This is a genomic window from Aminobacter sp. AP02 (assembly GCF_003148805.1).
In the GTDB taxonomy this organism is placed as follows: domain Bacteria; phylum Pseudomonadota; class Alphaproteobacteria; order Rhizobiales; family Rhizobiaceae; genus Aminobacter.
Genome location: NZ_QGGX01000005.1, coordinates 225,014 through 331,338, shown reverse-complemented (window position 1 = coordinate 331,338; position 106,325 = coordinate 225,014). Strand labels below are relative to the sequence as shown.

General features: G+C 61.4%; 105 protein-coding genes, 1 tRNA gene, 1 other RNA gene and 1 pseudogene (1 of these 108 cut by a window edge). 43 read left to right on the top strand and 65 right to left on the bottom strand.

Going from position 1 to position 106,325, the window contains the following annotated elements; genetic code table 11:
• Positions 1–300: 300 nt before the first annotated feature.
• The 8 genes from C8K44_RS08935 to C8K44_RS27280 all read left to right on the top strand — a co-directional run bounded on the left by C8K44_RS08935 (position 301) and on the right by C8K44_RS27280 (position 9,979).
• On the top strand, positions 301–1,005 hold the full coding sequence (locus tag C8K44_RS08935) for a sugar phosphate nucleotidyltransferase (protein WP_109575405.1): 705 nt from the start codon (positions 301–303) through the stop codon (positions 1,003–1,005).
• Positions 972–1,895, top strand: coding sequence for a GDP-mannose 4,6-dehydratase (locus C8K44_RS08930; RefSeq protein WP_109575404.1), 924 nt, complete (start codon positions 972–974; stop codon positions 1,893–1,895). The genes C8K44_RS08935 and C8K44_RS08930 overlap by 34 nt, the downstream gene beginning before the upstream one ends.
• Positions 1,892–2,884: a glycosyltransferase family 2 protein gene (locus C8K44_RS08925; protein WP_109575403.1), complete on the top strand. Its 993-nt coding sequence runs from the start codon at positions 1,892–1,894 to the stop codon at positions 2,882–2,884. The genes C8K44_RS08930 and C8K44_RS08925 overlap by 4 nt, the downstream gene beginning before the upstream one ends.
• Positions 2,885–2,900: 16 nt before the next feature.
• Positions 2,901–4,142 (top strand): polysaccharide biosynthesis protein, encoded by a 1,242-nt coding sequence (locus C8K44_RS08920; protein WP_199227052.1) that lies wholly within the window; start codon positions 2,901–2,903, stop codon positions 4,140–4,142.
• Positions 4,143–4,154: 12 nt separating this feature from the next.
• Positions 4,155–5,045, top strand: a complete 891-nt coding sequence (locus C8K44_RS08915) for a class I SAM-dependent methyltransferase (protein WP_109575402.1) — start codon at positions 4,155–4,157, stop codon at positions 5,043–5,045.
• A 31-nt stretch (positions 5,046–5,076) separates the two neighbouring features.
• The gene (locus C8K44_RS08910; protein ID WP_109575401.1) at positions 5,077–5,433 is read left to right on the top strand and encodes a hypothetical protein; all 357 of its coding nucleotides are present in this window, start codon (positions 5,077–5,079) and stop codon (positions 5,431–5,433) included.
• Positions 5,433–8,243, top strand: a complete 2,811-nt coding sequence (locus C8K44_RS08905; protein ID WP_109575400.1) for a YfhO family protein — start codon at positions 5,433–5,435, stop codon at positions 8,241–8,243. Before C8K44_RS08910 ends, C8K44_RS08905 begins: the two co-directional genes overlap by 1 nt.
• A 191-nt stretch (positions 8,244–8,434) precedes the next feature.
• A complete protein-coding gene (locus C8K44_RS27280) occupies positions 8,435–9,979 on the top strand; it encodes a glycosyltransferase (protein WP_146203920.1) in 1,545 nt (514 codons plus the stop codon).
• Between the two features lie 155 nt (positions 9,980–10,134).
• Here the strand turns inward: C8K44_RS27280 and C8K44_RS08890 are convergent, their stop codons facing one another.
• Positions 10,135–10,857: a hypothetical protein gene (locus tag C8K44_RS08890; RefSeq protein ID WP_146203919.1), complete on the bottom strand. Its 723-nt coding sequence runs from the start codon at positions 10,855–10,857 to the stop codon at positions 10,135–10,137.
• Between the two features lie 989 nt (positions 10,858–11,846).
• Between C8K44_RS08890 and C8K44_RS27900 the strand changes: the two are divergent.
• A pseudogene (locus tag C8K44_RS27900) lies at positions 11,847–12,029 on the top strand (DUF736 family protein); the annotation flags it as partial.
• Between the two features lie 424 nt (positions 12,030–12,453).
• Here the strand turns inward: C8K44_RS27900 and C8K44_RS08875 are convergent.
• Positions 12,454–12,529, bottom strand: a tRNA-Lys gene (locus tag C8K44_RS08875).
• Positions 12,530–12,630: 101 nt separating this feature from the next.
• Positions 12,631–13,545, bottom strand: coding sequence for a PhzF family phenazine biosynthesis protein (locus tag C8K44_RS08870; protein WP_109575442.1), 915 nt, complete (start codon positions 13,543–13,545; stop codon positions 12,631–12,633).
• A gap of 186 nt (positions 13,546–13,731) precedes the next feature.
• Here C8K44_RS08870 and C8K44_RS08865 point away from each other — a divergent pair, with 186 nt between their 5' ends.
• The 3 genes from C8K44_RS08865 to C8K44_RS08855 are packed head-to-tail and all read left to right on the top strand — an operon-like array spanning position 13,732 to position 16,958.
• Positions 13,732–15,030, top strand: coding sequence for an efflux RND transporter periplasmic adaptor subunit (locus C8K44_RS08865; protein WP_109575394.1), 1,299 nt, complete (start codon positions 13,732–13,734; stop codon positions 15,028–15,030).
• 8 nt (positions 15,031–15,038) lie between these two features.
• Positions 15,039–15,743: an ABC transporter ATP-binding protein gene (locus C8K44_RS08860; protein ID WP_109575393.1), complete on the top strand. Its 705-nt coding sequence runs from the start codon at positions 15,039–15,041 to the stop codon at positions 15,741–15,743.
• Between the two features lie 3 nt (positions 15,744–15,746).
• A complete protein-coding gene (locus C8K44_RS08855) occupies positions 15,747–16,958 on the top strand; it encodes an ABC transporter permease (protein WP_109575392.1) in 1,212 nt (403 codons plus the stop codon).
• A gap of 9 nt (positions 16,959–16,967) precedes the next feature.
• Here C8K44_RS08855 and C8K44_RS08850 read toward each other — a convergent pair whose 3' ends face one another.
• From C8K44_RS08850 to C8K44_RS08840, 3 genes are all read right to left on the bottom strand, one after another.
• Positions 16,968–17,366, bottom strand: a complete 399-nt coding sequence (locus C8K44_RS08850) for a cupin domain-containing protein (RefSeq protein WP_245417424.1) — start codon at positions 17,364–17,366, stop codon at positions 16,968–16,970.
• A 146-nt stretch (positions 17,367–17,512) separates the two neighbouring features.
• On the bottom strand, positions 17,513–18,226 hold the full coding sequence (locus C8K44_RS08845; protein WP_109575390.1) for a hypothetical protein: 714 nt from the start codon (positions 18,224–18,226) through the stop codon (positions 17,513–17,515).
• A 13-nt stretch (positions 18,227–18,239) separates the two neighbouring features.
• Positions 18,240–19,352: an endonuclease/exonuclease/phosphatase family protein gene (locus C8K44_RS08840; RefSeq protein ID WP_109575441.1), complete on the bottom strand. Its 1,113-nt coding sequence runs from the start codon at positions 19,350–19,352 to the stop codon at positions 18,240–18,242.
• Positions 19,353–19,506: 154 nt separating this feature from the next.
• Between C8K44_RS08840 and C8K44_RS08835 the strand changes: the two genes are divergently transcribed.
• From C8K44_RS08835 to C8K44_RS08825, 3 genes are all read left to right on the top strand, one after another.
• Entirely contained in the window at positions 19,507–20,016 is a 510-nt protein-coding gene (locus C8K44_RS08835) for a BA14K family protein (protein WP_109575389.1), read from the top strand.
• A 134-nt stretch (positions 20,017–20,150) separates the two neighbouring features.
• On the top strand, positions 20,151–20,702 hold the full coding sequence (locus tag C8K44_RS08830; protein ID WP_109575440.1) for a BA14K family protein: 552 nt from the start codon (positions 20,151–20,153) through the stop codon (positions 20,700–20,702).
• Positions 20,703–20,803: 101 nt separating this feature from the next.
• A complete protein-coding gene (locus tag C8K44_RS08825) occupies positions 20,804–21,097 on the top strand; it encodes a PilZ domain-containing protein (RefSeq protein WP_109575388.1) in 294 nt (97 codons plus the stop codon).
• Between the two features lie 102 nt (positions 21,098–21,199).
• On the opposite strand, the gene ilvC is transcribed toward C8K44_RS08825, so the two are convergent.
• From ilvC to C8K44_RS08805, 4 genes are all read right to left on the bottom strand, one after another.
• Positions 21,200–22,219, bottom strand: a complete 1,020-nt coding sequence (gene ilvC, locus C8K44_RS08820) for a ketol-acid reductoisomerase (RefSeq protein ID WP_109575387.1) — start codon at positions 22,217–22,219, stop codon at positions 21,200–21,202.
• A 25-nt stretch (positions 22,220–22,244) separates the two neighbouring features.
• Positions 22,245–22,898 carry a TetR/AcrR family transcriptional regulator gene (locus C8K44_RS08815; RefSeq protein WP_199227051.1) on the bottom strand — a complete coding sequence of 218 codons (654 nt, stop codon included), beginning with the start codon at positions 22,896–22,898 and terminating at the stop codon, positions 22,245–22,247.
• Between the two features lie 214 nt (positions 22,899–23,112).
• A complete protein-coding gene (locus C8K44_RS08810; RefSeq protein ID WP_109575385.1) occupies positions 23,113–25,029 on the bottom strand; it encodes a potassium transporter Kup in 1,917 nt (638 codons plus the stop codon).
• A 105-nt stretch (positions 25,030–25,134) separates the two neighbouring features.
• A complete protein-coding gene (locus tag C8K44_RS08805; protein WP_109575384.1) occupies positions 25,135–25,875 on the bottom strand; it encodes a pyridoxine 5'-phosphate synthase in 741 nt (246 codons plus the stop codon).
• Between the two features lie 131 nt (positions 25,876–26,006).
• On the opposite strand from C8K44_RS08805, the gene C8K44_RS08800 reads away from it, so the two are divergent.
• On the top strand, positions 26,007–26,396 hold the full coding sequence (locus tag C8K44_RS08800; protein WP_109575383.1) for an STAS/SEC14 domain-containing protein: 390 nt from the start codon (positions 26,007–26,009) through the stop codon (positions 26,394–26,396).
• Positions 26,369–27,316, top strand: a complete 948-nt coding sequence (locus C8K44_RS08795) for a hypothetical protein (RefSeq protein WP_245417421.1) — start codon at positions 26,369–26,371, stop codon at positions 27,314–27,316. Before C8K44_RS08800 ends, C8K44_RS08795 begins: the two co-directional genes overlap by 28 nt.
• A 48-nt stretch (positions 27,317–27,364) precedes the next feature.
• Here the strand turns inward: C8K44_RS08795 and C8K44_RS08790 are convergent, their stop codons facing one another.
• Positions 27,365–28,492, bottom strand: coding sequence for an ATP-dependent RecD-like DNA helicase (locus tag C8K44_RS08790; protein ID WP_109575382.1), 1,128 nt, complete (start codon positions 28,490–28,492; stop codon positions 27,365–27,367).
• 77 nt (positions 28,493–28,569) lie between these two features.
• Here C8K44_RS08790 and C8K44_RS08785 point away from each other — a divergent pair, with 77 nt between their 5' ends.
• Complete coding sequence (locus C8K44_RS08785) at positions 28,570–29,106, top strand: GNAT family N-acetyltransferase (protein ID WP_109575381.1); 537 nt, start codon at positions 28,570–28,572, stop codon at positions 29,104–29,106.
• A gap of 17 nt (positions 29,107–29,123) precedes the next feature.
• On the opposite strand, the gene C8K44_RS08780 is transcribed toward C8K44_RS08785, so the two are convergent.
• The 5 genes from C8K44_RS08780 to C8K44_RS08760 are packed head-to-tail and all read right to left on the bottom strand — an operon-like array spanning position 29,124 to position 32,065.
• Positions 29,124–29,762, bottom strand: coding sequence for a glutathione S-transferase family protein (locus C8K44_RS08780; protein ID WP_109575380.1), 639 nt, complete (start codon positions 29,760–29,762; stop codon positions 29,124–29,126).
• Between the two features lie 48 nt (positions 29,763–29,810).
• Positions 29,811–30,167: a nitrile hydratase accessory protein gene (locus C8K44_RS08775; RefSeq protein ID WP_109575379.1), complete on the bottom strand. Its 357-nt coding sequence runs from the start codon at positions 30,165–30,167 to the stop codon at positions 29,811–29,813.
• The gene (nthB, locus tag C8K44_RS08770) at positions 30,154–30,813 is read right to left on the bottom strand and encodes a nitrile hydratase subunit beta (protein ID WP_109575378.1); all 660 of its coding nucleotides are present in this window, start codon (positions 30,811–30,813) and stop codon (positions 30,154–30,156) included. Before nthB ends, C8K44_RS08775 begins: the two co-directional genes overlap by 14 nt.
• Positions 30,810–31,421: a nitrile hydratase subunit alpha gene (nthA, locus tag C8K44_RS08765; protein ID WP_109575377.1), complete on the bottom strand. Its 612-nt coding sequence runs from the start codon at positions 31,419–31,421 to the stop codon at positions 30,810–30,812. Before nthA ends, nthB begins: the two co-directional genes overlap by 4 nt.
• A gap of 47 nt (positions 31,422–31,468) precedes the next feature.
• Positions 31,469–32,065 (bottom strand): LysE family translocator, encoded by a 597-nt coding sequence (locus C8K44_RS08760; protein WP_109575376.1) that lies wholly within the window; start codon positions 32,063–32,065, stop codon positions 31,469–31,471.
• 219 nt (positions 32,066–32,284) lie between these two features.
• Between C8K44_RS08760 and C8K44_RS08755 the strand changes: the two genes are divergently transcribed.
• Positions 32,285–33,043, top strand: a complete 759-nt coding sequence (locus C8K44_RS08755) for a hypothetical protein (protein ID WP_109575375.1) — start codon at positions 32,285–32,287, stop codon at positions 33,041–33,043.
• A gap of 80 nt (positions 33,044–33,123) precedes the next feature.
• Here the strand turns inward: C8K44_RS08755 and ilvN are convergent, their stop codons facing one another.
• Both ilvN and C8K44_RS08745 read right to left on the bottom strand, forming a co-directional pair.
• Positions 33,124–33,696 carry an acetolactate synthase small subunit gene (ilvN, locus tag C8K44_RS08750; protein ID WP_109575438.1) on the bottom strand — a complete coding sequence of 191 codons (573 nt, stop codon included), beginning with the start codon at positions 33,694–33,696 and terminating at the stop codon, positions 33,124–33,126.
• Between the two features lie 76 nt (positions 33,697–33,772).
• Positions 33,773–35,557, bottom strand: a complete 1,785-nt coding sequence (locus tag C8K44_RS08745; RefSeq protein ID WP_281062985.1) for an acetolactate synthase 3 large subunit — start codon at positions 35,555–35,557, stop codon at positions 33,773–33,775.
• Positions 35,558–35,921: 364 nt separating this feature from the next.
• Here C8K44_RS08745 and C8K44_RS08740 point away from each other — a divergent pair, with 364 nt between their 5' ends.
• On the top strand, positions 35,922–37,748 hold the full coding sequence (locus C8K44_RS08740; RefSeq protein WP_109575437.1) for an ATP-binding protein: 1,827 nt from the start codon (positions 35,922–35,924) through the stop codon (positions 37,746–37,748).
• Positions 37,749–37,787: 39 nt separating this feature from the next.
• Here C8K44_RS08740 and C8K44_RS08735 read toward each other — a convergent pair whose 3' ends face one another.
• From C8K44_RS08735 to miaA, 6 genes are all read right to left on the bottom strand, one after another.
• Positions 37,788–38,099 (bottom strand): hypothetical protein, encoded by a 312-nt coding sequence (locus C8K44_RS08735; protein ID WP_109575373.1) that lies wholly within the window; start codon positions 38,097–38,099, stop codon positions 37,788–37,790.
• Positions 38,100–38,302: 203 nt separating this feature from the next.
• A complete protein-coding gene (gene minE, locus C8K44_RS08730) occupies positions 38,303–38,566 on the bottom strand; it encodes a cell division topological specificity factor MinE (RefSeq protein ID WP_109575372.1) in 264 nt (87 codons plus the stop codon).
• Positions 38,563–39,378, bottom strand: coding sequence for a septum site-determining protein MinD (gene minD / locus C8K44_RS08725; RefSeq protein ID WP_109575371.1), 816 nt, complete (start codon positions 39,376–39,378; stop codon positions 38,563–38,565). Before minD ends, minE begins: the two co-directional genes overlap by 4 nt.
• Before the next feature lie 19 nt (positions 39,379–39,397).
• Positions 39,398–40,105, bottom strand: coding sequence for a septum site-determining protein MinC (minC, locus tag C8K44_RS08720; RefSeq protein WP_109575370.1), 708 nt, complete (start codon positions 40,103–40,105; stop codon positions 39,398–39,400).
• Positions 40,106–40,413: 308 nt separating this feature from the next.
• Complete coding sequence (locus tag C8K44_RS08715) at positions 40,414–41,205, bottom strand: GGDEF domain-containing protein (protein ID WP_109575369.1); 792 nt, start codon at positions 41,203–41,205, stop codon at positions 40,414–40,416.
• 74 nt (positions 41,206–41,279) lie between these two features.
• The gene (miaA, locus tag C8K44_RS08710; RefSeq protein ID WP_109575436.1) at positions 41,280–42,227 is read right to left on the bottom strand and encodes a tRNA (adenosine(37)-N6)-dimethylallyltransferase MiaA; all 948 of its coding nucleotides are present in this window, start codon (positions 42,225–42,227) and stop codon (positions 41,280–41,282) included.
• Between miaA and serB the strand changes: the two genes are divergently transcribed.
• Together serB and C8K44_RS08700 are read left to right on the top strand one after the other, a co-directional pair.
• Positions 42,217–43,101, top strand: coding sequence for a phosphoserine phosphatase SerB (serB, locus tag C8K44_RS08705; RefSeq protein WP_109575368.1), 885 nt, complete (start codon positions 42,217–42,219; stop codon positions 43,099–43,101). The two genes, miaA and serB, sit on opposite strands and share 11 nt — an antisense overlap.
• Positions 43,101–43,673: a GNAT family N-acetyltransferase gene (locus C8K44_RS08700; RefSeq protein ID WP_109575367.1), complete on the top strand. Its 573-nt coding sequence runs from the start codon at positions 43,101–43,103 to the stop codon at positions 43,671–43,673. Before serB ends, C8K44_RS08700 begins: the two co-directional genes overlap by 1 nt.
• A gap of 45 nt (positions 43,674–43,718) precedes the next feature.
• Here the strand turns inward: C8K44_RS08700 and C8K44_RS08695 are convergent, their stop codons facing one another.
• From C8K44_RS08695 to C8K44_RS08670, 6 genes are all read right to left on the bottom strand, one after another.
• The gene (locus C8K44_RS08695) at positions 43,719–45,239 is read right to left on the bottom strand and encodes a DegQ family serine endoprotease (RefSeq protein ID WP_109575366.1); all 1,521 of its coding nucleotides are present in this window, start codon (positions 45,237–45,239) and stop codon (positions 43,719–43,721) included.
• A gap of 124 nt (positions 45,240–45,363) precedes the next feature.
• Positions 45,364–45,549 carry a DUF2065 family protein gene (locus C8K44_RS08690; protein WP_109575365.1) on the bottom strand — a complete coding sequence of 62 codons (186 nt, stop codon included), beginning with the start codon at positions 45,547–45,549 and terminating at the stop codon, positions 45,364–45,366.
• A 3-nt stretch (positions 45,550–45,552) separates the two neighbouring features.
• Positions 45,553–46,500: a protease modulator HflC gene (locus C8K44_RS08685; RefSeq protein ID WP_109575435.1), complete on the bottom strand. Its 948-nt coding sequence runs from the start codon at positions 46,498–46,500 to the stop codon at positions 45,553–45,555.
• A gap of 2 nt (positions 46,501–46,502) precedes the next feature.
• Entirely contained in the window at positions 46,503–47,600 is a 1,098-nt protein-coding gene (gene hflK / locus C8K44_RS08680; RefSeq protein WP_109575364.1) for an FtsH protease activity modulator HflK, read from the bottom strand.
• 148 nt (positions 47,601–47,748) lie between these two features.
• Positions 47,749–48,267 (bottom strand): dihydrofolate reductase, encoded by a 519-nt coding sequence (locus tag C8K44_RS08675; protein WP_109575363.1) that lies wholly within the window; start codon positions 48,265–48,267, stop codon positions 47,749–47,751.
• Between the two features lie 121 nt (positions 48,268–48,388).
• Positions 48,389–48,826 carry an Lrp/AsnC family transcriptional regulator gene (locus C8K44_RS08670; RefSeq protein ID WP_109575434.1) on the bottom strand — a complete coding sequence of 146 codons (438 nt, stop codon included), beginning with the start codon at positions 48,824–48,826 and terminating at the stop codon, positions 48,389–48,391.
• 129 nt (positions 48,827–48,955) lie between these two features.
• Between C8K44_RS08670 and rocF the strand changes: the two genes are divergently transcribed.
• Complete coding sequence (gene rocF / locus C8K44_RS08665; RefSeq protein WP_109575362.1) at positions 48,956–49,876, top strand: arginase; 921 nt, start codon at positions 48,956–48,958, stop codon at positions 49,874–49,876.
• On the top strand, positions 49,876–50,928 hold the full coding sequence (locus C8K44_RS08660) for an ornithine cyclodeaminase (RefSeq protein ID WP_109575361.1): 1,053 nt from the start codon (positions 49,876–49,878) through the stop codon (positions 50,926–50,928). The genes rocF and C8K44_RS08660 overlap by 1 nt, the downstream gene beginning before the upstream one ends.
• Before the next feature lie 4 nt (positions 50,929–50,932).
• On the opposite strand, the gene C8K44_RS08655 is transcribed toward C8K44_RS08660, so the two are convergent.
• Positions 50,933–52,111: an acetate/propionate family kinase gene (locus C8K44_RS08655; protein WP_109575360.1), complete on the bottom strand. Its 1,179-nt coding sequence runs from the start codon at positions 52,109–52,111 to the stop codon at positions 50,933–50,935.
• 3 nt (positions 52,112–52,114) lie between these two features.
• Positions 52,115–54,502 carry a phosphoketolase family protein gene (locus C8K44_RS08650; RefSeq protein WP_109575359.1) on the bottom strand — a complete coding sequence of 796 codons (2,388 nt, stop codon included), beginning with the start codon at positions 54,500–54,502 and terminating at the stop codon, positions 52,115–52,117.
• Positions 54,503–54,704: 202 nt separating this feature from the next.
• On the opposite strand from C8K44_RS08650, the gene C8K44_RS27485 reads away from it, so the two are divergent.
• Together C8K44_RS27485 and C8K44_RS27480 are read left to right on the top strand one after the other, a co-directional pair.
• On the top strand, positions 54,705–55,262 hold the full coding sequence (locus C8K44_RS27485; RefSeq protein ID WP_158282722.1) for a hypothetical protein: 558 nt from the start codon (positions 54,705–54,707) through the stop codon (positions 55,260–55,262).
• The gene (locus C8K44_RS27480; RefSeq protein ID WP_158282721.1) at positions 55,259–55,795 is read left to right on the top strand and encodes an ABC transporter permease; all 537 of its coding nucleotides are present in this window, start codon (positions 55,259–55,261) and stop codon (positions 55,793–55,795) included. The genes C8K44_RS27485 and C8K44_RS27480 overlap by 4 nt, the downstream gene beginning before the upstream one ends.
• A 3-nt stretch (positions 55,796–55,798) precedes the next feature.
• Here C8K44_RS27480 and C8K44_RS08640 read toward each other — a convergent pair whose 3' ends face one another.
• Complete coding sequence (locus tag C8K44_RS08640; protein WP_109575357.1) at positions 55,799–56,593, bottom strand: thymidylate synthase; 795 nt, start codon at positions 56,591–56,593, stop codon at positions 55,799–55,801.
• A 143-nt stretch (positions 56,594–56,736) separates the two neighbouring features.
• Positions 56,737–57,048 carry a DUF2853 family protein gene (locus C8K44_RS08635; protein WP_109575356.1) on the bottom strand — a complete coding sequence of 104 codons (312 nt, stop codon included), beginning with the start codon at positions 57,046–57,048 and terminating at the stop codon, positions 56,737–56,739.
• A gap of 183 nt (positions 57,049–57,231) precedes the next feature.
• Here C8K44_RS08635 and ssrA point away from each other — a divergent pair.
• Together ssrA and C8K44_RS08625 are read left to right on the top strand one after the other, a co-directional pair.
• Positions 57,232–57,593: a transfer-messenger RNA gene (ssrA, locus tag C8K44_RS08630) on the top strand.
• Positions 57,594–57,708: 115 nt separating this feature from the next.
• Positions 57,709–58,257: an AAA family ATPase gene (locus tag C8K44_RS08625; RefSeq protein ID WP_109575355.1), complete on the top strand. Its 549-nt coding sequence runs from the start codon at positions 57,709–57,711 to the stop codon at positions 58,255–58,257.
• A 4-nt stretch (positions 58,258–58,261) separates the two neighbouring features.
• Here C8K44_RS08625 and C8K44_RS08620 read toward each other — a convergent pair whose 3' ends face one another.
• A complete protein-coding gene (locus C8K44_RS08620) occupies positions 58,262–59,272 on the bottom strand; it encodes a GGDEF domain-containing protein (protein ID WP_146203918.1) in 1,011 nt (336 codons plus the stop codon).
• Between the two features lie 299 nt (positions 59,273–59,571).
• The gene (locus C8K44_RS08615) at positions 59,572–60,777 is read right to left on the bottom strand and encodes a multidrug effflux MFS transporter (RefSeq protein ID WP_109575433.1); all 1,206 of its coding nucleotides are present in this window, start codon (positions 60,775–60,777) and stop codon (positions 59,572–59,574) included.
• Positions 60,778–60,939: 162 nt separating this feature from the next.
• Here C8K44_RS08615 and C8K44_RS08610 point away from each other — a divergent pair, with 162 nt between their 5' ends.
• From C8K44_RS08610 to C8K44_RS08595, 4 genes are all read left to right on the top strand, one after another.
• Positions 60,940–61,599, top strand: a complete 660-nt coding sequence (locus tag C8K44_RS08610) for a TetR/AcrR family transcriptional regulator (protein WP_109575353.1) — start codon at positions 60,940–60,942, stop codon at positions 61,597–61,599.
• 91 nt (positions 61,600–61,690) lie between these two features.
• A complete protein-coding gene (locus C8K44_RS08605) occupies positions 61,691–62,230 on the top strand; it encodes an SspB family protein (protein ID WP_109575352.1) in 540 nt (179 codons plus the stop codon).
• Between the two features lie 15 nt (positions 62,231–62,245).
• Positions 62,246–62,437, top strand: a complete 192-nt coding sequence (locus C8K44_RS08600) for a DUF4169 family protein (RefSeq protein WP_109575351.1) — start codon at positions 62,246–62,248, stop codon at positions 62,435–62,437.
• Positions 62,434–62,667, top strand: a complete 234-nt coding sequence (locus C8K44_RS08595; protein ID WP_109575350.1) for a ribbon-helix-helix domain-containing protein — start codon at positions 62,434–62,436, stop codon at positions 62,665–62,667. Before C8K44_RS08600 ends, C8K44_RS08595 begins: the two co-directional genes overlap by 4 nt.
• Before the next feature lie 39 nt (positions 62,668–62,706).
• On the opposite strand, the gene C8K44_RS08590 is transcribed toward C8K44_RS08595, so the two are convergent.
• From C8K44_RS08590 to C8K44_RS08575, 4 genes are all read right to left on the bottom strand, one after another.
• A complete protein-coding gene (locus C8K44_RS08590; RefSeq protein ID WP_109575349.1) occupies positions 62,707–66,624 on the bottom strand; it encodes an AsmA family protein in 3,918 nt (1,305 codons plus the stop codon).
• Between the two features lie 149 nt (positions 66,625–66,773).
• Positions 66,774–67,298, bottom strand: coding sequence for a hypothetical protein (locus C8K44_RS08585; RefSeq protein WP_109575348.1), 525 nt, complete (start codon positions 67,296–67,298; stop codon positions 66,774–66,776).
• Positions 67,299–67,374: 76 nt separating this feature from the next.
• Positions 67,375–67,830, bottom strand: a complete 456-nt coding sequence (locus C8K44_RS08580) for a GNAT family N-acetyltransferase (protein WP_109575347.1) — start codon at positions 67,828–67,830, stop codon at positions 67,375–67,377.
• Positions 67,831–67,996: 166 nt separating this feature from the next.
• The gene (locus tag C8K44_RS08575; protein WP_109575346.1) at positions 67,997–69,412 is read right to left on the bottom strand and encodes an FAD-linked oxidase C-terminal domain-containing protein; all 1,416 of its coding nucleotides are present in this window, start codon (positions 69,410–69,412) and stop codon (positions 67,997–67,999) included.
• 112 nt (positions 69,413–69,524) lie between these two features.
• Here C8K44_RS08575 and C8K44_RS08570 point away from each other — a divergent pair, with 112 nt between their 5' ends.
• Positions 69,525–70,004 carry a thioesterase family protein gene (locus C8K44_RS08570; RefSeq protein WP_109575345.1) on the top strand — a complete coding sequence of 160 codons (480 nt, stop codon included), beginning with the start codon at positions 69,525–69,527 and terminating at the stop codon, positions 70,002–70,004.
• Positions 70,005–70,152: 148 nt separating this feature from the next.
• Positions 70,153–70,350 carry a hypothetical protein gene (locus C8K44_RS08565; protein WP_109575344.1) on the top strand — a complete coding sequence of 66 codons (198 nt, stop codon included), beginning with the start codon at positions 70,153–70,155 and terminating at the stop codon, positions 70,348–70,350.
• A gap of 49 nt (positions 70,351–70,399) precedes the next feature.
• Here C8K44_RS08565 and C8K44_RS08560 read toward each other — a convergent pair whose 3' ends face one another.
• Positions 70,400–71,278: a dienelactone hydrolase family protein gene (locus C8K44_RS08560; protein WP_109575343.1), complete on the bottom strand. Its 879-nt coding sequence runs from the start codon at positions 71,276–71,278 to the stop codon at positions 70,400–70,402.
• Positions 71,279–71,859: 581 nt separating this feature from the next.
• Between C8K44_RS08560 and C8K44_RS08555 the strand changes: the two genes are divergently transcribed.
• The 4 genes from C8K44_RS08555 (at position 71,860) to C8K44_RS08535 (ending at position 77,224) form a co-directional block, all read left to right on the top strand.
• Positions 71,860–72,549 (top strand): hypothetical protein, encoded by a 690-nt coding sequence (locus C8K44_RS08555; RefSeq protein ID WP_146203917.1) that lies wholly within the window; start codon positions 71,860–71,862, stop codon positions 72,547–72,549.
• Between the two features lie 667 nt (positions 72,550–73,216).
• The gene (locus C8K44_RS08545) at positions 73,217–75,715 is read left to right on the top strand and encodes a UvrD-helicase domain-containing protein (protein WP_109575341.1); all 2,499 of its coding nucleotides are present in this window, start codon (positions 73,217–73,219) and stop codon (positions 75,713–75,715) included.
• 6 nt (positions 75,716–75,721) lie between these two features.
• Entirely contained in the window at positions 75,722–76,879 is a 1,158-nt protein-coding gene (locus C8K44_RS08540; RefSeq protein WP_109575340.1) for a sterol desaturase family protein, read from the top strand.
• Positions 76,880–77,032: 153 nt separating this feature from the next.
• Positions 77,033–77,224, top strand: a complete 192-nt coding sequence (locus tag C8K44_RS08535) for a DUF1059 domain-containing protein (protein WP_109575339.1) — start codon at positions 77,033–77,035, stop codon at positions 77,222–77,224.
• Between the two features lie 95 nt (positions 77,225–77,319).
• Here C8K44_RS08535 and C8K44_RS08530 read toward each other — a convergent pair whose 3' ends face one another.
• The 5 genes from C8K44_RS08530 to C8K44_RS08510 form a co-directional block, all read right to left on the bottom strand.
• Positions 77,320–77,619: a hypothetical protein gene (locus C8K44_RS08530; protein WP_109575338.1), complete on the bottom strand. Its 300-nt coding sequence runs from the start codon at positions 77,617–77,619 to the stop codon at positions 77,320–77,322.
• A gap of 49 nt (positions 77,620–77,668) precedes the next feature.
• A complete protein-coding gene (locus tag C8K44_RS08525) occupies positions 77,669–78,055 on the bottom strand; it encodes a low affinity iron permease family protein (RefSeq protein ID WP_109575337.1) in 387 nt (128 codons plus the stop codon).
• Positions 78,056–78,129: 74 nt separating this feature from the next.
• The gene (locus C8K44_RS08520) at positions 78,130–78,477 is read right to left on the bottom strand and encodes a DUF488 domain-containing protein (protein WP_109575336.1); all 348 of its coding nucleotides are present in this window, start codon (positions 78,475–78,477) and stop codon (positions 78,130–78,132) included.
• Positions 78,478–78,519: 42 nt separating this feature from the next.
• Positions 78,520–79,161, bottom strand: coding sequence for a DapH/DapD/GlmU-related protein (locus tag C8K44_RS08515; protein WP_109575335.1), 642 nt, complete (start codon positions 79,159–79,161; stop codon positions 78,520–78,522).
• Between the two features lie 42 nt (positions 79,162–79,203).
• Positions 79,204–79,692, bottom strand: a complete 489-nt coding sequence (locus tag C8K44_RS08510) for a CreA family protein (RefSeq protein ID WP_109575432.1) — start codon at positions 79,690–79,692, stop codon at positions 79,204–79,206.
• Positions 79,693–79,852: 160 nt separating this feature from the next.
• On the opposite strand from C8K44_RS08510, the gene C8K44_RS27680 reads away from it, so the two are divergent.
• The 5 genes from C8K44_RS27680 (at position 79,853) to C8K44_RS27475 (ending at position 83,724) form a co-directional block, all read left to right on the top strand.
• Complete coding sequence (locus C8K44_RS27680; protein WP_199227050.1) at positions 79,853–80,014, top strand: hypothetical protein; 162 nt, start codon at positions 79,853–79,855, stop codon at positions 80,012–80,014.
• 38 nt (positions 80,015–80,052) lie between these two features.
• Entirely contained in the window at positions 80,053–80,631 is a 579-nt protein-coding gene (locus C8K44_RS08505; RefSeq protein WP_109575334.1) for an SCO family protein, read from the top strand.
• Positions 80,632–80,651: 20 nt separating this feature from the next.
• Complete coding sequence (locus tag C8K44_RS08500) at positions 80,652–81,524, top strand: 50S ribosomal protein L11 methyltransferase (RefSeq protein WP_109575333.1); 873 nt, start codon at positions 80,652–80,654, stop codon at positions 81,522–81,524.
• A gap of 115 nt (positions 81,525–81,639) precedes the next feature.
• Positions 81,640–83,469 carry an aminopeptidase P family protein gene (locus C8K44_RS08495; protein ID WP_109575332.1) on the top strand — a complete coding sequence of 610 codons (1,830 nt, stop codon included), beginning with the start codon at positions 81,640–81,642 and terminating at the stop codon, positions 83,467–83,469.
• A gap of 102 nt (positions 83,470–83,571) precedes the next feature.
• Positions 83,572–83,724 (top strand): hypothetical protein, encoded by a 153-nt coding sequence (locus C8K44_RS27475; RefSeq protein ID WP_158282720.1) that lies wholly within the window; start codon positions 83,572–83,574, stop codon positions 83,722–83,724.
• Here C8K44_RS27475 and C8K44_RS08490 read toward each other — a convergent pair.
• From C8K44_RS08490 to C8K44_RS08400, 19 genes are all read right to left on the bottom strand, one after another.
• Positions 83,714–84,010, bottom strand: a complete 297-nt coding sequence (locus tag C8K44_RS08490) for an AzlD family protein (protein WP_109575331.1) — start codon at positions 84,008–84,010, stop codon at positions 83,714–83,716. The two genes, C8K44_RS27475 and C8K44_RS08490, sit on opposite strands and share 11 nt — an antisense overlap.
• On the bottom strand, positions 84,007–84,756 hold the full coding sequence (locus tag C8K44_RS08485) for an AzlC family ABC transporter permease (RefSeq protein ID WP_109575330.1): 750 nt from the start codon (positions 84,754–84,756) through the stop codon (positions 84,007–84,009). Before C8K44_RS08485 ends, C8K44_RS08490 begins: the two co-directional genes overlap by 4 nt.
• Before the next feature lie 73 nt (positions 84,757–84,829).
• Positions 84,830–85,438, bottom strand: coding sequence for a 3'-5' exonuclease (locus C8K44_RS08480; RefSeq protein ID WP_109575329.1), 609 nt, complete (start codon positions 85,436–85,438; stop codon positions 84,830–84,832).
• 8 nt (positions 85,439–85,446) lie between these two features.
• Positions 85,447–87,600 (bottom strand): NAD-dependent DNA ligase LigA, encoded by a 2,154-nt coding sequence (gene ligA / locus C8K44_RS08475; RefSeq protein ID WP_109575328.1) that lies wholly within the window; start codon positions 87,598–87,600, stop codon positions 85,447–85,449.
• 132 nt (positions 87,601–87,732) lie between these two features.
• Positions 87,733–89,409 (bottom strand): DNA repair protein RecN, encoded by a 1,677-nt coding sequence (recN, locus tag C8K44_RS08470; protein WP_109575327.1) that lies wholly within the window; start codon positions 89,407–89,409, stop codon positions 87,733–87,735.
• A 9-nt stretch (positions 89,410–89,418) separates the two neighbouring features.
• Positions 89,419–90,288 carry an outer membrane protein assembly factor BamD gene (locus tag C8K44_RS08465; RefSeq protein WP_109575326.1) on the bottom strand — a complete coding sequence of 290 codons (870 nt, stop codon included), beginning with the start codon at positions 90,286–90,288 and terminating at the stop codon, positions 89,419–89,421.
• Positions 90,289–90,472: 184 nt separating this feature from the next.
• Positions 90,473–91,408 carry a UDP-3-O-acyl-N-acetylglucosamine deacetylase gene (gene lpxC / locus C8K44_RS08460; protein ID WP_109575325.1) on the bottom strand — a complete coding sequence of 312 codons (936 nt, stop codon included), beginning with the start codon at positions 91,406–91,408 and terminating at the stop codon, positions 90,473–90,475.
• Positions 91,409–91,687: 279 nt separating this feature from the next.
• Positions 91,688–93,382, bottom strand: coding sequence for a cell division protein FtsZ (ftsZ, locus tag C8K44_RS08455; protein ID WP_109575324.1), 1,695 nt, complete (start codon positions 93,380–93,382; stop codon positions 91,688–91,690).
• A gap of 70 nt (positions 93,383–93,452) precedes the next feature.
• On the bottom strand, positions 93,453–94,763 hold the full coding sequence (gene ftsA, locus C8K44_RS08450) for a cell division protein FtsA (RefSeq protein WP_109575323.1): 1,311 nt from the start codon (positions 94,761–94,763) through the stop codon (positions 93,453–93,455).
• The gene (locus tag C8K44_RS08445; protein WP_109575322.1) at positions 94,760–95,701 is read right to left on the bottom strand and encodes a cell division protein FtsQ/DivIB; all 942 of its coding nucleotides are present in this window, start codon (positions 95,699–95,701) and stop codon (positions 94,760–94,762) included. Before C8K44_RS08445 ends, ftsA begins: the two co-directional genes overlap by 4 nt.
• Entirely contained in the window at positions 95,689–96,615 is a 927-nt protein-coding gene (locus C8K44_RS08440; protein ID WP_109575321.1) for a D-alanine--D-alanine ligase, read from the bottom strand. The genes C8K44_RS08445 and C8K44_RS08440 overlap by 13 nt, the downstream gene beginning before the upstream one ends.
• A 345-nt stretch (positions 96,616–96,960) precedes the next feature.
• The gene (murB, locus tag C8K44_RS08435; RefSeq protein ID WP_109575320.1) at positions 96,961–97,926 is read right to left on the bottom strand and encodes a UDP-N-acetylmuramate dehydrogenase; all 966 of its coding nucleotides are present in this window, start codon (positions 97,924–97,926) and stop codon (positions 96,961–96,963) included.
• On the bottom strand, positions 97,923–99,329 hold the full coding sequence (gene murC / locus C8K44_RS08430) for a UDP-N-acetylmuramate--L-alanine ligase (protein ID WP_109575319.1): 1,407 nt from the start codon (positions 99,327–99,329) through the stop codon (positions 97,923–97,925). Before murC ends, murB begins: the two co-directional genes overlap by 4 nt.
• The gene (gene murG, locus C8K44_RS08425) at positions 99,326–100,453 is read right to left on the bottom strand and encodes an undecaprenyldiphospho-muramoylpentapeptide beta-N-acetylglucosaminyltransferase (RefSeq protein WP_109575318.1); all 1,128 of its coding nucleotides are present in this window, start codon (positions 100,451–100,453) and stop codon (positions 99,326–99,328) included. The genes murC and murG overlap by 4 nt, the downstream gene beginning before the upstream one ends.
• 1 nt (position 100,454) lies before the next feature.
• Positions 100,455–101,609 (bottom strand): putative lipid II flippase FtsW, encoded by a 1,155-nt coding sequence (gene ftsW, locus C8K44_RS08420; protein ID WP_109575317.1) that lies wholly within the window; start codon positions 101,607–101,609, stop codon positions 100,455–100,457.
• Positions 101,609–103,009, bottom strand: coding sequence for a UDP-N-acetylmuramoyl-L-alanine--D-glutamate ligase (gene murD, locus C8K44_RS08415; RefSeq protein WP_109575316.1), 1,401 nt, complete (start codon positions 103,007–103,009; stop codon positions 101,609–101,611). The genes ftsW and murD overlap by 1 nt, the downstream gene beginning before the upstream one ends.
• 8 nt (positions 103,010–103,017) lie before the next feature.
• A complete protein-coding gene (gene mraY, locus C8K44_RS08410; RefSeq protein ID WP_109575315.1) occupies positions 103,018–104,100 on the bottom strand; it encodes a phospho-N-acetylmuramoyl-pentapeptide-transferase in 1,083 nt (360 codons plus the stop codon).
• A gap of 24 nt (positions 104,101–104,124) precedes the next feature.
• Positions 104,125–105,558 (bottom strand): UDP-N-acetylmuramoylalanyl-D-glutamyl-2,6-diaminopimelate--D-alanyl-D-alanine ligase, encoded by a 1,434-nt coding sequence (locus tag C8K44_RS08405; RefSeq protein WP_109575314.1) that lies wholly within the window; start codon positions 105,556–105,558, stop codon positions 104,125–104,127.
• Positions 105,555–106,325 carry the 3' portion of a UDP-N-acetylmuramoyl-L-alanyl-D-glutamate--2,6-diaminopimelate ligase gene (locus C8K44_RS08400; RefSeq protein WP_109575313.1) on the bottom strand. Its footprint extends 684 nt past the window's final position, so the window shows 771 of its 1,455 coding nt (coding positions 685–1,455); its start codon lies off the right edge, out of view; its stop codon occupies positions 105,555–105,557. The genes C8K44_RS08405 and C8K44_RS08400 overlap by 4 nt, the downstream gene beginning before the upstream one ends.

Below are 106,325 nucleotides of genomic sequence, written 5' to 3'. Positions count from 1 at the left end.
CGGACACAAGGTACCGATATCGTTGATCAATCACGATGGCGCCACCAGCCCGTCATTGTGAAACAGCCGGGAAACTCCACCTTCCGGCGGTCCAATAAACGGTATCGGATCAAAACCGCCGAGGCTCTAATTACCGCTGGATGACAGTTCAGTGGCAGGTCAGATCGCCTCCCTGTTTCTGGGCTACCCGATGTCGCGCTTGCCAACGATGGCTTGAGTTGCTAACGCTCACCCCACCACTGTGGGGCGCAGGCCACAAGGCTCCTTTTCATTTTTGATTCCCTAAAACGGAGCAATGCTTTGACGCGTGCAGTTATTCTTGCCGGCGGTCGGGGGACCCGGCTCAGGCCCTACACTATATCTCTGCCAAAGCCGCTGATGCCGATCGTCGACCAGCCGATCCTGGAAATCATCATCCGCCAGCTTGTAAAGGCAGGCTTCGATCGAGTCACTCTTGCCGTCAACCACCAGGCCGACATACTGCGCGCCTACTTCGGTGACGGCTCGAAATGGGGCGTGAACATCGACTACTCGCTCGAGACGGAGGCGCTCGGGACCATGGGGCCTCTGAAGCTGATCTCTGACCTACCCGATGACTTTTTGATTATGAATGGCGACATCCTGTCCGACATTGATTACGCCGCTTTCTATGGCGAACATGTGGACAATCATCGGCTATTTAGCATTTCCGCGGCGAACCGTATCCAGCAGATCGACTATGGCGTACTGCAAGTCAAAGAGGACAGGTTGTCCAGCTTTGAGGAAAAGCCGTCCATTCCTTATCTCGTTAGTATGGGCGTCTACTGCATGAATAGATCAATTCTTGATCGCATTCCATCGGGTCGACCTTATGGATTCGATCATCTCGTCCTCGATATGCTTGCATCCAATCTGGACGCGACGGTGCGGCCACACGAAGGATACTGGCTCGACATTGGCCGTCCCGACGACTACCAACGCGCGATCGACGAATGGCCGCGACTTTCGTCGTCGCTGGGATTGTGAATAGACAGGTCAAAACTCGGATGTCTGGTTTCACCAATAAGCTAGTGGCGGTGACGGGCGCCAGCGGGTTCGTCGGCCGCAACCTCGTCAAACGGCTGCGCCTCGACGGCGCGAAGGTCTTGGAACTCTCGCGTGCCAGCGGCTTCGACATTCTGAGCGATCAAGCCAATCTCGAAGGGGTCACTCACGTTTTTCACATTGCCGGGTTGACAGGCATTCCGCACGCCTGGAAGGAGCCTGTGGCCTTTTTCGAGACCAATGCTCTTGGTACGATGCGGATCCTTGAGCAATGCAGACTTGCCAATTGCCCGATGACGTTCCTTAGCGCCTATATCTACGGAGCGCCGCAGTTCCTTCCGATCACTGAACAGCACCCTGTCGTCGCGAACAATCCGTATGGCTTTTCGAAGCGAGTTGCAGAGGATGCATGCACCTTCTACGTGCAGAATTATGGCCTTCGGTGCGTATCGTTGCGATTATTCAACACCTATGGTCCGGGCCAGTCGAGCGATTTTCTCCTGCCGTTTATCGTAGAGCAGGTTTTGGATGATTCCCGAGAGGCGATTGAAGTCCAAGACTTGGAGCCACGACGCGACTATGTGTTCGTGGACGACGTGGTCGACGCCATCGTTTCCGCTCAGAGCGCCGCACCAGGCTCGGTCTTCAACATAGGCAGCGGCGTGACATATTCTGTAGAGGAAGTGATCCAACTGACCCTGCGCGCTGCGGGCAGACAGAAGCCATATCGGGCCATGGGGGAGAAACGAAAGAATGAGGTCAACTGCGTCCAGGCTGATATCTCAGCGCTGCAGCAGGCTACGGGATGGCGGCCTCGCACTTCCCTCGCAGACGGGATACGGAAACTAATTGAGAATGCAGGACGACCGTGAAAACAATTGACATAGTTTGCCCGGTCTTCAGGGAAGAAGAGTCGATAGCGCTGTTCCACGAGGCGCTCGCGGCAGCAATTGGTTCTTATGGCCCCGAGTACCAGTTCCGCATCAGATACGTTTTAGACCCATGGCCCGACCGCACCGAAGACTTACTCAGATCGATTTCGGCCAGTGATGACCGCGTCGAAGTAGTCGTGATGTCACGTCGCTTTGGCCATCAGGCCGCCCTTGTTGCGGGTATGGACCTCAGCTCCGCAGACGCGATCATCATGCTTGACAGCGACCTTCAACATCCACCGAGCTTGTTGCCAGAACTGATCAGCGCCTGGGAATCTGGTGCTGACATTGTGCAGGCAGTACGTCGGGATCCACGAGATAGTAGTGCGTTCAAACGGCTAACGTCGCGCTGGTTCTATCAGGCTTTCCTGAAGCTGAGCGGCACCAACTTGCAAATAGGCGCAGCAGACTACAGGCTAGTGTCGAGCCGGGTCGCCAAGCTCTTCCGCGATGACATTAAGGAACATAACCCATTCTTGCGGGGTCTTGTTGGTTGGGTCGGTTTCCGAATTGAATATGTACCGTTTGTTCCTGCTGCTCGGTCGCATGGACGTTCCAAGTATCGCGTTTCGACTTTGATCAATTTTGCTTTAAACGGCATCTGCTCTTTTTCTAAACTTCCGCTCCGCTGGTGTGTTACAGTCGGACTCATTCTTTCGTTCGTAAGCGTGCTTCTTGGCATAGCCCAAGTGCTTGTTTACAGTTTTGGCGTCTTGCAAGTACCTGGCTGGGCGTCTCTATTCTCCGCAATCAGTTTCATCGGCGGAATCCAGTTGTTTTTTTTGGGCGTCCTCGGCGAATATATCGGAATGATCTTCGACGAGGTCAAAGGCAGGCCACGATATATTGTCGACAGGCATAAAAAGGCCGCTACGACGCACGACCAACGGTCGGGTCAGGCGGAATTCGAACTTCCACGTTCACAATAAACACGACGAGCCAGTAATGACCAGCAGTCCATTGAACATGCGAATGCAGCCTTCGAGCCTCGACGCCTTGATAACCGGTCGTCCGATCTCGCTGTTGTCAGCCGATATCAAGGCCAACGCGGAAATGCTACGCGAGCTCATACAGGGAAAACGGATACTTGTTGTGGGCGGCGGCGGCTCGATTGGATCGGCGACAACATCATTGCTCGTCGACTATCAACCGTCGGTACTGCATGTTGTGGACCAGAGCGAGAATTATCTGGCTGAATTGGTGCGTCAATTGCGCGGAAGCCGGCTCGGCATCGATGCATCCATCGACTTCCGCACCTTTCCCTTGGACTATGGCAGTCCGATCATGGAGCGTTTGCTTTCGGAGACTGCGCCGTATGATTTTGTACTGAATTTTGCAGCCTTGAAACATGTCCGCTCCGAGAAGGATGTATTTTCACTTCTTCAGATGATTGATACAAACATCGTTCGCCATGCTCGGTTCAAGCGCTGGTTGAACGAAAATGGCCATGGGACTCGCTATTTTGCTGTCTCCACGGATAAAGCAGCCAATCCCACCAGCTTAATGGGGGCCAGCAAGCGGCTGATGGAAGACATGATTTTCGCCGTTGGAGCGGTAGAGGGCGGCACAACTACATCCGCTCGTTTTGCGAACGTGGCGTTTTCCAATGGCAGCCTTCTTCAGAGCTTTCACAATCGGGTAGCAATGCGCCAGCCGATCGCCGTACCGCGTGATACAAAACGCTACTTCGTCTCGCAGTCGGAAGCTGGCGAGATCTGTTTGCTCGCCACCTTTTTCGCTCCCAACCAACATATCGTCTTCCCCAGAATGAATCCGGAACAAGAATTGCAGACTCTCGAAAGCACTGCGGTACGTTTTCTTGCCCATCTAAAATATACGCCTACCTACTACGAAGATGAGGATCGCGCGCGCGCTGCGGTTGAAAGGGATGCCTCCCAAGGAAAATGGCCGCTTCTGATGACTGCACTCGATACTAGTGGAGAGAAGCCATACGAGGAGTTCTGCGGCGACGGAGAAACAGCTGTTGAGATTGGCCTCTCATCTCTACTTGCCCTAAGGCATCAGCCGTCGCCAGCCCTAGACGATGGGCTCTTTGAGAGGCTTGAAAACATGGTGCTTGATTCAAGGCCGGACGCCAGCAAAGAAGGGATTGTGGAGGCCCTATCGGCAGTTCTGACAAACTTCCGTCACATCGAAACCGGCCGCAATCTCGATCAGCGACTCTAAGGAACTGACGCAATGGGCTCGATCGAAAACCACAGAATGGCACCCGGAGTCGCCTTGGCCGAAGGCCCCTGCCTAGTATGTGGCGGCTTCCTCGGCAACTCTGCGCTGCCCGGCCTTTTGCGATGCGAGGCTTGCGGTTTCGTGACCGCTAATGTTTCGGTCTCTGACGAGGAACTCGAAAGGATCTACGGCGAGGATTACTTCCACGGAAATGAATACCTCGACTATCAAGCCGAAGAGAAAAGCCTGAGGCAAAACTTCCGCGACCGCATCCGCACATTGATGGCAAAGGTTGAGAATTTCGGCGATAGTGATCTATTCGAAATCGGCTGCGCCTACGGCTATTTCCTGGCGGAAGTGAGTGCCGATGTCCGCCGTGCATCCGGTATCGACATCTCTGCCGACGCGGTTGCCGCTGCGCGCGACAAGCGCAATGTCGATGCAATGTGCGGAGACTATCTAAATCATGAACTTGGCCGAACGGTCGACGTCATCACGATGTGGGACACGATCGAACACTTGAAGCGCCCGGATCAGTTTATCGCAAAGGCCGCCAGCGACCTCAAACCGGGCGGACATATAGCGCTTACAACTGGGGACATCGACAGCCTCAATGCGCAATTCCGGGGCAAGAATTGGCGAATGATCCACCCCCCCACTCATCTCCACTATTTCTCAGTTGCGACGCTGACTAGCCTGCTGAGCCGGCATGGTTTCGAAGTGGTCCACGCAAGCCATCCCGGCAATTCCCGCAACCTGCGGTCCATACTCTACTACATCATGGTCCTTCGCCTGAAACGCCCGAAAGTCTACGAGGCTTTGAACGCCAGCCGGCTATTCGATCTTCGCATCAAGATCAATCTTTTCGACATCATGTTCGTTATTGCGCGACGCCAGGCCTAAAGAACGTCGTCGAGTATAGGAATTGATCGACATGCGCACCGGAGACGTCATTCTGTTTTCCGTCTACACAATCACCAGCGTTGTGAGCCTGCTCGTAATCAAGATGTGGTTCCCAGCGGCCATATCCAAATGGTCGGACGGAGCGCTTGTATCAGCACCCAGCGCCTGGATCGGCTTTGGAGCGATGCTCTATGTGACGAGCTTCTTGGTCTGGATGACTATACTCTCACGAAACGAACTGTCGCTCGCCTATCCTACAGCTATTGGCCTAACACTAGTATTTTCGACGGTCGCGGCGCGGCTAATTCTGCAAGAGGATCTCTCCGCTATGCGGATCATCGGGATGCTCACCATTATGCTTGGGATCATTTTAGTGGTTAGGTCGTGATGCGCTCTGATACAGCCTTCACGGCCTCAGAATCGGTTCTGCACCGTGCATATCTCCTGTGGGGATTACTGTTCTTCACTGCTTTTTATCTGATGTTCTTCTCGTCTGCCTTACTGGAACAACGCCTTCTCGCTCCAGGTGATGGATACAACTTCTACTTCCCTGCTGTATCGATGCCTTGGGTACTTTGGGAACCCAAGATCCTAGCTGGCTACCCGGTATTTGCCGACCCTCAGTTTTTTTCTTGGTACCCTCTCCGATGGATCATGACCGATTACAATGCCTTCGTTGTTTCGGCTTATGTTATCGCAAGCACCTTAACATACGGATATGTTTTCTGGAGAACACGGTCGTTTTCTGCCGCAATAGCTTCCGGGATAGTCTACGGAACCGGTAGTTTCATGACAGGCCACTTGGGCCACGCAAGCATTATACACTCGGCTGCTTGGCTGCCGCTAGTTGTTTGGAGCGTTGACGCTTTCGATCGATATCGCTCAGCAAGCTGGTTTGCCGCGGGCTCTTCCGCCGTCGCCCTTTGTATATTAGGCGGCCACCCGCAGATATCCTTTTATATCCTGCTATTAGCCGGGTTTTTGGCATCCGCAAAGCTCTGGTGCCATAGGACAAAGGGATGGACATACCTGCTCAACTTAGCGCTGTTTTACTGCTTGATGGTGGCTCTCGGCCTAGCCCTCGCATCAATTTACATTATCCCATTCATTGAACTCAGCGGGATGAGTAGCCGGGCCTCCGCGTGGACCTATGCCGATTTTACGTCATATTCACTTCCACTAAGGCAACTACCATCGGCTTTCGTCCCCTACCTTTTCGGCGGCGGAGACGGGAACAAAGTGCCCTATTTTGGAGCGTGGTGGGGTCCGACCGAGATAATGGTCTTTGCCGGTACAGGCACACTAGTTGCCGTAGTTTTGGCCGCCGTCAGCCGCAAAAAAGGGGATGATACGATTTTTTGGATCGTCACAGTCATCGTAGCGCTGATTATTTGCACAGTCGGTGAAAACAAGCTTGGCAGAGTACTGTATTCCATTCCGGTGTTGGGAAGTTTCCGAGCTCAAGCGCGGGCAGCTATGATTTTCACGTTTGCGATCGCGGTTTTGGCTGGTTTCGGTATCAACCGCACCGTGCGCAGTAGGGTGTCCGATCGACAAATAATTGTTGCCGGCTTCATCATGCTTGCGGCAACATTGGCGGCAACATCTTGGGTGGTTTCGACCAAATGGTGGACACACGCTGCTGCCGCATCAGGCGCCGACTGGAAGTCCGTCGTCCCGAAAATATTGTTCGCATGTTCCATGGTGATTGCGACAGCCATTAGCCTGCTCGTTCTGAGGCGAGCCAGATATACTGCTGCCATTTCCGCCTTACTGCTAGCCGTTGTCGCCATAGACCTGTCACAGTTCGGTTGGCTCTATGAATGGAGGTATGGTCCGAGCAAGAACCTTACCATGTCGCTCGATTGGGAAAGATTTGCCAAGGACAGTATGACCAGGGGGGGGCGGACCCTGCTTCTACAAGAACCTCCCCCCGGAGGTACACCTTTTGGCCCGAATCTGAACCTCAAACATGGTGTCGCCTCTGCCAATGGATATGGGCCGCTAGAATCCAAAGCTTATCTAGATACGACGGGCATAGACAACTCAGGCTTTCTTTCAGAACCGCCCAGCAGCGCTATGACTGAGACTTTGGCCGTATCGTCCGTACTATTCGGTGATGCGATCTCCACGGCTGTGCGCGTTGGCGATTGCTCCCGCCCCAGCAGGAAGCAGTCCCTGACGGTCCGCCTTCCAAAGACAATCTATGCTTCAGAGATGGAAGTGATCTCGATGCTGGGGTGCTCGATCAATCGAAAGGACGGCGAGATCGCACTGTCGATACGAATGACAGCCGACACTGGAAAGGTCTCGGTACCTCTGATCGTTGGGCGCGATACGGCCGAATGGGCATATGATCGTGCCGACGTCACGCCAGTTGTCCAGCATTCGAAGGCTGCCATCTATCTGCCTCTCACAGGCAACGGAATGCAAGGCAATCGCTATATTGCCAGATTGCCGATCCCGTCGAACAAGCGAATACCAGTCAACATGGTCACTGTTGAACTCCCGGCGGGAAATGAGGGCGTGGTGGAATTGAGCCGGTTGCAGTTAATTGACGCGTCAACGGGCATTCGTCACAACATCAATCTTGCGGAATTGGCGCTGAATAGGCAAGACATCACAACTTCCCAAATCGAAGGATATAATGTCATACACTTTGGCGAAGGGCGTGTTGAATCTGCCTGGCTTGTGGGCAAGACACTACAACTTTCATCAGACGAAGCAGCGCAAAGTGTACGAACCGGGCAGCTTCCCGATGGCAGCAGCTTCGACCCACGGAGCCTGGCGCTGGTGGAGCAATCCACGGGCATGCTTAGCGGAACAGAAAACGGCCCGCTCAGTCCGGTGAAACGCATCGAACAAACACCTGTCCGACAGGTTTTCGAAGTGTCGACGTCGGCACCGGCCCTGCTTTTCGTCAGCGAGTCATATCACCCTGGTTGGAAGGCGCGCGTAAACGGTGTGCAGACTGACTTATTGAGGACGAATGGAGCCTTTCAGGGCATAATAGTTCCCGCGGGCCAAAGCGTAGTGGAACTCAACTTTCGGCCTCTCAGCCTGGCCATTGGTGGGGCCGTCACCGCTAGCGCGGCCATCTTTTTAGGAGTTCTGTTCCCGCTAGAGAGAGCGCGACGACGTCGCCCTCTGAATGCAAGACGCGCGCCATCACCTGAACCAAGCCTTGCGCGAGATTGAGTTGCCGTCACCGATCCGCGGGGGCTTCCAGGGTTCGTTAGTGCATCCTGGCCTGATAAATGAGGCTGGAAAGGCGGAGACAATGGTGAAGCCATCGCCAAACTTACCAAGTTGCATATCTGAGTAATCACATATTCCGGCGACAAAACTCCTTCGCCCATATGATACTTCGACAAATAGAATGCGCCCGCATGACAGAGTTTCGACCGCTTCGTATCCTGATTGCGAATATCTGCCTGGACGGCAGAACCGGGACGGAAATCCTCACACGCGAGATTGCAATTGCGTTACAACAAGATGGCCACAGTCCCATTGTATATGCGCAGCAACTTGGGCCTATCGCTGATGAGATTCGGTCGCGAGGTATTCCGGTCACTGACGATATTCGGACTGTCACAGGCGAGATCGACCTCATCCATGGTCACCACAGCCCTGTCACTGCCACGGCAATAGCGCGCTTTCCGAATTCGCCTGCAATCTTCTTTGCGCATGATTTTGTCAGTTGGCACAGTGTGCCTCCGCATCTGCCCGCCATACGACGTTACGTTGCAGTTGACGAAACAGTGGCCGATCTTCTTCGCTATCAGAGCGGAATCCCCCTGGAGAAAATTTGTCTCCTCTTGAACTCGGTCGATCTTAATCGCTTCAGACCTGGCCCCGAACTTCCGCCTAAACCCAAGCGCGCGCTGGCCTTCGCGAAAAACCATCAACACCTCCAGGCCGTCAGAAATGCCTGCATGGCACGGGAGATCGAAGTCGACTTCATCGGTGGGGCTGTTGGAAATATAACGGACGAACCGGAAAAGCTTTTGCCCGAATACGACTTGGTGTTCGCGTCGGCTCTGAGCGCCATAGAGGCGATGGCTTGCGGCCGCGCCGTAATTGTCTGCGATGGTCGCGGCCTAGCCGGACTGGCCAGGCCGCAAAACTGGCAATCCTGGAGAAGGCTAAATTTTGGACTTCGCACGCTACAGCGAGAGGTAACATCCGACGCCCTTATTGCGGAGATTGACCTCTACAACGGCGCGGAAGCTTGTGCTGTGGGCGAACGCACGCGTGCCGAGGCAAGCCTCAAAGAATGGGTGCGTGAGTGCCAGTCGATCTATGCCGATGTTTTGAGGGAGCACCGCAGCGTGCCCCCCTCCCCAGCCAACTCTAGTGCAGCGATGGCCACATATCTGCAGGCTTGGTTACCGCGGCAAGGACTGGCTTGGCCGTGGATGAAGGAGCGAGATGAACTGATCGCTCAGATAGGGCGACTGCGGAGTGACCTAGCACCTCTTCAGACGCCTGGTCTTTATTCTCTGGGAATCGAAGCACGACCCGAACATTTTTTTCGCTTCAGCGGATTTTCATTGATTGAGCAATGGGGCGTCTGGACAGACGGTGAATTGGCGAGCATCGAAATGAGCCTGGCGTCGGATGCGGTGCCAAAGGCGATTGAACTAACGTTGATGCCCTTCATCAACGAGGAACATCCCTCGATGACAGTTGATCTATTTGTAAATGGAAGCTTGGTATCAAAACGAGCATTTCAACACATACCTGCAGCCACTTCACAAATCACGGGACCTGCTGAACGGTGGAGAGTGCCGCTGACAGCCCCAGTCACCGCCGGGGGAACCTTGTGGCTAGCATTCCGCATTGACGCACCTTGCGCACCAAGCGCAGTCGGAATCAGCAATGATCCCCGGCGCTTGGGGGTCGGACTCATTTCGATAAACTTAAGCGCATAGAGCCTCCCGTATTCTCTACGCGTCACCGCGCTCACACAATCGCGCTATGTTGAGCCCCATCGCAAATGTGTCAGGCTTTAACCGCACGGAACTGTAGGTTCCCCATAGCCGGCAGCTCTCCAGGGTCCATCTTCGACCGGACTGAACCCGTATTTCTATTGCAAGCTTAAAATCGCGCGCGCAATCGGTAGGACATGATCACGGTACGTAATCAGATTAGCATAGCGGCCAGTTGAGATCCGCTCCTTTGCAAACGTCTCCCATTGCGGCTCAAATCGTTCCGGCCAGTCGAACTCTTGTCGCATCAGCACCTCGCGCCCAAAGGATTCAGGTGCCTCCTCGAATATGCGTCGGGCCTCTTCAGCAAGCGGTGTATAGGCTCGAATGGCAGCGACCTTGCGTTCACGCGCGGCGGGATCGAGCACCACCTCAATCTTGCAGTCTCCCGCAATGCCCGGAATGGCAGCGGAGACCAAGTGGGTAACTGTAGCACCGGCGGCAGTGAGCCTTGCAGATAAGGCTTCCCCGACCGCTGACGTCAGGTCGTGCACGGGATTGTAGCCATCGACAGCATCGGCAACGACAGTCACGAGAGGCTCGTTCTTCACGGTTTCGAATATCACATTCGCAACATTGCGAAATGGAACAGCGTCCCTAGCAAGGATTGCATCGTACCAGTCCCGATCGGACATTTGGCAAAAGACCGGCCCAGGCTCAGCTCCTGCGGCCGCTAGTGTTTCCCTTGAGTATCTTGTTCTGGACGACTGGTTTCCGCCGGAACCGTTTGTCAATATGCAAACCACCGGCCGGACCCGCTCCATCCAGTGAAAGATCCGCAATTCATGCCCTGGATGCGCTAGTAACAAAATCGTTTTCATCATTGTCATCCGTTTCGGCAGAGTGGCGGTATGTACCCACGTTCTAATATGCGAGTGATCACAACCAATGACGGCGTCAAGACTTATTTCGATAACGTTCGGCCCGCCGGTGACCACACGATGATCACGGGCCCAAGTCGCGAGGAAGAATTCTCATATTGTTGAGATTGCCGATCGCCACCGCGTCGTCCTGAACGGTGCACAGTCTACTCCAGGACAAAGTAGTCGAACTCATCCCCTTCGCTATATCGGTGCCCACATGCTTGATGGGTGACCCGCCGGAGGAAATCGGACGTTCCCGAACTTAGCGGCTGCATGTACTGGCTCGCCCCGTTGGATGTGAAGCACACACAGGAAGCCAATTTGCCCGTTGCAGGCCGATTGCGTGGTTCAGCGGCATGGTGGGCAGAACGTTTTGAGCAAAACGTTACCATCATTCATCGTCATATATTTGCTCCTAAAGAGCCCGCACAGAATTCCCGCCCATCAGTGGAGTACTTGAGGACCCGCAGCCTCACCGGGCATCTCGGTTATTCCCAGCGGGATAGCAGCGGCAACCACAGTTCCAAAGACTCAAGCGGTGCTGGCACAAGGCGCGAACTCATTTCACCAAGCTTTCAAAACGGCCATAAGCGCAGGGGTCGAACGATGCGCACGGATCGCACCCATGGCGGCGAGTAAACAGGATGGCGCGACTTGGGCCTGGGATAGCCCCTTGATCCATCCCACTAAAGCGCACCAAGGCGGTCTCATCGATGGGTGTTTTGCCTGGGGCCGGCTTCGCCTGATCGCCTTCGGCGCAATGGCTAGTCGCGACTTTCTTCCCCCTGCTGCTTCGCGCCATTCCTCGCGCGCAACAAAGTCGCGCCAGCGCCATCCTCCGCTTACGCTTCGGCCCCATGGGTGCGCCGTTGATCGCCTCCAGCCTATCGACCACCATCGAGACCGCAATGGTGCAGGCTCGAACGATTGGATCAAGGTGAACTACCATGGCTACCATCGGCACCTTCAAGAAGTCCGCCAACAACGAGTTCACCGGCGAGATCGTAACTCTCAGCGTTCAGGCCCGCAGCGTCCGCATCGTCCCCGAAACCCGCACCACTGGCGACAACGCTCCCAGCCACCGGGCCTTCGTCGGCAGCGCCGACATCGGCGCCGCCTGGACCAAGCGCAGATCTGGCACTGGGACGGTGGGTACCTGCTTGGGGTACCCAAGGGAGAATGAGCACGACCTCCACCAGGCGCCTATGCGAACTGCTGGGCGCAGGTGCCTTACGCGATAGAGCGGCGTGGCCAGGGCCACTACGGCCGCACCTTGGCTGTGATCAGCGTGGGGGATGTCGATGTTGGACGAGGCTCGTCGAGGAGCGCTACGCCCGGACTTGTCCAGGTCGTTACACTGACTAATGCGGCTGCATCGCTTGAATCGAAGCCAACCGAAGTTGGGCGAACATGCCAACTAAAATTGAGCGCTACACCGGTGCGCGCTAGAACAAGAACAGAACGCGAGTTGGCAACCGCGCACCAGGATTGGAAACTGTTTCCAATCCTACATCTCGGCCAATCAGCGAAAATCTAACAATTTCAGGGAGTTATTGGTGGGTGCGACAGGGATCGAACCTGTGACCCGCTGATTAAGAGTCAGCTGCTCTACCAACTGAGCTACGCACCCACGCGGTCGTTTCAGCGACCGTGGCGGCATATAGCCATACCAATTTTCCCTGTCCACCCCCTCCGGCGCTTTTTCTTCACGTCGGCAAAAATTCCTGCAAATCAGGCGTAAATTATGCCCTCCGCAACCTTCACCGCGTGCCCGCCGATGCGTCCAGCGACCAAATTGCCACCCGAGACGTCCAATTCGAGCCTGATTCGTGACGGCCGGCCCATTTCGATTCCCTGTTCGATCCAGAATCGCGACACGCCATCGGTCGGTTTGTCGAAATGCATGATGACGCCGGCGAACGCGGCCGCCGCCGAACCGGTGGCCGGATCTTCATAAGACCGGCTTCCGGGAACCATCATGCGGGCGTGGAAGGCGTTGTCGTGGCCCACGGTCTCGCGGCAATAGACATAGGCGCTGGCGACCGCGGAATCGTTCTTGCGCGGCGAAAACGCAAACCAGGCCTCGTTGTCGAAGCGGATCCGGCTCGCGGCCTGCATGTCGGCCACGGGCACGGCGATGTAGGGAACGCCCGCCGACCACAGCGACACGCGGTGATTTTCAAAACCGATCTCATGAGGCGCAAGCCCGACTGCGGCCGCAACAGCATCGGCACTTGCCGCAAGCGGCATCGGTTCGGGCAGCTTTGGCAGGTCGAACTCGGCAAACAGGTGATTGCCGATCTTGTTTACCGCGCAGCGCACCAGGCCAATGTTCTCTTCCAGCACGAAGATGCCGGCCAGATCGGCGCCCTGCCCCATTTCCGTCAACGCGACCGCGGTACCAACAGTTGGATGCCCGGCAAAGGGCATCTCATAGTCGGGCGTGAAGATGCGTACGCGCGCCTTGTGCTTCGCGTTCTCGGGCGGCAGCACGAAGGATGTCTCCGACAGGTTGAATTCCCTGGCGATGGACTGCATTTCGGCCAGGCTCAGCCGCTTGGAATCGACCACCACGGCAAGTGGATTGCCGGCGAGCCTGTCTTCGGTAAAGACGTCATAAATAAAATACTTGCGCCCGATCGTCATGTTTGCTCCTTCGCTATCCGGCAACATGAGCGAAATTTAATTTGAATTCCGGGTCCATACAGCCGATCTGTGATTCTAATGCATGATCCCGAAATGTGGGACCGATTTTCCAACGGGACCATGCGCGATCAAATGGAATAGAGCAGGCTCTAAACCTCATTTCTGGGACCATCGAAGGGATCTGGGTTGGACCAGCTTGTAAATCGCGCCGAGCAGGCGGGCGCCCCCTCCATCGAGGCAGCGCTTGGTCTGGACGGCAAGGGCCGCGCCACGCGTCGTCGCAAGAATTGGCTCTGGCTGCTTCTGGCGCTGGTGGCGGCCGCCTGCGCCTACGCGGCCTATTCGTGGTTGGCGGCACCATCCGAAAAGATCACCTACACCACTCACCCTGCCGAGATCGGCGATCTCATCGTCCAGGTTTCGGCCACGGGCAATCTGCAGCCCCTCACCCAGGTCGATATATCGAGCGAGCTGTCGGGCGTGGTCCGGTCGGTCGCCGTCGTCGAAAACCAGCACGTCAAGAAGGGCGATGTGCTCGCCGCCCTCGACACGACCAGGCTTTCGGCCCAGATCGAACGAGCCCAAGCCTCGGCCAAGGCAGCTGCCGCCAAGGTCGAGGACACGCGCACCACGCTGTCCGAGACTGCCCGGACGCTCACCCGCGCCCAGGAACTGACGCGGCGCGGCATGGCCACCACCCAGGCGCTCGAGGCTGCCACCGCCGAGCGCGACCGTGCCCAGAGCGCGCTCGACATGGCGGAAGCCAATCTCGCCATCGCCGAGGCTGATCTCAAGCTGCAGCAGGCCGACCTCGCCAAGAGCACCATCTACGCGCCCATCGACGGCGTGGTGCTGACGCGCTCGGTCAATCCCGGCCAGACCGTGGCGTCGTCCATGCAGGCGCCCGTTCTGTTCGTGCTCGCCGCCGATCTGTCCCAGATGGAACTCAAGGCTGCCGTCGACGAGGCCGACATCGGCTCGGTGGCAAAGGAGCAGAACGCACGCTTCACCGTCGATGCCTTTCCAAACCGCAGCTTCGACGCCACCATCCGCGATATCGCCTATGCATCGGTCACCACCGACGGCGTGGTCACCTACAACGCCTGGCTCGATGTCGAAAACGACGAGCTTCTACTGCGGCCAGGCATGACCGCCACGGTCTCGATCGTTACGCGTGACGCCAAGGGCGTGCTCACAGTGCCGGCGACCGCCTTCCGTTACCGGCCGACGCCTACCGCCCGCAACTCCGGCTTCTCCCTGCAGAACCTGTTCCTCGGTCGGCCCAATCGTGGTCCAACCGACCGCAGTCGCCCGACCTCGACGCCCGCCGACGGCTCACGCACGCTCTATGTGCTCAGAAACGGCGCGCCGGTTGCTGTGCGGGTCAAGACCGGTTCGACGGATGGCGACCGCACCGAAATCACGTCAGGGCTGAGCGCCGGCGATGCGGTCATTACCGCCTCGTCCTCCGCCAAGGCCAATTGAGAACTGGCATGGGCCGGGCTCCGCTCATCGTCTTCGACAAGGTCTGGAAAACCTACGGCCAAGGTGAAGCCGAGGTGCGCGCGCTCGCCGGCATCGACCTCGAGATCGGCCAGGGCGAGTTCGTCGCCATCATGGGCCCATCCGGTTCGGGCAAGTCGACCGCGATGAACATCGTCGGCTGCCTCGATACGCCCACATCAGGCCGCTATGGCTTCATGGGCACCGACGCTGGCCGCCTCGACCGCAATCGCCGTGCTGCGCTTCGCAACCTCTATATCGGTTTCGTCTTCCAGGGCTACAATCTGTTGCCGCGCACCACCGCGGCTGAAAATGTCGAACTGCCGCTGATCTATCGCGGCGTGTCGGCACATGAGAGGCGCGCGCTGGCCATGAAAGCGCTTGCCGAAGTCGGCCTTGAAGGCCGCGAGCACCACACGCCGGCCGAGCTTTCCGGCGGCCAGCAGCAGCGCGTAGCGATTGCCCGCGCCATCGTCACTCGCCCCACGCTTCTCGTCGCCGACGAACCCACCGGCAATCTCGACACTGCCCGCAGCCACGAGATCATGCAACTGCTCACCCGCCTCAACGGGGAATACGGGCTCACCATCGTCATGGTCACCCACGAGGCAGACATCGCTGTCTATGCAGGGCGCACCATCGCCTTCCGCGACGGCCATGTCGCCTCCGACACGCAAAAGATCGAGGCGGCATAGGCGATGATCTGGGAAACTGTCCGCCTCGCCCTTCGCTCGGTCCGCCGCAACGCACTGCGCTCGTTCCTGACCTTGCTCGGCATCGTCATCGGCGTTGCCGCCGTCATTGCCATGCTGACCATCGGCAGCGGCACGACGGCGAAGGTAAAGGCGGATATCTCTCAGCTCGGCAGCAACCTGCTGATCGTTCGCGCCGGCCGCCCACCCGCCCCGGGCTCAGGCCCGCAGCAGACAATCCGGGCACTTGGTGAAAAGGAAGTGGCGGCACTGACCGCTCATCTCGAAGGCGTCCGTGCGGTCTCCCCGGCATCGCAGAAGCAAGTTCGCGTCGTCTTCGGCACAGAGAGCCTGACCTCCTCCATCACCGGCACCGACAATGCCTATCTCGACGCTCGCGATTGGAAGGTCGCTTCCGGCCGCCCCTTCAGCGAATCCGAAGTGCGCGGCGGCATCAATGTCTGCCTGATCGGCGAAACCGTGCGCCAGCAGTTCTTTGGAGCCGGCGACCCCGACGGTGCGGCCATCCGCGTCGGCCGCATGAGCTGCAAGGTCATCGGCCTGCTCGAACCCAAGGGCTATTCCGGTTTCGGCCAGGACCAGGACAACGTCGTGCTGATGCCGCTATCCGCCTTCCAACGCCGCATCGCCGGCAATCGCGACATTGAAACGATCTACGTCGCCGCCGACGACACCACGCCCACCCAGGTGGTACAAACGCGCATCGAAGACATCATGCGCGACACGCGCCGAGTCACGGCCGACCGCGAGGATGATTTTTCGGTCCGCGACATGACCCAGGTCGCCGACGCCATGGCTAGCGCCACCGCCACCATGACCGGCATGCTGGGCGCCGTCGCTGGCGTCAGCCTGCTTGTCGGCGGCATCGGCATCATGAACATCATGCTGGTGTCGGTCACCGAGCGCACGCGCGAGATCGGCATCAGACTCGCCATCGGCGCGCATGAAAAACATATCCTCGTCCAGTTCCTGGTCGAGGCGACGGTGCTGTCGCTGCTTGGCGGACTGATCGGCATCGCCATTGGCCTGGCGCTGGCAGGAGCTGCATCGCTCGCGCTTTCCATCCCCTTCGCGCCAAGCCTCGCTGTTGTGCTGCTCGCCGTCGGCTTTTCAGCGCTGATCGGCATGGTTTTCGGCTTCTTCCCGGCTCTGCGCGGCGCCCGCCTTGATCCCATCGAAGCGCTCAGGCACGAATAGGAACGTCTGCTATTGCTTCAGCACCGTGTTGGCAGTGCCTTCCTCGACCTGGTCGATCACCAGAAGCTTGACCGGATCGGCCCCAACATTTGCGCCCTGATGCCACGTGCCGATCATCTCGACGATGAAGTCGCCCTTATTGTAGCTGGTGCTCTTGCCGGTATCGACATTGGTCACCTGCAATTGGCCCTCAAGCACGTAGGCGTAGCGGGCCGACGGGTGCATATGCACCGGCAACGTGGCTCCGGGCGGAATCTCGAAGGACGAGACCAGCACCTGCACGTTCTTTTGCGGCAACATGATCGGCTGGCCACTGGCCGTCACCGTGGTCGAGGCAAGCGGCGTCACGACGACCTTGGCACCGGCGTTGCTGGTATCGAATGCGTCGGCAGCACCACTTTGGGACAGAAACCGCCAACGCGATGGCGCCAAGAAAGAGACTTGTTCGAGCAGTCAGGCTGGCCATCGCATCCCCCGAAGTCTTGCAGCGCATCAGATTGTGACGCCGTGGCACCTTGGCAGCAAGCACTTTCGCGCAGGCTTGTCAGCCGACTTCAGTTCTTCGAAAAATGCCACTCCGCCAGCGAGCGCATATGTGGCATCAACCCCTCCGGCAGATCGTGCATGCCCCGGATGATGACAGGCCCTTCGATCTCCGGTTCGGTTTCGGTAGCAACAAATTCTGCGATCCGCCTCGCCAGCTCATCGGCTGTCTCGGCCATATGGTAGCAGCGCACGATCACCGTCCCGCTTTCAACTGAAAGCGCGTAGCAACGTTCCTCGCGGCTGGCCTGGCCGAGATCGAGGCCGGTTTCCTCGCGCACCTCGCGCGCCATGTTGTAGTCGAGGTCGACCTGCCCGTTGGCAAAATCCTCCGGCTCAAATGAGCCCGCGGCGAAGTAGACCTTTCCCGCATTGGCCGTATGCGCGCCCATCCGGATCGCCACCAGCGCATTGTCGCTCGCAATCAGCATGGCATGCGCGAAGGCGTGCTCGGCGCTGGTGACTGGCTTCAACTTCCGCCACAGCATGAAGGTCGAGAACCGAATGGCATGACAGCGCCCGGTTAGTCGGTTGTCGCGGTAGGAAAGCTCCGACAGCAGCACCACTGTGCCGTCGAACAGCGATGGCCTCAGCTCGTTCTCGGCGGTCCAATTGGCTGCGATGGCAGCGGCATTGTCGCGCTCGAACGGATGTGGCTGGGGATCGAGGCGTACGTCGATGACGTCGACGGGCAGGATCTGATTGCGCGGAATGTCGAAGGCCAAGACGAGGTCTTTCTCAGGTGATGGCAATGGTGACGGCTACCGGGCAGTGGTCGGAGGCCTTTGGCCGGTCCCAGCCGGCGCGCGGATAGCGCTCCACCTCCTGCCCGGGTGGAAAGATCGTGCGCCAGGGCTGGCCGCGACGGATGATATCGGGCATTACCTGCGCATTCGTGCGCGCCAATGCCGGAGACAGCAGGATATAGTCGAGCTGGCACAGGTGCCGCTCCTGCGGCCCACGCGTGTGATAGAGCGTCCAGCGGTCCATTTCCGGTCGCCGCTCGACGATGTTTTCAGCAAAGCCGTCGCCAACCAGCACGCCGATGCTGGAATCGCTGTCGTCGGCGACGGTGAAATTGTAGCCTTGATAGGCATCGCCCCCGATCACCAGCCGCTGACGGTAATCGTTCATATCGCCGCAGATCACCCAGCGTTTTTCGGCCGCATGGTCCTTGCCGAAACGGTTCTCGATGATCCGTCGCACGGCCTTGGCTTCGGCTACGCGGATCGGCATCGTCGCTTCGCGCCCGTTCATGCCGTTGCGCGGCGATCCCATTGACTTGAAATGCACCGAATACATGGTCAGCGGCCTGCCGCCGATCTTGACGTCGATCTCCAGGCAGTCGCGCCGGAAGATGCGCTCGAACGGCTCCTGCCCAAGTTCGGCAAGCTCGGGCGTGTGCAGCCCGAATTCCTCGAAGGTGACATGCGCGTGGCTGGTCATGCGCACGAACTCTATCGGCTCGCCTTGCGCGGTCTCGGTGCGCATCATCACCGCAACATCGATGCCGCGCGAGTCATTGCCGGAGGTTGTGTATTTGTGCTGGTAGCCTTGGCCTACCATCTTGAACAGATAGCCATACTCGAAGGCTTTCAGTGCCTCGATATTGTCGACCTCCTGCAGGCAGATGATATCGGCCCTGGTTTCAGCGATCGCAAGGGCAGTCAGCTGGCGGTTGTCGTCGGCATGCGCGATCGCGCGAGCCTGCTCGAGCAAGCGATATTCGGCCTCGCTGTTGATCTCGAACAAGGCCAGCGTTCGGTCCTCGTTGAGCTGATTGCGGTAGCCGGAATAATCGAACCTGTTCATAAGGTTCTCGACATTGAAGGTAGCAAGGCGCAGCGACATGGCCGCGAGCATTGCCTTCATGTCGGGCCAAATACAAGCCCTGCCCCGGAACCGGCGCCGTTCATGACACGTTCAGGCTGAAAGGCGGAAGTTGCCTCACCTCCATCGAAACTATGGGCTGGGGCCTCTGGGATTCGGATATCAGGAGACGACAATGAAACGCGAACTCTCATCACTTGCACGCTCAGGCCTTGTCGCCCTTGGCCTGGTGGTGGGCTTGCCCTTGGCGGCGTCCGCCGGGCCGGCCAGCTTGGCGCGACCGGCAACGCCTGTTCCTCAAGCAAATGCGGATTTGACGAAAGTACAATATTGCGGCGGCTACGGCTGCAGGCCGTATCGCAACGACGGCTGGGGCGGCGACGGCTGGCGCGGGCGCGACTATCGCCGCTACGACAACAACTGGCGTGGGAACTACAGGCCCTACCGCCCCAACTATTTCGGCGGCACCGGCATCTACTTCAATTTTGGTGTCCCGGCCTACCGCTACTACGAACCCCGCTACTACCAGCCGCGCTATTATGAGCCCCGCCGCGTCTATCGCTCCGGCGTCTCGTCACCGCATGCGCGCTGGTGCTACAGCCGGTACCGTTCTTACCGTGCCTGGGACAACACGTTCCAGCCCTACAATGGTCCGCGCCAGCAGTGTTGGTCCCCCTATCGCTGATCGGCACTTAGCGCGACATCACCCGTGAGACGGCGTTACCTGCTGGAACGTCTGCACTAGCGGCGCGTTAATGTGTGCGCCGTAGTGCAGCCGCTCCGGACCTGCACGGACGCCGTTTTTCCGTGGAGGTCGCCATGATGTACATCTTCTCAGCGGTGGCGCGCTCAGGACTGCTGGTCCTCGGCACGCTGGCCTGCACAACCTTGCCAACATTGGCTGGTCCCATTTCGATGCCCTATCCGGCCAGGCCTTCGGATGCGCCTCAACCCCAGAACGCTGTACTCCGGGCGGACGGCAATCTTGACCGAATGGTGCAACTTGTTCGCGATGGCGGTGGTTGGCATGGCGGTGGTGGTTGGCATGGCGGCGGCTGGAACGGTCACGGCTGGCACGGCGGTGGCTGGCGTGGCGGTTGGTACGGCGGCTGGGGTGGCTGGGGCGGCGACGCCTTCGCCTTGGGCCTGGGACTGGGTTTAGCTGCCCCACTCTACGCCTATGGCCCGTACAACTATGACCCAATCTACGTGCAGCCAAGCTATGTCAGGCCGCGCTACGTCGCCCCGGTCGCGCTCTCCAGGGCCCACATCCGCTGGTGCTACAACCGCTACCGTTCGTATTCGGTCTACACCAACACCTTCCAGCCCTACAATGGACCGCGCCAGCAGTGCTGGTCACCATACGGCTGAGGCTGCGGCGTTTTCTGTGTAGTAGCCGCAAACCGGATGTTTAGAAGTCGGGCCCATGACGGCGCCGGACCGACTCGCCCGCATGATTCTGAGCTAGCTTGATGACCGACGACACCGCGACCAACAAACAGCGCGAGCATCGCAACCGGGTGCTCAAGGGTGCGTCGATCATCACCGGCGTCAGCAATTCGGAAATTACCTGCACGATCCGCAACATGCACCAGGGCGGCGCGGAACTGCGCGTCGGCGCCGACGCGCGCATCCCGGAGCGCTTCCTGCTCTACGTGCCGGTCGACGGGATCGGCTATCGCTCGGTCGTGCGCTGGCGCCGTAGCGACCGCGTCGGCGTGCAATTCGAAGGCACCGAGCCCAAACCCGCCTGGCACTACGGCTGAGCAAATCCTTGAAATGAAAAACCGGCGGATTGCTCCGCCGGTTCTGTATTTCCGAAACCAATAGCCGCGCCGGCCACGACGCCGTCAGTGCGGAATGGCTTCTTAGTTCTTGGCCTTGTCGACCAGCTGGTTCTTGGCGATCCACGGCATCATGCCGCGCAGCTTGGCGCCGACTTCCTCGATCTGGTGGCTGTCGTTCATCCGGCGAATACCCTTGAAGCGGGCAGCACCCGAACGATATTCCTGCATCCAGTCGGAGGTGAACTTGCCGGTCTGGATGTCCTTCAACACGCGCTTCATCTCGGCCTTGGTCTCGGCGGTGATGATGCGCGGGCCGGTCACGTATTCGCCCCACTCGGCAGTGTTCGAGATCGAGTAGTTCATGTTGGCGATGCCGCCTTCATAGATCAGGTCGACGATCAGCTTCACTTCGTGCAGGCACTCGAAATAGGCCATCTCGGGCGCATAGCCACCCTCGACCAGCGTCTCGAAGCCGGCACGGATGAGCTCGACCAGACCGCCGCAAAGCACCGCCTGCTCGCCGAACAGGTCGGTTTCGCACTCTTCCTTGAAGTTGGTCTCGATGATGCCCGAACGGCCGCCGCCGACGCCGCAGGCGTAGGAGAGCGCGAGATCAAGCGCGTTGCCCGAAGCATCCTGGTGAACAGCGACCAGGCACGGCACGCCGCCGCCCTTCTGGTATTCGCCGCGCACGGTGTGGCCCGGGCCCTTCGGCGCGATCATGACGACGTCAACGGTCTTCTTCGGCTCGATCAGGCCGAAATGCACGTTGAGGCCGTGTGCGAAGGCGATGGCGGCGCCGTCACGGATGTTCGGAGCGATTTCGTCGCGATAGATGTCGGCCTGCAGTTCGTCAGGAGTCGCCATCATCATCAGGTCGGCCCACTTGGCGGCTTCCGCCACGGTCATGACCTTGAGTCCGTCGGCCTCCACCTTCTTGGCGGTCGCCGAGCCGGACTTCAGGCCGATGACGAGTTCCTTGGCGCCGGAATCCTTGAGGTTCAGCGCGTGCGCGCGGCCCTGGCTGCCATAGCCGATGATGGCGACCTTCTTGCCCTTGATCAGATTGAGATCGGCATCACGATCGTAATAGACACGCATTGGTGGGTTCCTTCCCGGTTGTAATTCAGGGGGCCGCTGGCCCGGTTTTTGCTCCATGAAGAGCAAGAAACTGCTGCGTTGCGCGCGCGGCGTCGCCGTCGATCTCCGCATCAGTCAATTCCAGCCGGTCGCCGAGCAGCAGACGTATCTGCACGTCCCGGGCAACCAGCCCGAAAAAGGTTCGGAACGCCGTTTCGGCGTCGTCGAATTCAAGAAGTCCTGCCTCACTGCCGGCTTCGAGCACCGGTTTGAGGCGTCGGCCGAGCGCAAAACGGCCACGTTCGAGCACAATAGCGCCGAGATCGCGCTTGTCCGAGCCGGCATGCACGACCGCGACGCGGTTGAGCGCGATCGAAGTGTCGCTTGAGATCACCCTCAGCCAGTCGGAGGCAAAGCGTTCAAGGCTTGCAGCCAGGGAGGCGAGGTCCAGTCCTTGGCGGTCGACCGGCGGCACGCGAACCTTCGACGCCTGCCATTGCACGGTTGCGGTCAGCAAGCCGTCGCGGTCGCCAAACCATTTGTACAGCGTTTCCTTGGAACAGCTTGCACGGCGCGCAACCGCCGTCATCGTCAGCCTGTCGCCTTCCTCGACAAGGAGGCGCAGCACCGCGTCGAGCACATCCTTCTGACGTGCCGTCGGTCCCTCGCCTTCCATCATCTCGTTGGTTGTCTGCAACATTGTTCCCGACCTGTCACGTAACGTCGAGCACCTCAAAGGGCCGTACCGTACGTTACGGTTCGGCTTATGCCGTAATCACCGACGCTTCGCAAGACATCGGCGAAAATTTCTGGTGCGAAGCCTACGCAGTTGCCGGCTCAGGCAGGATCCTTGCCGGCCGCATGTTCCGCCCGATCGATCCAGGTCGGAAATGCTTCGCTTCCTGGCCGCAGCCTCAGATCGAAACCTGGGTTCCGACCTCCACCACGCGACCGGTCGGGATCTGGAAGTACTCGGTCGCGTCCGCAGCCGTACGCGCCAGGCCGATGAACAGCCTGTCCTGCCACACCGGCATGCCCGAGTTGGGCGACGCCTTCAGCGAGCGCCGCGACAGGAAGAACGACGTCGTCATGATGTCGAACTTCCAGCCTTGCTTGCGGCAGATGGCCAGCGCCTTGGGGATGTTGGGCTGCTCCATGTAGCCGAACTTCAGCTTCACACGCATAAACAGCTCGTTGACCTGCTCCATCTTCACGCGTTCGCTGTCGGGCACCACCGGTTGCTGTGCCGTCACCACCGACAAGATGACGTTCTGCTCATGCAGCACCTTGTAGTGCTTGAGGCTGTGCATCAGCGCGGTCGGCGCGCTGTCGGGATCGCTGGTCAGAAATACCGCAGTGCCGGGCACCATATGCGGCTTCTTCTTGATCAGGCTCTCGGCGAGGAAATTGAGTGGAATCTCGTTCTTGCGCGTCTTGTCGAACAGATAGCGGCTGCCGCGCACCCAGGTCCACATGACGGTGACGATGGTGAAGGCTACTGCAAGCGACGCCCAGCCGCCCTCGAACACCTTGACGATGTTGGAGGCAAAGAAGCCGAGATCGATGAGGCCAAAAACGGTTATCGCAACGACGACGGCAGCGACCCGCCAGCGCCAGACGCGCAACATCACCACTGAAAGCAGCAGCGTCGTCACCAGCATGTTGCCGGTCACCGAGATTCCATAGGCGGAAGCCAGCTTGCTCGATTCGCCGAAACCGACGACCAGGAGCATCACCACTAGCGCCAACAGCATGTTGACGCGCGGCATGTAGATCTGGCCCAGCGTGGTTTCCGACGTATGCTGGATTACCAGGCGCGGCAGCATATTGAGCTGCACCGCCTGGCGCGTCAGCGAATAGGCGCCGGTGATCACCGCCTGGCTGGCGATGACGGTAGCAGCGGTCGCCAAAACGACCATCGGCACCAGCATCCAGCCTTCATTCATCTCGAAGAACGGATGGCCGACATTGCCGCCATGGCTGAGTACGAATGCGCCTTGGCCGACATAATTGAGCAAGAGGCACGGAAAGACGATGCAGAGCCAAGCCAGGACGATTGGCCGGCGTCCGAAATGTCCGAGATCGGCGTAAAGCGCCTCGGCACCCGTCACTGCCAGGAAGATTGCGCCGATAGTTACGAATGACACCTCCGGTTGGTGGGCCAGGAACTGCACGATGTAGATCGGGTTCACTGCCCAGAGGATTTCCGGGTCCTCGACGATATGGACGACACCGGAATAGCCAATGGCTATGAACCAAACCAGCGTGATAGGGCCGAACACGATCGCCACGCTGCCAGTCCCAAAGCGCTGCACCGAAAACAGGATCGCCAGGATAACCAGCGTGAGTGGCACGACATAGGGCTGGAAAGCCGGCGTGACGACGTTCATGCCCTCGACCGCAGACAGCACCGAGATCGCCGGGGTGATGACCGCATCGCCATAAAACAGCGAAGCGCCGATCATGCCGAGTGCGAGGATGATGCCCGAGCGTTTGGGCAGTGTGCGTCGCGCCAGCGCCATCAGCGACAGCGTTCCGCCCTCGCCGCGGTTGTGGGCTCTCAGCACGAACATGACATATTTGATGGTGACGATGATCGTCAGTGCCCAAATGATGAGCGACAGCACGCCGAGGATATCCTCGCGCGAGGCGACCTGCCCGCCCGCCGACGCCACCAGCGCTTCGCGAAACGCGTAGATCGGGCTCGTGCCGATGTCGCCGAAGACGACGCCCAGCGCGCCGATCACAAGCAGTCTGATGTCGTGCGAGTGGCCGTCCGCCTGGACCGCCTGCCCGCTTGTTCCCGCCTTGTCAGCGCCGGCACCGGTCATGAACGACTCTCCGTGAAGCGGCGGGGCTCTACGCTTGCCGTGTCGCAAAAGCAACAGCTCTTTTGCGGCAGCTAATGTTCGCGCCATGCATGGCTTGCGAGGATATTACCATCCGCACGCCTTGAGATAGCGCTTAATTGTCCCGGTCATGCCATATTCGAGCGCATCGGCCGTGAGGCCATGGCCGATCGAAACTTCGGCCAACTTCGGGATGCGACGCATCAGCGGCGGCAGATTATCGACAACAAGGTCGTGTCCGGCATTGACAGCCAAACCTGCGGCGAGCGCGGCCTCCGCAGTTTTTGCCAGCATTTCCAGCTCTTTGGCAGCCTTTGATGAATCGTCGAAGCACGCTCCGTAGGGGCCGGTGAAAAGCTCGATTCGGTCAGCACCGGTATCGCGCGCGGCACTCACCGCGGCAGGATCGGCATCGGCAAACAGCGAAACACGGAAGCCACCCTTCTTCAGCCGCGCGACCACCGGCTTGAGCAGGCTTGCTTGGCTGGTGAAATCCCAGCCGTGGTCGGACGTCGCCTGCGACGGATCGTCCGGCACCAGCGTCACCTGTTCGGGCTGATGTTTTTCGACGAGTTGCAGGAAATCCTCACTCGGATAGCCCTCGATGTTGAACTCGGCCTTTGGAAATTCATCGTCGATCAGCGCTCTGATCTCCGGAAGGTCGGAGAAGCGTATGTGGCGCTGGTCTGGGCGCGGGTGCACCGTCAGCCCGTGCGCGCCGGCTGCAAGGGCGATGCGGCCGAGGCCAGTCACGCTTGGCCAGGGCAGATCGCGCCGGTTGCGCAGCATGGCGATGGCATTGACGTTCACGGAAAGCTTGGCGGGCATAGGCAACTCACAGTAACAATGAGAACAACGCACCTATCACGGCTTGGGCGGGAACAGAGAGCGCTTTTATGTGTTCCAGGGTGGATGCGGATGCGCAGCCCCCAGATCGTCGAGGACTCAGGATGAAATCCATGGATGCCCCACCGCCGTTTCGACGCATCGACACCGACAAAGGCGATGTTTTTGCCTTCGAGATCGCTGGCCACTTCACCCAGGCCGACATCGAAAATGCCTACGGACTGCTCGACGCGGCCTATGAAGGACACGACAAGATCGACATTTTGCTGCGGGCCAGCGGCTACGACGGCTTTGACTGGTCAGCCCTGTTCGACCCAACAACCTTCAAGGGAAAGATGAAAGCGCTGCAGCGCATTCGCCGCTACGCGCTCGTCGGCGGGCCGGTCTGGATGGGACCGATGATCGGGTTGTTCGCGCCGCTGACTTCGATCGAAACAAGACACTTCTCCGATGCCGACGAGACCAAGGCATGGGAATGGCTTGGCGCCAAACCGGTCGAATAGCCTGCGGTCACACTCCGGTCACCGGCGCGCGCCAGACAGCGATCATCATGCCCAATATTCGCATCATCGATTCGATCACCGCCCCCGGCTCGCCCTCGCGTCCGAACGAGGATAGTGCCGGCGGCAACGCCAGCTGTGCATTCGTCATCGATGGCGCCACCGGCCTCGGCGGCAACAGCATCGTTGGCCTGCACGGTTCTGATGCCGCCTGGCTCGCCCGTTTTGCACAGAGCACCTTCGAAGAGCTGGTGCGCAACGGCCGCCCGGTGGCCGATATCGTGCGCGAACTCAACCAGCGCGCCTTCAATGTCGTTCATGAGGCGGCCCACGCCTTGCCGATCGAGCCTTGGAACATGCCGGTCGCCAGTTTCCAGATGGTTCGCGTGGAAGGCGAAGCATTGGTCACGCATGGCCTGGGCGACTGCCGCCTTTTCCTCGTCGACGCCGAAGGTGTCGAGCTCGAAACCAGCGCCATCAAAAGTGCCCATGCCCACGAGCGCGATGGCGCCCGCACGGCGATCGCCCTTTCGGGCGGCTTCGCTGCGCATCAGGCGCTCGCCGACGCCCCTGTCGTGCGCGAAGAGTTGCGCCGTCGCCGCGCCGCCTACAATCGCCCCGGCGGTTCAGTCTGGACGCTGGGGACTGAACCTGAAGCAGCCGATCATCTCGTCACCGAGCAGCTCGCAGTAGCCCTGCCTGCGCGAGGCCTGCTGTGTTCCGACGGTTTTGCCGCCCTTGTCGACCAGTACGGCCGCTATGGCGTCGGTGAATTCGTTCGCGCTGCGGCGGAAACCGGGCTCGCCCCACTGTTGCAGCAATTGCGTCAGATCGAGCAGGTCGAAGACCCAGACGGCAAGAAATTCCCGCGGTTCAAGGTTTCGGACGATGCGACCGCAGTGCTTTTCGAGGTCGTTGCCTGACGCGGCCGATTCTGGTCCCAGATCCGAAAGTGCCGGCCTGCGGAAATCCTAGCGCACGATGGTCAGACGCTCGGCCGCACGGGTAATTGCCGTGTAGAGCCAGCGCTGGCGCGTTTCCTTGAAGGCGTAGCTTTCGTCAAACAACACGACATTGTTCCACTGCGAGCCCTGCGCCTTGTGCACGGTCAGCGCGTAGCCATAGTCGAAGTCGTCATAACGCTTCTTGGTGCCCCAGGGGATTTCTTCGTCCGGGCTTTCGAACACCTGCTTCAACAGCTTGATCTTGGCGACGCCACGGTCAGGATCGTCCTCTTCCGGCGCGACCAGAAGGTTGATGCCCGGCTTCACGGTCTCGCGCGACGAGGTCATCACCTTCCACAACGAACCATTGAGCAAGCCCTTGGCAGGATCGTTGCGCAGGCACACCAGCTTGTCGCCGGCCTGCGGATAGCCTGCGGCAAACCCCTTGAGTTCGCGCAAACGCTGATTGTACCGCCTGCGCGTCCGGTTGGTGCCGACAAGCACCTGGTCGGCGTCGAGCACCAGGTCCTGGTTGACGTCCTCCTTGCCGATCACCTGGGCGGTGCCATAGTCGCCACGCATGAACTCGCGGCCCTCGCGTACGTCGAGCGCCAGCCGCAGGATCGGATTGTCACGCGCCTGGCGGTGGATTTCGGTCAACAGAAAGTCCGGCTCATGCTCGGTGAAGAACCCGCCACCCGAGATCGGCGGCAACTGGGCCGGATCGCCCAACACCAGTACCGGTGTTCCAAAGGTCAAAAGATCGCGCCCAAGCTGCTCGTCGACCATTGAGCATTCGTCGATGACCACAAGCTTTGCCTTGGCGATAGGGCTTTGGCGGTTGAGCGAAAACGTCGGCGACATCGACGTCTTGCCCGTCGTCTCGTCGGCAATGGCCTCCTCGCCCTTTGGCCGGTAGATCAGCGAATGGATGGTACGCGCGTTCGTGGCCCCCTTCGAGCGCAGCACCTGCGCTGCCTTGCCGGTGAAGGCGGCGAACTGCACCTGCCCGTCGACGTGCTCGGCGAAATAACGCGCCAATGTCGTCTTGCCGGTGCCGGCATAGCCGAACAGGCGGAAGAGCTGGGGCCTTCCGGATTTGAGCCAGCGCGCCACGGCCTGCAGCGCATCGTCCTGCTGAGGTGAGAATTCCATGGGTTTGACTGACAGGATTCGCGTAAGAAGGGCAAGGGGATCGTGAGTCCGCCGGCTCCGCCAAGCGTCGGCGCGCCATGAGACTGAAAAAGGAATTTCTTGTGCCGTCTGACTTTGAAGTTCCACAGGTTCGCCAATTGGTTCAGGGGAATGACGCCCATGCAGTCCGCGACCTGTACGATCGTGCCGCCGATTTTGTGGCGATGGAAACGGGGTCGAGGCCCAACAACACCACGGTTGCGGGATTCTTCGCGGACTGCCCACCCGGCGCCGACATCGCAAAATCACAAAAGCTTGGGCTGTTCTTGGCTAACCAGCTCGTTGCGATTGCCGACCTCGCCTTTGGATACCCCGAAATCGATGACGCCTATATCGGGCTGCTGCTGATTGACAAAGGCTGCCGCGGCATGGGTCTCGGGCATGTTTTCCTTCGTCATTTGAAAGGCCTCGCGCAGACACACGACGCCAGCCGGCTTCTGATTGCAGTATTGGATGAAAACCTACGCGCCCGCGCTTTTTGGGAGCGCGAGGGCTTTCGTTTGGTGAAAAGCATTCCTGACTTCAAACTCGGCCGGAAAACGCATGTCGTGCACAGGATGGCACTGCAACTCTAGATTACGGCGTCCGGGCGCTAGCTTGGCATCGTCCCCAGCATGCTTGGCCTCGCGGCCATGCGCACCCACCACGATGCAAGATTGACGTGACGCTGCATCATGTCACGTCCCTCCTGCGTCAAAAGGAAATAGTGAAACATCGGCGCGGCATGAAGATCCGCCAGCGACAGTTCAGCGCCGGCAAGCCAAGTGCCACGCCCCATGAGTTCGGAGAGCGCCTTGAGGCATACAACTGCTCTCGGAAGCGCCGCAGAAATAGCAGCTTCGTTGGCCACGCCGTCCTTTGAAGGCTTTGAGACCCGCTCGACATAGATGCCCCAAACCAGAATGGGATAGACGTAGTTGTCCGCAATGCTGATGATCTGGTTGGCGCGCGCACGTTTCAGAGGATCGGAAGACTGGAGCCTGGGGCCGTCGAAGACCTCGTCGACATACCTTGTAATTGCGCCCGTCTCGTAGAGGCTGAAACCATTGTGCTCGAAGGCAGGAATACGGCCGAACGGTTGCCTTGCCAGATGAGCCGCCGGCACACCTTCGCTGGCGAAGACGTCGACCGGCGTTAGGTCGTAGGCTACGCCCTTTTCCGCAAGTACCAGCCGGACGGCGCGGACATAAACGCTGTAATCAGCGCCGAACAGACGCGGCTTTGTCGTCAATTTCGACCCCCGAAGGCCACGGGCATCAGCGCCGAGACCAAATAGGCGCTAATTCCTCTCCGGATCATTCTCCAGCGCAATCGGCTTGCCATGTGGCGTGGCGTGCGCGGCCCGCTCCCAGGCGGCGGCCATTGCATCGACCTCGTCGTGCCCGGCAAGGCCCTTGTCCGCCATCAATCGCTCAAGGGCTGCAAGCCAACGCTCGTAGTAGTCGCTGCCGTCGGTGGCAGCTTCCGGGCGTTTCACTTCCGACGACAACCGCTCGGCCCATTCCGCCCACGTGAACAAGCCACGCTCGTGCAGCGCCACCACTATGGCGAAGGCTTCAGCCTGCCACGGCTCGGCGAACACCGGTGCATCGAGGCCATCGGCCCCAACCGGAAGCCGCCCCTCATACCGGCTCAAGATAACTCTCCCAGGCGTCGATGCTAACTTCGAGCGTCGGATCCGCGCCCTCGCCCCACAATTCGTCGGCCGTAAACACCACCGTATAGACCCATTGCGGATTCTCGACTTTTCCATGCGCGTTGTCGTCGGGAAAGACAAAGCCTTCGCGAACCGCGTCAACTACGCCTTGCTTGCCGCGCGCATAACGTGGCAGGCGCGTATGCCCGGTGCGATGAAAATTCTTCGTCCGCACGTGCTGGCCGGAGGCGAACCGTGCCGGGGCGTCAACCGGCCGGTCGCAGGGGCCGCCCTTGGCCAGGACCGCAGGCACATTCTCGGCCTTCAGCACCCGCTTGGGTGTCGCCGCCGGATCGATGGCATCCCCGGAAGCGAGATCGCGCGCGGTAACGAAGCCGTGGCGCTCGAGCAGTCCTTCCAGCGCCTTGATCCAGATTTCATAGTAGCTTGAGCTGTAATAGTCGGCCGGACGCAGGCTCTCGCGCTTGTGCCGGCTTTCGTCGATGTTCCAGGCGCCCATGGCACCTGCCGTCAACGTCACGCCCAGCGCGCGCTTTTCCCATTCGGCGTGGAAATAGGGCTCGTCCTTTTCAGGCGCGATCGGCCCGAAACCCATTTGACCGCCAAGATCGTGCGGGCCGTTCATGCGGCACCCTTGGCAAGTCCGGTTCCGATCATGGAATCGCGCGTCACCAGATCGGCGAGTTGCGCCTCGCTCAAGCCGTCAGTGCCTTCGGGACGCTGCGGCACGACGAGGTAACGCAATTCGGCGGTGGAATCCCACACGCGGATTTTCTTGTCCGCCGGGAGCGTAACGCCAAACTCTTCAATCACACCGCGCGGGTCGATCACGGCCCTGCTGCGATAAGGCGGCGCCTTGTACCATACCGGCGGCAAGCCAAGCACCGACCACGGATAACAAGAGCACAGAGTGCACACGACGAGATTGTGGGTATCGTCGGTGTTGAACACCGCCTGCATGTGCTCGCCCTGGCGGCCGGTGAAGCCGAGCGAGGCGATCGCCGCCGTGGCATCGCGTTTCAGCCAATCGGCATAATCTCGATCGCTCCACGCTTTCGCCACCACGGCAGCGCCATTGCGCGGACCGACCTTGGTCTCGTAGGTATCGACGATGACGTCGATTGCCGCCGGATCGATGAGCCCCTTTTTGGTGAGGATCGTCTCCAGCGCGCGCACCCGCGCGGCCATTGGGTCCAGTTCGTTGTCGTGATGATGGTCATGATCGTGCGACATGGCCAAAAGCTATGCCCGCCTGCGCGATTGCGCAAGCAAGTCGATGCTCACTTCAGCATTGGCCACAGGGTCGCGGCCAGCAGCAGGCCCATGGCAATGTTGAACCATTTGAGCCGCACAGGATCGGCGAGGAAGCCTCGAAGCGCCATGCCAAAGCCAGCCCAACTCGACACGCTCGGCAGATTGACCAGCGCAAAGGCACCCGAAATCAGCAGCACCGACAGAAACGGTGCTTCCGGGCTGGTGTAGACAGCCATCGCCGTTACCGCCATCACCCAGGCCTTGGGGTTGATCCATTGGAATGCGGCAGCTTCCAGGAAAGTCATTGGCCGTGCGCTGGTCTCACCGTCCTTGCCCAGCGAGCGCGACATGCCGACACGCCAGGCGAGATAAAGCAGATACGCACCGCCGGCAATCTTGAGGCCGTCATGCAGCGCCGGAAAGGCTGTCAGAACGGCACCCAAACCGAAACCAACGCCGAGCAGCAGCGAAAGAAAGCCGAAGCCGATGCCCAGCATGTGCGGAATGGTGCGCACGAAGCCGAAATTGACACCCGAAGCCAGCAGCATGAAATTGTTGGGCCCCGGCGTGATCGAGGTCACGAAAGCATAGACCAGCAGTGCAAGGAATGCGTCGTAAGACATCGAATGCCGCCTTGTTTTATGTCAGCATTATTGACCTTATTGTTGCGGGTAAAGAGCACAAATCATACCTAAGGGCTATGCCAGCCAAGGTGATGCAAGGCGTCGCGGGCAGCGCTTGAGAGCCCTTTCCTGCGTCAAAGCGTAACGAAAAGGCTTGATTGACCAACCGGTAAGGCCTTACGTCAAACGACAAACAGCAACTGACTCTCGGGGGAGAAAATGTCAGCAACTGCCAAAGCCGAGACAGCTAATAGTCTTACACGGGAACTGATCGATCACGCGGTGACCAGTATCGGAGCGTCCGACCGCTTCTCCTTGCCCTTTCCGCACATTTTCTTCCGCGACTTCTTTCCCGCCGATTTCTACGCCGAACTGATCCAGTCGATCCCCACCGAGGGATACGACCCAATCACCGGTACAGGCACCCGCATGGCACTGCGCCTTTATGGCGACAATGTCGGCAAGGTCGATGCAGGTGTCCGCGACATGTGGGCAGCCGTGTCGCAGATGCTGACATCGCCCGAAATCGAAGCCGCGATCCGCGATCAGCTTCACGAAGGCCTGGAAATCCGTGCGCGTGGCGACAAGGTCAAGAGCGTGGACGATCTCCGGCTGGTCGCCAAGCCAGTCCTTTACAGCGACAAGGATGGCTACCAGATCAAACCGCATCCCGATGCGCGCAAGAAGGTCGTGACGATGCAGCTCTACTGCCCCGCCGACGAGAGCCAGCGCGACCTGGGAACGACCCTCTACCAGGCTTCGCTGAAAGGGCTTCTGAATGTCGGCTCCTACGGGTTGGAGCCGGTCAAGACCCTGCCGTTCCTGCCCAATGTCGGCTACGCCTTCGTCGTGCTGAAGGCCTATCACTCGCTGATGAAGATGAGCTGGCACGGCCGCCCGAAGATCCAGACGACAATCGAGCGTCCGCGCGTTTCGTTGCTCAACACGTTCTACATCAACGAAAACGTCGGCTTCTGAGCTCTACGAGAGCGGTCTCAGAACACAAAAAGCCGCCGTGCATCGCATCGGCGGCTTTTTTCATTCCAGCAAAAGAAGTCTCACATCCCCTGGGGGCCGCGGTTCATCGCAGCGACGCCGGTGCGGCAGATCTCGACCAGGCCGAGTGGCTTCATGATGGCGATGAACTGCTCGATCTTCGACACCTTGCCGGTCAGTTCGAAGATGAAGTGCTCGGTGTTGGCATCGATCACTTTGGCACGGAAGGCTTCGGCCAGGCGCAACGCCTCGACGCGGGCCTCGCCGGTGCCGGCAACTTTCACCAGGGCGAGTTCCCGCGCCAGCGCGCCGCCGGTGCCCAGTTCCTGCGCCATGACGGTCAGGTCGACGACACGATGGACCGGCACGATACGCTCGAGCTGGTGCTTGATCTGTTCCAGTACGTGCGGCGTACCACGCGTCACGATGGTGATGCGCGACAAATGCTTTTCATGCTCGGTTTCGGAGACGGTCAGGCTTTCGATGTTGTAGCCGCGGCCGGAAAACAGGCCGATGACGCGGGCAAGCACGCCCGGTTCGTTGTCGACGAGCACCGATAGCGTGTGGTTTTCCGGCTTTTCGGTTTCCTTGGCGATGAAATAGGCGGAGCCGGTAGGTTGTAGCTGTGCGTTCATAAGATGAATCTCGATCTCAGGCGTTTGCGCCAACTCATTGATTGTGCGGCCTTGCATGAAGGCCGCACGCGATCCGTCACACCAGTTCGCGGCCCTTGGCGTCGATGGCATTGGCCACCGCCTCGTCGGTCGCCTCGTCGGGCAGCAGCATCTCGTTATGCGCCTTGCCCGAAGGGATCATCGGGAAGCAATTGGCGAGCGTAGCCACGCGGCAATCGAAAATCACCGGCTTCTTCACCGCAATCATCTCCTTGATCGCATCATCGAGTTCATCGGGCTTGTCGCAACGGATGCCATGGCCGCCATAAGCTTCGGCGAGCTTGACGAAGTCGGGCATCGCCTCGGTGTAGGAGTGCGACAGCCGGTTGCCGTGCAGCAGCTGCTGCCACTGGCGTACCATGCCCATGTAGGAGTTGTTGAGGATGAAGACCTTGATCGGCGCATCGAACTGGATCGCCGTGCTCATCTCCTGGATACACATCTGTACCGACGCGTCGCCAGCGATGTCGATGACCAGCGCGTCGGGGTGCGCGATCTGCACGCCAAGTGCCGCCGGCAGGCCGTAGCCCATGGTACCGAGGCCACCAGAGGTCATCCAGCGGTTCGGCTTTTCGAAACCGTAGTGCTGGGCCGCCCACATCTGGTGCTGGCCGACCTCTGTCGTGATGTAGGTGTCGAGGTGCTTGGTGTTCTCGTAAAGCCGCTGGATCGCGTATTGCGGCATGATCACTTCGCTGTTGGCCTTGTAGGCGTAGCTGTCGCGCGCGCGCCACTTGGCGATCTGCTCCCACCACGGGTAGAGCACCTTCTTGTCGGCCTTGGCGGTCGCCCGCCACAGCCGCACCATGTCTTCGAGCACGCGGCCGACATCGCCCAGGATCGGCACGTCGGCGGTCACGTTCTTGTTGATCGACGATGGGTCGATGTCGATGTGGATTTTCTTGGAGTTCGGCGAGAACGCATTGAGACGGCCGGTGATGCGGTCGTCGAAGCGCGCGCCGATGCAGATCATGACGTCGCAGTCATGCATCGCCATGTTCGCTTCGTAGCTGCCATGCATGCCCAGCATGCCGAGCCAGTTCTTGCCCGATGCCGGATACGCACCCAGGCCCATCAGCGTCGAGGTAATCGGGAAACCGGTCAGGTCGACCAGTTCGCGCAGCAGATGGCTTGCCTCGGGGCCGGAATTGACCACGCCGCCGCCCGAATAGATGATCGGCCGCTTGGCCTCCGCCATCAGCGCAACCGCCTCCTTGACCTTGTCGAGGTCGCCCTGGACCTTGGGCTGGTAGGACGTGCGCGGCGCGGTCTGCGGCGGCGAGTAGATGCCCTTGGCGAACTGCACGTCCTTGGGGATGTCGACAACCACGGGACCGGGACGGCCCGTGGTGGCGACATGGAAGGCCTCATGCAGGATGCGCGCCAGATCGTTGACGTCCTTCACCAGCCAGTTGTGCTTGGTGCAAGGCCGCGTGATGCCGACGGTGTCGCATTCCTGGAAGGCGTCGGACCCGATCAGCGAGGTCGGCACCTGGCCGGTGATGCACACCAGCGGGATCGAATCCATCAGCGCATCCTGCAGCGGCGTCACCGCATTGGTCGCACCCGGGCCCGACGTCACCAGCATCACGCCGGCCTTGCCCGTCGAACGCGCATAGCCTTCGGCCGCGTGGCCCGCGCCCTGCTCGTGGCGCACCAGGATGTGCTGGACGTCGTCCTGCTGGAACAGTTCGTCATAGATCGGAAGGACGGCGCCGCCGGGATAGCCAAAGAGGTGCTTGACGCCATTGTCCTTTAGCGCCTGCACCACCATCTCGGCGCCGGTCATTTCGCGTCGTCCGCTGTCACTATGTCCGCTCATCGGTCCGTCCCGTCTTTCCTTCGCCGTTCTCGGCGGTTGCTGCTCTGTTAGTCCTGTTTCGGGCAATAAAAAAGGCCCCCGAGGGAGCCTTCACATTTGCGCATGGGGGGATTTCGCCCGGCGGTTACACCGCCTTGCCCATGCGCAATCCTACTACGAGAATGAGTGTCGTATTCATGGCGCGGACGTTAATGCGCAAGAAGGCGAACTGTCAACCGGACCGGAACAAATTTTCCGCAACGTCAATCCACCGATAGCTCAAATCCGATCGACGCGTTTAACCCTGCCTATACCATGCGCCATCATCGCACCTTAACCGACCTGCGCTAGGCTTCGTGACCAGGGGAATGGGGGCATGAAGCCGATGTACGTAGAACGTCAGGCCGCTGGTGGCGAGACCACCTCGCAGGAGCGGCGCGATCCCAAGCAGGACGATGCCCGTATCCTTGGCAACGTCGTGCAATGTGACGGCGCCCGTGCCATCATCAGCGCCTACGCCGAGGGCGATAGCTCCGGCGTCGTCGGCCTCTGGACCGTTGGTCGCATGATCTGCATCAATCTCGGTGAAACGCGCACCATCGGGCTTGTCTATTCGATCGCCAAATCGGACCGTTCCTGGAGCAGCCAGGGCGACAACCCCATCGAGGTCCATGTCGAACTGATCGGAGAAGTCAGAGATGTTGGTCTAGACAAGCGCCCGGTCTTCGATCGAGGCATCACCGCCTATCCCTACATCGGTGCTGTCGCACACCGCATCCGCAGCCGCGACCTCCAGGCGGTCTACGACCTCGCCGGCCGCCGCACCGTCACCATCGGGCAATTGTCGCAGGACGACACCATCGACGCCTGCATCGCCATCGACGAGACGCTCGCCCGCCACTTCGCCGTTGTAGGCACTACCGGCGTCGGCAAGTCGACCGCCGTCTCGCTGTTGCTGCGCAAGGCGATCGCCGCACGGCCCGATCTGCGCGTGCTGATCATGGACCCGCACAACGAGTTCGCCGCCTCGCTGCCCGAGCATTGCGTCAAGGTCGATTCGAATACGCTCGACCTGCCATTCTGGCTCTTCCGCCTCGAAGAGTTCGCCGAGGTGCTGTTTCGCGGCCGCGAGACCGACGCCGAAGAGATCGACGTGCTGCGTGACCTCATCCCGGTCGCCAAGAACCTGTACCGCAGCCCCCAGGGCGGCGCCTTCCTGCGCCGTGGTGTCGATGCGCTGACCGCCGACACACCTGTACCCTACCGAATCGCCGACCTGATCAAGCAGATCGACGAACGCATGGGCATGCTCGAATCCAAGAACGAGCGGCCGATCCTGAAGTCGCTGCGCACCCGCATCGAATCGGCGCTGGCCGATCCGCGCTACCGCTTCATGTTCCATTCCAGGCTGATCGAAGACACCATTCACGAGACCATCGGCAACATCTTCCGCGTGCCGACCCATGGCCGTCCGGTCACCTGCTTCGAGATGGCCGGCATGCCCTCCGAGGTGGTCAATTCGGTCTGTTCGGTGCTCGCCCGCCTCGCCTTCGATCTCGCATTGTGGAGCGAAGGCCGCCTGAAGCTGCTTTTGCTTTGCGAAGAGGCCCACCGCTATATGCCCGCCGACCACCGGCTCGGTTTCGCACCGACCAGGCACGCGCTGTCGCGCATCGCCAAGGAAGGCCGCAAATATGGCTGCTATCTCGGCGTCGTCACCCAGCGTCCAGGCGAACTCGACCCCACCATACTTTCGCAATGCTCCACTGTCTTTGCCATGCGGCTTGCCAACGAGCAGGACCAGGCGATCATCCGCTCGGCGATCGCCGACTCTTCCGCCTCGACGCTATCATTCCTGTCGTCGATGGGCCAGCGCGAAGCCATCGCCTTCGGCGAAGGCGTCGCCACCACCATGCGTCTGAAATTCGAGAAGCTTTCGAGCGAACTCATTCCCGGAACTGGCAAGCGCGCGGCTGAGGCCACGATCGGCAATGGCGACGATGTCGATCTGGCAACCGTGGTCGAACGGCTCCGCAACGTGCCCAGGCCACAAGCTGCCGCGCTTGGATTTGCCGAGGTGGTTGACGCCCAGCGCCAGGCCGGCGACAGCGATTACCGCAAGCCGCCTGTCAGACCGCAACCCGACGATGACTTCGAGACCCGCTTCGGACTGCGCCCGTCGACATTTGGCGGCCGATCGCCGCAAAGCTGACCTGAAACGAGCTACGACGGCCGGGCCCGCTTCTGACTGTCAGATGCCCGAACCGTCCAATTGCTGCTCGTCCTCGCCTTCCCAAGGAGTAGGCATCGCAGCTGAATTCTTGCTCAGATTGGCCTTCGGCAGCGGCATCCAGCATTTCAATTCCGGCTCGGCATATCCGATCACGCAACCCGGATAGGAATCCGCGGCACGCCAGCCTTCGATGCCGGCCGTGTCGGGCCTTGCCCAATAGGCCACGTCGACTTCCGCTGGCCCCTGCTCCGATGGCCGCACGGTAACAAGGATTCGGCTGCCATCCTTTGGCGCGCTCGCCATGTGCCGCCACCGCTCAGGATCATCCATCGCATTCCTCCTCCGCACTGCAATCGCCGCCGCGCGGTGGCGGTGGCCTAGCCCAGTGTTGCTGCGTTGGAGAAGGACGTCCAGCGGCAAGTTTGCGCGCGCCGGTACTTTTGGCTCAGTCGCGACAGTGCCGGTCACCGGCCGCCATGGCCGTGTGTGGCCGTGGCGCCGATGACTTTCAGCATGTGCCGTAGCGCTGCCTGCTACAGCGCGGCCGCACCGCTTGCGTTTGGAATGTGGATGTCGATCTCGAGCGTCGACGTCGTATCACCGCGATCCATGGTGATGCGCACATCCTCCTGGCTGACCTGAACGTGCTTGGCAATCACCGCCATGATCTCCTCGCGCAACACGGCAACGAGATCGGGCTGGTTGCGGTTCTTGCGCTCGTAGGCCAGCAGGACTTGCAGGCGCTCGCGCGCCACCGGTGCACTGCGGCGACGTTTGAAAAGGTCGAACAGGCTCATGCCACTCTCCTTCCCAGAAGCCGGTTGAGCAAGCCTCGCTTTTCGACCGGCAGAACCACGGGCACATCTTCGCCCTGCAATCGTCTCGCCGCGTCGACATAAGCGCGGGCGGCTGCATTCGTGGGCTCGTTGAGCGTCACCGGCGAGCCGACGTTGGACGCGCGCAGAACCCCCTGGCTCTCCGGAATGATCCCGAGCAGCGGCGTGGACAGGATCTCCAGAACGTCGTCGATGCTGAGCATCTCGCCACGCGAGGCGCGCGCCGCATCATAGCGGGTGACGAGAATGTGCTTGGTGACGCTCTCGCCCTGCTCGGCCTTCAATGTCTTGGAGTCGAGCAAACCGATGATACGGTCGGAGTCGCGAACCGAGCTCACCTCAGGATTGGTGACGATCACCGCCTCATCGGCAAAGCGCATGGCAAGCTGCGCGCCGCGCTCGATGCCAGCTGGACTGTCGCACAGCACATAGTCGAATTTTTCGCGCAACCTGGCGATCACACTGGCCACGCCCTCCTCGGTCAGAGCGTCCTTGTCACGCGTTTGCGACGCGGGCAGCAGGAAAAGGGACTCCAGCCGCTTGTCGCGGATCAGAGCCTGCGAAAGCTTGGCCACCCCTTGCGTCACATTGACGAGATCGAACACAACGCGCCGCTCGGCGCCCATGACCAGATCGAGATTGCGCAGGCCAACGTCGAAGTCGATGAGAGCGACCCTCTTGCCGCTCTGGGCCAGGGCTGCTCCAAGCGCGGCAGTCGAGGTTGTTTTCCCGACGCCTCCCTTGCCAGATGTGACGACCACTACCTTGGCCATGTTCCAATCTCCAATCTTGTCAGGTGAGAGCCGCGACCACGACACCGCCTTCGTCCAGGAAGGCCTGTATCGGCATGCCACGCGAGGATGATTCCATGTCTTCCGCTGTGCGATACCAGCCGTCTACGGCCAGAAGTTCAGCTTCGTTCTTCCGGCAGAAGATACGTGCCTTGCGGTTTCCCCAAGCACCGGCGAAGGCGCGTCCGCGCAAGGCGCCGTAGACGTGGATGGACCCGCCCGCCATGATTTCGGAACCGGAGCCGGCCGAGCCAAGCACGATCACATCGCCGTCGGGGTGAAAGATCGACTGGCCCGAGCGGATTGGCGCTTCCACGATCAGTGTGGTGGATGGCAGCGGCTCTTCAGGCTCGGGCGGCGAAGCAGGCTCAACCGGCGCTTCTTCGATAACCGCTTCCCTGGCGCCTATGAGCAGCGGTGGCAGGTCAGGACCCATGGCATCGACAGCTTTGTTTTCGATAGCGTAGATTCGAATGCCACGCTCGGTAAGTTGCGACACCAGGTCTGCAACTTCACCCGGTTCCGGCTTGAGGACGTTCAGGTCGAGTACGACGGGCCGGCCTGCGAAGAACCCCGGCGAGTTCTCGACCCAGCCATCCAGGCTGCGCAGCCACTCATCCAGGGGGGCTTCCGGCACAAGCGCGAAGGCGACGAATGAGCGCGCGCGAAAGCGTATGGACTTCTTGGGGTCGGCGGCAACGCTGTTCACGGAGGGGCAGGTCCTTGCGAGGTGAATCGCGGGTGTAGGCGATGGTGAACAAAACGTAAATCGCCTTTCGTGCGTGCCTAGCAACCCGCCTCCGACGGTTTTCAAACCTAGTTGCCGGGCTGCAACGGTAGGAATTCCAGCGTTGAAAGGCCCAAGCCCGCGCCGGGCGTTCCCGGGCCGCAGGCAGATTTTCGGCTGTGGAAAACGTCCAGCTATGTCCGCAATCTGACCGGATCGACGAGCAAAGGCGTCTGCAGGGCGCGCTGAATCGACTCAGACGGGCGGCACCACGAATTCAGAGATGGCTGTCAGGCGCAAACTCGATTGCGGCCCTGCCGCTTGGCTTCATAGAGTTGCTTGTCGGCCCGGCGGTAGAACTCTTCGGCGGTTTCTTCCTTGTCCCACAAGGCAAGACCAACGCTTGAGGTGACGTTGAGTTGGGTGCCGCTCGTCTCGATGGACAGCGAGGCAATCGCCTTGCGCATCCTGTCGGCAACACGATGCAACAGTTCGATGTCCATGTTGGGCACGACGATGGCGAATTCCTCACCGCCGAGCCGTGCTACCACGTCGTGATATCTGGTCATGCTCTTCAGGCATTTGGCCACCGATCGCAACACCTCGTCTCCGGCATCGTGACCGTAGGTATCGTTGACCTGCTTGAAATGATCGAGGTCGAGGATCATCAAGCCGACCGGCCTATCGATGCGACGGAATTCCTGCAGATATTCCTTCAGGGCATCGTCGAAATAGCGCCGGTTCTGCATCCCGGTCAGCCCGTCGGTAAGGGCTGCCTGTTCAAGATTGCGCGAACGCGCGCTGAGAGAAGCCGTCATCTCGCGCAGCTTGCCGCCTTCCTTCACCTGCGTACGTATCTGGGGAAAGATGAAGAACATTCCAAACAGAAGCGTGCCGGTCAACATGACGGCAGTGACGAGCAACAATTTCTGGAGAACCGCTATGCTCTCGACCCGCCCGGGCATGTAGAGCGCGTCAGCTGGACCTTCGACCAGGCTCCAGGCATAGAAAATCGCCAGCGCCGCAGTCAAAATCAGCGCGATAAAGACGAAAAATGCGGCTTCAGCCCGGTGAAAGCGCATGACACCCCTGATGAACCCCTATGGGCTTTATGCCATGCCACGCCTTACGGAGGGTTAATCCCTAGCAGCGTTTCCTATGCATCAGCCGCGCCAGGGTCCCTACCAGCCTCGCCGCCGATGCGACGCCATTCCGGCCCGAACTGGTTGCGGAACCAGGTCGATTGCCGCTTGGCATATTGGCGAGTCGCAATCTTGGCCCGCTCGATTGCCATGTCGAAGCTCTGCTCCCCGGCCATTGCGCTTGCCAGCTCGCGCACGCCGATCGCCTTCATTGCGGGAAGTTCCGGCGCCAGCCGCATGGCGGTGATCGCCTTCACTTCATCAAGGGCGCCAAGCTCGATCATCTTGTCGAAACGGGCATCTATCCGCGTGATCAGCAACTCGCGTTCCGGCTCGATGACAATGAAACGCGCCGTGGCGAGATCGATCATCGGGTGTCCCTTGTCGGCTTGCCATTTCAGGATCGAACGGCCCGAGGCCTCCAGCACTTCCAATGCGCGCACGATGCGCTGGCCGTCGCTGGCCTTGAGGCGCATGGCAACAGCGCTGTCCACGTTCATCAGCAGCCGGTGCAGCCTGGGCGCCCCCTCCTCGTTGAGCCGCCAGCGCCAGCGGTCGCGGATTTCGGTGGGAATGTCTGGCATTTCAGAGATGCCTTCGGCCAGCGCCCGGAAATAGAGCCCGGTGCCCCCGACGAAGATCGGCGGTTTTTCCACGAACAGCCCGCTGTCGGCCGCCACGGCGACGTCTCGCAGCCAGCTGCCGGTGGAATAGGCCGTCGCCGGCGACACGTGGCCGTAGAGGAAGTGGCGAACGCGCGCCAAATCGTCAGTACCCGGCCGTGCGGTCAGAACGTTGAGCACGCTGTAGACCTGCATCGAATCGGCGTTGACGATCACCCCGCCGTCACGTTCGGCCAGGCGCAGCGCCAGCGCCGACTTGCCGCTGGCGGTCGGCCCGGCTATCAGGGTCGCATTCTTGATGCGCCCCTCGCCTTTTCCGGAATTTTCGATGCCGCTGATCGCCACGCTGATTTCCCATCCGGCCCGCGCACTGCTGGCTCCGTCCCTTGCCGATAAGGCCTCTCGCGCCCTCGGTGCAAGCGGCATTGTCTGGCTGGGCGAAGCAGTCGCCTGCGACATCGCCTTGCCCGCCACACTTTCCGCCGACGATGCCCAAGGGGCGCTCGCGGCCGCCCTTGGCGGCGAAGCTATCGATTTCGTCGTTCAGGATAACGCCGACCGTAGGAAAAAGATCCTGATCGCCGACATGGATTCGACCATGATCGACCAGGAATGCATCGACGAACTTGCCGACGAGATCGGCGTCAAGGATCGCGTCGCCGACATCACGGCACGTTCGATGAATGGCGAGATCGCCTTCGAACCGGCCTTGCGCGAGCGCGTTGCCTTGCTTGCCGGTCTCGACGCTGCGGTCATCGACCGGATCATCGACAACCGCTTGACCCTAGCCTCCGGCGGCAAGACGCTGGTCGCCACGATGAAGGCGCATGGCGCCTACACGGCACTGGTCTCCGGCGGCTTCGACGTCTTCACCTCACGCATCGCCAAGATGCTCGGTTTCGATGAAAACCGCGCGAACCACCTGATAGAAGCCGACGGTCGCCTCACCGGCAAGGTCTCGGAGCCGATCCTCGGCCGCGCCGCCAAGGCCGATGCGCTGAACCAGATTTCCGCCCGCCTCGGCCTCACCCCTGCCGATGCCATAGCGGTGGGCGATGGCGCCAACGACCTCGACATGATCCGCCTCGCCGGCTCGGGCGTTGCGCTTCACGCCAAGTCGTCGGTGGCTGCCCAGGCGAAGATCCGCATCGACAATTCAGACCTGACCGCCCTGCTTTACCTCCAGGGCTACAGCCGCGACGAGTTTGTATGATGGAACCGATCCGCACCGCTCGCCTGACCCTGCGCAACTGGGAAGAGCGCGACCGCGCGCTCTTCCACCGCATCAATTCGGACAAGCAGGTGATGGAGTTCTTCGGCATACTCCGCAGCCGGGCGGAGAGCGACGAACTGTTCGACAGGCTCCGCGGCAACATCGACCGCGACGGCTATGGCTTCACCGCGGCCGAGATTGCCGCCACAGGTGAATGCATTGGCTTTGTCGGCATCAACCCTACCGATCTCGCGCCATTCATCCCCAAAGGCACAATGGAGATCGGCTGGCGGCTCGCGCCCGAATTCTGGGGCAAGGGCTACGTCACCGAAGCCTCGGAAGCGTGGCTCACCTATTGCTTCGAGACGCTGAAGCTTGGCGAGGTCGTCTCCTTCGCGGTTTGGAACAACCACCGCTCCACCGCCGTCATGAAGCGCCTGGCCATGCGTCACGATCCGTCGCGCGACTTCGACCATCCGCGGGTGCCGGACACTCAGCCGGAGCTCAAGCGCCACGTATATTACCGGCTATCACAAGCCGAATGGCAGCAAAGAAAAAAGGCGGCTACCTAGCCGCCTTTTTTCTTTTACCTCAGAGACTTGCCGGGATTTCCGGACTCAGTCCATGCGGATCGTCACGAACCGCAGTTCTCCGGTCTTGGACGCGAGCATCAGCAATGCGTTCTTGCGCCCCTGTTCCTTGAGCGCGGCGATACGATCCATCACCTCTTTAGGAGTCGACACCGATTCCTGGGCAATCTCGGTGATCACCTCACCGGCGACAATGCCCCGCTCCGCTGCGGCCGAATCCTTGGCGACGGCTGTCACCACCGCACCCGACACCTCGGCGGCGATGCCAAACTTGGCGCGGGTGTCGGCATTGAGTTCGCCGACCGTCATGCCGAGCACGCTTGCCGCGGCAACCTGGGCACCCTTGTCGGCACCTTCTTCCGGCTTGGCGGGTTCGCCTTCGGCCAGCTTCTCGCCGTCCTCGAGCCTGCCGAGCGTCACCTTGACGGTCTGCTCGACGCCCTTGCGCACGATCACCACGTCGACGGCCTTGCCCACCGGGCTTTCGGCGACCACGCGCGGCAGATCGCGCATCTCGACGATGTCCCTCCCGTCGAACTTGATCACAACGTCACCGGGCAGGATTTGGCCCTTGTCGACCGGTCCGCCCTTGATGATGCCGGCAATCAGCGCTCCCTTGGCCGTTGCCATACCGAGGCTTTCGGCGATGTCGTCGGTCACCGGCTGGATGCGCACGCCGAGCCAGCCGCGGCGGGTCTCACCGAACTGCTTCAGCTGATCAACCACACCAGACGCGATCTCGGCAGGGATCGAAAAGCCGATGCCGATCGAACCGCCCGACGGCGAAATGATCGCCGTGTTGATCCCGATGACCTCGCCATCCATGTTGAACAACGGTCCGCCGGAATTACCGCGGTTGATTGCGGCATCGGTCTGGATGAAGTCGTCATATGGGCCGGAATTGATGTCGCGGTTGCGCGCCGAAATGATGCCAACCGTCACGGTTCCGCCGAGGCCGAACGGATTTCCGATCGCCATCACCCAGTCGCCGATGCGCATCTTGTTGGAGTCGCCGAACTTCACCGCCGTCAGCTTCTTGGCCTTGGGGTCGATCTTGAGAACGGCAATATCGGTCTTGGTGTCGGTACCTACCAGCTCGGCCTTGAGTTTCGAACCGTCGGAGAAATTCACCTCTATCTCGTCGGCGTCGGCAATGACGTGGTTGTTGGTCACCACAATGCCCTGCTCGGCATCGACGACGAAGCCGGAACCAAGCGACTGCACCTTCTGCGAGTCGCCATTGTCCTGGCCTTCGCGATTCTTGAAGAATTCGTCGAAGAAATCCTGGAACGGCGAGCCTTCCGGCAACTGCGGCATCGGAACCGCTTTTTCGCCGCCTTCCCCGTCCACCCCGCCCTTCACCGTCTGCGACGTCGAGATGTTGACGACAGCGCCCAGCAGGCCCTCCGCTAGGTCGGCGACCGATTCAGGGCCGTTCGCGTAAGCCGGTGCCACGAAGGCCGGCGCAGCTACAGCGCCGATCATCAGCGCTGTCGTGGCGGCCAGAGAGGCCTTTCGCATGGTACGCAAAAGGGTCGTGGAAATCATCAGGGAAGCCTCCCGAGGCTGTCTTGGCATTGATCGCGCCGGGCCGTCCGAACGCGAAGCGTCATGATGAAAACAAATAAGGCCTGTTTGCGGCCATTGCTACCGGTGCGGCGCAATTCATCCGTTATCCCCGGATGAGCCACACGATGCCGACGCCGATGACGATCGCGATGAGACCCACGACCCTGAGCACGGCTTCGGGTATTTCGGCTGCCTGCGCCGCCATCTTCTTGGCGGCGGAAGGAAAGCCGCCATAGACCAGGCCCTCGATAACGAGGACCAGGCCTATGGCGACAATAAAGTCCCGCACTGCTTAGTTGCTGGTGGCGGGGCCTGCAGCACCGGCGGCAGGAGCCGGCGTTGCCTTGGCTGCTGGAGCCGTGCCGCTATCCGGGCTGCGGAAGTAGCGGAAGAACTCCGATTCCGGCGACAGCACCATGGTCGTGCCATCTGCATTCAGCGCGGTGCCGTATGCGCTCATCGACCGGTAGAAGTCGAAGAACTCGGGATCGCGATTGAACGCATCGGCGAATACGGCGGAGCGCTGGGCTTCACCTTCACCGCGCAGGATTTCAGATTCCTTCTGCGCCTCGGCAACGATCTCGACCACTTCGCGGTCGGCACGGGCGCGGATGCGCTGTGCTGCTTCGCGGCCACGCGCCCTCAGCCTTTCGGCCTCGGCCAGACGTTCGGCCTTCATGCGGTCGAAGGTCTGCTGCGACACTTCCTGGGTGAGATCGGTACGGCGGATGCGGACATCCTGGATCTCGAGGCCGAGCGATGTCGCGTCAGGCTGCAACTGGTCGCGAACCTCGCGCATCATCGCAGCACGCTCTTCGGAGAGCGCAGCTTCGAAGCCACGCACGCCGTAGACCCGGCGCAGTGCCGCGTCGAAACGGGTGCGCAGGCGCTGTTCGGCCAGTTCCACGCTGCCCGACACGGTCTGTCGGAACTTGCGCGCATCGTTGATGCGATAGGCGATGAAGGCATCGACGTCATAGAACTTGCCACCCGAGACCTGGACGCGGATATCGTCGAGGTCGAGCCGCATGACGCGGTCTTCGATGATCTGCACGTTGTCGGCATCGAACATCGAGAACGGCGCCTTGAAGTAGATGCCGGGATCGGTCTTGACGTCGACGATCTCACCGAAGCGCAGCACGATCGCCTGCTGGCGTTCATTGACCACGAAGATCGACGACCAGATCAGAAACAGGATGATTGCGGCGAAGACGCCGATGATGGGAAGACGATTCGACATCATCATTTGCCTCCCGCTGCCGCCGGAGCGCGCTTCTGTAGTTCAGGAAGTGGCAGATAAGGTACCACGCCCTGGCCGTTGCCTTGCTCGACGATCACCTTGCCGGAGCCCTGGAGCACCTTTTCCATCGTCTCGAGATAGAGACGCTTGCGGGTCACGTCAGGCGCCTTGGCATATTCGTCATAGACGGAGATGAAGCGCTGGGCTTCACCTTCGGCTTCCTGGACAACGCGGTTCTTGTAGGCGGCCGCGTCTTCGCGGACCTGAGCTGCTTCACCGCGCGCCTGGCCGAGCTTCTGGTTGGAATACTGGTTGGATTCCTCAACGAAGCGGTCTTCGTCCTGTTCGGCACGCTGCACTTCATCGAACGCATCGGCCACTTCACGTGGCGGTGCGGCGTCCTCGATCGAAATCGCGTTGACTGAAAGGCCCGCGCCATACTCGTCGAGCGTCGCCTGGATGATGTCGCGCACGCCCGAGGCGATGCCCTGGCGATCGTCGCGGAAGATGTCCTGCGCCGGCCTGCGGCCGACAACCTCGCGCATCGCACTTTCGGCGATCTGGCGCACCATGATGTCGGGTTCAGAGACGTTGAAGAGATAGGCCTGCGGGTTCGAGACCTGATAGGCGACGGAGAATTTCACGTCGACGATGTTCTGGTCGCCCGAAAGCATCAGGCCAGACGACGTGTTGCCGCGAATCTCGCCGATATCGACAAGCTTTTCAGCCGTGTTGACCTTCTCGACCGTCTCGATCGGCCACCAATGGAAGTGCAGGCCTGGCTGCGACAGTTCCTGCTTGGGCTTGCCGAAACGCAATTCCACGGCGAGTTCGTCAGGCTGAACGGTGTAGATCGACTGGAACGCCCAAAATGCGATCAATCCCGCACCGATCAGTCCGAACAGCACGGCACTCGAACCGCCGCCGCCCGGAAGCGCGCGCTTGAGCTTGTCCTGGCCCCGGCGAATGATGTCTTCGAGATCGGGAGGAGAACCCTGTGGGCCGCTCGGGCGCGGACCCTGCCCCCAAGGGCCACCGCCTCCACCGCCGCCGCCGCCCCATGGGCCGCCGCCGCCTCCACTTTGATTGTTCCAGGGCATGAATGTCCTTTCGACTACGAAACAATGGCGGCCGCGCCTGAGATGGCCGCTTAATTACTGACACCATCTATAGGGATGCGAGCAAGCGCTTTCAACGCGACGCCCCGTAAGTACCTCTGATTTCACTACATATGTATGAAGCGCACCTTCATTGCACCGCACGGCGCTTCTCGTAAACTGTGTAGCGTGTCGCATGGCTGTCTTTTTCGCCCGCGGGGAAGTCCTGTGAACTGGCGACGGCCCAGATGTTCGGCTCGATTGCAGGGAAGCGTGTATCGCCATCGGGGCTGGCCAGCACATGGGTGACATGCAGCCGGTCCGCCAACGGCAGAGCCTGGCGGTAGATCTCGCCACCGCCAATCACGCAGATTTCATTGGCACCAGGCATGCAGCGGCCCTTGGCTGTGGCCAAGGTGATGGCGTCTTCCACCGATTGCACTGTTTCCGCGCCATCGATTCGGTAGTTTGGGTCGCGGCTGACCACGATGTTGACCCGGCCGGGCAACGGTTTGCCGATGCTCTCATAGGTCTTGCGGCCCATGATGATCGGCTTGCCCATGGTGTCGGCCTTGAAGCGTTTGAGATCGCTCGAAAGCTTCCAAGGCAGCCCATTGTCGCGCCCGATAACGCCATTTTCGGCAATCGCCACATAGATCGCAACGTCCATCTGCCGCCCTTCGTCCCGTCCAACGTCATTCCTAGCGGCCAAGTCTTATTTTGGTCGGGCATCACAGTCCAGATTGGCAAACTGCGATCGCTCGGCCGCAAGGCTGCCGTTCGCCAACTTTCTACAGCTTTGCCTTGGTGCTGCGTGGCGTTGCCAGCAAGATACTGGTCTCGCTCCCGGTAATTCCAGGGATGAGCCTGATGCGGCGCAAGACGGCGTCGAAATCCGTCAACGTCGACGTTCCCAGTTCAACCACCAGATCCCAGCGCCCGTTGGTGGTGTGGATCTGCGACACTTCGGAAAAGCCACCCAACGCCCTGATTACCCGGTCGGAGACGTGCCCTTCGATCTCGATCAGCATGATACCGCGAACTGCCTGGCCCACCGCTTCGGCCCGGAGGATGACGGTGTAGCCGATTATGTCGCCAGACTTCTCCAGGCGCTCCATGCGCGTGCGCACCGTGGCGCGCGATACGCCGAGATCGACAGCCAGATCTGAAATGCTGCGTCGTCCCTGATGGCGAAGCAGCGTTACCAGCCGTTTGTCCAAATCGTCCATCTTGGTTCCATTTTGTGCAATCTGGCCTACATAATGCACAAATCTCATATCAAACTTGTCACTTCAAGCGCTTCATTTTGCCAGGCGGTGCCTGTTCAATGCACGTTCCTTTCACATGGACGGCAACGAATGCACTGCAAGATTTTGGGAGCACCGGTTCAGGATGGAGCCGGCCGCATGGGCTGCGAGATGGGGCCGAGCGCGCTGCGCACGGCAGGCCTCGCCGCCGCACTGACCGAATTGGGCCATAGCCTCACCGATCTGGGTACGGTCGTTCCGCAGCCTTTCGAGGTCGCTGAACACAAAAACGGCGCGCTCAAGTCGCTGCCCGAGATCGCAGCCTGGACGGCTGCCATCGCCGACGCCGCCTATGCCGCGAGCGCCGACGGCATGCCCATCTTCCTGGGTGGCGACCATAGCATCACCGCCGGCACGCTCTCTGGTGTCGCGCGGCGTGCCACCGAACGCGGCCGGCCATTGTTCGTGCTTTGGCTCGACGCCCATCCGGATTTCCACACGCTCGACACAACGGCCAGCGGCAACCTGCATGGCGTGCCGCTTGCCTATGCGAGCGGCCTTCCTGGGTTCGACGGCTATTTCCCGACCCTTTCTGCCAAGGTCGATCCGAAGCGTATCTGCACGCTCGGCATCCGCAGCGTCGACCCGGCCGAGCGCCTGGCACTGATGCAGGCAGGCGTCACCGTCCACGACATGCGCACGATCGACGAATATGGCATCGCACCGCTGCTGCGGGCGTTTCTCGAGCGCGTCGCGGCCGAAAACGGGCTCCTGCACGTCAGCCTCGACGTCGATTTCCTCGATCCCTCCATTGCGCCAGCCGTCGGCACGACTGTGCCGGGCGGCGCCACGTTCCGCGAGGCCCATCTGGCGATGGAGATGCTGCACGACAGCGGCCTTGTCTCCAGCCTCGACCTCGTCGAACTCAACCCGTTCCTCGACGAACGCGGACGCACGGCCAGCCTGATGGTCGACCTGACGGCCTCGCTGATGGGCCGGCGTATCATGGACCGCCCGACAAGGAGCTTCTGATGCCTATCGCCAACCTCAACATCGTGCCCTTCGTCAGCGTCGACAACATGATGAAGCTGGTTCTGGATATCGGCGTCGACCGTTTCCTCACCGACCTCGCCGGCTACATCGAAGAGGATTTCAAGCGCTGGGAGCTCTTCGACAAGACGCCCCGGCTTGCCTCGCATAGCCACGACGGCGTCATCGAGCTGATGCCGACCAGCGACGGCCAGTTGTACGGCTTCAAATATGTCAACGGCCACCCCAAGAATACGCGTGACGGCCGTCAGACCGTAACGGCATTCGGCGTACTCGCCGATGTCGGTTCGGGCTATCCGAAGTTGCTGACCGAGATGACCATCCTGACCGCCTTGCGCACCGCCGCCACTTCAGCGGTAGCAGCGAAGTACCTGGCGCCAAAAGCCTCGGACACCATGGCGATCATCGGCAACGGCGCCCAGTCCGAATTTCAGGCATTGGCCTTCAAGGCGCTGCTCGGCGTCAACAAGCTGCGCCTTTACGACATCGACGTCGAGGCAAGCCGCAAATGCGCGCGCAACCTCGACGGGCTCGGCTTCGAGATCACCATCTGCACAACCGGCCAGGAAGCAGTGGAAGGATCGCAGATCATCACCACCGTCACCGCCGACAAGCAGTATGCGACGATCCTCACCGACAACATGGTCGGCACAGGTGTCCATATCAACGCCGTCGGCGGCGACTGCCCCGGCAAGACTGAACTGCACCGCGACATTCTTTTGCGTTCCAAAATCATTGTCGAATATCCGCCGCAGACCCGCATCGAAGGCGAGATCCAGCAGCTCGACGCCAACTATCCCGTCACCGAACTCTGGCAGGTGATCACCGGGCAGACGGTTGGCCGCACGGACGAGCGGCAGATCACGCTGTTCGATTCGGTCGGGTTCGCGATCGAGGACTTCTCAGCGCTTCGCTATGTCCGCGACCAGCTTCGCAGCACCAAGCGCTATGAGGAGCTTGACCTGCTCGCCGACCCGGACGAGCCGCGCGACCTGTTCGGCATGCTGCTGCGGCATCAAAAGTCGCTGGCCTAGGCGATTACCCGCCCGCCATCTCGCCGAGCAGCTCGCAAGTCTGACGGGCGATCGTCATCTCCTCATTGGTGGCGATCACCCGAACCTCCACCTTACTGTCAGACAGGCTGATGATTTCGGCACTGGCTGACGGATCAAGCCTTACCCCTAGCCAGCCGAGACGATCGCAGATCCCTTTTCTGATTTCACCGGCATGCTCGCCCACGCCCCCGGTAAAGACCAGCAGTTCAAGTCCCTGGAGCGTGCTGGCCATCGCCGCGATGTTGCGTGCGATACTGAACACAAACAGGTCGAGCGCTTCGGCGGCACGCGGATCGTCACTGGCAAGCAGTACGCGCGTGTCTCCCGAAATGCCGGACACGCCGATCAATCCCGAACGGCGGTAGAGCAGTTGCTCGACCTCCTTGACCGACATTCCCAAGGCTTGCTGAAGGTAGAGGATAATACCCGGGTCGATCGCCCCGGATCGTGTCGCCATCACCAGGCCATCCAGAGCGGTGAAGCCCATGGTCGTGTCGCGACTTTTGCCGTCGACCATCGCGCACAGGCTGCAACCGCTGCCCAGATGCGCAACAACGGTTTTCCTGGCCGACGGCGCCGGTGCGATTTCGCACAGTTGGCGGGCAATGAACTCGTAGGACAGGCCGTGAAAGCCGTAGCGTCGCAATCCCATCTCTTCATATTCGCGCGGAATGGCATAGCGGCTGGCAGGCGGTGCGAGCGTGCTGTGGAATGCCGTGTCGAAACAGCCGATCTGCAACAGGTCCGGCCGCAGCTCGGCCAACGCCCTGACCGCCCCCAGGCTCGCGGGCTGATGCAGGGGAGCAATTGGCGTCAACGCGTCCAGCGCCGCGATGACCTCATTCGTCAGGTGAACGGGAGCTACGAAGCGGCTGCCGCCATGGACGATTCGATGCCCAACCGCTTCGATCTGCTCGCCGCCGAGCAGCGGATCAAGAAGAGAGAAAAGCTCCCGCAACAACACGCCCGTCGACCTGTCGGGCACGCTGAGAGGCCTGTCGGCAAGAACGTGCCCGGTTGCGTCCTTCACTGACAAGCGCGGAGAATCGGCAAGACCATCGAAAACGCCACGTATGAGCGGCTCGACGTCGCCTTTCGACAAAGCCTTGAACACACCGAACTTGAGGCTCGACGAGCCGGCGTTGAGCGCAAGGACAACCATCGCCTAGTTTCGCCAGGCCCAGTCGCGCACTTCGGGCATGTCTTCGCCATGCTCGCGAACGAACCGCCAGTGCTCTGCCAGCTTGTCCTCGAAGCCGCGCTTGGCTTTCGCCCCGGCAGACCCCAGATCGCCGATCCTGTCGATCGCCTCGATGGCAAGATGATAGCGGTCCATTTCGTTGAGCACCGCCATGTCGAAGGGCGTGGTCGTCGTACCCTCCTCCTCGAAGCCACGGACGTGGAAATTATCGTGGTTGTTGCGCCGGTAAGTCAGCCGGTGAATGAGGTATGGATAGCCGTGATAGGCAAAGATCACCGGCTTGTTGCGCGTGAACAAGGCGTCGAAAACATCATCTGTCAGGCCGTGGGGATGCTGGCTGTCCGGCTGAAGCGTCATCAGGTCGACGACATTGACGACACGAATCCGCAAGTCAGGTAGCGTACCCCGAAGCAGGTCCACGGCGGCCAACGTTTCAAGTGTCGGAACGTCGCCCGCGCAAGCCATGATCACGTCGGGCTCGCCTTCTCGGCGCTCCGTCCCCGCCCAATGCCAAATGCCGGCACCGGCTTCGCAATGGGCGATCGCATCAGGCATGTTCAGCCATTGCGGCTGCGGTTGCTTGCCGGCAACGATGACGTTGATCCGGTCATAGGTACGCAAGCAGTGATCGGTGACCCAAAGCAGCGTGTTCGCATCTGGCGGCAAGTAGATGCGGACGATGTCCGCCTTCTTGTTGGCGACGAGATCGACAAAGCCCGGATCCTGATGGCTGAAGCCGTTGTGATCCTGGCGCCAGACGTGCGAGGTCAACAGGTAGTTCAGCGACGCTACGGGCCGCCGCCAGGGCAGCTCGCGCGAAACCTTGAGCCATTTGGCATGCTGGTTGAACATCGAATCGACGATGTGGATGAAGGCCTCGTAGCATGAAAAGAAGCCGTGCCGGCCGGTCAGCAGATAGCCCTCCAGCCAACCCTGGCAAAGGTTTTCGCTCAGCACCTCCATCACCCGGCCGTCACGAGCCAGATGTTCGTCATAGGGCTCGATGCCTTCCATCCAGACGCGGTCAGTCACGGCAAAGACGTCATCCAGGCGATTGGAAGCGGTTTCATCAGGGCCCATCAGCCTGAAGTTGCGGTTGCCGGCGTTCAGCGCCATCAGTTGCTTGAACAGGCGCCCCATGGCGCGCGTGGTTTCGGATGTGACGGCACCGGGCGCGGTGACCTCGACGCCGAGTGTGCGAAAATCCGGCAGCACGAGGTCGAGCTTGAGCAATCCGCCGTTGGCGTGGGGATTGGCGCCCATCCGGCGTTTGCCTTTTGGCGACAATGCCTGCAGCTCTTCGTTCAGCCGTCCCCCTTCATCGAAAAGCTTGTCGGGCCTGTAGCTGAGCATCCACTCTTCAAGCAGTTTCAGGTGACCGGCATCCTTTTTCGTGTTGGCGACGGGCACCTGATGCGCGCGCCAGAAGCCTTCGACCTTCTTGCCGTCGACCTCCTTAGGTCCGGTCCAACCTTTGGGGCTGCGCAGCACGATCATCGGCCATTGCGGCCGATCGGAATTGCCGGCACTGCGCGCCTTTGCTTGAATCTCAGCTATGCGCTTGAGGGCAAAATCGAGCGTTGTCGCCATCTGCCTGTGCATGTCGGCGGGATCGTCGCCTTCGACGAACAGCGGCTCATGGCCATAGCCCCTCATCAGGCTTTCCAGTTCCGACCTCTCCATCCGCGCCAGGATCGTCGGGTTGGCGATCTTGTACCCGTTGAGGTGCAGGATCGGCAGCACCGCGCCATCATGCACCGGGTTCAGGAACTTGTTGGAATGCCAGGAAGCCGCCAGTGTGCCGGTTTCGGCTTCGCCATCGCCAATCACGCAGGCAACGACGAGATCGGGATTGTCAAAGGCAGCGCCATAGGCGTGCACTAGCGCATATCCGAGCTCGCCACCCTCATGGATCGACCCGGGCGTTTCGGGCGCCGCATGGCTGGGGATTCCGCCGGGAAAGGAGAACTGGCGAAACAGCTTGCGTATCCCGTCGATGTCGCGGCCGATCTCCGGATAGATTTCGCTGTAGCTGCCCTCGAGATAGGTGTTTGCGACCATGCCAGGCCCGCCGTGGCCGGGGCCGCAGATGTAGATCATGTCGAGGTCGCGCGCGTTGATGACCCGGTTTAGATGGGCATAGATGAAGTTGAGGCCTGGTGTCGTGCCCCAATGTCCAAGCAGTCTGGGCTTGATGTGCTCGGGCTTCAGTGGCTCGCGCAGCAACGGATTGTCGAGAAGATAGATCTGGCCGACCGAGAGATAGTTCGCCGCCTGCCAGTAGCGGTGGATCAGTTCCAATTCCCTGGTTTCGATAGTGTCTTGTCCACGGCCCGGCGCGACTTGTCCCATTCCAGTCCCCTTGCATGCATTCAGGAGGCGTAAGACGAACGTTTCCGGACAATAGGGCATCGGCTGCTAGACGTCATGTCAATTGTCCCACCCTGCCTCGCCAACCTTACGAAAGCGTATTGCACCGGCGAGGCGCCGGTAATGTCACAATGCGATGGTGAACTGGGCGGTGGCCGCCGTCGGAATGCAGGGAAAGCTCGACATGTTTCGGACCGTGAGCCTGTCGAACCTTATTGGCTCATTCGCGACGGCGGCCTGCGCCCTTGCCACTGTGCCCGATGCTGTCGCGGCGGAACAACCTGTGCAGGCCGAAAAGAACCCGCCCGGCGACATTCCCGACACCCAGGTCTTCATCGCCTCCAAGTCCAAGGACGGCTACGCCCTCAAGGTCCCCGAGGGCTGGGCGCGCACCGACATGCCGGCGGGAGCGCGTTTCGCCGACAAGCTCGACGGTGTCATCGTAACGCTGACCGACGCCGGCGTGCCCCCCACCGTCGCCAGCGCGCGTTCCGACTACCTGCCGCAACTGGAAAAGAAGGAGCGCGCCGTCAAGATCGATGCCGTCAAGGCGGTCACATTGCCTGCGGGCAAGGTCATTCGCATCGCCTACAGCTCGAACTCCGAACCCAACCAGGTGACATCCAAGCAGATTCGCCTGGAAAACCTGCGCTTTTTCTATTTCAGGAACGGCAAACTGCTCGCACTCGAGCTTTATGCGCCACTCGTCGCCGACAATGTCGACCAATGGAAGCTGATGTGACGCGGGCGAAGGGCGAACCAGCCGCCCTTGCCCAGTCCGTCTCGGCCACGCTGGCCGACGACCCGGCGCTACAGGTCAAGGATGTCGGTTCGGCGACCCATATCATCGGCTCCAGCTTGACGGCGGTCGACCTTTCCGGCCTCACTTCGATCGAGCTTGCTTTCGCGCTGGGCATGGCTGTTGCAGCCGCAGGCTTGATGCTGGGGCTGGGTTTCCTCGACCGTCGGCGCAGTTTTGCCATCCTGACGGCAATCGGCGCAAAACCACACCAGCTCGCTGCATTCCTGTGGGGCGAAGGCTTGCTCGTGACCGTAGGTGGGCTTGTGTTTGGCCTGCTTTCGGGGCTCACCATGGCCTGGATGTTGGTTAAGCTGCTGACCGGCGTCTTGACCCGCCGCCGGACGCCCTGGCCATCCCGGCAAGCTATCTCGCTTTGGGTGCTGGTGCTACTGCTGGCGTCGATCGTCGCGGCTGTTTTGATGAGCCGCAAATTCGGCCAGGGCAACGCGGCGGAACTGCTACGCGACTTCTGACACCTACACGGCTATCGGTGCGCGGATCGTCGCGTCGGCAACGTAGTTTTCCAGCCGGAAATCCTCGAAGCGAAAGGCAAACAGGTCTTTCACGTCGGGATTGATCCACATCGTCGGCAGTGCCTTTGGGCTGCGCGTCAGTTGCTCACGCGCCTGGTCGAAATGATTGTGGTAGATATGGGCGTCGCCCAGCGTATGGACAAAATCGCCGGGCTTGAGCCCCGTCACCTGCGCCACCATCATCGTCAAAAGCGCATAGGACGCGATATTGAACGGCACGCCCAGGAAAATGTCGGCCGAGCGCTGGTAGAGCTGGCACGACAGCTTGCCGTCCGAAACGTAGAACTGGAACAGGCAGTGGCACGGCGGCAGCGCCATCGCATCCACTTCCTCGGGGTTCCACGCCGAAACGATCAGCCGCCGCGAATTTGGGTTCTTGCGGATCTGATTTAGGAGCATCGCGATCTGGTCGATCTCGCCGCCGTCGCGCGTCGGCCACGACCGCCACTGCTTGCCGTATACTGGACCGAGGTCGCCGTTCTCGTCGGCCCATTCGTCCCAGATCGTCACCCCGTTGTCGTTCAGATACTTGATGTTGGTGTCGCCGGCGAGAAACCACAGGAGCTCGTGGATGATCGACTTGAGATGCAGCTTCTTGGTGGTGACGACAGGAAAGCCTTGCGCCAGATCGAAACGCATCTGATGGCCGAACACCGAGCGCGTGCCCGTGCCGGTGCGGTCGCCACGGTCGGTGCCGTTTTCGAGGACATGGCTGAGAAGGTCGAGATATTGGCGCATCGGTCGGGCTCGATTCGGAGGGCGCCCGATCATAGCGGACCAGCGCGGCCCAAGGCAACGAAAGCGCCATTATCCCCACCTGCCAAACGTCAAACGCCGGGCATGAAGCCCGGCGCCGGCAGAATTGACAGCAGTGGCGCAGCTTACAGCGCGCCGAGCTTTCCGAGTTCCTTGGCGACCAGATAGTAGAAGGTGACGCGGTTCTTGGTGTTGTCGGCCGACATCGCGTTGCAGACCTTTTCCAGAGCGCCATCCGCCTTCTTTGCGTCCTCGACGCCAAGCTTCTTGGCGATCCAGCCAGCCTTGACCCGGTCGAGTTCCTTGGGGTCGGTGCAAGAGACCAGGGAGGAATCGCGGTTCCTGAGTGCGATGCCCAGGTGTTTGACAATCTTTGTCACCACCTCTTCCTTGGCGCCGGCATCGTACTTCTTCACGTCTGCAAGATAGTCGGTCATGCGAATTCCCCTCGTCGACGAATTGATGTCATCTCCCTTGGGGACTGCCGGCCTTGACCGGTTCACGCGCAATGCAGGCACCCCAGCGGCCGAAGCTTCGGTTCGCGCACGACGCGAGTCAACCCTGCGTCTTCGCGTGGTCTCATAAATCTGTTGCGGATGGCTGGCGCGAGATGCGGTTCGCATCTTTCCTTTTCCGTCCGGCCTCCTTATATCAGTGCTGTCAGCTTGTCTGACTATGGCGATAAACTGCCGATGAAATAAGCCATTCGGACCCGGGGGCGGTACCCGGCGCCTCCACCAAAAGCTGCCGTGCGATTGAGCGACGGTTTTTGATGGGGGCGAAATAGGATCGACGAGGGTGTAAAGATCGGACTTTTGCCCGGCATAGTACCACCGTTATCGGGCTAAACTTGTAGTTGCAAACGACAACTATGCGGAAGCACGTCTCGCTGCTTAATGCAGTGCGATAGCTTCAAATTAAGCCCTAGAGGTTCGCACTTCTAGGCGGGGTTCGGAGGTACCTGGCAACAGAAACCTCCACTTCTCCCCCTTCCCACTATTCCACACGGCCGGCTAACGCTGGCTTTGCCGTTGCCTGGTCGCAGCCAGTCACCGTAGGCTTGCCCATGGCCGGTCCCGCTTCCTCGGAGACCTTGCATGCCCCAGACTTCCAACAGATTCTTCGTGCTGACCGGCGGCCCCGGCTCAGGCAAGACAACATTGATCCAACGCCTGGCGGCCGCGGGCTATGCCACCTCGGTCGAGGCCGGACGCGGCATCATCAGGGACCAGGCGGCGATTTCGGGAACAGCCCTGCCCTGGGCCGATCGCGCACTCTTCGCCGAACTCATGCTGTCATGGGAGATGCGCTCGCACGCTATCGCCTCAGTTGCGTCAGGGCCGGTCTTTTTCGACCGTGGCGTGCCCGACGTGATCGGCTATCTCAAGCTCGTCGGCCTGCCGGTGCCGCCGCACGCCGCCAAGGCGGCGCAGGAGTTTCGCTACCGCAAGGTGTTCGTCCTGCCGCATTGGCCAGAGATCTTTGCTCAGGATAGCGAGCGCAAGCAAGATGAAGACGAAGCCCAGCGCACCCATGCCAGCATGGTCGCGACCTACATCGCCTGCAACTATGAGCTGACTGAAGTCCCCAAGACCTCCGTCGAGGAACGGCTGGCCTTCATTCTTGAAAATATGGAGCAGGCCTGACGGGTCAGGCAGCACTCGGCAGTTGCAGCCCCTCGGCAAAAGTGCGGTTGCGGCCGGCGCGCTTGGCCGCGTAGAGTATCTTGTCGGCGCGGCCGATCGCATCCCACAGGCCTTCGCCAGCATGGAACTCGGCGATGCCGAAGCTGCAGGTCACCGTAAAGTCCGCCGGCAGGCTGGCAAACCGCCGGCCGGCGATCTCGCGGCGCAGCCTTTCGGTCAAGCTGAAGGCATCATCGACCGAACTGTTCAGCACCACGATGAACTCTTCGCCACCGGTGCGCGCTGCAACGTCGCTTGCGCGCAGTTTTGCCTTGATGACACCGGCAAAAGTCGACAGCACGACATCGCCGGCAGCATGACCAAAACGGTCGTTGATCGCCTTGAACCGGTCGATGTCGCAGGCAACGATGCACAGCGGCTTGCACTTGCCGATGGCCAGCAATCGTGCCGCCCTGCCTTGCAATCCACGTCGATTGAGCAGGCCGGTCAGCGGATCGCTGTCGCGCTCGACCTTCAGCGCCAGGATGACGTCGGCGCAAGCCACGACCAGAAGCCCCAGCCCGATGGCGACGCCAAGTACCGACATGGTGAACTGCGCCCAGATCCAGAACTCGGATTCGAAGAACGCTTCGATATTGTCCTCGGGGACGGAACTGTTGTCGAGCAGCACGCGGGCGAAAAAAGTCAGCCCCAGCCCGAACAACAGCCAGACCATGGCCCGGTCGATGACGTTGCCGCGCACCAGGTCGCGCAGCTTCCACGCGCCGCTCAGGATGATACAGCCCATGCCTACGTTCAGCGCATACACGCGGATCTGGAGGTTGTTCTCGACGTAGTAGAAGTAGCAGAGCAGACCAACGATGGCAGCGAACCAGGCTGCATGGAGGGCCAGCGGCATCGAACGTCCGGAGCGCGCGAGTACCCCTTCGACCAGCAGTAGCGGCCCCGCGCTATAAAGCATGGCAGAGACGATCGTGTTGTATCCGATGTCTGGCGGCCAAAGGGCGAACTGCACAATGGTGCCGCCTCCAACCGACAGGAATGCAAGCGAGAAAAACAGCAAGTGACGTCGGCGCCGCTCTAGCAGCCATACGCAGAAGAACGTCACTGCAAACAGCAGGAGCAAGGCGGAAGGGATGAATTGCAATTTCTTGGCTGGCCTCGAGCGTCTCAGCTCTACTTCCGGTGATCTTGGTGGAGACTTACCCGGCGATAGGTAAACAAGACGATATCAAGGTCTGGCGAATTGGGGTCTGAGCGCTTCACAATTGCGCGAGACGAGAAGTGGGCCGAACCGGGCCGGCCCACTCAAAGTCATTCGGCCGGTGCTTCAACGACGACCCGGCTGCGGCCGAGCGTCAGCTGGGCCAGCACGAAGGCGATGACGGCGGAGATCGTAATGCCGAAAACCATCGGCAAAGGCGTGCCATCGAAGAACAGGCCAGCCACCGCCATGGCGACAGCGCCGGTGGCAAAGTGCAGCGTGCCCATCAGGGCCGACGCGGTACCCGCGATTTCGCCATGCTCCTCCATCGCCAGCACCGAGGTCGTGGGGATGACGAGACCAAGGAAGCCATAGCCGATGAACAGCAGCGTTGCCAAAACGTCGAGACGATCGACGCCTGAGGCAAATACCGCCAACAGCACGACCATCATCGTCGCATAGCCCACGACCGCGACCCGCACCACGCGTCGGAGCCCGAAGCGCTCGGTCAGCATGCCCGTCAGTTGCGACATGCCGATGAAGGCCACCGCATTGATCGAGAAGAAGACGCTGTAGACCGACGGCGTCAGGCCGTAGTGGTCGATCAGGATGAAGGACGAATTGGCAAGGTAGACGAAGAAGCTGGCAATACCGAAGCCGCCGATGAAGGTCAGGCCAAGGAAGTTGCGATCGCCGAGCAGAAAGCGATAGCCACTGAGCGCGCTGCGCACCGAGCTTTCGCCGCGATGCTCAACCGGGCGAGTCTCCTTCAGCGACGTCGACAACAGCACAAGCGCCAGCACCGCGGCCGCAGTGACGACCCAGAACACGGCGCGCCAGCCAAAGCCCTCGATCACCAGCGAACCGGTCAGCGGCGCAAGAATGGGCGAAACGGAAAATACCAGCATCAACAAGGACATCAGGCGTGCGGCCTCGGTGCCGGTATGCAGGTCTCGCACGATGGCGCGCGGCACCACCATGCCTGCGGATGCACCCAAGCCCTGGATGACGCGAAAGAAGATGAGCCAGTCGATGTTTGGCGCGAGCGCGGCACCGACGCCGCCAATGGCAAACAGCACGAGACCGATATAGAGCGGCGCCTTGCGGCCGATCATGTCGGAGATCGGCCCAACGACGATCTGCGCAAGGCCCATGGCCAGGAAGAAGACAAGCAGGCTCATCTGCACGGCAGCGGTGCTGGCACTGAGGTCAGCTCCGATTGTCGGAAGGGCGGGAAGATACATGTCGATCGCAAACGGGCCGATTGCCGACAACAGGCCGAGCACGACCGCTACGCGGAGAAATTGGGGTGTCATGGCGTGAATCTTTCGGATCTGGTTTCCGCCGCGAAACACGGCGACGTGTAATCCAAGGACGTCTGGCAATCTGAAATCCCGACTCCTCCCGAACCGGCATTTCACGTCCATATTTTTAGACAGGCTTGTCCAAATCGTCAATCACCTGTATATAAAAATTCCATGACACCTGCCATCGCTCCTGACATCGCGGTCGTCCGCAGCCACAGCGCCAAGCGCCACTCGATTCTTGATGCCGCGGCCGGCGTCTTTTGTCGGGAAGGCTTTGCCGGCGCCAACATCGACCTCATCGCTGCGGAAGCCGGCGTATCGCGCCAGACCGTCTACAACCATCACGGCGATAAGGAGAATCTGCTGGTCGCAGTAGTCCGAGAAATCACCGAACGCATAAACGCCGGTGTTTTCGAAACCCTCGCCACCTTCCCCGACAAGCCGGTCAACCTTGAGGCCGAACTGGTCGACTTCGCCGTGCGGCTCAACCAGAACTGCCTGTGCAACCGCGATGGCAAGTTCCTGCGCAAGCTGCTGCAGACCGAAGGCGAGCGCTACCCCGAACTTTTCTCCGGTTGGCGCGAGCACGGCCCCGCCAAGACTTGGGCCGCCCTTGCAGCCCGTTTTGCCCGCCTTGCCCATGCCGGCTGGCTCGATCTGGACGATCCCGACGTCGCCGCTCGCCAGTTTTTGGCCCTGGTCAATGCGGACCTGCAGATGGCGATGATCTTCGGCGACTCCGTCTCGGAAGAGCAATTGCGCGCCGCCGCCGCCAACGCCGTCCGCTGCTTCCTACGCGCCTACGGCAAGGCTCGTCCTCACGGAACTTAAGCAAGATCCGATACAGCGCTATATCCGGTTTACGGCGGGCTCAAGCTTGATTACAGGTAAGGGAACGATTCAATCGGACCCGCTTTTACATATGGCCGAAGACCAGATCCGCTACGACATTCTCGCCCAGGAGGCACTGCGTGGCGTCATGCGCAAGGTCCTGGCGGAAGTCGCGCGCACAGGCTTGCCGGGCAACCACCACTTCTTCATCACCTTCATGACCGGGGCGCCCGGCGTACGCATCTCTTCGCGCCTGCATGAGCGTTACCCCGAACAGATGACCATCGTCATCCAGTTCCAATATTGGGACCTCAAGGTCACCGACACCGGCTTCGAGGTTGGCCTGTCCTTCTCCGACGTGCCGGAAAAGCTCGAGATCCCCTTCTCCGCCGTGCGCGGCTTCTATGACCCCTCGGTCAATTTCGAATTGGAGTTCGAGGTCAAGGCCGAACCGGCTGCTGCGCTCGAGGAAGCCCCGTCGGATCCGGAGCCCATCGCCGTGGTCAAGCCGGCGGAGCGCAAGGCAGCGCCCAAGAAAAAGGCCGGAGCCGCCGAGAAGGAAGTGGCTGAGGAGCCTGCCCACGGCAAAGGCGCCGAGGTCGTTTCACTCGACGCCTTCCGCAAGAAGTAGCACCGGCGAGGTCGCATGGCCGACATCGTCAATCTCCGCCAGTTCAAGAAGCAGAAGGCGCGCGCCGAACGCGAGACGCGTGCCGATCAGAATCGGGCCCTGCACGGTCGCACCAAGGCAGAAAAACAGCGTGACCAGGTGACCGCAGAGCGCGCGGAAAAGTTCGTCGACGGCCATCGCCGGGATCCCGAAAAGGCCGACCGGTGAGCCTGGTCGAAAAACGTTCGGTGACGATCCGTGGCCACCGCACCAGCTATTCGCTTGAAAAGCCGTTCTACGACGACCTTGTCGCCATATCAGTCACGCGCAACATGACCCTTGCTACCCTCGTGGCCGAAGTCGACGCCCAGCGCCCGCGCGAAGCCAACCTTTCCTCCGCGCTCAGGCTGTTCGTGCTGGAACAGGCGAAGCTTGGTGCCGTGCGCCGCACCAGTTGAAAATCGGCTGACTTACCGGCGGGGCCATCAAACGACCGCCTACTGACTCTGCAGTGACTTGAAAAAATCGTCCAGGCTCACCGGATCGAGCGTTTTCTTCGCCGGTACTGCATTCGTCGGCGGCGCTGCTTCGAAAGGTGCGGGCTCGCTCGGAACCACCATTGGCCGCGCTTCCGGCAACGGCGCCCTTTGGACCTCCGGCGCAGGCTTTGCCGCTTCCGCCTCTAGCTTCGCCTTCTCCTCTGCCTCTAGCCGCGCCTTTTCCTCGGCAGCGTGCTTTACCTGTTCAGCATCGTGGAGCGCCTTTTCTTGGGCTGCTTGCGCGTCGGCTTCAGCCTGGGCCCTGGCAGCGGCTTCTGCTGCGCGCGCCTCTTCTTCGGCCTGCAGCCGCGCAGCGTCGGCTTTCGCCTTTGCTTCCTCTTCGGCCCGTATCCGTGCTTCCTCCGCCAGTCTCGCCTCTTCGGCGATGCGCTCGCGTTCGGCCTGAAGCGCAACGAAGTGGCGCGTCTCACGCCGCAAGCGCTGCTTTTCAAGCAATACCGCCTGCATCGCTTCCACCCGCGCCTGTTCTTTTTCCAGCGCGCGCTGCGTCAAGAACTGCGCTATCGGCGCGCTGTCGAACAGCCTTACCGTTGCACCCGGCTCACCTTCGACCTGGAAGCCCAGTGACGGCTCGGACCCGACCAAAGCCTCCTCGCCGGGTGCATAGGCGATGCTGCCATTGGCCGCCACGACGCCGGTATTAAGATCAGCCCGCAGATCAGCCGTAAGCGTCGCAGCAGGGTTCTTGAGGGTCAACGGTGGCGCACGCAAGATGCCGCCAGCGATCGTAAAGGCAACGTCCGCCTTGTCGGCGGCAAAGCTGCCTTCGCCTGCGATCTTGGGCGCAAATTCCGCGACATGCGCCGCATTGATGTCACGGCCCAAGGCGTCCGCCTTGTCGATCAAGGATCCGAACGCATCGGGGTTCAGGTCAGGGATCGTCAGCCCGTCGACCACGGCCGTGCCCGAACCGGACAGTGCCGCGACCAAACCTTCAACCGACTTGCCGCTGCCTGACAGGGTAGCGGAAAAATCGCCATTGCCGCCGAGACCGGCCGCCCCCGGGATCGCCGCCACATTGGAACCGTCGAGCTTCAGCTGGCCAGAAAACAGGGCCGAACCGTCATTGTTCTTGAGCTCGATCAGGCCTTCGAGGTCGCCGCCCAAAAGCTTGGCCTTGATGTTGGAAAGCCTGAGTGCCTGGCTATCCATCTGCAACCCAAGCACGGCGTCGGTTGCCGTTGCAATCGGCTCGGCCAGAAGCGTCTTAGCGACAATCTCGAGGTCGGCACTGAAAGGCGCGGCCGATTTCTGCGCAAAAGGCGCTTCTGGCCACATCCCACTGCCGCCCTCAAGCGAACCGACGCCGAACATCATCTCGGCGAAGGGCCTGATGTCGAGCGCGTCGAGCCTAAGCGAACCGCTGAGATGCGGCATGCCTTCACGCAGTTCAGCCTTCAGGTCGCCTGTCACAGCGCCTTGATTGACGGTAGCAACCACTCCGTCGAGTATCAGTGGACCACCGGCAAAGCTGGTGTCGGCAGAGAACTCCAACTGCGTACCCGTGCCCATGCTTGGCAGGGATACGCCCGCAGTCATCAGCCACGGCTCGATGTCAGCGGCTTGCAGGGTTGTCCGGCCCTGAAGGCTCAGCGCGTTTTCGCGTAATGAAACGATGCCGGCAAAACCGGCAGAGGCGTCGTCGCCCTTCAGGCTGGCGCTGACTTCGAGGCCATTTTGTGCAGCACCGTTCGCAGTCAGGTGCAGTTCGCCCGGCCCGGTTACGCCAAGCGGCAGCACGGGCAGCCCAGCCAGCGCCATCAGGCTGGTGGCATCTTCATTGCGGGCGGAAAAGTCGAGCTTCATCTGCGAGCTTGCCAGCGCGCCCGGTATCGCCTGCGCCGACAATGTTGCCAAAAGCTTGGATCCACCCCCATCGCCCTGTCCCGTGAGCGCGACACCTGTCGAGCCGTCGCCGTTTGGCACCGCACTGGCGACGAAATCGATCCGGGCATCCTCGAGCAATCCGGGATACGCCGCCACTCGTGCCGCAAGTCCTGCGAGCAGAAGATTGTCAGGCGATTGCTTCGCGGCCAGCGCGACCAGCGGCGCGAGATCCACCGCCACAATCGAGGCATCGAGATTGCCAGTCGGCGCAGCCGGAAAATCCGTGATCCGCCCCGTCGCGCTGAGCGATGCACCCGCCAACCCGCCGAGCGACAGCCGGTCGATTTCGAGCACCCCTTCGCGCAGTCGTAGCGATGTATCGACTGTGTCGGCGCTGATGCCTGCGAAATTCACCGGCCCCGCCTTCACCGCGAGATCGAGGTCGCTATCGGCGAACCGATTGGTGCCCTGATCGGTAACGAACAGCGACGCGAAGGCGCGCAGACCCTCGAGATCGAGATCGCCGCCGTCGAGCTTCATCGTCACCGACGCCCGCGCATCGTCCAGCAACATGCTGTCCAGTTCGCCGGTGAACTTGGCCTTGCCGAGGATGAGCTCGACGTCGTCGAATTTTTGCTGCTCGCGGGTCAGCGCCACCTTGGCCTTGAAGCCGGCAGCCGGCAGACGACGCACCGCCTCGTCGACATCCTTGGCCACCCAGGCGGCAAAACCCGACGGCTGACCTACGGCCAAAAGCAGTTGCCCATCGAAACCGAGATTGTCGCTCGTGCGAAGGAAGCCGTCGGCTTCAAGTCGTGTACGGCCTGGCAAGGTCGCCCCCAACGACTTCAGCTTCCATCCCCCCTCTCCCGGCTCGGCCGAGAGTTTGACGTCGCGTACGGTCGTATCCCCCGCAACGATTGCCGGGAGGTCGACATCGATGGTGCCTGGAATGGCCGGGCGCGGCAGGTTCGCCAGCGCGTTCTGCAACGCCGTGAGACGCTGCGAGATCGAAAGCCCTTCGCTGGCTTTTTCGCCGCCGACCGCGTCGTCGAAACGCACCTGCGCGCCTTTGGCCGAGATCATGAAACGCGGTTCGGTGCCAAGATCGATCTCGGCAGTGCCATCTGCGGTATAGGGATCGTCCAGCGGCCCGCTTTCGAAGCGGAATTCCTCGACGCCGAGCCTGGCATGATTGAGGCTGAACTTACCTTTCAGCCGCGGGGCCGCCTCGGTCGGCCTGGCTGGTGCCTTGGCCCTTTCGCCATCAGCCCCCGGCGGCACCTCTGGCTGCGCTTCTGCGAGGCTGAAGCCGCCGGCATAAAGGCCCCGCCCGTTGTCCACGCTGACATTGCCGTCGCTTTCGAGCACGAAACCATAGCGTTCCGGGGTGGCGCGCATCCTGAGCCGCATCTGGCCGGCTGGATCAAGAGTGCCGGTCGATGCCGACAATTGCGTCTTCATGCCGTCGAGGCGAAGGGCGCCGTCAACCCGCCACGGCCCGGCCAGCGACTTGGCAGACACTGACGTGTTGATCTGCGACAGCAAATGCTCGCGCCCGCTCGCGGCGTGGCGCAGCGTGATCTCTCCGTCGGTGATGGTCAGCTTCTCGATTGAGATTTGCCTTGCATCGAACGGTGCGGATGGCCGTATCGCCCAGTCGACCGTGCCGTCGGCCGCCACGTCGATCACGGCCTTGGGCCGCACCAGCCGCATGTCGAAGATCAGGAATTCGCCACGCAGGACAGGCGCAAGCTCGGCATCCATCGAGAATGTCTCGACGGTCATGGCGTTGTCGCCACTGGCGCCGCCACCAACGGTCACGTCCGAGAATGTCACCGAGGGAAACGGCAGGATGCGCGCGGTTACGTCGCCCTGCACAGTCACCTTGCGCCCGAGGATTGCACTCGCCTCGCGCTCAAAGTCGGCCTTGTAGCCCGACCAGTCGACAAAATACGGCCCCACCAGCGCCGCACACAGCGCCAGCACGAACAGTCCACCAAATATCACAAACAGGCGAGCGAGCATTGCCTCGGGGCAAATCTTTCATGCGTCCCAGGCGTCTAACCGCAGGAGCGTGGTCATTTGGTGGCATGTTGGGCTGTGCGCCGCGGCACGTCAACGTCAAGCGGCACCCTCTCCCGCGAAAAGCGCGCGGGACAAGCTACTTCGCAGGGTTACTTTGCGTCGCGTTTGGCCTGTGCAACGGCTGCCGCCTTGCGCAGACGTCCCCTTTCCATCGGCCGCACAAGGCTCTTGGCTTTGGCGTTTTCCACGGCCCGCATGCCCAGATGTGCCTGACGCGTGTTGAAATCGGCCGCACGGGCAGGCTTTTTTTCCTTGGTCAGAGCCAAGGCATGGCGTGCGTTCTCGACGAGTTCGATCCGCGCTGCCAGTTGCCTTCTCCGCTGATGCTCGCCGTTCAGGCGCCGCATGCTCATCGCCAGCACGCCAAGCTTCGCCTTGGTACCGTGATCCTTGGTCGCGGCTTGCGCTCGCTTGGGGGCAGCCTTGCCGCGCATTTCGCGGCGCTTGCGATTGGCTTCGCCCTGTGCACGGTCACGCCGTTCCCTCACTGCCTTCAGCAAATCGCGCAACTCGGCATCGGAAAGCTGCTGCACCACAGGGTGATGCGAGTTCTGCACCAGCTTCCACTCGTCCTCGCTCAACGCGCGTTCTTCCTGCTTTCTGGAAACGGCCATGTCCTGGTCCTCGCTGCACGATCCGGCCGCCCCATCAGGTGGGGCGACCGAACTGTCCAACCAAAGTGCCGTAGGGTCAAGCCGTGCGGCGCATCCGGATGACTTCGTGCAGGAGGCCTTCGTCATCGTGTGGTTTGCGCAAAACCTCCGCGAAACCGATGCGATCGTAGAAGGCTACGGCGGCCTCGTTTTCAGCATAAACCTCAACGTCGAGGGAGCCTTTCAGCTGTGCTGCGTGCGCCACCAGTGCCTTGCCGAGGCCATGCCCATGGGCTGCCGGATCGACGAACAGCCCCCCGATGAAGCTGTCGATCAGGCCGATGAAGCCAACTGGCTGGCCGTCGAGCTCAACCACCCAGTTTTCTGCCTGTGGCAGATAGATTTCCCTCACCTTGGCCTGCTGGTCGACAAGGTCGGCTTCGGTCAGGAACGGATGACCGACGCGCGAAGCCTTGAGCCAGATATCGGCCAGGGGATTGCGGTCGGTCGTGTCGAAATAAGCGCGAATCTTCGCGCTGTGAGCGTGTTTCATGGAGTTATCCTGGAATATGCGTATCAGAGAAAGGCGCGCAAGCGCCCGCTTTGGCCTCTCGGCCCCATCAGCTCTTTGGCCGACGCTTCAGCGATTGAAGTCTCTGCGCATAAAATCCCTTGTTGGACAGCGCGGAACTAGCAGCACCGCACCCACTCGTCAACGCTTACTCCGCGACAGGCAGGATCTTGCCCGGATTCAGGATATTCTGCGGGTCGAGCGCCCGCTTGATCGCCCGCATCACGGCAACCCCATGGCCGTGCTCGCGCTCCATCAGCCCCATCTTGCCCTGGCCGATGCCGTGCTCGCCGGTCGAGGTGCCGTCCATGGCAATCGCCCTCTCGGCAAGCCTTTTGACGAACTCTTCGGCGCGGCCGATGTCGGCGGGATCATTAGGATCCATCAGCACCAGGGTGTGGAAATTGCCGTCGCCGACATGGCCGACGATCGGTGCTATCAGCCCCAGCCGCTCGATATCGGCCTCCGTTTCGGCGATGCATTCGGCAAGCCTGGAGATCGGCACGCAGGCGTCGGTCGACAGCGCCCGCGCACCGGGGCGCAGGGTCTGCGACGCCCAGTAGGCGTCATGCCTTGCCTTCCACAGTTTCGCCCGCTCCTCGGCAACCTTGGTCCACAGGAACGGCCCGCCACCATGTTCGGCAGCAATCTCGCCAAAGCTTTCGGCCTGCTCGGCGACGCCAGCGTCGGAACCATGGAATTCGAGGAACAGGCACGGGCTTTCGGGATAGTCGAGCTTGGAGTAGTTCTTCATCGCCCGCATTTGCAGCGCATTGACCAGTTCGATCCGCGCTACAGGAATCCCCATCTGGATGGTCGTGATCACCGCCTGGCAAGCCGCCTCGACGCTCGGGAACGGGCAGACCCCGCCCGAGATCGCCTGCGGAATGCCCTGCAACTTGAGCGTCACTTCGGTGATGATGCCGAGCGTACCCTCCGACCCCACCAGCAGCCGTGTCAGGTCGTAACCGGCCGAGCTTTTCCTGGCACGATGCGAGGTCACCACTTCGCTTCCGTCGGCCATGATAGCGCGCAGCGAAAGCACATTCTCGCGCATCGTACCGTAACGCACCGCATTGGTGCCAGAGGCGCGTGTCGCTGCCATGCCGCCAAGGCTCGCATTGGCGCCCGGATCGATGGGGAAAAACAGTCCCGTGTCGCGCAGGTAGGTGTTAAGCGCCTCGCGCGTCACGCCCGCCTCGACCGTGCAATCGAGATCATCGGCATTGACCGCAATCACCTTGTCCATGCGCGAGGTATCGACCGAAATGCCGCCGGCAGGCGCATTTACATGACCTTCCAGCGAAGTCCCGGTGCCGAATGCGATGACCGGCACGCGATGCTCCGCGCAGACCCGCACCACGTCCTGCACGTCGGCTGTGCTTTCCGCGAACACAACGCCGTCAGGCATCTGGTTGGGCAGGTAGGTGGTGGTGTGGCCGTGCTGCTCGCGGATCGACTGGCCGGTCTGGAAACGCTCGCCGAACTTCTGCTTGAGGATGCCCAGCGCCGCAGCGATCCCTTCTTCGTTGCGCGCCATCGCCTTCAAGTCGCTCAGAGCCATGTTTTCCTCCGCGATTGGAACAGCCTGGCGCCTTGCTGGCACCTTATGCTCGGGTAATCTGCCAGCCGAGCAGTTTTGTCCAGCGCTACAATCGACCAACAAGGATCACGCCATGTCAGTGCCGTTCATTTCCAACGTCATGGAGATCGAGAAGGGCTGGATCGACTACAACGGCCACCTCAACATGGCCTACTACAACGTGCTGTTCGACCGCTGCAGCGATGAAGCACTCGACCTGCTGGGCATGGGAGCGGCTTACGTCCGCGACCGCAAGCTCACCATCTACACCGCCGAGGTGCACGTCTGCTACGTCAGGGAATTGCATCTCGACCATCGCGTCACCGCCAGTTTTCAGCTGCTCGACCACGACGACAAGCGCCTGCGCGTTTACCAGGAATTGCGTCACGTCGACGGCTGGCTGGCCGCGACATCCGAGTTTCTGGCGCTGCATGTCGACATGAGCGGCCCCAAGGTAGCGCCCTTCCCCGGGGACATCCTGGCCAAGGTCGAGGCGATGCGGGCCGCGCACGCTTCTTTGCCCATGCCCGAGCGGGCGGGCCGTGGCATCGGCATCAGGCGCAAGCCGGCATAGTGGCGGCGCTGCCACAGGCGATTAACCTTACCTGTTTATAACCTGCGCCACAGCCTGAGGTTCGTTGATCGCCCCGCGCCGCCCTCCGACAATCCCACGCAGCGAAGTTGAGTCGCGGCGGCGGGCACCGGACGGCTTGAGGCAAGGCATGCATACTGACATCGAAGCGACGGCCAACAAGCTCGCCTGCGACCCACGCATCAGCGACTATGATTTCTGGCGCTCGCTCCGCAACATCAACAACGAACTGTTCGAGATCGCCAACAACAACGGCCCGATCCCGATCGAGATGCTGCGCTGGCGAGTCATCCTGCGCGAGGCCCGCTCCAAGCGCGGCGTGGCCTGACCCCGGCAAGGGACAGCATCTGCCCCTCGCCATTTGGCCCATTCACTGATCAGGCCAGTTTTTCCTTGAAGAAAGCGACGGTCCGGCCCCAGGCCAGATCCGCCGCTTGCTTGTCGTAGCGAGCTTCCGAGGTATCGTTGTTGAAGGCGTGCTGTGCCCCTTCATAGATATATATCTGAAAGTCCTTGCCGGCCTTTTGCAGCGCCGTCTTGTAGGCGTCGATTCCGGCGTTCACGCGGTCGTCCTTGCCGGCATAGTGCAAAAGCAAAGCAGCCTTGATCTGTGCGATCTGGGTCTCGTCCTTGGGTTGACTGCCGTAGTAGGCAACACCGGCTCCCAGATCAGGCGCATTGATTGCGAGTGTATTCACCGTCCCGCCGCCCCAGCAGAAACCCACGGCCCCAACCTTGCCGGTGGACAATTCGTGCCCCTTGAGAAACGCCACGGTCGCCACCCCGTTCGCCGCGGTTTGGGCAGCATCCATTTCGGCGAACATCGCACGCGCCTTTTCTTCATCGGCGGGCGTTCCGCCGAGCGGCGACAGATAGTCAGGTGCGAGCGCCACGAAACCCTCAAGCGCGATGCGCCGTGCGACGTCGCGGATATGCGGATTGAGCCCGCGGTTTTCGTGGATGACGATGACGGCGGGCAGCTTGCCTGACTGATCGGCAGGGTGGACCAGATAGCCCTTCATTTCACCGGATGCGCCGGGATAGGTGATGTCTTGTCCCTGGAGCCGCTTGTCGTCGTCGGCGACGATTGCCGCCCGTGCCTGGTTAGCCGAGAGCAGCGGCGCAATCGCGGTTGCGGCTGCGGCCGAACCGGCCAACTTGGTCAGCTTCTCCATGAAGCCACGCCGGTCGAGCGTCAGGTGAGTGTATTCGTCATAGGCGTCGATCATCGCCTGGGTGATGGCAGGTCCGGTCATGTCATGCTCCCATTGTTGTTGTTGTGCCTGACGAGCTACCGACCTTGCCGCCTGCCAGGCAGTTTTCCGCCCGGACAAGTTCAGGCGCCACAAATTGCACGCTAAGCGACGTCTGTAGATCGTCCAGTCAACGATCGGTGATCAGATGGTCGGTCATCCGAGATGGTTTTGCGCGTGGATGTGCAAGCAAGCTTCCGGGTCACCTGAGCCGGCGGACGGTCGACTGCCATTCTGTGCCATCTCGCAAACGCCCCTCGCCTGAAAACTTATGAATATCTTGATGTTGCTTGCCGCATGCCATCCGCGCTGACCGGCAAGGGCCGAGTGTCAATGCCGCAACCTTTCCGTGTCGGAGCGCCAATCTGTCCTGAATATTAAATTTTCGTCATGTAAGGCGACCCCGATAGTGCCGCCACAATCAAGGCGAAGCCTGACCTTCGCTGGCTTCGCCATGCTTGCAGCGTCTTCGCCGAGCTGTTCGACGATCCACTGGCGCATTCCGATGCCTCAACAAGCGCGTTTCTGGTCGGAACGAATGGTTCGTGCCGGGGGGCGTAGCTATGTCCCGCGAGGAGGTTGAAATGAGCTTCTCCAGACCTGTATCCGGATGTGCACTTGGCTTGACCGGCGTGGCCTTCATGGCACTTGCCACACCTGCCTTCGCCGCCACTGCCACAGCAGCGCAATCGACCACGAAGGCCTGCAGCCAGCAATACCAGGCAGCCAAGAAGGCCAAGACGCTCAATGGCGAGAAATGGCCGCAATTCCTGTCGAATTGCAGCGCAACAATGAACAATACCGCCGCACCGGCAACGGCCCCGGCCAAGAAAACCAGCGCGCTGGCGCCAGCTACGCCCGCCAAGCCGGCCAAAAAAACCACCACGGCCATGGCAGCTCCTGCCGCAGTTCCCGGACATCAGACGACCCAGCAGATCTGCAGCCAGCAATATCAGGCAGCCAAGTCGGCTGGCACCCTCAACGGCCAGAAATGGCCGACCTTCCTCTCCAGCTGCAGTGCCAGCATCAAGAACGACAAATCGGATGCGACGGTCATTCCGCCCGATCCGAGCTTGGCCTCGGCCAAGATGGTACCGCCCGTGACTTCTGCCAACGGCAAGGCGCTTTCGCCCGGCGAGATCGCCTTCCGCCAGCGTATCCATGAATGCTCGACCGAGTGGCAGGGCGAAAAGGCGACAGGCACGCTGCCCTCCGGCGCCAAGTGGCCGCAGTTCTGGAGCCAGTGCAACAGTAAGCTGAAGGCCCAGGGTTGAGGAGCCGGATGATGAATGCACAAGATATCGTCAACACCGTTTCGACCAGGTTGAAGCTCGATCCGGCGGTCGCGGAAAAAGCCGTGGCCACCATCTTTTCCGTGCTCGAGCATGAGTCCCCCTGGCGTTGCCAGCGCCGGGATCTTCACCAAGATCGCGGGCGCCGACGACCTGGCTCACAGTCATGACGTGATGGCTCAAGCCAACGGCAACAGTGGGCTTGTCGGCTCGCTAAGTTCGCTGCTGGGCAGCACCGTTGGCGAAAAGGCGGGTGCCATGATCAACGGCCTCACGCAACTGCGCGCTCGGTCTCCACATGACCCAGATCGAGATGGCAGGCGAAACGCTGCTGCAGCAAGCCAAAGGTGCTGCCGGCCCCCAGGCCGTCAAGGGCTGGTCGACTCCGTTCCGGCGCTGAGGGGCCATTTCGGGCTCTGAGGCCCGGGCCATCGCAGCCGGTGGACGCGCCCACGCAGGCTTGGGGCGTGGGCGCGTCCTTTCGCATGGAAACCAGCTCCGCTTGCCGGCCAAAGCCTGTGCGATTGAGTATGGGGCGCGGGCTGCCGGCCGGATCAAAACGTCAAGGGACATCACTTTCCCCGCCTAAACCAGAACAAAACAGACACACGGCTGGCCTTTCCGCCCCGAATCACTACATTCGGGGCAAATGTCAGACTTTCCGGACGACATGCCCTTTTTTGACGAGCCCGGCGCAATGCCGTCCCGGCCCGCTAGCGCACCTGCGCCCAGCGGTATCGCAGCGCGTGCAATGGCCGCGCGCAAGGCACCGGCAGCACCCGACTATCTCAAGGGCCTGAACCCCGAGCAGCGCCTCGCCGTCGAAACAACCGAAGGTCCGGTTCTGGTGCTTGCCGGCGCCGGCACCGGCAAGACGCGCGTGCTCACCACCCGCATCGCCCACATCCTGAGCCAGGGCCGCGCCTACCCCAGCCAGATCCTTGCCGTCACCTTCACCAACAAGGCCGCGCGCGAAATGAAGCAGCGCATCGGCCTGCTGGTCGGCGAAGCGGTCGAAGGCATGCCGTGGCTCGGCACTTTCCACTCCATCGGCGTCAAGATGCTGCGCCGCCATGCCGAACTGGCCGGCCTGCGCTCCGATTTCACCATCCTCGACACCGACGACGTCATCCGCCTGATCAAACAGCTGATCCAGGCCGAAGGCCTCGACGACAAGCGCTGGCCGGCACGCCAGTTCGCCATGATGATCGACGGCTGGAAGAACAAGGGCCTCGGCCCGGCCGAAATCCCCGAAGGCGACGCGCGTTCCTTCGCCAATGGCAAGGGCCGCGAGCTCTACAAGGCCTACCAGGACCGGCTCAAGACGCTGAACGCCTGCGACTTCGGCGACTTATTGTGCCACCCGATCCGCATCTTCCGCGCCTATCCGGATGTGCTGAAAGAGTATCACAAGCGCTTCAAATACATCCTCGTCGACGAGTACCAGGACACAAACACCGCGCAATATATGTGGCTGCGCCTGCTCGCCCAGGAAACCGGCGCGCCGGGCCAGAAAAACGTCTGCTGCGTCGGCGACGACGACCAGTCGATCTATGGCTGGCGCGGTGCCGAGGTCGACAATATCCTGCGCTTCGACAAGGATTTTCCCGGCGCCACCGTCATTCGGCTCGAACGCAACTACCGTTCGACCGCCCATATCCTCGGTGCTGCCGCCCACCTCATCGCCCACAATGAAGGCCGCTTCGGCAAGACGCTGTTCACCGATCGCAACGATCCCGAGGACGCCAAGGTCAATGTCCATGCCGCCTGGGATTCCGAGGAAGAGGCCCGCGCCGTCGGGGAGACGATCGAGCAGCTGCAGCGCCAGAAGCACAATCTCAACGACATGGCGATCCTGGTCCGCGCGTCGTTCCAGATGCGCGAGTTCGAAGACCGCTTCGTAACCCTTGGCCTCAACTACCGCGTCATCGGCGGCCCGCGTTTCTACGAGCGCCAGGAAATCCGCGACGCCATGGCCTATTTCCGGGTCGTCGCCCAAGGTGCCGACGATCTCGCCTTTGAACGTATCATCAACGTGCCCAAGCGCGGTCTTGGCGAGGCCGCGATCCGCCAGGTCCACGACACGGCGCGCGCCCTCGGCGTGCCAATGCTCGAGGCCGCGCGCAACCTCGCCGAAAGCGACGAGCTCAAGCCCAAGCCTCGCGCCGCGCTCCGCGAAGTCGCGGCCAATTTCGAGCGCTGGCAAAAAGCGCTCGACAATACGCCACACACCGAACTCGCCGAGACCATCCTCGAAGAGAGCGGCTACACCGACATGTGGAAGAACGACCGCTCGGCCGAGGCGCCGGGCCGGCTCGAAAACCTGAAGGAGCTCATCCGCTCCATGGAGGATTACGAGTCGCTGCGCTCGTTCCTCGAACATGTCGCGCTCGTCATGGACGCCGAGCAGGACGAACAGCTCGACGCCGTCACCATCATGACGCTGCATTCGGCCAAGGGCCTCGAATTCGAAACCGTGTTCCTCCCCGGCTGGGAAGAAGGCCTGTTCCCGCACCAGCGCGCGCTCGACGAGGGTGGGCGCTCGGGCCTCGAGGAAGAGCGCCGCCTTGCCTATGTCGGCCTCACCCGCGCCAAGAAGAACCTGCATATCTGGTTCGTCTCCAACCGCCGCATCCATGGCCTGTGGCAGTCGACGATCCCCTCGCGCTTCCTCGACGAATTGCCCGAGGCGCATGTCGAGGTTGCCGACGCCGGCAACTCCTATGGCGGCTATGGCGGCGGCCGCCAGAACCCCTATGGCGCCTCGCGTTTCGACGATGTCGGCCAGAAATCCTTCTCCAACACCTATGCAACGCCGGGCTGGCAGCGCGCCCAGCAGAACCGCACCGAGGCGACCGACCGCAACTGGGGCTCGCGTTCTGGCCATTCGGTGGAGCGCATCGGCTATGGCGAGACAGATTCAGGCTTTGGCGCCGGTCGCGGCTCGGTCAAGGGCCGCACCATCGATGGCGAGCTGGTCGCAAAGTCGGTCGCCACCGAACCCTCGCGCTTCAAGGTTGGCGACCGGGTGTTCCACCAGAAATTCGGCAATGGCAACGTCGCGGTTGTCGACGGCAACAAGCTCACCATCGACTTCGACAAGGCCGGCCAGAAGAAGGTGCTGGACGGGTTCGTGACGGGAGCATGACAACGCTTGGATGACCAGCCCGAACCAGCTTCCCGCCATACGACGCTGGATCGCTGGTTCGAGCGCATGCTTGGTGACCATGGACCCCAGACTTTCGGTTCCGGCTGGTTCTCTGGTTTGCTGGGCCTCATCCTTGGTCTGGGCAGCTTCTGCGCCGTTCTGGTTTTCCAGTTTCCGGAATGGCTGACCACCACCGATCTGCGCGGCGCCTATTCCATCGATTTCATGCGTGGGCTCTTGGCGCTTGCCCTCGTCTGCAGCTTTTTCTTTTCAACCCTCAACATATTGCTCCGTCCGTCGAAGAAACTCGGCATCACCGGAATAACCTTTGCTTCCCTCGCCATAATCCTGGGGGGCGCCGGCATTGAGGTCGACTATCAAGGCGACGCTCCGATCCATGTCGGCCTGGATTGGCTGGTGCTCAACGTCGTGCTGCTGTCGCTGGTTTTCGTGCCCCTTGAGAGGCTGTTTCCGCTTCGGCCGGATCAAGGAACGTTCCGGGCAGGTTGGACGACCGACGGCCTGTACTTCATCGTCAGCCATGTGCTTGTGGAACTGCTGACCTTCTTCACCCTCCTGCCCGCGACGCTCGTTTCACAGGCTTGGCAAGCCGAAGCGATTGGGATCCAGGTCAAGGCCCTGCCTTTGCTCGCACAGGTGCTGCTGATCATGCTTATCGCCGATGTCACGCAATATTGGGTGCATCGCGGTTTCCACCGCCTACGTTTTGCTTGGCCCTTTCATGCGATCCATCACTCCACGCGAGCCATGGACTGGCTCGCCGGCTCGCGACTGCACGTCGTCGACATCATAGTCACTCGTGCGCTCATCTTGTTGCCGTTGTTCGTTTTCGGGTTCGCCGAACGGGCTCTCTACATCTGGCTTGTCATCGTCGCCGCCCAGGCAACGTTCAATCACGTCAACATGCGCATCAACCTGGGCTGGCTGGAGCAATTGATCGTCACACCGAGATTTCACCATTGGCACCATGCGGTAAGGCCGATCGACAAGAATTTTGCCGTCCACTTCCCATGGATCGACCGCATTTTCGGAACATTCCACCTGCCGGATGGAAAATGGCCGGATGCGCTCGGAATTCGGGGGGATCCGGTGCCCGAAGAATTCACGCGACAGTTGGCCTGGCCGTTCCGCAGACGTGGTTAGCAACTGCCCCGCGCCTGTTCCAACGACGGTCGGCACACACACTTAACAAGCAGACCTGCGCCGCGCGAATGCCTCCCCACTTGCCGATTGCGGCTTCACTGGCACGGTAGTAAATTAGCTATTACTAATTTTTATCGCTGGGAGGCGAAAACGATGCGCCAATATATCGATTGCCGTGAGTTCCCGAGCGAAATGAAGTGCACGGTAGCTATCGCCGCCGACACCGAGAAAGAACTCATCGATGCGGCCGTCCAGCACGCTGTGTCAGTGCACGGCGAAAAGGACACGCCGTCTTTCCGCGCGGAGATCAAGAAGGTCATCCACTCCGGCACGCCGCCGGCCTGACCAAATTGCGACCGATGCCCGCCATCGTCACACCATGCATCGACAGCCTTGGAAAGTCGTGACTACGGCGACGATCGCGTGAGGCAGAACAGTTTTTACTGGCGCGCGGTGCTGCCGCTTCGCATGGCCTTCAGACGTTCGGCTGCAGATGCCGCCAGATCGGCGTAGCGGTCTTCCAGCTTCTCGGCAGCGACCAGCACTTCCGGCTCGAAGTCATTTGCCTCCAGCACCTTGCGCAATTTTTCGACGAATTCGGCCTGCTGTTCGAGTGCGGTAAACAGCTTTTTGACCTGTTCTCGGCTGATGTCGGGATTGGCAAGCGTCACAGGCACCTCGCGCGCCATCGCCGCGCCAGTCTCAGCCTGTTCCTTGAGTATGTCCAACCAATCAGTCACGCCAAACCCAACCCCCGATACGCGTTATCGTCAACTTTGGCAGTAGCCACTACCCCTTGGCTCTCACCTTCGCCTTGGCGTCGTGCCGTTTTGCCGCCTCCTCGCATTTGCGGCGGATCTCCTCGACCTCGGATTCGGTCAGGTGTTCGATGCCGATGAAATGGTTGTGGCCGCTGCTGACCCGGATCAGTTCGTCGAGCTTGGCCTGAATTGCTGCTCCATCGCGGTTCTGCGTGTTCTGAATGAGGAACACCATCAGAAAGGTGACGATGGTCGTGCCCGTATTGATGACGAGCTGCCAGGTGTCGGAAAAGCCGAACAACGGGCCGGACACAGCCCAAACCACGACGACAAGGCAACAGGCGGCAAAGGTCAACGGCAGACCGGCGGCGTAGGCCACCTTGTTGGCGATCTTGGTAAAAACCTTCTCGTACATCGAGAACTCCTTCTCGCAGCGAAGGGAAACAATCGATGCCTGCTCCGGGTTCCATGCTCGGGGGCGAGTAAGGCTCAGCCCTCCAGGAATTCTTTCAGAACCACGGCCTGATTGTGCATCTCGTCATGAGCCGAGTAGACAAGTGTCAGTGCTCCCTTACCTGCCTGCTCGCGAAAGTCTTCAAGCAGCGCCGGCTGCGCAGCGAGCTCCAAACGATAACGTAAACGGAACTCGTCCCAGCGCGCGGGATCATGGCCGAACCATTTCCTGAGCTCCGTCGATGGCCCGATCTCCTTGAGCCAGATGTCGACTGCCGCCTTTTCCCTGGTTATCCCGCGAGGCCAGACCCGGTCGACAAGCACGCGAAATCCATCGTCATCCGTCGCCGTCTCGTAAATGCGTTTGATCCTGATCGGGCCCATCGAACCTTCCGCAGCAACGATCGGCTTCGGGTATCGGAAATTCTAGATCGCGCGAGCTTCCCAGCGATCCAGAAACGCCTCGATCGGCAAGCTCTGCATATCTGGGATTGCTTCGAAAAGCCGCTCCGCCGGCCAATCCCACCAGGCAAGTGCTTCGACACGCGCGGCGATCTCCGGGGAAAAGCGCAGCTTCAGCCGTTTGGCCGGCACACCGGCAAAAACCTCGAAGGGCGCGACGTCCCGAGTCACCACCGCATTCGCGCCCACCACCGCGCCATTGCCGACAGTCACACCAGGCATGATTACCGCGCCATGGCCGATCCACACATCATGACCGATGTTCACCGGCTTGGTTTTCCGGCGTTCGCGAAACTCGCTGTCGACGCCGAGATAGCGGAAATACTCATTGGGCCGATAGGTCACCTTGTGCGTGGTCAGCCGCTCCATCGGGTGCTCCAGCGCATTGATGCGGGTGTTGGCCGCGATCGAACAGAACTTGCCGATGGTCGTGTAGATAGCCTCGGCATGGCGCTCGAAATAGGAATAGTCGCCGACTTGTACCTCGCGGAGCACGACGCGCTCGCCAACGGCGACATAGCGCCCTAGCCGGCAGCCTTTCAGCTCTGCTGTCGGGTGGATGCGCGGCTTGTCATCCTTGAAACGAAGGTCGGCTTGTGTGTCCATGAGGCCGATTTACGCCGGCCTTGCCCCCCTCGCAAGCAACCTTTACTGCGGCTGCCCCTTCGACCAGACAACCTCCTGGCCATAGAGCGGGATGGTCGTCATCGACATCTTGGCCGAGCCGTCCTGCACCTGGCGCGAATGGGCGAGGTAGATCAGAGTCTGGTTCTGCTTGTCGTAGATGCGGTTTACCACCTGCTCCTTCCAGATCAGGCTGATTCCCTGCTTGAAAACCTCCTCGCCAGCCTTGCTCAGGTCAATTGCGCCGATGGTGATCGGTCCGGTCTGGCGGCAAGAAATGGCGGTATCGGACGGGTTCTCGAACCAGTTGCCCTTCTGCAACCGATCGATCACGCCGCGATCGAAATAAGAGACGTGGCAGGTGATGCCCTCGACCTTGGGGTCCTTGATCGCCTCAACGATGATGTCGTTGCCGAGCCAGTCGACACCGACCTCACCCACCTGCTGGGCAAAGGCAGGTGCCGCAGCACCCAGCGCGACAGCGGTTGCAAGGATGGAAAGGGCAAGCCGCATGAGAACCTCCTGAAATCCTGACGTCGCCAACACTTGGGACAGCCAGGCTCCTGTTGCAAGGCGCCAGCTCAGGCCATGCTCGCGAAATGGTGTCTTGTGGACGAATGACGGCGTCAACATGTCTCTTTTGGCAAGGCACCGGGCGCGCTATGTAGGAGCCATGAAACAGGCCCAGCCCATATCGCTCGCAACGACCGCGTGGATCGCGCTCGGCCTTGCGGCGTTTGCGGCCGCATCGGGCCTCGCCTTCGCCTCCTGGCTGGAAAAGGATGCCGGAATCTTCATGTCGCTGGTCGAAGCCGGCATGTCCTGGTGCTTTTGACTGCTGCTTGAGAACTCGATCCACGGAAACTTTTCGCGATGATGCGCACGATACTTGCCGGCATTTTGATCCTCATGGCTGCCGGTATTGGCTGGCTGACCTTCGATTGGTATCGCAACCAGAATTCCGGCCAGGCGTTCGGCGCGCCGTTCGTACTCATCGACAATAAGGGCGCTGAGATCACCGAGACCGCTTTCCGCGGGCAGCCGAGCGCCGTATTCTTCGGCTTCACCCACTGCCCGGAGGTTTGCCCCACGACCTTGTTCGAGCTCGACGGCTGGCTCAAGCAGCTTGGCGACGAAGGCAAGAACATCCGCGCCTATTTCGTCTCCGTCGATCCCGAGCGCGACACGCCCGAGGTGATGAATTCCTACGTCACCAACGTCTCCGACCGCATCACCGGCATTACCGGCTCCCCGGAAAAAATCGCGGCAATGGCGAAGTCGTTCGGGATCTATTCGAAGAAAGTCGAGACCGAAGGCGGCGACTACACGATGGATCACACTGCCTCGGTGCTGCTGCTCAACAGCAAGGGTGATTTCTTCGGAACCATCGCCTATGAGGAGAACCCAACGGCAGCGCTCGCCAAGCTCAAGCGGCTCGCGAACGAAGGCTGACACTCTCGCCCGGATTCGACATGACCCAGACACGGCTCTACTTCACCACCGGCCGCGAAGCTGCAAACCGCATCTTCGCCAGTCTTGAAGCTATCTTCGAGGAAGATGGCTGGCCGATCTCGGTGATCGAAATCGACGAGGATTGCGACATTCACGAAGTGTCGCTCTATGCCGATGGCGAGGTCGAAGACATCGAACGCCGCATGGCCGACGCCGTCGCAGCCGCCGGCCACACAGGTCCGATCGAGCGTGAGGTCCTGCCCGACATCGACTGGGTCGCCAAGTCGCTGGAGGGGCTGAAACCCGTGCGGGCCGGGCGTTTCCTGGTGCATGGCGGCCATGACCGCGACGAACGCCGCCCCGGCCAGATCACCATCGAGATCGAAGCCGGCCTTGCCTTCGGTACCGGCCACCACGGCACGACCGCCGGCTGCCTGGAGATGATCGAAAAGGTCGTGACGAGCGAAAAGCCGGCCAACGCGCTCGACGTCGGCACCGGCAGTGCCGTGCTCGCCATCGCAATCGCCAAGCTGGCGCAGATCCCCGTGCTTGCCACCGACATCGATCCGGTCGCCACGGACGTTGCCACCGCCAATGTCCGGCTCAACGAGGTCAGCGCCTATGTCGAGACCGTGACCGCCGGAGGATTCGACAACCCGATTTTTGCCGCGCGCGGGCCTTTCGACCTGATCGTCGCCAACATCCTGGCGCAGCCGCTGATGCAGATGGCGCCAGACATGGCCAAGCATGTCGTGCCCGGCAACTCACTGATCTTGTCTGGCATCCTCGACCGCCAGCATGACGCGGTGCTCGCCGCTTATACGGCCGAGCAATTTAGCCATGTCGCGACCTTCCATCGGGAAGGCTGGGTGACGATTCACCTCAAGCGCTGAGCTTGTCGCTGAAGAGCAGCGCTGTCGCCCGAAAGGGCGCGGCGCTGGGCGGCAGCCGTTGCCAGCGTCGGCCCGCCCGGATACGGTTCCCGAAAGCATTTTTCGGGAAATCACCATGTTCCAGTCCTTCGATTCCGCCGGCGACCCCTCCGTCGGCAAGCCGCGCGTAGCTCTTCTCAGGCAGTGGCTTTTGGACAACGGACTCGACGGCTTCATCGTGCCGCGTGCCGACGAGCATCAAGGCGAATATGTCGCGCCGCGCTCGAATCGCCTGCGCTGGCTGACCGGCTTCAGCGGCTCGGCGGGCGTGGCCATCGTGCTCGCCAAGAGCGCCTTCGTCTTCGTTGACGGCCGCTACACGCTGCAGGTGCGCGACGAGGTCGACCTCGGCATCTTCACCATCGAAAGCCTGATCGACAACCCGCCGGCAAGCTGGATCAAGGAAACCCTGCCCAAGGGCGCGCGACTTGGCTTCGACCCGTGGCTCCACACCATCGGTGAAGTCAAGGCGCTCACCGCCTCGGCCGAAAAAGTCGGCGCCGTGCTCGTGCCGCTTTCCCAAAATCCCATCGACGCGATCTGCGCAGATCAACCAGACGCGCCACTGGCTCCGGTCGAAATCCAACCTGAAGCTTTCGCCGGCGAGCTCGCCAAGGACAAGTTGAAGCGGCTCGCGGCGGCGATTTCCGCCGATGGCGCCACCCACGCCATCCTGACCGACCCGTCATCGCTGGCCTGGAGCTTCAACATCCGTGGCGGCGACGTGCCGCACACGCCGCTGGCACTCGGCTTTGCCATTCTGGCGGCCGACGGCTCGCACGCGGTCTTCATGGACAAGCGCAAGCTCGGGCGCACCGAAGAGGCCTACCTCACCCAGCTCGCCGACATAAAGGCGCCGACGGAGCTGGAGGCAGCCGTCGCGGACCTCGCTAAATCGGGTGTAAACATCGCGCTCGACCCGGTGCTCGCCGCCGACAGGTTGCGCGCGCTGATCGAGGACAATGGCGGCACCGTTGTTTCCGCGCCCGATCCGGCGCGCCTGCCGCGCGCGACGAAGAACAACGCCGAAATTGCAGGCTCGCGCGCCGCCCACCGCCGCGACGGCGCTGCGGTCGCCAAGCTGCTGTGCTGGCTCGACCGGCAGAAAGCCGGCAAGATCGACGAGATCGCGGTCGTCACGAAGCTGGAGGAATGCCGGCGGACAACGGGCGAAGAAACCCAGATGCCGCTGCGCGACGTGTCGTTCGACACCATTTCGGGTACCGGCCCCAACGGCGCGATCATGCATTATCGCGTCTCGAAGGCGACCAGCCGCGTGCTCGGTGACGGCGAGTTGTTCCTGCTCGATTCGGGCGCGCAATATCAGGATGGCACCACCGACATTACCCGCACGGTGCCTGTAGGCACCCCGACAGAGGAGATGCGCGAGCGCTTCACGCTGGTGCTCAAGGGCATGATCGGAATTTCGACCGCCCGCTTCCCGGCCGGCACGCGCGGCGCAGACATCGACGCGCTCGCACGTATTGCCTTGTGGAAGCATGGCCTGGACTACGCCCACGGCACCGGCCACGGCGTCGGCTCCTACCTTGCCGTGCACGAAGGCCCGCAGCGCATCGCCAAGACCGGCATGGAGAAGCTGCTCGCTGGGATGATCCTGTCCAACGAGCCCGGCTATTACAAGGAAGGCCATTACGGCATCCGGCTGGAAAACCTGATCCTCGTTACCCCACCAGCAGGGCTACCCGGCGGCGACATCGCCATGCACGGCTTCGAAACGCTGACGCTGGCACCATTTGACCAGCGCCTGTTGCGCACCGACCTGCTGACCCGCGAGGAACTGGACTGGCTCAATGCCTACCATGCGCGCGTACTCGCCGAGATCGGCCCGATGGTCGACGGCGAAACACTGGCCTGGCTGGAAAAGGCAACGGCTCCTATCCGCTGAAGCATTTTCGGCCAAGTTCATGCGGAGCGGCTCGGTAGTGCGTCCTTCGACAGGCTCAGGATGAGGAGCGTCGATGCTGGCAGCTCAGGATGAGGAGCATCTATGCTGGCAGCTCAGGATGAGGAGCATCTATGCTGGTCGGCTTACGTCGAGAGCCTCGACAAGAGCGTGATGGCGTCAACGGCCCTCATCCTGAGCCTGTCGAAGGACGCACGCCGCCTCAACTGCACCCCGGTGGTTGAACTCAGCCTATGAAATGTCGCATGGCGATCAGCACCGCAGCACCGGCGAGGAACATTGTCATCAGGCCCCCGCGCAGCGAAACCAGCACTGCGACGGCAAGGGCGGCCAGTTCAGCCGGGCCAGCCGACAGCGCCGCGGGTGCCACCAGCGTGGTCAGAACAGCTGCCGGCACGGCGTTGAGCCCAGCTTCGACGCGCGGATGGATGCGCTCGAAACGCGAGATCACGAGATGCCCGCCGATGCGCGTCAGATAGGTCGCGACCGCGCCAGCGATGATGATCCAAAGGGTCGTGCTCACGACACCACCTCCGCCGTGTCATCCGCCGAGACCGTTTCGTCCGGGCGAACCGGCATCGCCGCCGCGAACAGCACGCCGGCCAGCGCGCCAATGGAAACGTGCCAGGGCGAACCGACTGTCTTGTAGGCGATCATCGAAGCGACGGCACTGGCTACGACGATCGGCAGCCAGCGCGGGCGCTTGCGGAAGCTCATCACAAGCCCGAGGAAATAGATCGGCAGCAGGAAATCGAGCCCGATAGCATGCGGATTGGGGATCAGCCGGCCGAACAGCGCACCCAGCGCGCTCTCGGCCACCCAGAACACATAGATTGGCAGCGCCATGCCCATGTACCAGGCAAAGGTCACCTCCTCGCCGTTCTCGCCCTTGCGTTCGGCCTCGGCATATTGCGGATCGACGAGGAAGAAGTAACCGATGGCCTGTTTCAGGAATGGCCAGTGGTCGATGCGCTTGCCCACGGCAGCCGAATAGAGCACATGGCGGAAGTTCACGGCGAAGATCGACAGTACCACCAGCCACGGCGCGACATGCTGGCCAAACAGCTCGATGCCGACAAGCTGGCTGGCGCCGCCATAGATGGTGGCGCTCATCAGCGTCGCCTCGGCGACGGAGAAGCCATTGTCGATCGCGAGCGCCCCGAACAGGATCGCGAAAGGCGCAGACGCCACCACGACAGGGATGCTCAACCGCACACCTCGCCAGAATTCGCCCATTCTCGTGTTGTCCGACATTGTTACCGACGACATGGCGTTTCCTTGGGAAAAGCCGTCTCTAAGTCAGGGAGTTCCGCGTGTCACATCAATTCGGTTGAGCCAACGATCAGCTCTTCCTGGCTTTCGGCGGCCGCTTCACCGAGCACGGCGAATTGCCGCCGGCATGCAGCCGGCCCATCGTCATGTCGAGCTTGATCGGCAAATCGCGAAACGCCGAAACGTTCAGCTTGCGCGCAGCCGCCAACGCCACCTCGCCACAGGCATGCGCGTCTTCGGCGGCATTGTGGTGCTTGAACGAAAAGTCGATATGGCGCGATACCTCGTTGAGTCGGTGCGAAGCGAGGTTCTGCCATACCATTTTCGCCATCTTGAGCGTGCAGAAGTAGTCGATGTCAGGACAGGCAGTGCCATACAGCGCATAGCTCGCCCGCAGCACGCTCATGTCGAACGAAGCGTTGTGGGCGATGACAAGCGTATCGCCGAGATCCTCTTCGAACTCCTCCATCACCTCGGGAAACTCGGCCGCATCCTCGACATGCTCGGGCCGGATGCCGTGAACGGCTATGTTGAAGCGCGAAAAGCGCATGTCCCGAGGGCGGATCAGCCGCTCCTCGACCCGGATGACCGCGCCGTCCTCGATCCAGGCGAGGCCTATGGAGCACGGGCTGCTGCGCTGCTCATTGGCAGTTTCGAAATCGACGGCAATTGCACGCATGTATGCTGTCAGCCCGCCCGACCAACCCGTTCGAACCACTGGTCCTCTGATATGACCTCGATGCCGAGATCGGACGCGGCCTTCAGCTTCGAACCGGCTCCCGGTCCCGCCACCACCAGGTCGGTCTTCTTGGAGACCGAACCTGCCACCTTGGCGCCCAGCTTTTCGGCCATCGCCTTGGCCTCATCGCGCGACATCTTCTCGAGCGAGCCGGTGAAGACAACGGTCTTGCCGGAGACCGGCGAAGAAACATCGCCGATGCGCTCCTCGTCGAGCGGCGTAACCTCCGCCAGCAGCGCGTCGAGCACCTGCCTGTTGTGCTCTTCGGCAAAGAACTCGACAACGGCTTCGGCAACGATCGCGCCGATGCCGTTGACCCCAGTCAGCTCCTGCCAGGCGGCGTTGCCCTTGTCGCCCTTTCCCTCGGGCATTACGGCAGCGGTGCCGGCGGCACGGAATGCCTCGAAGCTGATGTAATGGCGGGCGAGCCGCTTTGCGTTGGTCTCGCCGATGTGACGGATGCCGAGCGCGAACAGAAAGCGCGAGAACTCGACCTGCCGCCTGTCGTCGATGGCGGCGAACAGCTTGCGGGCCGAGGTCGCGCCAAAGCCGTCAATGTTCTCGAGCTTGGTCAGCGAGCCCTCTTGCCGCCGCTTCAGGGTGAAGATGTCGGCGGGCGAGCCCACATGCAGCGCCTTGTCCTGCGACTGGAAGAAAAACTCGATCTGCTTTTCGCCCAGGCCCTCGATGTCGAAAGCGTTGCGCGAGACGAAATGGCGAAGCCGTTCCACCGCCTGAGCCGGGCAGATCAGGCCACCGGTGCAGCGGCGAACCACTTCGCCCTCCTCACGCACCGCGTGGCTGTCGCAGGCCGGGCAGCGCGTCGGAAACTGGTAAGGCTGCGAACCGGCAGGGCGCTTGTCCAAGACGACGTCGAGGATCTGCGGAATCACATCCCCTGCCCGCTGCACGATGACGGTGTCGCCGACGCGGATATCCCGGCCCTCGCGGATCGGCAGGCCGCTGTTGCCGATGCCCTTGATGTAGTCCTCGTTGTGCAGTGTGGCGTTGGTCACCACCACGCCGCCGACCGTTACAGGCTGCAGACGTGCCACCGGCGTCAGCGAACCGGTACGACCGACCTGGATGTCGATGCCGAGCAGCGTTGTCGTCGCCTTCTCGGCGGGGAATTTGTGCGCTATCGCCCAGCGCGGCGAACGCGAGACAAAACCGAGGCGCTGCTGCAGATCGAGCCGGTCTACCTTGTAGACGACACCGTCAATGTCATAGCCAAGTGTCGCGCGATTGGCCTCGATCATCCGGTATTGCGACAACAGTCCTTCGACGCTGTCGAACACCTTCATCAGTGGATTGGTCTTGAAGCCGTAGCGCCCGAAGGCGGCAACCATGCCCATCTGGGTGTCGGCGGGCATGTCGCTGACTTCGCCCCAGGCATAGGCGAAGAATCGAAGCGGCCTGCTGGCGGTGATTGAAGTGTCGAGCTGGCGCAGCGAGCCCGCCGCCGCATTGCGCGGATTGGCGAAGACTGGCTTGCCCGCCTCCTCGTTGCGGCGGTTGAGTTCGGCGAAATCGGCGTGGCCCATATAGACCTCGCCGCGCACTTCCAGCATCTCGGGGAAATCACCCGACAGCACATTGGGTATATCGGCGATGGTGCGGGCATTGGCAGTGACGTTTTCGCCGACCTGACCATCGCCGCGCGTCGCCGCCGTCACCAGGCGGCCAGCCTCGTAGCGAATCGACAGCGACAGCCCGTCGATTTTGGGCTCGGCCGAAATCGCCACCGGCTCGTCGGCGGAAAGCCTCAGGAACCGCCTTATGCGGCCAACGAACTCGCTGACATCGTCGTCGGCGAAGGCATTGTCGAGCGACAGCATCGGCACGACATGGGTGACCTTGCCGAACTTCTCCGAGACCGCGGCACCGACCGACTTCGACGGCGAATCCTCGCGCACGAGCTGCGGAAAGCGCTGTTCGATGGCAAGGTTGCGCCGGCGCAAGGCATCATAGTCGGCGTCCGAGATCGTCGGTGCATCTTCGGCATGATAGCGCTGGTCATGACCGGCGATTTCTTCGGCCAGCCGCGCAAGCTCGGCCGAGGCTTCTGCCTCGCTTAGCGAATCGACTGATTTTTCGGACATGGTGCGGCTCCGGCCAAATTGCGGCGCCACCATAAATCAGGAAACATGCGCAAGGGAGCGCGTTTTACCAAAAGCCCACGCAAATCAGCGGGATCGCAAACACTCCTGACATGTTGCGATGGCAACCGCGCCTCAGGAAGCGGCAGCCGTGTTCTCGCGCAACAGGCGTTCGGCGGCGGCGCGAGCCTCTTCGGTGATGGATGCACCCGAGAGCATGCGGGCTATCTCTTCCTGCCGCGCCGGACGGTCCATCTCATGGATGCCGGTGGCGACGCGGTCGGTATTGCCCTGCTTGGAAATCAAGAAATGCGTGGCCGCGCGTGCCGCCACCTGCGGCGCATGGGTCACCGAAAGCACCTGCACGCGGCTGGCGAGACGGGCCAGGCGCTGGCCGATGGCGTCGGCCACGGCACCACCGACGCCGGAGTCGATTTCGTCGAAAACCAGGGTCGGGGCCGAGCCGCGGTCGGCGAGCGCTACCTTCAGCGCCAACAAGAAGCGTGAAAGTTCGCCGCCCGACGCCACCTTCATCATCGGGCCCGGACGCGTGCCCGGATTGGTACGCACCCAGAACTCGACCTGGTCGATGCCTTCCAGCATGCGATTGTCTGCGTCGCTTGAAATCTCGACGATGAACTCGGCACGCTCGAGCTTGAGTGCCGGAAGCTCCGCCATGACTGTCTTGCGCAGGCCCTCAGCCGCCGTCTTGCGCAGATCGGACAGGCTGGAAGCTATGCGGTCATAGGCATCGCGCGTCGTGCGCGCCTGCTGCTCCAGCGATTGCAGCCGCTCTTCGCCAGCGTCGAGATCGGCCAGGTCGGCAACCATAGTGTCGCGCAACTGCGCCAGATTGTCGACGACGACATTGTGCTTGCGGGCCGCGGCGCGCAGCGCAAATAGCCGCTCTTCGGCCTTTTCGAGGCGCTGCGGGTCGTATTCAGTGGCCCGAAGTGCCGCATCGACACCCGATTGCGCCGCATCGAGCGAGATCATCGCCTCATCGAGCGACTTCACCACTTCGTCGAGCAGCCCGGGCACTTCGGCCGCCTTGCGCTGCAAGCGGCGCAAAAGGCTCGCAAGCTGCGGCAACGGCGACGATGAGCCGGACAGCACATCCTGCGCGTCCTGGATCTCGGAAGCGATCTTTTCCACGCGCATCATCGCAGCGCGCAATTCGGCAAGCTCGCTCTCTTCGCCCGGCTGCGGATCGAGCTTGGCGAGTTCGGTTACCGAAGCGCGCAGATACTCGGCCTCGCGTGCCGCTGCCTCAACGCGGGCGCGATGGCGCGACAGCTCCTGCTCGGCGTTGCGCCACAACTTCCACGCGTCGGCCGTCGCTCCGGCCTCGCCGACATGGCCGCCGAACGAATCGAGCACGTCGCGATGTGCGCCCGCGTCCACTAGGGCGCGGTCGTCATGCTGGCCATGGATTTCCACCAGTGCGCGGCCGATATCACGCATCAGCGTGACGCTGGATGGCTGGTCATTGACGAAGACACGCGTGCGTCCGTCGGCGGTCTGCACGCGCTTCAGGATAATGTCGCCATCGTCGTCGATGGCGTTGTCGGCGAGCAACGCGCGTGCCGGATGATTGTGCGGCACGTCGAAGACCGCACTCACCTGCCCCTGGGCCGCACCGTGGCGAACGAGCGATGCATCGCCGCGCGCGCCGAGCGCGAGCGACAATGCGTCGAGAAGGATGGATTTGCCCGCGCCGGTCTCACCGGTCAGCACCGAAAGGCCCGGCGTGAAATCAATATCAAGCCGTTCGATCAGGACGATATCGCGGATCGAAAGGCGCGAGAGCATCTATTGTCGTCAGGCGCCGGAGAACATCTTTCCGGCCTTGGATATCCATGAGCCGGCATTTTCGCGAGGCTCAAGTCCGCCGGATTGCAGCAGCTTGTACGAATCCTTGTACCACTGGCTGTCAGGATAGTTCTGGCCAAGCACCGCCGCCGCCGTCTGCGCTTCCGACGTCAGACCCATCGCGTAATAGGTCTCAACCAGGCGGGCGAGCGCTTCTTCGATGTGGCGCGTGTTCGAATAGTTCTCGACCACGTTGCGGAAGCGCTTCGCCGACGCGATGAATTCGCGACGCTCGAGATAATAGCGGCCGATCTGCATTTCCTTGCCGGCGAGTTGGTCGCGGGCAAAGCGAATCTTGGCATTCGCGTCATCGACATATTCCGACGCCGGCCAGCGCTGCACCACTTCGGTCATCGCCTCGATGGTGCGGCGAGCATCCTTCTGATCCTGCGTGACGTCGCGAATCTGGCGGAAATAGCTCAGGCCGATGATGTACTGCGCATAAGCCGCGTCATCGGTCGAAGGATAGAGCGCGAGATAGCGCTTGGCCGAGTTGATGGCCTCTTCATAAGCGCCCTGGCGATAGCTGGCGAAAGCGCCCATGACCATCGATTTGCGCGCATACTCAGAATAAGGATGCTGGCGATCGACTGCCTCGAACTTGCGGCTGGCCTCCTTGAGGCGGCCGGCATTGAGGTTGGCGAGGCCCTGATTGTAAAGCACGTCGGCCGGTTCGGTTTGCTCGACATAGGTCGCCAGATCGACATCGGCTTCGCCCGACATGCAACCGGAAAGAGCAAGCGTCGGAGCGAGGAGCGAAAGCGCCACAACCAGAGGTGTCGCGCGCAAATTCGATCGGCCGGCTCGTATCAATGACATCACAGAGTATCGCCCCTTTGGCGCTGTTTCGCTTTTAGGCAATGGCCATAGATCACAACTGGCTTTGCCGGGCAACGCTATCAGCCGCCATTCGCGCAATTTTGTGGCAGGTCAACACACGTGCCATTTCATCGGTCGAGTGGTGCAACAAGGTCACACCACCCTTCCGGAAAATAGCCTGCCGTCAGAGTGTCCAGGGTGCGTGGACAGCGGCGCTGACAGCGATCAGCTCAGCCGAGCGGCCACGCTCGCGGCGCGACGTTTCAACGATCTCGAAGGCGGAACGGTCCGAAAGCAGGCGGCGCAAGGCAGCCGCATTCAGCCTGTGGCCGCCGCGATAGGAACGGAAGCAGCCGATAAAGCGTGCTCCTGCAAGGGCCAGATCGCCCATGGCGTCGAGCGTCTTGTGACGCACGAATTCGTTCGAAAAGCGCAGGCCTTCGATATTGATGATGTGATTGTCGTCGCCGATGACCACCGAATTCTCCAGCGACGAGCCCAGCGCATAGCCGGCAGCCCACAGCCGCTCGACGTCCTTCATGAAGCCGAAGGTGCGGGCGCGCGAGATTTCACGGCGGAAGATGTCGTCGTTGATGTCGGATGCGAAGGACTGGCGCCCGATCGCCGGGCTCTCGAAATCGATCTCGACCTCGAATCGGGTGCCGCCATAAGGACGGAATTCCGCCCAAGACGCGCCGCTTTCGATTCGCACAGGCTTGAGCACGCGAATATAGCGGCGCTTGACGTCCTGCACTTCGATGCCGACCTGGTCGATGGCCTCGACGAACTGGGCTGCGCTGCCGTCGAGGATCGGCACTTCGGCGCCATCGACCTCGATCAGGAGATTGTCGATACCGAGGCCGAACAGCGCGGCCATCAGGTGCTCGATCGTAGCGACGTGGAGGCCGGCGGGATCACCCAGCAGTGTACAAAGGTCGGTTGCACCCACTTCCGACACAATTGCGCGGAATTCTTGGTTAACAACCTGGAACACTACACCCGTGTCGGCATCCGCCGGCGCGAAATGGATAGTCACGGGCTTCCCGCTATGGACACCTATGCCCGATAGCGAGACGCGTGATTTGAGTGTTGTCTGATAATCTTGCAAGTCGATCCCCATATGCCCGTCCACTTCACGTCCGCTTCGCCACACCACGGCGCACGGCTCTTATCCTCGCCAGACGGGTCCTCATCCCCACGACACCCGCCCAAGCGACCTTAATCGAAGGCGAAGATAGTCTTCCGGGTGACAGACTCCAAATCACGGTTTCTTACTCTGTGTAACTGCGGGGACGTCTGGACTCACCCCGTCAAGTCAATGATTTAAATGATCTTTTCAGATCGAAAGGCGGACGTCGAGACGCCCGCCTTTCAAACAGTGTTACCGGTTGTTTACAGATCAGTTGGCTTGCCGGCGAAGGAACGCCGGAATCTCCAGCTGATCGTCTTCCTGAGTCCGTGTCTGCGGTGCCAGGCGGCCCTGATCGTCGAGCTGTCCGCGACGCGGCGCGTAGAGCTGCGATTCCTGGCTCGTCATGCGGCGCTGTTCGGGAGCCGGCTGGCGCAGCTTGGGCTCGCGCGGCTGCGCGGGCTGAAGACGTGCCGGCTCTTCCTCGCGGCGGGTCAGGCCGCTCGTCAGACGCTTGAGCAGGCCCATCGGACCGCGGTCCTCATGGTGGTCGGCCGGCTGGGCCTTGGCTTCCACCTCAGCCTTTACCATCGGGGGGAAATCCTCGACGCGCGGCATCCGCTGCTGGACCGGTGCCGGCTGGATCATTTCGCGCTGGGGTGCCACCTGTGGCTGTACCACCGGCTGCGGCGCAGGCTGATGGAACTGCTGCGGCTGGGGCTGGTACTGCTGAGCCTGCGGCTGGGCAGGCGGAGCCTGGAACAGCTTGCTCTGCGGGCGGAACTCTTCAGCCTGCGGAGCTGCGGCGCGCGGCTGCGCCATGGCTGCTGCGTTGGTTTCGGCCAGGCGAATGGCTTCGGCGACCGGATCGTTGGCGCGCACTTCCATGCGCGGCTGCTCGACCGGGGCGGCCTGCTGTACCGGACGGGCCTCGACCGGACGCGGCGCCGGCTTCGGTGCCTGACGGATCGTCAGTGGTGCCGTAGCCATGTCAGCGGCCGCCTTGTCGATGCCAGTGGCAACAACCGACACGCGAATGACGCCTTCCAGATCTTCGTCGAAGGTGGCGCCGAGGATGATGTTGGCGTCCTGGTCGACTTCTTCGCGAATACGGGTCGCCGCTTCATCGACTTCGAACAGGGTCAGGTCGCGGCCGCCGGTGATCGAGATCAGCAGGCCCTTCGCACCCTTCATCGAGGTTTCGTCGAGCAGGGGGTTGGCGATCGCAGCTTCCGCCGCAGCCATCGCGCGGCCCTCGCCCGATGCTTCGCCAGTGCCCATCATGGCCTTGCCCATCTCGCGCATCACCGAACGGACGTCGGCGAAGTCGAGGTTGATCAGGCCTTCCTTGACCATCAGGTCGGTGATGCAGGCGACGCCCGAATAAAGCACCTGGTCAGCCATGGCGAAGGCGTCCGCGAAGGTCGTCTTGTCATTGGCGAGACGGAACAGGTTCTGGTTCGGGATGACGATCAGCGTATCGACGCACTTCTGCAGCTCTTCGATGCCGTAGTCGGCCGTCTTCATGCGGCGCTGGCCTTCGAAGTGGAACGGCTTGGTGACAACGCCGACGGTCAGAATGCCCTTTTCGCGTGCCGCGCGGGCAACGACAGGAGCAGCGCCGGTACCGGTGCCGCCGCCCATGCCTGCGGTGACGAAGCACATGTGTGTGTTGGACAGGTGATCGATGATCTCGTCGATGCACTCCTCGGCGGCAGCACGGCCGACTTCAGGCTGCGAACCAGCACCCAGGCCCTCGGTGACGTGCGCGCCAAGCTGGATGAGGCGCTCCGCCTTCGACATGGTGAGCGCCTGAGCGTCGGTGTTTGCCACCACGAACTCGACGCCGCGCAGGCCGGCGGTGATCATGTTGTTGACAGCATTGCCGCCGCCGCCGCCGACACCGAACACGGTGATGCGTGGCTTGAGCTCGGTGATGTCCGGCTTCTGCAGATTGATCGTCATAGTCCTCGTCCTTTTTGCCTTTCAAGCCGCTTCGCCGTGCGGCCGCCTCTGGGGCTGTCCCCGTCAATTCCTAAAAACTGTCTCTCAACCACTGACTCATGCGATGCAGTTTTCCGCCAGTTCCCGTTGCCCTGTAACGGGAAATCCCTTTCGCCGAATGGCTCTCGATACCGGCCATCTGCGGGTAGATCAGAAGCCCGACGGCGGTCGCGAAAGCTGGCCCCTTGGCCGCCTCCGGCAGGCCTGCCACGCCGAGCGGGCGGCCGATGCGCACATTGCGGCCGAGAATGCGACGCGCGGCTTCGGGCAGTCCGACCAGCTGGCTGGCGCCGCCCGTCAGGACGACGCGCTTGCCGACGGCATTGCCGTAGCCCGACTTGTTGAGCCGGTCGCGAAGCAGTTCCAGCGTCTCGTCGATGCGGGCGCGAATGATGCGCGTCATCATCGAGCGTGGAATCTGCAGGGGAATTTCATTGTCGTCGACACCGATCGGCTGGATGCTGATCAGGTCGCGGTCGTCGGCACTGCCGGGCAAGGCCGAGCCGTGCATGACCTTGAGCCGCTCGGCATCGTCGAGACGCGTCGACAGACCCTTGGCCATGTCCATGGTGACATGATTGCCGCCGATCGGAATGGCGTCGGCGTGAACGAAGCGGCCTTCCGAGAAGACGGACAGCGTCGTTGTGCCGCCGCCCATGTCGATGCAGGCAGCGCCCATTTCGAGTTCGTCGTCGACCAGCGCCGCAAGACCGCTTGCATATGGCGTAGCGACCATGTGCTCGACCGACAGGTGCGAGCGGTTGATGCAGAGCTCGAGATTGCGCATCGGCGCCGAATCACCGGTCAGCACGTGCATATCGACGCCAAGCGTGTCACCGACCATGCCACGCGGATCACGCATGCCACGCTCCGCGTCGAGGGAAAATGCAACCGGCAGCGAGTGGATGACGTCGCGCTCAGCCTTCAGCGCCTGCTTGGCACCGGCTGCCAGCACGCGCTGGACGTCGGCCTCTTCGACCTCATGGCCGCCGAGGTTGATCGTCGCCGAGAACGCCTCGCTCTTGATGCGCCCAGCCGACAGGTTGACGATCAGGGAATCCGCCGTCAGCCCTGCCATGCGCTCGGCCGCATCGACAGCGAGCCGGATAGCATGTTCGGCGCGATCGAGCTCTACGACCACGCCCGACTTCACGCCCTGCGACTTCTGATGGCCGATGCCGATGACCTGGGCCTGATGGGTGCGCCCCTTGAGCAGCTGGCTGCCCTCGGTCGGCTTGAGCTTGGCGACCACGCAGCAGACCTTGTTCGAGCCGACGTCGAGCACCGTGAGGATACCCGAGCGGCGCGAGACCGGATCTTTTTGACCGCCAAGCCAGCTCATGTTCTTTTCTCCACCTTCGCCTTGACGGCCTTTGGCTTGGTGCTCAGCGCGGCCGCGCGACGCTCGGCCGCTTCAGGCGTAAGCTGCACCACAAGCCGGTCGCCGAAGCGCATGTCCACGGTCGAGATATCGCGTGTGAAAAGCGCGTTCTCGCGATCGAGGGCCACGAGGTCGGCGAGTGCCGCATCAACCTGATTCTCCGGCAGCTTGACGGTGATTCCGTTATCGAGGCGCAGATCCCAGCGCCGCTCGCCGATGCGGATATAGCCTTTCACGCGCGACGCCAGCTCCGGAAAGGCCTGAACCCTGGCAACGAAGTCGGCAGCGCGCTCGGCGGCGCCAAAACCTATGACCAGCGGCAGGGCGACCTGGCGACCGCCGGTGAACGGAGCGATCACCTTGCCATCCTTCTCAACGACGCTGAGCTGGCTGCCCTGCTGCCAGATGGCGAACGCGTCGCGCTCGTCGACGCGAACTTCGATGGTATCGGGATACACCTTGCGCACGGCCGCATCGCGAACCCAGGGCAAGCTGACGATACGCTCGCGCGCTTCTTCAGGGTTGAAACCGACGAGGGAGGTCCAACCGTCGAGCTCGAGCTTGTCGAGAATGTCGATTTCGGAGGTCTCGCGATTTCCCGAGACCTTGATCTGGTCGACGGCAAAACCGCTGCGGGCAGTCACGCCCTGAACCATCGCAGGGAAGTGACCGCCGAGATAGGCGCCATAGAGCGAGCTTGCGGCGAGAAACGCAGCCGTCAGCATCGACGCAGCATAAGGCGGAGGAGTGAACTCCCCACGCCCGAAGCGCGACAGCATGCGAACCGGCTTGCGCAGCAGCCGCGGCAACACGAAATGCTCCGCGGACAAGGACAGCCCGAAGACGCGCGGCGTTGCGCCGTTCACCCTCCTGCTCTGTCCCGATCTCAACGCAAACACGAAGCGTCCTCCACCATCCAACTCAACAACTCACCAAACGAATGCCCGGCCTGGGCAGCAATCTCGGGCACCAGCGACGTCGGCGTCATGCCGGGTTGCGTGTTCACCTCCAGCCAGACGACCTCTCCATTTTCGGAATGGCGGTCGTCGTACCGGAAGTCAGACCGGGAGACGCCCCGGCACCCGATCGCTTGGTGAGCCTTGAGCGCCAGTGTTTGTATTTTTTGGTAAATATTCGGTGAAACTTTCGCGGGGCATTCGTGCTTTGATCCCCCAGCGACATATTTTGAATCATAATCGTAGAAGGCGTGACCCGTCGGAATGATCTCGCAGACGCCGAGCGCCACGTCGCCCATGACGGCGCACGTCAATTCGCGCCCGTGGACATAGCGCTCGACCATCACGGTATCGCCATAGCGCCACTCCGACGACGAAATTACCTGCGGCGGATGCGACTGATCCTCCTTGACGATGACCACACCGAAGCTCGACCCCTCAGACACCGGCTTGACCACGTATGGCGGCTTCATCGGATGCTGGTTGCCGATGGCGAAACGGTCGAGAACGCGGGATTCGGCAATCGGAATGCCGGCAGCCTTGGCCACCTTCTTCGACTGCTCCTTGTTCATCGCAAGCGCCGAAGCCAGCACGCCGGAATGGGTGTAGGGAATGCCGAGATATTCGAGGATGCCCTGGATGGTGCCGTCCTCGCCGAAGGGACCATGGAGGGCGTTGAATGCAACATCCGGCTTGAGCGCCGAAAGCACAGCGCCGACATCGCGACCGACATCGACACGGGTGACCTGATAACCCACCCGCTCAAGCGCATCGGCACATGCATTGCCAGACGACAGGGACACAGGCCGCTCGGACGAAAACCCGCCCAACAAGACAGCGACGTGCTTCGACTTCATCCCCTGTGATCCCCTCTAGACTCGGACACAACACCTTGTTTCCAAAGACTAAATAAGAGCATTCGGAAGTTGGACCTCCGAACGGAAACGCGGGCTACGCGTGACGCGACTCAAATCAGGAAACGCTTTAGGTCAGAGAATCAGAGACTTGATTCCGTGGCAAGAGCCGATTGGAATTCATTGCGATTTCGTGAGCGGAACTGGCTCGCCTAGGCAGCGCAAAAAGCAGATTTCGGACAACAAAAAGCCCCCGCGCAATGAGCACGAGGGCTTGCGAAACATTGTCCCCTGGAGGGCTTCGCAGTGCGTTCTCCAGCCGAAATCGACGCCGGGTAAGCATCAAGTCTAGAGCAATTGCCCAAGAAACTCCTGCACTTCGTGGCCCGGCTTGAAGCGGCCGAGCCGCTTGATTTCCCATTGCAAGCGGATCCCTGAATTTTCGAGCACGCGGCTTCGCACCGTCTCGCCGAGATACTCCAGATCGTAGCCGGTGGCGTTGCCGGTGTTGATCATGAAGTTGCAATGCATCGGTGACATCTGCGCACCGCCGATCATCAGCCCACGGCAGCCAGCCTTGTCGATTTCCTTCCAGGCCGAAGTTCCTTCGGGATTCTTGAATGTCGAACCGCCTGTTTTCTCGCGGATCGGCTGCACCGTCTCGCGATGATGCTGAACCGCGTCCATGGCCGCCTTGATCGCGTCCTTATCCTCGGCATAGCCCTCGAAGGTGGCCGAGGTGAAGATTAGGTCGGCGGCTGCCGAGGAATGGCGGTAGCTGTAGCCCATGTCGGCATTCGACAGCACATGCAGGTTGCCGGCGCGGTCGAGTGCGCGGACCTCTACGACGCGCTCGCGCGTTTCCACCCCGTTCGCGCCCGCGTTCATGCGCAGCGCACCACCGATGGCACCAGGGATGCCGTGGTAGAAATGAAAGCCCCCGATGCCGCTGTCATGAGCGAGCGCTGCCACGCGCTTGTCCGGCGTCGCTGCACCTGCCCTGATCGCGGTTTCCGAAATCGTCTCGGCCTCGCCGAACCCCTTGGCCGAGAGACGCACGACGAAGCCTGGAATGCCGCCCTCCCGCACCAGAAGATTGGAGCCGATACCGACTACCAGAACGGGAATCTCTTCAGGCACCGCCTTCAGAAAGGCAGCCAGGTCTTCCTCGTCGGCCGGCTGGAACAGCGCATCGGCGATGCCGCCTGCGCGGAACCACGTGATCTTTTCCATCTCCGCATTGGGCGTCAGGCGCCCGCGCAGGCCCGAAAGCCGATCGCCCAGTTTTGTGATCAGCGCCTCGCCACCCGTCACGACCCGCCTCCGGCGAGTTCTCCAGGCAGCGCATAGGCCCATTGCGTGATGTTGCCGGCGCCGAGGTAGACGACGAAGTCGCCCGGCTTGGCGAGTTCACGCACGATCGGCGCGACAGCAGCGGCGCCTTCGATGTAGCGGGCGTCGCGATGGCCGCCGGCGCGAACATGCGCGGCTAGCGCCTCGGAATTGACGCCGTCGATCGGATCTTCGCCGGCTGTGTAGACCGGTGCCACCATGACGGTGTCGGCATCGTTGAAACAGGCCGAAAAATCGTCGAACAGATCGCGCAGGCGGGTGAAGCGATGCGGCTGGGCGATCGCGATGACGCGGCCCTTGGTGGCCTCGCGCGCCGCACGCAGCACAGCCTTGATCTCGACGGGATGGTGACCGTAGTCGTCGAACACCTCGACCCCGTTCCAGCTGCCGGTGTGGGTGAAGCGACGCTTGACGCCACCGAAGGACGACAGGCCGCGCTTGACAGCCTCGGCGGAAATGCCGAGTTCGATGGCAACCGCAATAGCGGCGGTCGCATTGGACACGTTGTGGCGGCCCGGCATCGGCAGGCGCAGCCCCTCGATAACAGTCGAGGACGCCGACTTGCGGTTGCGGATGACCACGTCGAAAACCGAAACCGCACCATCCATATGGTGATTGGTGAAGCGCACGTCCGCCTGGGTGTTTTCGCCATAGGTGATGACGCGGCGGTCCTCTATGTGGCTGACCAGCGCCTGCACTTCCGGATGATCGGTGCACATCACGCCAAAGCCGTAGAACGGCACGTTTTCGACGAACTGGCGGAACGCCTCGCGCACGTTGTCGAAGGTGCCGTAGTGGTCGAGATGCTCGGGGTCGATGTTGGTGACGACCGCGATGTCGGCAGGCAGCTTAAGGAAGGTGCCGTCGCTCTCGTCGGCCTCGACCACCATCCACTCGCCCTCGCCCATGCGGGCATTGGTGCCGTAGGCGTTGATGATGCCGCCATTGATCACCGTCGGGTCGAGATCACCGGCATCGAGCAACGCCGCCACCATCGAGGTCGTCGTGGTCTTGCCATGCGTGCCGCCGATGGCGACCGCATTGCGGAAGCGCATCAGCTCGGCCAGCATCTCGGCGCGGCGCACGACCGGCAGCAGTTTCTCGCGCGCAGCCATGAGCTCGGGATTGGTTTTCTTGATCGCGGTCGAAACAACGATGACCTCGGCGTCGCCAAGGTTCTCGGCGCGATGGCCGACGTAGCATTCGATGCCCTTGTCGCGCAGGCGCTGGACATTGGCGCTATCGGCCTGGTCGGAGCCCTGCACCTTGTAGCCGAGATTGTGCAGCACCTCGGCGATGCCGCTCATGCCGATGCCACCGATGCCGATGAAATGCACGAGGCCAATGGTCTGCGGCATCTTCATGAGCGCATTCCTTTCTTGAAATCCGAAACGGGTATTTTGGACGCAATAGCCTCTGCGAGGTCGGCGAGCAACCGTGTGGCGTCTGCTTTGCCGACTGACTTGGCGGCAGCCGCCATCTTTGCGAGCCGCGCCGGATCATCCATCGCACCACCCAAGAGCCCGGCGACACGTTCCGGTGAAAGCGTTGCTTGCGGATGCACTTCGCCCCCGCCCGCCGCCGCCAGACGGGCCGCGTTCGCCGCCTGGTCGTGGTCAAGCGCGTACGGATACGGCACCAGCAATGCCGGACGGCCCACGACCGCGATCTCCGAAACCGTCGAGGCGCCCGAGCGCGAGATCACGAGATGAGCGGATGCCATGCGCTGGGCCATGTCGGTGAAGAACGGCGAAACATCCGCCGCGATGCCGAGTTTCGAATAGGCGGCCTTGACCTTTTCGGCATCCTCCACGCGCGCCTGCTGCGTAACATGAAGGCGCCTGCGCTGTTCTTGGGGCAGCAAGGCAATCGCCGCGGGCACGGCGTCGGAAAAGAACTGCGCCCCTTGGCTGCCACCGAAGACCAGAAGATTGAACGCATCCGAACCAGCAGAGGCGACATAAGCCGTCTTGGCGGCTTCGATGACTGGCGGGCGCACTGGATTGCCGGTAACCACGGTCTTGGCGCTGTTAGCGCCCGCATTCTCCGGCAGGAAGCCCCCGGCAATCGCATTGACCCTGCCCGCCAACGCCTTGTTGGCGCGTCCCATCACGGCGTTCTGCTCATGCACCATGGAAGGCACGCCGCGCCGCGTGGCGGCATAAAGCGGCGGCAAAGTCGGATAGCCGCCGAAGCCGATGACGACCGATGGCTTGATCTTGGCGATGACCTGCGAAGTCTGGCGCACGCCGCGCCAGATGCTCCAGAAGGCGCGCAAAAGCGAGACTGGGTTCTTTGAGCCGATGGTCGAAGACGAAATCGGGTGGATGGCCGCCGCAGGAAACTTGCCGGCGAAACGCTCGGCGCGGTCGTCGGTGGCGAGATGCACCTGCCAGCCGCGCGCCGTCAGTTCATGGGCCAGCGCTTCAGCCGGAAAGAGATGGCCGCCGGTCCCGCCGGCGGCAAGCATGACGATTCCCTTGGCCATGTTATTCGGCCGCTACTGCGTGCCGTTGCATGGCGGCAAAACTGTTGGGCCTGAGCTTTTCGGGTTTCTTGCGCGTCAGCGCCAGAACCATGCCCATGGAGATCGCGATCGCGATCAGCGACGAACCGCCATAGGAGATGAACGGCAAGGTCATGCCCTTGGCAGGCATCAGCTGCAGGTTCACGCTCATGTTGATGATCGACTGGAAGCCGAACACCACAACCAGGCCGGCGACCGCGTAGCGCGTGAAGTCGTCGTGCTCCTTGAGCGCGATGCGCAGGCCGCGAAGCACGATGAAGGCGAAGATCGACATGATGACCAAGAGCAGCACGATGCCGAACTCCTCGCCGGCGACCGAGAAGACGAAGTCGGCATGGCTGTCGGGGATGACGCGCTTGACGGTTCCCTCGCCCGGCCCGACGCCAAACCAGCCACCGTTGATGATCGCGTCACGCCCCATGTCGACCTGGAAGGTGTCGCCCTCGCCGGTGAGAAAACGGTCGATACGGCCAGCGACGTGCGGAAACACTGTGTAGGCAGCCAGGCCGCCACCCATGCCGACGGCACCGAGCGTGACGATCCAGAACCACGACATGCCAGCCATGAAGAACATCACCCCCCAGGTGCCGAGCACGAGGATGGTCTGGCCGAAGTCAGGCTGCGCCATCAAAAGCGCCAGAACCACGCCGAGCAGGATCATCGCAAACAGATTGCCGGGGATGTCCGGATGGCGCTCGTGCTCGGCGAGCAGCCAGGCGGAAATGACGACAAAGGCCGGCTTGAGGAACTCCGAGGGCTGTATCGACAGGCCAGCAAGCGAGACCCAGCGCCGCGCGCCCTTGACCTCGACGCCGATGAACAGAACCGCCACCATCATGACCAGCATGATGCACATCATCACCAGCGCCAAGCGCCTGATCTGGCGGACTTCGAGGAACGACACCGCGATCATCACGACCAGGGCCGGGATCGTGAAGATGATCTGGCGCGTGGCGAAGTGAAAGCTGCCCAGGCCGATGCGCTCGGCAACGGCGGGGCTTGCGGCGAATGAGAGCACGATGCCCAGTCCCATCAGCGACAGGAATGCCGCGAGGAACCAGCGATCGACTGTCCACCACCACAAGGCAACGGGACTTCTGTCGAGACGGCTGGCCATTATCTTGCCCCTCCGATAGCGCTGACGCCATCAATAGCATTCACAGCTTGCCTGAAGGCTTCGCCACGAATTTCGAAGTTCTTGAACTGGTCAAAGCTGGCGCAGGCCGGCGACAACAGGATCACTGCCTCGCTGCTGTCGTCTTTTGCCGCATCTTCGGCCGCGTGTTCGACGGCCGCTGCCAGCGTGCCTGAAATCTCGTAAGGTACAGCTTCGCCGAGCGTTGCGGAAAAGGCGGGCGCCGCCTCGCCGATCAGATACGCGCGGGCAATGCGCGGAAACAGGCTGCGCAGCGGCTCGATGCCACCTTCCTTGGGCAGTCCCCCGGCAATCCAGTAGATACGCGGGAAGCTCGACAGGGCTGGTGCCGCCGCATCGGCATTGGTTGCCTTGGAATCGTTGACGAACAGCACATGGCCCTTGCGGCCGACCTGTTCCATGCGGTGCGCGAGGCCCGGAAAGCTCTCGAGCCCTGCCTGGATCTCGCCGAGGTCGAGCCCGACCTTCAGGCAGGCGACAACGGCGGCAAGCGCGTTCTGCGCATTGTGCTGGCCGCGTAGCGACCCGATGCCTTCAAGAAAGGCGATGCGGCTGTAGCGGCCGTCGATCGCTTCCATCAAATCGCTGCCGTCGGCGAAGTAACCCTCGGTCAAGGGCAGGCGTTTGGAAATGCGCACCACTTGCTTGCCGGCGCGTTCGAGCCGGTCGGCGATCTGGGCGCAGTAGACGTCATCGACACCGATGATCGCCGTTTCGCTGCCGGCGACCAGCCGCTCCTTGATCGAAGCGTAGTGCTGCATGGTGCCATGACGGTCGAGATGATCGGGCGTCAGGTTGAGCAGGATGCCGGCGGTCGGGTTGATCGAAGGCGCAAGATCGATCTGGTAGGACGAGCACTCGACGACGTAGTGGCGATCGGCTTGCGGGGGATCGAGCGTCATCACGGCGCGGCCGATATTGCCGCCCATCTGGGTGTCGCGTCCAGCAGACTGCAGGATATGCGCGGTCAAGGCCGTAGTCGTCGACTTGCCGTTAGTGCCGGTGATGGCAATGAACGGCGCTGTCGGGGCAGTCGCGATCCGTTCTCGCGCAAACAGTTCGATGTCGCCGATGATCTCGACGCCGGCACCGCGTGCCAGTTCCACCGTCCAGTGCGGTTTAGGATGCGTCAGCGGCACGCCAGGCGACAGAACGAAGGAGGCGATACCCGCCCAGTCCGCGCCGCGCAGATCGCCCGTTGCAATATCTTCGGCAGTGGCCCTCGCCACGCTTTCTGGATTGTCGTCCCAGGCCAGAACCTCTGCCCCGCCCTCGGTCAACGCACGCGCGGTCGCAATCCCCGAGCCGCCGAGGCCGAAGAGCGCTACTCGCTTTCCCTGAAAGGACGTCGCCGGGATCATGTGAGGCCTCAGCGCAGCTTGAGGGTGGAAAGGCCGATCAGCGCCAGAATAACAGCAATGATCCAGAAACGGATGACCACCTGGCTCTCGGTCCAGCCAAGTTTTTCGAAATGGTGGTGGATCGGCGCCATCAGGAACACCCGCCTTCCGGTCAGCTTGAAGAAACCGACCTGGATGATGACCGAAAGTGCTTCCATCACGAACAGGCCGCCGACGATAGCCATGACGATCTCGTGCTTGGTGGTGACCGCAACGGTGCCGATCAGGCCGCCGAGCGCCAGCGAGCCGGTGTCGCCCATGAAGATGGCGGCCGGCGGCGCATTGAACCAGAGGAAGCCGAGGCCCGCGCCGATGACAGCCCCCAGGATGACTGCGAGTTCGCCGGTGCCGGGTACGAAATGGATCTGCAGGTATTCGGCGAAGACCGCGTTGCCCGAAAGGTAGGCGATAACGCCGAAGGACGCAGCGGCGATCATGATCGGAACGATGGCGAGACCGTCGAGACCGTCCGTCAGGTTCACCGCGTTTCCGGCGCCTACGATCACAAAGCAGGCAAAAGGAATGAAGAACCAGCCGAGATTGAGCAGGAAATCCTTGAAGAAGGGGAAGGTCAGTGACGACGAGAACGGCGCCTGGCCGTTGTGCATGATGATCCAGGCAGCGATACCGGCGATCACGAACTCGATGCCGAGACGCGCCTTGCCGGACAGGCCGAGATGCGATTGCTTGGTGACCTTGAGGTAGTCGTCATAAAAACCGATGGCACCGAAGCCAAGCGTAACGAACAGTACCACCCAGACATAGACCGACGCGATGTTGGCCCACAGAAGCGTCGAGCCGATGATGCCACAGAGGATCATCAGCCCACCCATGGTCGGCGTGCCGGCCTTCTTGAAGTGAGTCTGCGGGCCGTCGGCGCGGATCGGCTGGCCCTTGCCTTGCCTCAGGCGCAGGGCATTGATGATGGCCGGCCCAAAGATGAACACGATCAGCGCCGAGGTGATCAGCGCGCCACCGGTGCGGAAGGTGATGTAGCGGAAGACGTTGAAGAACGACACCTTGTCCGCGAAATCGACAAGCAAAGTTAGCATAAGTATCGGTCCCCCGAGACCCCGTCAGGTCGGTGTGGTGTTGCCGGCATGTGCCGGGAATGTCTTGATCATCGCCTCGACAAGCCTGGAAAAACCGATGCCTTTCGAGGACTTGATCATGACGGCGTCGCCGGGCCGAATTGTCTTCAACAACACGGTCTTCAGTTCCTCGACGCCGGCGCGATACTCGGCCCTGAACCCCTCGGGCAGTGTATCGGCAAGTGCCTTCATTTCCGGCCCGGCCATCAGAACCATGTCGGTTCGGGTCGAGCCGATCAGATCGGCGAGCGCCGCATGAAGCTTCGCCGAATGACTGCCAAGCTCCAGCATGTCGCCGAGAACGGCGATACGCCGGCCAGCGCCATAGATCGGCGTGGCGTCGAGCAATTCGATCGCTGCCTTCATCGAGGCCGGATTGGCATTATAGCTTTCGTCGATCAGCGTGACCGGTCCGTCCGGAAGCTGCAGGATATGGCGCTGCCCGCGCCCGCTCTCCGCCGTCATCGAAGCGAGGGCTGTGGCAACGGTGGGAACATCGGCGCCGCAAAGATGGGCGGCACCCAGCACGGCAAGCGCGTTCTGTACGATATGGCGCCCCGGCGCACCGATGCGGGCCGGAACATCACGACCACCGATGCGGGCGATGATCATCGAATGATCGGCCTCCAGCGTGCATCGCAGCAGCCGGAAATTGGCGCGCGCGTTTTCGCCATAGCTCATGACGTTGTCGATGCCGGCGGCCCGGGCGAACTTTTCGAGCAGCTTGAAGCGGCCGTCGTCGCGGTTGAGCAGCACTGCCCCGCCCGGCTCGACGCCTTCGAATATCTCTGCCTTGGCCCTGGCGATCTCGTCGAGGCTGCGGAAGAAGCCGAGATGAGCGGCGGCGATCAGCGTCACCACCGCTATATGCGGGCGAACCATGCGAACCAGCGGGCTGATCTCACCGGGATGGTTCATGCCGATCTCGAAGACGGCGTAGTCGCAATCCTCAGGCATGCGCGCCAGCGTCAGCGGCACGCCCCAGTGGTTGTTGAACGAGGCGGCCGACGCATGCACCTTGCCGACGGACGACAATGCGTGACGCAGCGCTTCTTTGGTCGAGGTCTTTCCGACCGATCCGGTGACGGCGATGATACGCGCCCGCGATCGGGCCCGCGCTGCGATGCCGACCTTTTCAAGCGCTGCCAGCACGTCCGGCACGACGATCATCGGCGCGCTCAGACGACCGAGCGCCGGGAGCTTGCCTTCGGCAACGATGAGAAGGCCAGCACCCGCCTTGATGGCGGCGGTGGCGAAGTCGTGGCCGTCCATCGCATCGCCCTTGATGGCAAAGAACGCCTCGCCGGGCTTGAGACTGCGGCTGTCGATGGAAATTCCAGATATGCCTTCGGGCATCTGCCCGAGTGGGCGGCCGCCTGTTGCCTCAACGAGAGCGTCGGAGGTCCACAGAAGGCTCATGCCGCAGCTCCGGCAAGCGCCTTGCGAACTTCCTCATGGTCGGAGAAATGCAGGGTTTCGCTGCCGATGGTCTGGCCCACTTCGTGGCCCTTGCCGGCGACAATCAGCGTGTCGCCCGCATGCAGCATCCCGACGGCTTGCTGGATGGCCTGACGGCGGTCGCCGATCTCGATAGCTCCGGGCGCCGCCGCAATGATCGCAGCGCGGATGCTTTCAGGCACCTCCGAGCGCGGATTGTCATCCGTGACGATGATGACATCAGCGAGGCGCGTGGCAATTTCGCCCATGATCGGCCGCTTGCCCCGGTCGCGGTCGCCGCCGCAGCCGAAAACGACGATGACACGGCCCGTCGTGAATGGCCGCACGGCGGCCAGAACGTTTTCCAGCGCATCGGGCTTGTGGGCATAGTCGACATAGACAGGCGCGCCATCCGCCGTGGTGCCGACCAGATCGAGACGACCGGGTGCACCTTCGAGATGTTCGAGCGCCGCAAGGGCCTTGGCGACATCCGTTCCGGTGGAAATCGCAAGACCGGCTGCGACAAGCGAGTTGGAAACCTGGAAATCACCGGCCAGCGGCAAGTCGATTTCGTAGATCACTCCACCGCATTCGATTTCGGCGCGCTGGCGGTGGCGCTCGTGTTCCACGCGCTTGAGCGCGAGGAATTGTCCATTGCGACCAACCGTCAGCACGTCTAGGCCAGCTGCACGTGCCGCCTTGATGGTTGGTTCGGACCAAGGATCGTCGGCAAAGATGACAGCCGGCGC

Coding starts and splice junctions, on each gene's coding strand:
- C8K44_RS08930 (WP_109575404.1), top strand. CDS start 972: ATGGCCGCGACTTTCGTCGTCGCTGGGATTGTGAATAGACAGGTCAAA.
- C8K44_RS08920 (WP_199227052.1), top strand. CDS start 2,901: ATGACCAGCAGTCCATTGAACATGCGAATGCAGCCTTCGAGCCTCGAC.
- C8K44_RS08915 (WP_109575402.1), top strand. CDS start 4,155: ATGGGCTCGATCGAAAACCACAGAATGGCACCCGGAGTCGCCTTGGCC.
- C8K44_RS08910 (WP_109575401.1), top strand. CDS start 5,077: ATGCGCACCGGAGACGTCATTCTGTTTTCCGTCTACACAATCACCAGC.
- C8K44_RS08905 (WP_109575400.1), top strand. CDS start 5,433: ATGCGCTCTGATACAGCCTTCACGGCCTCAGAATCGGTTCTGCACCGT.
- C8K44_RS27280 (WP_146203920.1), top strand. CDS start 8,435: ATGACAGAGTTTCGACCGCTTCGTATCCTGATTGCGAATATCTGCCTG.
- C8K44_RS08890 (WP_146203919.1), bottom strand. CDS start 10,857: ATGAAAACGATTTTGTTACTAGCGCATCCAGGGCATGAATTGCGGATC.
- C8K44_RS08870 (WP_109575442.1), bottom strand. CDS start 13,545: ATGACGATCGGGCGCAAGTATTTTATTTATGACGTCTTTACCGAAGAC.
- C8K44_RS08860 (WP_109575393.1), top strand. CDS start 15,039: ATGGGCCGGGCTCCGCTCATCGTCTTCGACAAGGTCTGGAAAACCTAC.
- C8K44_RS08855 (WP_109575392.1), top strand. CDS start 15,747: ATGATCTGGGAAACTGTCCGCCTCGCCCTTCGCTCGGTCCGCCGCAAC.
- C8K44_RS08840 (WP_109575441.1), bottom strand. CDS start 19,352: ATGTCGCTGCGCCTTGCTACCTTCAATGTCGAGAACCTTATGAACAGG.
- C8K44_RS08835 (WP_109575389.1), top strand. CDS start 19,507: ATGAAACGCGAACTCTCATCACTTGCACGCTCAGGCCTTGTCGCCCTT.
- C8K44_RS08830 (WP_109575440.1), top strand. CDS start 20,151: ATGATGTACATCTTCTCAGCGGTGGCGCGCTCAGGACTGCTGGTCCTC.
- C8K44_RS08825 (WP_109575388.1), top strand. CDS start 20,804: ATGACCGACGACACCGCGACCAACAAACAGCGCGAGCATCGCAACCGG.
- ilvC (WP_109575387.1), bottom strand. CDS start 22,219: ATGCGTGTCTATTACGATCGTGATGCCGATCTCAATCTGATCAAGGGC.
- C8K44_RS08815 (WP_199227051.1), bottom strand. CDS start 22,898: ATGTTGCAGACAACCAACGAGATGATGGAAGGCGAGGGACCGACGGCA.
- C8K44_RS08810 (WP_109575385.1), bottom strand. CDS start 25,029: ATGACCGGTGCCGGCGCTGACAAGGCGGGAACAAGCGGGCAGGCGGTC.
- C8K44_RS08805 (WP_109575384.1), bottom strand. CDS start 25,875: ATGCCCGCCAAGCTTTCCGTGAACGTCAATGCCATCGCCATGCTGCGC.
- C8K44_RS08800 (WP_109575383.1), top strand. CDS start 26,007: ATGGATGCCCCACCGCCGTTTCGACGCATCGACACCGACAAAGGCGAT.
- C8K44_RS08795 (WP_245417421.1), top strand. CDS start 26,369: ATGGCTTGGCGCCAAACCGGTCGAATAGCCTGCGGTCACACTCCGGTC.
- C8K44_RS08790 (WP_109575382.1), bottom strand. CDS start 28,492: ATGGAATTCTCACCTCAGCAGGACGATGCGCTGCAGGCCGTGGCGCGC.
- C8K44_RS08785 (WP_109575381.1), top strand. CDS start 28,570: ATGAGACTGAAAAAGGAATTTCTTGTGCCGTCTGACTTTGAAGTTCCA.
- nthB (WP_109575378.1), bottom strand. CDS start 30,813: ATGAACGGCCCGCACGATCTTGGCGGTCAAATGGGTTTCGGGCCGATC.
- nthA (WP_109575377.1), bottom strand. CDS start 31,421: ATGTCGCACGATCATGACCATCATCACGACAACGAACTGGACCCAATG.
- C8K44_RS08760 (WP_109575376.1), bottom strand. CDS start 32,065: ATGTCTTACGACGCATTCCTTGCACTGCTGGTCTATGCTTTCGTGACC.
- C8K44_RS08755 (WP_109575375.1), top strand. CDS start 32,285: ATGTCAGCAACTGCCAAAGCCGAGACAGCTAATAGTCTTACACGGGAA.
- ilvN (WP_109575438.1), bottom strand. CDS start 33,696: ATGAACGCACAGCTACAACCTACCGGCTCCGCCTATTTCATCGCCAAG.
- C8K44_RS08745 (WP_281062985.1), bottom strand. CDS start 35,557: ATGAGCGGACATAGTGACAGCGGACGACGCGAAATGACCGGCGCCGAG.
- C8K44_RS08740 (WP_109575437.1), top strand. CDS start 35,922: ATGTACGTAGAACGTCAGGCCGCTGGTGGCGAGACCACCTCGCAGGAG.
- C8K44_RS08735 (WP_109575373.1), bottom strand. CDS start 38,099: ATGGATGATCCTGAGCGGTGGCGGCACATGGCGAGCGCGCCAAAGGAT.
- minE (WP_109575372.1), bottom strand. CDS start 38,566: ATGAGCCTGTTCGACCTTTTCAAACGTCGCCGCAGTGCACCGGTGGCG.
- minD (WP_109575371.1), bottom strand. CDS start 39,378: ATGGCCAAGGTAGTGGTCGTCACATCTGGCAAGGGAGGCGTCGGGAAA.
- C8K44_RS08715 (WP_109575369.1), bottom strand. CDS start 41,205: ATGCGCTTTCACCGGGCTGAAGCCGCATTTTTCGTCTTTATCGCGCTG.
- serB (WP_109575368.1), top strand. CDS start 42,217: ATGCCGCTGATCGCCACGCTGATTTCCCATCCGGCCCGCGCACTGCTG.
- C8K44_RS08700 (WP_109575367.1), top strand. CDS start 43,101: ATGGAACCGATCCGCACCGCTCGCCTGACCCTGCGCAACTGGGAAGAG.
- C8K44_RS08695 (WP_109575366.1), bottom strand. CDS start 45,239: ATGATTTCCACGACCCTTTTGCGTACCATGCGAAAGGCCTCTCTGGCC.
- C8K44_RS08685 (WP_109575435.1), bottom strand. CDS start 46,500: ATGTCGAATCGTCTTCCCATCATCGGCGTCTTCGCCGCAATCATCCTG.
- hflK (WP_109575364.1), bottom strand. CDS start 47,600: ATGCCCTGGAACAATCAAAGTGGAGGCGGCGGCGGCCCATGGGGCGGC.
- C8K44_RS08675 (WP_109575363.1), bottom strand. CDS start 48,267: ATGGACGTTGCGATCTATGTGGCGATTGCCGAAAATGGCGTTATCGGG.
- C8K44_RS08670 (WP_109575434.1), bottom strand. CDS start 48,826: ATGGACGATTTGGACAAACGGCTGGTAACGCTGCTTCGCCATCAGGGA.
- rocF (WP_109575362.1), top strand. CDS start 48,956: ATGCACTGCAAGATTTTGGGAGCACCGGTTCAGGATGGAGCCGGCCGC.
- C8K44_RS08660 (WP_109575361.1), top strand. CDS start 49,876: ATGCCTATCGCCAACCTCAACATCGTGCCCTTCGTCAGCGTCGACAAC.
- C8K44_RS08655 (WP_109575360.1), bottom strand. CDS start 52,111: ATGGTTGTCCTTGCGCTCAACGCCGGCTCGTCGAGCCTCAAGTTCGGT.
- C8K44_RS08650 (WP_109575359.1), bottom strand. CDS start 54,502: ATGGGACAAGTCGCGCCGGGCCGTGGACAAGACACTATCGAAACCAGG.
- C8K44_RS27485 (WP_158282722.1), top strand. CDS start 54,705: ATGTTTCGGACCGTGAGCCTGTCGAACCTTATTGGCTCATTCGCGACG.
- C8K44_RS08640 (WP_109575357.1), bottom strand. CDS start 56,593: ATGCGCCAATATCTCGACCTTCTCAGCCATGTCCTCGAAAACGGCACC.
- C8K44_RS08635 (WP_109575356.1), bottom strand. CDS start 57,048: ATGACCGACTATCTTGCAGACGTGAAGAAGTACGATGCCGGCGCCAAG.
- C8K44_RS08625 (WP_109575355.1), top strand. CDS start 57,709: ATGCCCCAGACTTCCAACAGATTCTTCGTGCTGACCGGCGGCCCCGGC.
- C8K44_RS08615 (WP_109575433.1), bottom strand. CDS start 60,777: ATGACACCCCAATTTCTCCGCGTAGCGGTCGTGCTCGGCCTGTTGTCG.
- C8K44_RS08610 (WP_109575353.1), top strand. CDS start 60,940: ATGACACCTGCCATCGCTCCTGACATCGCGGTCGTCCGCAGCCACAGC.
- C8K44_RS08605 (WP_109575352.1), top strand. CDS start 61,691: ATGGCCGAAGACCAGATCCGCTACGACATTCTCGCCCAGGAGGCACTG.
- C8K44_RS08600 (WP_109575351.1), top strand. CDS start 62,246: ATGGCCGACATCGTCAATCTCCGCCAGTTCAAGAAGCAGAAGGCGCGC.
- C8K44_RS08590 (WP_109575349.1), bottom strand. CDS start 66,624: ATGCTCGCTCGCCTGTTTGTGATATTTGGTGGACTGTTCGTGCTGGCG.
- C8K44_RS08585 (WP_109575348.1), bottom strand. CDS start 67,298: ATGGCCGTTTCCAGAAAGCAGGAAGAACGCGCGTTGAGCGAGGACGAG.
- C8K44_RS08580 (WP_109575347.1), bottom strand. CDS start 67,830: ATGAAACACGCTCACAGCGCGAAGATTCGCGCTTATTTCGACACGACC.
- C8K44_RS08575 (WP_109575346.1), bottom strand. CDS start 69,412: ATGGCTCTGAGCGACTTGAAGGCGATGGCGCGCAACGAAGAAGGGATC.
- C8K44_RS08570 (WP_109575345.1), top strand. CDS start 69,525: ATGTCAGTGCCGTTCATTTCCAACGTCATGGAGATCGAGAAGGGCTGG.
- C8K44_RS08565 (WP_109575344.1), top strand. CDS start 70,153: ATGCATACTGACATCGAAGCGACGGCCAACAAGCTCGCCTGCGACCCA.
- C8K44_RS08560 (WP_109575343.1), bottom strand. CDS start 71,278: ATGACCGGACCTGCCATCACCCAGGCGATGATCGACGCCTATGACGAA.
- C8K44_RS08555 (WP_146203917.1), top strand. CDS start 71,860: ATGAGCTTCTCCAGACCTGTATCCGGATGTGCACTTGGCTTGACCGGC.
- C8K44_RS08545 (WP_109575341.1), top strand. CDS start 73,217: ATGTCAGACTTTCCGGACGACATGCCCTTTTTTGACGAGCCCGGCGCA.
- C8K44_RS08535 (WP_109575339.1), top strand. CDS start 77,033: ATGCGCCAATATATCGATTGCCGTGAGTTCCCGAGCGAAATGAAGTGC.
- C8K44_RS08525 (WP_109575337.1), bottom strand. CDS start 78,055: ATGTACGAGAAGGTTTTTACCAAGATCGCCAACAAGGTGGCCTACGCC.
- C8K44_RS08520 (WP_109575336.1), bottom strand. CDS start 78,477: ATGGGCCCGATCAGGATCAAACGCATTTACGAGACGGCGACGGATGAC.
- C8K44_RS08515 (WP_109575335.1), bottom strand. CDS start 79,161: ATGGACACACAAGCCGACCTTCGTTTCAAGGATGACAAGCCGCGCATC.
- C8K44_RS08510 (WP_109575432.1), bottom strand. CDS start 79,692: ATGCGGCTTGCCCTTTCCATCCTTGCAACCGCTGTCGCGCTGGGTGCT.
- C8K44_RS27680 (WP_199227050.1), top strand. CDS start 79,853: ATGAAACAGGCCCAGCCCATATCGCTCGCAACGACCGCGTGGATCGCG.
- C8K44_RS08505 (WP_109575334.1), top strand. CDS start 80,053: ATGATGCGCACGATACTTGCCGGCATTTTGATCCTCATGGCTGCCGGT.
- C8K44_RS08500 (WP_109575333.1), top strand. CDS start 80,652: ATGACCCAGACACGGCTCTACTTCACCACCGGCCGCGAAGCTGCAAAC.
- C8K44_RS08495 (WP_109575332.1), top strand. CDS start 81,640: ATGTTCCAGTCCTTCGATTCCGCCGGCGACCCCTCCGTCGGCAAGCCG.
- C8K44_RS27475 (WP_158282720.1), top strand. CDS start 83,572: ATGCTGGCAGCTCAGGATGAGGAGCATCTATGCTGGTCGGCTTACGTC.
- C8K44_RS08485 (WP_109575330.1), bottom strand. CDS start 84,756: ATGTCGTCGGTAACAATGTCGGACAACACGAGAATGGGCGAATTCTGG.
- C8K44_RS08480 (WP_109575329.1), bottom strand. CDS start 85,438: ATGCGTGCAATTGCCGTCGATTTCGAAACTGCCAATGAGCAGCGCAGC.
- ligA (WP_109575328.1), bottom strand. CDS start 87,600: ATGTCCGAAAAATCAGTCGATTCGCTAAGCGAGGCAGAAGCCTCGGCC.
- recN (WP_109575327.1), bottom strand. CDS start 89,409: ATGCTCTCGCGCCTTTCGATCCGCGATATCGTCCTGATCGAACGGCTT.
- C8K44_RS08465 (WP_109575326.1), bottom strand. CDS start 90,288: ATGTCATTGATACGAGCCGGCCGATCGAATTTGCGCGCGACACCTCTG.
- lpxC (WP_109575325.1), bottom strand. CDS start 91,408: ATGGGGATCGACTTGCAAGATTATCAGACAACACTCAAATCACGCGTC.
- ftsZ (WP_109575324.1), bottom strand. CDS start 93,382: ATGACGATCAATCTGCAGAAGCCGGACATCACCGAGCTCAAGCCACGC.
- ftsA (WP_109575323.1), bottom strand. CDS start 94,763: ATGAGCTGGCTTGGCGGTCAAAAAGATCCGGTCTCGCGCCGCTCGGGT.
- C8K44_RS08440 (WP_109575321.1), bottom strand. CDS start 96,615: ATGAAGTCGAAGCACGTCGCTGTCTTGTTGGGCGGGTTTTCGTCCGAG.
- murC (WP_109575319.1), bottom strand. CDS start 99,329: ATGAAGATGCCGCAGACCATTGGCCTCGTGCATTTCATCGGCATCGGT.
- murG (WP_109575318.1), bottom strand. CDS start 100,453: ATGGCCAAGGGAATCGTCATGCTTGCCGCCGGCGGGACCGGCGGCCAT.
- ftsW (WP_109575317.1), bottom strand. CDS start 101,609: ATGGCCAGCCGTCTCGACAGAAGTCCCGTTGCCTTGTGGTGGTGGACA.
- murD (WP_109575316.1), bottom strand. CDS start 103,009: ATGATCCCGGCGACGTCCTTTCAGGGAAAGCGAGTAGCGCTCTTCGGC.
- mraY (WP_109575315.1), bottom strand. CDS start 104,100: ATGCTAACTTTGCTTGTCGATTTCGCGGACAAGGTGTCGTTCTTCAAC.
- C8K44_RS08405 (WP_109575314.1), bottom strand. CDS start 105,558: ATGAGCCTTCTGTGGACCTCCGACGCTCTCGTTGAGGCAACAGGCGGC.